Genomic DNA, 97,763 nt, shown 5'->3' on the forward strand with positions numbered 1-97,763 from the left:
CCTGCCCACTCGAGCGAGGCGCCCCACCCCCAAACGCACCATCACTGCACAGCCCACACTGAATCTCATCCGTCGGCCATATCAACCGGGAGATGACAGTCACGGCGAGAAGCGAGCGCAACCGCCACACCCGATCTCCCGATGCGCACCAGCCACTTAAGGGGACCGACCGCACTCGACTACAACAGGCGCGGCACGCGCCGAACCCGTCCAACTTCAGCCGCATCGACCAAATCGGCACCGGTCACGATGATGACCCATGCAACGGCCGCACCCTCGCAATCACCCCAGCAAGCAAACGGCCCAAGGCCATTCAAGGGGCACCCGGCCCAAATCATGGCGGTCACGCTGATTCAGAGGGGACGACGGCCGCATCCCTTGATCACCCCGATAAGCAACTCCCTGCGACCCAGCCGAAGTGCCCCGCCCCACGCGCGCCACTACCTGCGCAGCGCACGCTGAATCCCATCCACTCATCGGCGACATCGTTCGAGCAGACAACACTCACGACGATGAGGACACGCCCGATCATCCCCGGGCCGGGGGCACCCCTACCAGCGCGGCCCGCGCTGAATCTCATCCACCTTCGGTCGCACGTCCGCCAGATACACGCCGGTGGCGATGATGGAGACCAAGGCGAGCAAGCTGGTGACGCTGAGGGAGAGGAGCAGGAACAGGAGAGCTGCGCCGAGGATTGCTATCCAGATCGGTTTTGTCAGCTTGTCCACTGCTGTGAAGGCGTCGGGGCGTTGGCGGATGGCGTGGATCAGCGCGAAGATTGTCGCGCCGAGCGCCAAGAGCCGCAGCCCGTCCAAGATCCAGCTGGCCAATCCGTGCGCTGTGTCCACCAGCCCATCATAGAAGCAACGGCCCCGCACACGCCGGGTGTGCGGGGCCGTTGGGGCGGAATACGAAGGGCGTCAGGCCTTCTTGGGGGCCGCCTTCTTGGCCGGAGCCTTCTTGGCGGCGACCTTCTTGGCCGGAGCCTTCTTGGCGACACCGTCGGTGGCGGGCTCGGTCTCGGTGGTCACCTCGACGACCTCGGCCTCGACGACCGGGGCGGCCGCTTCCTCGACCTCTTCCTCGACCTCGTCCTTGGCCGGACGGCCGATCAGCTCGTTGACCTTGGCGAGCGCATCCTCGGCGCGGGTGGCCGCATCCTTGTAGAGGGTCTCGACCCGCTCGATCTGATCCTCGACCAGGTGGTTGGCGCGCAGCCGATCGACGGTCTCCTCGCCGCGCACGGCCAGGTCCGCGTACAGGTCCAGGACCTGGTTGTAGTACTTCTCGGCGAGCGCCCGCAGCTCCTCCGGGGTGAACTTCTCGCGCAGTTCGGCCAGGTCCTCCGGCAGCTCGGAGGGCAGCCCGGACAGCCGCTCGCGCAGCGACTCGAACTGGGCACGCACATCGGCGGGCACATTGGCGAAGCGCTCACGGGCCTCTTCGACCCGCCCGCTGACATCGGCGGTGGCAGCACGCTCGCGCACCTGGGTGACGGCGTCGACAAACGCGGTGTACACCGCGTCACCGGCGCCGACGGTTGCGAACAGTGGCTTGATACTCGAGTTTTCGGTCATTCTTCGTTCTCCTGGCGTGGCGGAGTAGGTGTTGTGCTCGGAACGTCGCTGTCCCATTCAGTCCCCCCTGGTTCGCTTCCTCCGTTTTCCCGGCGAAACGATTCATAGATGTCCAGCAGCACCTGCTTCTGCCGTTCGCTGATCCACGTATCGGCAAGCAGGGCATCCCGGACCGGACTGTGCGGCCGCTGCTCGAGATAGCCAGCCCGTACGTACAACACCTCCGAAGAGACCCGCAGTGCCTTGGCGATCTGCGCGAGTACTTCGGCGGACGGATTGCGCAATCCGCGCTCGATCTGGCTGAGGTATGGATTGCTCACTCCCGCCAGGGTGGCGAGCTGACGCAACGAGACTTGCGCGGCTTCTCGCTGTGCCCTGATGAAACCTCCGATGTCGTGCGCCGCATTCGCGACACGCGCCGCCTTTTCGCCGACGCCGCTGGATCTCTCCTGCGATTCGTCGGTGTACTCGGCGGAACCTTCGGGCTGGTCTGCCATCACTCACCTTCTGGCGGTTGTACGTTTCCAATTCTAAAGCAGGGTGCTAACTATTGCAAGCACCCTGTTAGCACCTTTCCAGCAAACATTCGGCGTGCTATGGTCAGCCGCCGAACAGCACCTGAGAAATCGCGTAGATCACCAGCCCCGCCAGCGATCCCACGACCGTGCCGTTGATGCGAATGAATTGCAGATCTCGCCCGACCTGCACTTCGATCTTCTTGCTCGCCTCCTCGGCATCCCACCGGGCAACAGTATCGGTCACCAGCGTGGTGATCTCCGCGGCATAGTTTTCCACCAGATACCGCGCGCCGCGGTCGATCCACCCGTCGACTTTGGCCCGCATCTCGGCGTCGTCGCGCAACCGCTCGCCGAGCTGCTGCACGTTCTCGGCCACCTTGCGCCGCAGCGTGGAGTCGGGATCATCGGCCGATTCCAGGATCAGCCGCTTGGCCGCGCGCCAGGTCGCCTCGGCCATTCCGGTGATCTCCTCGCGACCCATGATCTGTGCCTTGATCCGTTCGGCCTTTTTGATCATCGCGTCGTCGTGTTGCAGGTCGTAGGCGAATTCCTCGAGGAACCGATTCGCCGCGAGCCGGACCTCATGTTCCGGATCGGCCCGCACCTTCCAGGTGAACTCGACCAACTCCCGATAGATCTTTTCTGAAAGCAGAATGTTTACGAATTTCGGAGCCCATTGCGGCGCGTCCCGCAAAACGATCCGGTCGATCGTCTCCTGCGAGCTGAGCGCCCACTGGTGCGCGCGCTCGGCGAGCATGTCCAGCAGTGGCAGCTGCCGATTGTCGGCCAGCAGTTCGGCGAGCACCCGGCCGATCGGCGGACCCCACAGCGGTTCGGCGATCCGCTTGACGATGGTGTTGTCGATGACCTGCTCGACGTCCTCGTCCCGCAGCACCCCGACCACCGCGCGCAGGATCGTCGAACTCTCCTGGGCCACCCGACCCGCATGTCCGGGATCGGCCATCCAGCGCCCGACCCGCCAGGAGATCTGCGCCGAATTCACCTTCGCCGAAACCACGTCCGGGGCAAGGAAATTCGAGCCGACAAAGGAGCCGAGGCTGGCGCCGAGCTGATCCTTCTTCTTCTTGATGATCGCGGTGTGCGGGATCGGCAGGCCCAGCGGATGCCGGAACAGCGCGGTTACCGCGAACCAGTCGGCGAGTGCGCCGACCATGCCCGCCTCGGACGCGGCCCGCAGGTAGCCGACCCAATCGCCGCCCGACCCGCGCGATTCCAGCCACCGGCAGAACAGATAGATCGCCGTCGCGAACGCCAACAAACCGGTGGCCAGCGCCTTCATCTTGAACAGGTCGCGGCGCTTGCCCTCGTCGTCGACGAAGGCCGCGAAACTGGTCGGCCGCGCTGGCGCGTCGAGCACCGTGGTATTGGAGCCGGGCCCTTCGCCGGCCCGCCCGTCACCCACCGCTGCCCGCGACGTGCGGTCTTCGGCCGATTGCGCCGGTCCGGCCGCCACCACCTCCGCGCCCGTCGTTCGCGCTGTTGTGTTGCCGGGAGCTCTCTCCATAACACCCATTCTGCTGCGTGTCGCCGACTGACCTCCGGCCCGATCGCAGGCGACATGCAACCGACACCGAACGGTCGGATTGTGTGCAACCTGTCGCAACCACTACCCAAACGCGCATGTTGGTCGTTGCCTGGACCTAAGCTGGTGGTTCCAGGATGCCGAACAACCGAGGGAGTCACGCTGTCCACCGAAGACCTTGTCGATGTCGGCGAGCTCGCCGAACGACCGGCAGCGGTGCGCACCGGCCGGACGGACGGTCGCAAGCGCCGATGGCGACAGCACAAGATCGACCGCCGCGAAGAGCTGGTCGACGGCACCCTCGCGGCTATCCGCACGCGCGGCAGCAATGCGGGCATGGACGAGATCGCCGCGGAGATCGGCGTCTCCAAGACCGTGCTGTATCGGTACTTCTCCGATAAGAACGACCTGGTCCACGCGACCATGCAGCGATTCATCGAGACCACCCTGATGCCGCGGGTGTACGAGGCGATCAGCCTCGACGCCGACGAGTACCACCTGGTGCGTTCGGCGCTGGCCGCCTATGTGGGCACGGTCGACGAGGACCCCGAGGTCTACCGGTTCATCATGGGCAACGGCTCGACCGATCAGTCCTCACTCGCCGAATTCGAGAAGCTCTTCGCCGACGTCGTCACCACGGTCATCATCGATCGCAGCGCCGAGCACGGCTTCGCGACCGAAGGTGCGCTGCTGTGGTCGTATGTGCTGGTCGGCGGCATCCAGCTGGCTACGCACTGGTGGACAACGGATAAGGCGATGTCGCGCGAAGAGGTCATCGACTACCTGACCATGATGGCCTGGAGCGCCATCGAGGGAATGGCGCGCGCCGGTGGTTCCCGCGAGATCTTCAACGCGCAGCCGCACATCCTGCCCAAGCCGCCGCAGACCGGTGCCTGACCGCTAGCTGGCGGTCGCCGACCTGATCAATTGCCCGACTTCGAGCCGCTAACAGACCGCTAGCTGGGGCGCTAGCTGAAATGGTGACGGCGGTCTCGACATTGCCGCATCGTTGGCTACTCTGAAGCCCGAGCGGTGCATGGGTGTCCCACATCACCGCCCTCGCGTCGGCACCAATGGAGGTCCCTCGATGGCGAAGCAAGTGCCGACTTCTCGGCTTGCTCGTGGCACCAAACTGGGTGCGGTGGCAGCCAGTTCGGTCATCCGAACCCAGCGCACGCGGCTATCGATGCGGGGCAGATCGGCGGCCGTGCGCGCGAAGATGGCCGAGGAATCGATGATCCGCACTACCGAGCAGGTCGTCATGGTCCTCGGGACCATGAAGGGCGTGGCCATGAAGCTGGGCCAGATGATGTCGGTACTCGATCTCGACCTGGTGCCCGAGAGTCATCGGGAGCGCTTCCAGAAGCGACTGGCCGTGCTGCGCAATGCGGCGCCGACGGTGTCGTTCGAATCGATGCGGCAGGTGATCGAGGAGGATTTCGGCCAACCGCTGGACGCGGTCTTCGCCGAATTCGAGCCGGAGCCCATTGCCGCGGCCTCCATCGGGCAGGTGTATCTCGGGCGACTGCGCGACGGACGCCAGGTCGCGGTGAAGGTGCAGTATCCGGGCATCGACGCCGCGGTGCGCGCGGATCTGAAGAATCTGGCGATGTTCCGGCGCGTGCTGCAATCGGCGATGCCGTGGGTGACCCCCGCCGTACTCGACGAGTTGCGGCTGAATATGGAGAGCGAACTCGACTACCACGCCGAGGCCGATACCCAATCGCAGATCGCCGAGCTCTATGCCGGACATCCGTTCATCATGGTGCCGCGCTCACTGCCCGAACTCAGCACGACGCGGGTGCTGGTCAGTGAATATGTGGCGGGCAAGGGATTCGAGGAGATCCGCCAGCTGCCCGCGGCCGAGCGCAATCGGATCGGCGAGATCATCTACCGGTTCTATGTCGGTTCACTGTTCGGCTTCAATGAGTTCTGCGGCGACCCGCATCCCGGAAATGTGCTGCTGGCCGATGACGGCCGGGTCGGCTTCCTCGACTTCGGTTTGTTCAATCGGATGGATCCCGAACATGTGCGATTCGAGACGATCTGCCTGCGCGCGGCGGCCGAGGATCGCGCGGAAGACCTGCGGCAGTTGATGATCGAGCGCGGTGTGATCGACTCGCCCGAGGAGATCGGGGCCGAGGAATGCCTGGAATATGTGCTCGCGGCCTCGGAATGGTGTCTGCTCGATGAGGAGCTGACCATCACACCGGAGCTGGCCAGCGGTGCGTTTCTGCTGGCGGTGGATCCGCGGGCCAGTGAGTTCGCCGGAATGAAACAGCAGAATCTGCCGCCGGAGCACCTGTTCTCGCGCCGCGCCGACTTCCTCACCTTCGGCATGCTCGGCCAGCTCGAATGCACTGCGAACTGGCACAAGATCGCCCGCGAATGGCTCTACGACGAACCGCCGGTCACCGAATTGGGTAAGGCGCACCGCGAATGGCTGGTCGAGCATCGGCCGACGCCGACCAAAAAGCCGCGGCCGCGCGCGAAGAAGTCCACCGCGCGCGGTTCCGGCGCGCAATAAGGTCCACGACAGCAGCTATCGAACGGAAGACCATGACAGACAACCGAGAATTCGACCTAGTGCTGTTCGGCGCAACAGGTTTCGTCGGCAAGCTCACCGCACAGTATCTGCTCGGCGCGGCGCCCGCCGAGGCGCGCATCGCGCTGGCGGGGCGCTCGCTCGACAAATTGACCACCGTCCGTGATGAACTCGGCCCGGCCGCGGCGAATTGGGGTCTGGTCGTTGCGGATTCGACCGATCAGGCCGCACTCGACGCATTGGCCGCACGGACCACCGTCGTGGTGACCACCGTCGGCCCGTACCTGCGCTACGGCCTGCCGCTGGTGGCCGCATGTGCCAAGGCCGGTACCCACTACGCCGACCTCACCGGTGAGCCACTGTTCATCCGCGACGCAATCGACAAGTACCACGAGCAGGCCGTGGAAACGGGTGCGAAGATCGTGAATTCCTGTGGCTACGACTCGATTCCCTCCGATCTGAGCGTGTACCAGCTGTACCGGCGCACGGTCGCGGACAACACCGGCGAGCTCGAGGACACCACCCTGATCGCATCGCTGAAGGGCGGGGTCAGCGGCGGCACCATCGACTCGGGCCGAGCCATGATGGAGGCCATCGCCGCCGACCCGTCGAAGGGTTCGGTAATGAGCCACCCGTACTCGCTGAGTCCGGACAAGTCGATGGAACCCGATGTGGGCCGCCAGACCGATCAGGCGCTGCAGCGCGCGAGCACCATCGATCCCAGTCTGGACGGCTGGGTCGGCACCTTCGTCATGGCTGCGCACAACACCAAGATCGTGCGTCGCACCAATGGCCTGCTCGGCTGGGTCTACGGCAAGAACTTCCGCTACCGCGAGGTGATGAATGCGGGCAAGTCGGCCACCGCGCCGCTGGTGGCCGCCGGAATGGCGGGCGGCATTGTCGCGACGATGGCCGCGGGCGCGGTGCTGTCGCGAGTCGCGGTGGGGCGCAAGCTGCTCGACCGAATCGTGCCGAAGCCGGGCACCGGGCCGAGCGAGCAGGCGCGCACCAGTGGGTGGTTCACGATGAAGACCTACGCGCGTACTTCCTCGGGCGCGAAATATGTCGCCACCTTCTCCGGCACCGGCGATCCCGGATACCAGGCAACCGCGGTAATGCTCGGCCAGGCCGGACTGTGCCTGGCCTTCGATGGTGCGAAGCTGTCCGAGTTGGCTGGCATCCTCACCCCCGCTGCGGCAATGGGCGATGCGCTCACCGATCGGTTGCGGACGGCGGGGATGACCATCGAGGTCGAGCGCATGTGAGCCTGGCACACCCCACCATGAACGCCACTCGTCCGCGTAGTCGTCGCCGACTCCGTGGACGGGTGGGTGGACCACCTCGCGGCCCGTGCGGCCGATACCGTGGCGGGGCGGGGTAATTGGAGATCGTGCGCCACATCACAATGGCGCGCGGCCGGGGCCAAGCCCGGTACACCGGTCCCTACCGAGCGGTAAAGTGCCGACCGAGTGCGGTGGGTGGACCGAGCGAAGGGGGCGACCCAGATGGCGGTACCTGATACCGGGCAGCGGATGGCCAGACAGTTATACGCCGCCGCCACCGGGACCAGCGGCGGCGAACCCTTCGAATTGGCGGCCGATGTCGCCGAAAACCTCGCCGCCGCATGCGACAAACTCGTCGACGATCTGCAAAAAGCCACTGCCAACGGACATTTCGTGACCGAAGTCAACGGCTTTCCCGACCTACCGACCGGACGCGGTCTGGCAAGGGGTTTCGCCGACAAAGGCACCCAATTCCTCGACACCATTACCGCATTCCTGGAAACCGCCCTGCTGTACAAGGCCGCCTATCTGGCCGCGGGCAAGCGATTCGAGGATGCCGAGGCCGCCAATCGCGCCGCACTGCAACTGATCACCGACTACCTGGAGTCGGGCGATCAGGTCCGCGACGGAAGTCACTGAGCCATGGCAGATTCCGCAACCAAGGCCACCGCCGACGCCATCCGGGCCCGGCAGCGCGCCCTCGCCGACTCCGCCGGATCGGCAAGCGGCGGAGCCGATCCCGCCTACGCGCCCGAGCGCGAACTGTTCGGCGCCTATACCCATCAGGAGATCTGGGATCTGGTGCACGAGGTCATCGATCCCGTCGCGCTCGGCCGGATCGCCGATGCCTGGCGCGCCAATGCCACCGCGGTCGCCGAGGCGTTTCAAGCCTTTTCCGATGCGACCAACCGTGAATTCGCGCACTGGACCGGCCGTTCGGCCGACGCCGCTCTGCGCGCCACCCGCGAATTCGTCCGCGCTGGCACCGAGACCCATGACGTCTGCCGCGCGGTGCAGCGCCTGATGGAACTCAATTCCGATGCGGCACAGGCCATCCGATCGGCGATTGCGCCGCCGTCGCAGTATCGTGCACTGGAAGATCCGGCCGCCGAAGCCATTCACGGCGGACAACGCAGGATGGACCACGACATGGCCGCTGCTACGGCGCAGGCCGATGTCCAGGACACGATGACCTATGTCTACAGCCCGACCATGCCCGCCTCCGGCGATCGTGTCCCCCGGTTCACCCCACCACCAAACGGTCCACAGATCGCGCGGCCGAACCCCGGCGGTGGGGGCGGCGCACGGTGAAGTGGATATTCACCCCGGACGAGTTCACGCACGTCTGGGAAAGCGAAACGAGCCTCGACCGCCGTCCCTATCCGGTCAATCTGGCGCCCGCCGCCACGGTCCGCACCGAATCCGAGCACACCGCCCTGCGCCTGCATCAGCGCTTCGCCCGCCAGGCCGACGCGGATCTGGCCGCCGCGCTGATGCTGTGCGCGCGCACCGATGCCACCACGATCACCATCTCCGGTGAATCGGGCGGCAAGCGGATCCTGGTGTTCGCCGCGGTGGTGCACAATCACGCGGGCATCCTGATCGCCGATATCGACAAGGTGACGGTGCGCATGTGCCACGCCCGCAGCCTGGGCAAACAGCTCATCGAGATCATCGGCTCGGCCGAGCCCGGCAAGCTGGCACCGATGCGGGAACCGCAGGACGCGGTGCTGAACTCCGACGGCGACGCGGCCGCGAGCAACGGCCATCGCCGCGCCGCCCGATTCCGCCAGACCCTGCGAAAACCGGTGGACGGTCGCGGATTCATCACCGTGACCGTGGAACCCGAGAACCCGATGTCGCCGCCCACTCGCCACCGCAGCTGGCTCGACTTCACCGGCGACGGACGCTATCTGCTCACCACCTCGCACGATCTGGCCCTGGCCCCGGTCACCGACGAGGAATTCGCCGACCAATTGCTTCGCTTGGCCCAGATCCGCTGAGCGCGCCATACGATATTCGAATGGCGAAGAAATGGTCGCTGCCGCCCATCGAGGCCCTGCGAGCCGACGGTTTACGCATCGCTGATCTCGACACCTCCGGCACGCCCGGATACCAGGGCGATAAGGCACAGGGCCTGGAACTGCTGACCGAACGCACCGCCGTGCTGGGGGATCTGCAGGAAAAGCTCTACGCCAGCGGCCGTTCCGGCGATACCCGCAGTGTGCTGCTCGTATTGCAGGGCATGGATACCGCGGGCAAGGGCGGCATCGTCCGCCATGTCATCGGTTCGGTGGATCCCCAGGGCGTCGACCATGCCTCATTCGGGGTGCCGACCGAGGAAGAGAAGCGCCACCACTACCTCTGGCGCATCCGCAAGGCACTGCCGCGCGGCGGACAGCTCGGCGTCTTCGACCGCTCGCACTATGAGGACGTGCTGGTCGTACGGGTGCACAACCTGGTGCCGCCGGAGGTCTGGGAGCCGCGCTACGACGAGATCAACGCCTTCGAGCGGGAACTGCTCGACGAGGGCACCACGCTGGTCAAGGTCGCCATGTTCGTCTCCCTCGACGAGCAGAAGGAGCGGCTGCGCGAACGCCTGGAGCGACCGGACAAGTACTGGAAGTTCAACCCCGCCGATATCGATGAGCGCGGCTACTGGCCCGCCTACCAAGAGGCCTACCAGGTGATGCTGGACCGCACCTCGACCGACTACGCCCCCTGGCACGTCATCCCGGCCGACCGCAAATGGTTCTCCCGCCTCGCGGTCACCGAATTGCTCATCGATGCACTGGACCGGCTCAAGCTCGACTGGCCGCCGGCGCTATTCGATGTCCAGGAGCAGCAGCTGCGCCTCGAACAGGCCTGAGCACCCGTTCTGCCAGGGCCAAGGTTCCTCTCAGGTTGACCACGGATGATGTGGGCCGTGCCCGTCCACGCTTTGGGTGAGTTCCGGATCTACCATCGTGGCGGCAGAGAACCGGCAGGCAAGCGAAAGGCGTGGTGAACGCACGGTGAGCAATAAACCGGGTGGTAAGAAGAATCCGCTCTTGGCGGCGGAGCGCGCCGACCGCAACCGCAAGATCCTCATCCAGGTGGGTGTGGCCGTCGTGCTGATCGGGCTCATCGCCGCGATCGGCATCGGTATCGCGGTGAAGAACTCCAAGAAGAACGATTTGGGCGCCACCCCGTCCATCGCAGCCACCGCCGCCCAACTGCTCAACGGCGGCACCGCGACGATCACCGATAACGGCGCGATCCGCATCGGCAAGCCGGATGCGAAGGTCACCATCCGCGTCGTCGCCGATCTGCAGTGCCCGGCCTGCAAGGCCTTCGAGGCGGCCAATTCTCAGGTGATCAAGGACGCCGTCGACAAAGGCACCGCCGTCGTCGAGTACAACGTGATCTCCTTCCTCGACAAGGCCTCCACCACCAAGTACTCCTCGCGCGCGGCCAATGCGTCCTACTGTGTCGCCCAGACGGATCCGTCGAAGTACCTCGGCTGGCTGACCACCATGTTCGAGAAGCAGCCCGCCGAGGGCAGCACCGGTCTGACCGACGATCAGCTGATCGAGATCGCGACGGGCGCTGGCTACACCGATGCGTCGGTGGCGCAGTGCATCAAGGACAACAGCTACAACAAGTACATCGAGGCAAAGACCAACGATGTGATGAAGAGCGGAATCCAGTCGACCCCGTCGGTCTTCGTCAATGGCAAGCAGATCCAGTCCGGCCAAGAGCTGATGAACTCCGGCGGCCTCGCACCGGTGATCGCCGCCGCAGCCGGCCAGTGAACGACACCTCCGCCAGATCCGCCTGGGTACTGCTGATCGGCGGGCTGGCCGGCTGGCTCGCCTCGGTCACGCTGACCATCGAGCGGTTCAAGCTGTTCACCGATCCCGGCTACACCCCCTCGTGCAGCATCAATCCGGTCCTGTCCTGCGGGAATGTGATGACCACCGAGCAGGCCGCCCGGTTCGGATTCCCCAATCCGATCATCGGCATCGTCGGCTTCTCGGTGGTGGTCACCCTCGCGGTACTCGCCGTCTCCGGGGTGCGCTTTCCGCGCTGGATCTGGGGCGGGCTGTGGGTGGGGACCGTGCTCGGCACGATCTTCATCTGCTGGCTGATCTTCCAGAGCCTGTACCGGATCGGTGCGCTGTGCCCGTACTGCATGGTGGTGTGGGCGATCATCACCCCGCTGCTGGCGGTGGCGACCGAACAGGTGTGGGGTAGTTCACGCGGCCCGCTCCGGGTGGTTGTCGAATGGCGCTGGACTTTTGTGGCGCTGTTCTACGCGGTGGTGCTGCTGCTGGTCTTCCTCAAGTTCCAGGATTACTGGCTGTCGCTGGTCTAGGCGAGGTCAGTTCGGTGTGCCCAGCGCGAGCACCACGCTGACCGTCCGCTGCGCACCACCCACACCGGTGACGCCGAGCAACACGGTGTCATCCGGCTTGTGCACATTGATGGCGGCCCGCAACGCCTTCGCATTGGTGATGGCACGGCCGTCGATCGAGGTGATCACATCCCCGTCGATGAGTCCTGCCGCATATGCCGGTAAGCCGTACAGCGCGACATCGACCCTTGCCCCACTGGGTTTCGCATCCGAGATGAGCACGCCGAGCGTCGCCGTCGGCCCGATGTGCACCGTCTCGGTGGGCGAACCGGAACGAATCTGGGACACCACCCGCATGGCCGTATCGATCGGCACCGCATAGCCGTTCGGTGTGCGTCCGACCTCACGCGCGGTCTCCCCCGATGCGGCGGTGATGACGCCGACCACCGTGCCACCGGGATCGGCGAGTGCACCACCGGACTGTCCCGCAGTGACGGGCGCGGCGATCTCGACCATTCCGGTCAGCGACTTGCGGGTCAGATCCGAGGTGTTGAGCGCGACGATCGTGCTGCTCAGATCGGTGATATCGCCCTGAACCGAGGTCGGGGTGCCGCCGGTGCCGCCGGCATTTCCAATGGCCAGCACCTGCTCGTGTATGCGCAGCTCGGCGGAGTTGCCGACGCGCGCGATCATCAGGTCGGCCGCGCCCGACAGTTCCAGCAGCGCGATATCCGCGCTGGAGTCGTAGCCGAGCACCCTCGCGTCGTAGACGGTGCCGTTGCCGACATCGGTGACGGTCACCGTATCGGCGCCCTTCACCACGTGATGGCTGGTCAGCACCTGGCCGTCGGTGGTGAGCACGATTCCGGATCCGGCCGCACCGAGCCCGAACGGGCGCGAGGAGGTGCTGATATTCACCAGTGCCGGTTGCACGGCCTGCGCGACCGCTGTCGGATCCAGCGGTGGCAGCGGTTCGAGCAGGGCGGATGCGGAGTCGTCCGCGCCGGACGGCCAGGTCCATTCCGACAACTCACCGCGGCAGCCGAAGAAGGCCGCGACCGCGAGCACGACGGCGAACAATAGCGCGAGCGCGCGCCCGCCGCCGCCGACGCGCTGCCCCTCGGGCGCGCGGTGCCGTTCGTCGTCCATCGTCTCCCGCCTCCGGCTGGGCCGTTGACCAGTTCCATTGTGGCCAGGAGATGTCCAACAGGCGCTGCGTTTGGCAAACCTGCCATGCGACGGTAGGCATGTACGCATGAGCGTTGCTGCCGCGTATGCGATGTCCGCGCCCGAGGGGCCGTTCGAGCGGCTCGTCATCGAGCGGCGCGAGCTCGGACCGCGCGATGTGCTGATAGATGTCGCGTACGCGGGCATCTGCCACTCCGATATCCACACCGCCCGCGACGAATGGGGTAGGGCGAAGTATCCCTGTGTCCCCGGCCATGAGATCGCGGGCATTGTCGCCGCGGTCGGCTCCGAGGTGACCAAGTATCGGGTCGGCGACCGGGTCGGTGTCGGATGCATGGTCGACTCCTGCGGCGTCTGCGGTCCATGTCTGGCCAATGAAGAGCAGTACTGCGATAACGGCGCCACCATGACCTACAACACCCCGGTGGACCCGTCCGTTCAGCCCGGCGGTCACACCATGGGCGGCTACTCGACCCAGGTCGTGGTGACCGAGAACTTCGTGCTGTCCATTCCGGAGGGCATCGGACTCGATGTGGCGGCGCCGTTGCTGTGCGCGGGTATCACGGTGTTCTCCCCGCTGCGGCACTGGCACGCGGGACCGGGCAAGCAGGTCGCGATCATCGGCATGGGCGGACTCGGACACGTCGGGGTGAAGATCGCCGCGGCAATGGGCGCCGAGGTCACCGTGCTGAGCCATTCGCTGAGCAAGCAGGACGACGGCAAGCGCTTCGGCGCGCAGCACTACTACGCGACCGGTGACAAGCAGACCTTCCGCGATCTGCGCAACCGATTCGACCTCATCCTCAATACCGTCTCGGCCGACCTGCCGATCGACAACTACCTGCGGCTGCTGAGACTGGACGGCACCTTGGTGATCCTCGGCATGCCCGAAAACCCTATGAGCGTCAGACCTTTCACCATCGCCGGGTACCGTCGCGCGCTGGCGGGCTCGATGATCGGCGGCATCGCACAGACCCAGGAGATGCTGAACTTCTGCGCCGATCACGGGATCGGCGCGGAGATCGAACTGATCTCGGCCGATGAGATCGACGGCGCGTACGACCGGGTTGTCGCCAGTGATGTGCGGTACCGGTTCGTGATCGACGCGTCGACGATCTGATACCGACACTTCGGGGGCACATTTGGTGCGCGCGGCCGAGTCGAGTCGTACGGCGGACGCGCGCATGTCGTTGCGCGAATTCGTGTTCGGTTCAGTAGCTTGGCGGTGTGCCTGCGGATGAAGATCGAACGCCGCCCGCCGAAACGGCGGTGGTTACCGCCGATGTGACGGCGGGGCCGCCGCCATGGCTGTTGCGGGCCTTCCTGCTGGCCGCGGCGACGGTGGCCGGGCTCGTATTCGGCTTCTGGGTGCTGCAGAAGTTGCAGGGATTTCTGCTGGTTCTGTTGGTTTCGCTGTTCCTGGCGTTCGCCATCGAGCCCGCGGTGAATTGGCTTGCCGCGCGCGGAGTGCGGCGCGGGCTGGCGACCGGGTTGGTCTTCCTGCTGCTGACCGCGGCCACCGTCGCATTCGTGTGGACGCTCGGCGCGCTGCTCATCGATCAGGTCACCACATTGGTCAAGAACGCGCCCAATAATGCGGATCAGGCCATCGACTGGGTCAATCGCACCTTCAAAACCCATCTGTCCAGCGCCGATATGCAGAAGTATCTCGGTGAGTGGAGTTCCACCATCGACCGCTATCTGGTCGGACTGGCCGGCAATGCCTGGGGTGTCGGCACCGCTGCGATCGGTGCCATCTTCCAGGCCCTCGGCGTGCTGCTGTTCACCTACTACTTCGCCGCCGACGGACCGCGATTCCGCAACGCGGTCAGCTCACTGCTGCCGCCGAGCCGCCAGCGACATGTATTGCGCGCCTGGGATATCGCCGTCGAAAAGACCGGCGGCTACATCTATTCGCGCGCGCTGCTCGCACTGTGCTCCACGATCGCGCACTATGTCGCACTGCGCGTGCTCGATGTACCGTCCGCATTCGCGCTCGCACTGTGGGTCGGCGTTGTCTCGCAGTTCATCCCGACCGTCGGCACCTACCTCGCCGGTGCGCTGCCGGTGCTCGTCGCGCTGGTGCACAACCCATCCAGCGCGCTGTGGATTCTGGGCTTCATTGTGGTGTACCAGCAGTTCGAAAACTATGTCCTGCAGCCGAGAATCACCGCGACCACGTTGGATATGCATCCGGCCGTCGCATTCGGCGCGGTCATCGCGGGTGCCGCGATCCTCGGGCCGACCGGTGCACTGCTGGCGATTCCGGTCACCGCGACGGTGCAGGCGTTCGCTGGCGCCTATATCCGTCGCTACGAGGTCGAAGCGGATGCCGACGCCGATAAGACCGAGCGGCCGCCGAAGAAGCAACGAAAGTGGACCCGACAGTGGACCATTCGTTTCACCGGCAGCAGGCGGCCGCCGACCGGATAACACCCGACTATGCGCCGCCGATGCCCTGGAGTGCGGCGATCAGCGCCAGACCGATCTTGCCCAGCTGCGCTCGGCTGTGGTGTGCGGTGTCGTATTCGACCTGAATCGTGAGCCGTTCGCCGACCGTGAATATGGTCAGCTTGGGTGGCATACCGGGGCCCATCGCATACACATCGTCGCGAATGATCCGGATGCCATCGGGGGTCGAATGTGCGGGCAGGCGACCGATATTGGAGATGGCGAGGGTCGGTGCCGCGGACAGGATCGCGGCGGTCGGCTCGTCCGGTACGCGTTGCGCCGCGAGCAGGAAGACCGCCGCTTCGCGCCCCTGCTGGGCGGCGCGCATACCCGCCGCCACCTGGTGCGCGACCTCGATCGGGCTCGTATCGTGCGAGACCATCGCGGGGGTACCCACGCCCGAGGCGCAGTTGAGCATGGTGCTCGCGGGCAGATCCACCTCCGACCGCACATCAACGGCATGCCCGCAGAACATCGGCAGCGGTCCGGTAGATGGCTCGAGCTGCGAGCGGAATGCGATCAGGCCCGCGCCGCCGAGCAGGCTGTTGACCGAAAGGCCGTGTGCGCGAGCCGTATCGATGAGCACCCGGGTTTCCTCGGCATCCAGTTCGATGCGCTGTAACGCGAAACGACCGAGCGGATCGACACCGCTGCCGTTCTCCGGCAGCGTGCGCGGGGCAGATTCCGGCCCCATGGTCGCGGCACCGGACCGGAGCTGGTCGAGCCAATCGGCGACCTCGGTGTCCGAGATGACCTCGGCGAGTTGGTCGTCGATCGCCTCGGGCAGCCCCTGATCCGAATCCGATTGCGGCAGCTCGGTCTGTGTCGCGTGCGCGGTGTAGCGCTGCCACATCTGCTCGAGCAGTGCGAAAGCCGATCTGCCGTCAGCGATGCCGTGATGAACTACCAGGACGATCTGATCCCGATCACGGTCACGCAGTAGATGGGCGCGGAACAGGCCGTCGTGCCAATCCCGTGGCCCGTTCACCAGATTCAGATATTCGGCTTCGCCGCCATCGGCGACCTCGAGGCGCGGTCGGTATGCGTCGTCTCGAACAAAGTGCAGCACATTCTCCGCATCGGCCACCGGCCTACTGCGCAGCAGCGGATGTGCGGCCGACAGTTCATCGAGTACGCGGCGCAGGATTTCGATATCGAGCGAACCGTGCACGGTGGAGCCGATGAACAACGGCATATCGCCGGTCGGCACGCTGCCGAGCCTGCTGCCGGAGTCGAAGTAGGTCAGCTCGAAGGGGGAAATCTGTCGCTGCGTGGTCATCTCGTACCTCCTGTGTCGGAGCGGGCGGTGTCCTCAACATACAGCCGTTTCAAACGTTTGTCACAGACGAATGTGTGAAACATTCGTCACAAACAGGTGTATGCCGGACTGATAGGGTGCGGCTGTGGGAACCCGAGAAGATCTGCTCGCCGCGGCCAAGCAATGCCTGGCCGAACGCGGTTACGCGCGCACCACTGTGCGCGATATCGTGGCCGCGTCCGGCAGCAACCTGGCCGCCATCAACTACCACTTCGGCACCCGCGACAAGCTGCTCAATCAGGCGATGATGGAGTCGAGCGCGGACGCGGTGCAGCAGATACTCGAGTCACTGCCCGACCGTGCCGGCGCCGATCCGGCCGCCCGCCTGCGCGATTTTCTCCAGCGGCTGATCACTTCGTTCACCGAGAATCCCGCGGTGTGGTCGGCCAATGTGGAAAGCCTTGCCCAAGCGCTGCACTCCCCCGAACTGCGCGCCGAGATCGGCTCCGCGCAGGCCGGGGCGCGCACCGGACTCGCCGAGCTGTTCGGCCCGGCCGAGCCGGACCCTCGGATCGGCGATGTGCTGCAGACCTTGATCGGTGGCCTGCTGGTCCAACATCTGGTGGACCCCGATCACGCTCCCACCGCTGCCGATATCACCACCGGACTGCGCGCGATCGCCGCGTTTCTGCCCCCGACTCGGCCACGGCCCGCGCCGTAGCCGCAGGCGCAGGCGCAGGCGCAGGCGCAGGCGAATGCCTTACGAGCGTGAACACCCTGGCCGCCGGCGAATGACGGGCGAACGTGATGTCCTACTGCACACGCACGCTCGGCGAACGCAATACCCCAGCCGCGCGCACGCTCGGCGAACGCAATACCCCAGCCGCGCGCACGCTCGGCGAACGCAATGCCCAGACCACAGGCTCGTACCTCGCGAACACGCAGGGCGGATATCGCATTGCGCTGCGGACCGGTGGCAGATGCTGGACCGATGGCGATTCTGCTTGCGCTGGTTTCGATGTGCTCGACGCTGGTCGGCGGGCTGGTGGCGGTGCGGATCGGCGACCGCAGACATCTGGTGCTCGGGTTGGCGGCGGGCGTCATGTTGGGGGTTGTCTTCTTCGACCTGCTGCCCGAGGCATTGGCGCAGCAGGGGCACAGCGCACTCGGGGTTCCGCCGGCGCTCATCGCCACCGTCGTCGGCTTCGTGACCATCCACGTGATCGAACGCGCGGTCGCCATCCATACCGGTCACGAACGCGAATTCGGTGCGCACAAGCACGGTTTCGAATCCGTCGGACTACTCGCAGCGGCCGGGCTGATCTTCCACAGCACCCTCGACGGCCTCGGCATCGGTCTGGGCTTCCAGGCCGGGGCCACCGTCGGCGTCGCGGTCGCCATCGCCGTCATCTGTCACGACTTCGCCGACGGCTTCAACACTTTCACCATCACCACCCTCTACGGCAGCGCCCGCAAGCGCGCCATCACCCTGCTCGCCCTGGATGCGATCGCACCGGTCGTCGGCGCGGTAATCGGTACCGTCATCCGTCTTCCCGCCGAAACCGTCGGCCTCTACCTCGGCTACTTCGCCGGTTTCCTGCTCTACCTGGCCACCGCCGATATCCTCCCCGAGGCACACGCCGAACATCCCTCCCGCCTGACCCTCGCCTGCACCGTCACCGGCGCCACCTTCATGCTCGCGGTCGCCGCCCTGAGCCACTGAATACGCCACTCGGCTGGCGCTGCCGTGCACATCAGCCAGACGTAGCGGTGCGCCGATCCACACAGCACGGCTGGAGACAGTTCCGGGCTCCCACTGCCTATGGTCGGTCACGGTAAGCTGGATAACGTGCCGGAAGAAACGCCAGGTCAGCGACTTCGACTCGCCTTGGAAATGCACGAATTCGGCGTGCTCATGCAACGTGCCCGCATCCGGCGAATGCGGCCTGACGCCACTGACGCCGAGGTGGATGAGGCCGTCCAGATCTGGCTCCTCTCTAGGCCGAGCGCGCCACTGGGCGACTCAGCAGGTCGTCCTTCCCGTCGATTCGCGTGAACCGACTCGAAGCCACGCTGCGACGTGCAGCGTCCGATCTCGATCGCTATGGCTATTCCTGGGCTCTCGTAGGCGGATTCGCCGTATCTGCCCGTTCGACACCACGATTCACCCACGACATCGACGTGGCGGCGGCCGTCGCGGACGACAACGCCGCCGAGGCACTGGTTCGACGCCTTATGGGTGAGGGCTACGGGTTCCACGCGTCGGTCGAGCACGACAACGGCAGACTCGCCACCGTCCGGCTGAAAAGATCGGTCGACGGTGTCGCCATACTGGTCGACATTCTGTTTGCCAGCTCTGGGATCGAGCCGGAAATCGTGCAGGCAGCCGAAAATCTCGAAATCGTCCCGGGACTCACCCTCACCTCATCGCACTGAAGCTACTGGCTCGCGACGACACTTCTCGCCCACAGGATCTCGCAGACCTTCTGGGTCTGTTGGACGCGGCGACCCCGGAGGATCTCCAACAGGCGACGGATGCTGCTCGTTTGATCACCGCGCGCGGTTTCAACCGCGATCGCGATCTGCTCGAATCGCTCCACGAGCTGACGTCCGCTCGTGGGCAGTCGTGACCGTGGGTTCGTGCCGTATCGGCCCGCTTCCCAGGGGGGGCAGCTCAACGTGCGATTGCCCGCAATACGGCGTCGACCGATTGGTCGGCGAGGTGGTCGGTCAGCGGTAGGTGACCGAAGAGGGCCCGGTAGTAGATCGGGGCGACGAGGGCGTCCAGGACGAAATCCAGGTCGGTATTCGGATCGATCTCGCCACGGCGGATCGCTGACCGCAGTGCGATAGCGGTGGTATGTCTGCGCGGTTCGAAGACCGTGGCCAGGAAATGTGCGCGTAGGTCCGGGTCATTGGCGAGATCGGCCACCAGCGCGGGCAATACGTGACTCAGTGAGGTATCGCGCAGTGCCGCAACCAGATTCCGCACTGCGATGGTCAGGTCGGCACGCAGGTCACCGGTATCGGGCGTTGGTTGCAGTCCCAGCAGGTCGGCCACGACATCGACAACCAGGTGCCGTTTCGATGGCCAGCGGCGGTAGATCGCGGGCCGGTGCAGACCGGCCCTGGACGCTACCCTGCCGATGGACAGTTCGGCATAGCCGTTCTCGTCCAATAGCTCTCGGGCCGCCGCGAGGATCGCGATATCGATTCGGTCTTCGCGGGCGCGGCCGGGCATCAGAACACCGGACGTGGCATCAGTACAACGCGCCAACCATCCGGATCGGGGAAGGTCAAGCCGCCATTGGCGGCCCAGTACGGATTCTCGGCGGGGACGGGCTGCACCCCGAATTCGCCGAGCCGCTGTGCCACGTCGAACATCTGCGATTCGTTCGAGAAGTACAGCACCAGTAGGTTTTCCGCACTGGGCGCCGTGCCGGGACTGCCGTCCACATGCGTGGTGAACTCCAGGTGATATCCGGTGCCGGGCAGTCCGAGCATTACTCCGTCATAGCCCGCGTGGTTTTCGAATCGGTAGAGCTCGCGCAGTCCTAACCCCTCGACGTAGAACCGCACGACCTCCGCCAGCCGATCGGTGGGCCGGGCAATACGAACCTGCGCCACCGGCAACGACTCGGGCCAAGCCTGATCAGCCATACCTCAAGGATACGGTACGGACCGTACCGATTTGAATATGTCGTCGATCACGCCCAGCGAAAAGCCGCCTCCATATCGCGAGATATGAAGGCGGCCTTCTTCTTCGGTGCTACTCCGCCGCGGCCGCCCGTCGCCTGACCCGGCGCGCCGCCGCGACCATATTGCGCAGCGAGGGCTCCAGCTGCCAGTAGTGGCGGGTCTTCAAACCGCCGTCCGGATTCGCCCACAGCCGCTCCGGCGTCACGGCTGCGGCTGCGGCGGTGAGCAATTCGTCGAGCTCATCGATGTCGGGAATGCGCGCCGAACGGCTTTCGTAGACACCGGGACCGACACCGTGGCTCAGGCCGTGGCCCGAGGCCGAATCCTCCTTGAGCGCCTTCAGCACCCATTCGATCGAGCGGGTGGCCACGATCGCGGTCACATCGGCATCGAGTTCCTCGATCGCATCGACCACCTCGGTGCGCCCGGAATAGCCGATATGCGTGTGGATCTGGGTCTCCGGCCGGACTCCCGAGGTGGCCAAGCGGAATGCCGCGACCGCCCAGCGCAGGTATTCGGCGCGCCCCGCCGGGCGCATGGGTAGCAGCTCGCGAATGGCGGGCTCGTCGACCTGGATGATCGAAATGCCGGCACGTTCGAGATCGACGACCTCATCGCGAATGGCCAGCGCGACCTGGTCGGCCGTTTCGAAGAGCGGCTGGTCCTGGCGCACGAACGACCGGGCGATCATGGTGACCGGACCGGTGACCATGCCCTTGACCGGCCGATCGGTCAGCGACTGGGCGTAGCTGATCCACTCGACCGACATCGGCGCGGGCCGCGAGACATCGCCGTAGATGATCGGCGGTCGCACACAACGCGATCCGTACACCTGCACCCAGCCGAAGTGCGTAGTCGCGAAGCCGTCGAGCAGCTCGGCGAAGTACTGGATCATGTCATTGCGCTCGTGTTCGCCGTGCGCCAGCACATCGAGGCCGATGTCCTCCTGCAGGCGGATCGTGGCCTCGATTTCGGCCTCGATCTTCTTGCGGTATTCGTCGTAGGACAGTTTGCCCTCGCCGAGGTCGTAGCGGGCCTGGCGGATCCTGGCGGTCTGCGGGAACGAACCCAGTGTGGTGGCGGGCACCAGCGGCAGATTCAACTTGCGCTGCTGGGCTTCGCGACGCACCTCGTACGGTTCGCGGGTCCGCATATCGGGCGTGATCGCGTAAACCCGTTGCCGCACCGCATGTTTCTGCTTGAAGTGCACCTCGGTCGGCCGTTTGCGCCACTTGTCCGACGGTCCCTCGGTGAGCGCCTTGGCCAGCGAAACCACCTCGCCCACCTTCTGCCGCGCGAAGGCGAGGCGGTCGGCGACATGGCCCTCGATGTCGTATTCGGCGAGCACGTCATAGGGCACGTGCAGCAGCGTCGTGCCGGTGGACACCACCAGATCGGGGCACACCTCGGCCAGCTCGTTGAGGTATTCCAGCGTCACGTAGCGATCCGCACGCCAGACATTGAGGCCGCTGATCACGCCCGCGTACAGGCGCTTGCGCCGAATGCCGGGAACCGCGGCGAGCTCTTCGGGCTGGATCCGATAGCTGGCCAGATCCAGTCCGATGGCCTCGACATTGGTCTCGGCCAGAATCCGAAGCGCCTCACCGAAATCGCCGTACTGCCCGGTGACCAGCATGCGCGGACGCAGCGCCGCCGTCGAAAGCCGATGGTAGGCCCGCTCGAAAGCAGCCAGCTCGGCCGGGGTGCGCTCACTGGTGAAGCACGGCTCGTCCAACTGCACACAGGTGGACCCGCGCTTGGCGAGGATCTCGAACAGCTCCTCGTACACCGGAAGCAGCTTGTCGAGCAGGCTCAGCGTGTCGAAACCGCCTGCCTCACCGGGGATATGGCCCGCCTTGGACAGCAGCAGCAGCGACACCGGACCGACGACCACCGGGCGCAGCTCGATATCGCGAGCCTTCGCGCGGTCCCATTCGTCGAGCAAAGCCTCCGGGTGCAGCGAGAATTCGGTGTTCTCATCGAGTTCGGGCTGGCGGTAGTGGTAGTTGGTGCCGAACAACCGCACCAGCTCCAGCGGCGGCAGATCCGGGCGGCCGCGCGCCATCAGGAAGTAGAAGTCCAGCGGGTGCAATTCGTCCTGGAACGGCTTGAACCGCGCGGGCACCGCACCGAACAGCAGCGCATTGTCGAGAATGTGGTCGTAGAAGGAGAAGGTATTGCCCGGCACCTGGGTCAGACCGGTGGCGGCGAGACCGTTGTACTGCCGCTCCTGGATATCGCGCCCGACCGCGAGCAACTCGTCACGGGAGATCCCGCCGTGCCAGTAGCCCTCGAGCGCCCGCTTGAGTTCCCGATGCGGCCCGATCCTCGGGTAACCGAGAATGCTCGACCCGTAACCATCCTGAACGTTGACCATGAGCGGGGTACTCCCTTTCGATCACCTGCGCGGAGTCCTCGACCCAGACCCCGCAGCAGCGCTGCGCTCTCGGTGTTCAAAGCCGAGCCGCTGGTAACGACCCGGCACTTCTTGCAGCTTATGCCGCATATTGCCTTGGCTCCGCTGAACCAGGGAGCCGGGTGATCCTCCGCATTCGAGTACCACCATGGAGCGAGTCTTACGGGCGACATTCGCGGCCGGCCCGCTTCCGAGTACTCGAAGCGCATGCGCCGCAGGCGCGCGTCTCGAGTGCTCGGAAACGAACCTTGGGGGCCGCGAACCCGCGGCGCGGCAAATCAAACACAGCCGCGAATGCCCATCAACTCAAACCTTGTACTGGTAGAAGCCCGCGCCGGTCTTCTTGCCGAGCAGTCCGGCCTCGACCATGCGCATCAGCAGCGGCGGCGCCGAGTACAGCGGCTCCTTGAACTCCTGGTACATGGAGTCGGCAATGGACTTCACGGTGTCGAGGCCGACCAGGTCGGTCAGTGCCAGCGGCCCCATCGGGTGGGCGCAGCCGAGCACCATCGCCTTGTCGACGTCTTCCTTGGTGGCGAAGCCGGATTCGACCATCCGGATGGCCGAGAGCAGGTACGGCACCAGCAGCGCGTTCACCACGAAGCCGGAGCGGTCGGCCGAGCGCACGACCTGCTTGCCGAGCACATCGCTGGCGAAGGCCTCGGCGCGCGCGGACACCGCCTCGCTGGTCTTCAGCGTGGTGACCAGCTCGACCAGCGGCAGCACCGGCACCGGGTTGAAGAAGTGCATGCCGACCACGCGCTCCGGGTTGGCGGTGGCGACCGCGATCTTCATGATCGGGATGGAGGAGGTGTTGGAGGCCAGCACCGCGTCCGGATCGGTGACGACCTTGTCGAGTTCGGCGAAGATGGCGGTCTTCACCTTCTCGTCCTCGAGCACCGCCTCGACTACCAGCTGGCGGTCGGCGAAATCGCCGAGGTCGGAGGTGAACCGCAGCCGCCACGCGGCCTGTTCGCGTTCGCGCTCGGTGATCTTGCCGCTGCTCACGCCACGGTCCAGCGAACGCAGGATGCGAGCGCGGCCCGCCGCGGCTAGTTCCCGAGTCTGCTCGTAGACGAGCACGTCGATATGCGCCCTGGCACACACCTCCGCGATTCCCGCACCCATCTGTCCGGCACCGATGATGCCGACGCGCTGAATCTTCTCGCTGCTCACGTCCCGCTCCTGCTGTTTTTGTCTGGCTGTCGGGTGGCTGGTGGCGAAGGACGCTCCGATAAGAGCCGACCTTCGATGGTCCAAGGTATAGGGATGCCCTCCCGGCTGGGGCTGTTCAGCCGGGAGGGCGGTACACCCCTACTGGAGTAGAGGATTAGCGGTATTCACGTCGGGAACCTCATTCCCTGAAGCGAGCACCCGGTTCAAGCTCCGAAACTGCCTTAGCGACAACCACGGAGGGAGTCTTACGACCGACCGTTCGCGGCCGGCTCGCTTCCGAGTACTCGAAGCGCATGCGCCGAAGGCGCGAGTCTCGAGTGCTCGGAAGCGAGCCTTCGGGGCCGCGAACACGCCGCGCGAAGGCGCGGCTAGTGAAATTGCCCCTCTTCGGTGGAACCCTTCAGGGCCGCCGTCGAGGTGTTCGGGTCCACGGTGGTGGCGATGGTGTCGAAGTAACCGGCACCGACCTCACGCTGGTGCTTGATGGCGGTGAAGCCACGCTCGGTGGCGGCCTTGAACTCGCGCTCCTGCAGGTCGACGAAGGCGGTCATACCCTCGCGGGCGTAGCCGTAGGCCAGGTCGAACATGCCGTAGTTGAGCGAGTGGAAGCCGGCCAGGGTGATGAACTGGAACTTGAAGCCCATGGCGCCCAGCTCACGCTGGAACTTTGCGATGGTCGCGTCGTCCAGGTGCGCCTTCCAGTTGAAGGACGGCGAGCAGTTGTAGGCCAGCAGCTGGTCCGGGAACTCGCCACGGACGGCCTCGGCGAACTTGCGGGCGACCTCGAGGTCCGGCACACCGGTCTCCATCCAGATGAGGTCGGCGTAGGGGGCGTAGGCCTTGGCCCGCGCGATGCAGGGCTCGATGCCGTTCTGCACACCGAAGAAGCCCTCGGCGGTGCGGGTGCCGTCCAGGAACTCACGGTCGCGCTCGTCCACGTCCGAGGTGATCAGGGTGGCGGCCTCGGCGTCGGTGCGCGCGATGATGACCGAAGGCACGTCGGCGACGTCGGCCGCGAGGCGCGCGGAGGTCAGGGTGCGGATGTGCTGCTGGGTCGGGATCAGCACCTTGCCGCCCAGGTGGCCGCACTTCTTCTCGGAGGCCAGCTGGTCCTCCCAGTGCACACCGGCGGCACCGGCGGCGATCATGGCCTTCTGCAGTTCGTAGGCGTTCAGCGCGCCACCGAAACCGGCCTCGGCGTCGGCGACGATCGGGGCCAGCCAGTTCTGGACCGAGGTGTCGCCCTCGACCTTGGCGATCTCGTCGGCACGCAGCAGCGCGTTGTTGATGCGACGCACCACGGACGGCACCGAGTTGGCCGGGTACAGCGACTGGTCCGGGTAGGTGTGGCCGGACAGGTTCGCGTCACCGGCGACCTGCCAACCGGACAGGTAGATGGCCTTCAGACCGGCGCGGACCTGCTGGACCGCCTGGTTGCCGGTGAGGGCGCCGAGGGAGTTGATGTAGTCCTCGTTGTTGACGAGGTCCCAGAGGATCTCCGAGCCACGACGGGCGAGGGTGGCCTCTTCGACGACAGTGCCCTGCAGCTTCGACACCTGCTCGGCGGTGTAGTTGCGGGTGATGCCCTTCCAGCGCGGGTTGGTGTCCCAATCCTGCTGGATCTCGGCAGCGGTCTTCGGGGTGCCGACGTTCGACATCTCTGACTCCACTTCTTCGTTTCGGTGCCCCACGGTCGAGCATCACTCGAACTGCTGTGGCGGCAATTTGCAGGCTTGCTAGGCCCATGGGGTGTACTTCCACACGATGGCACACCAGGAAATAGCCGTCTACCTGTTGCAAGTGTGAATCCGAGCTAGGTTTCGACAGGTCTTTGCTAACTTTGCGAAATTAGCCCGCAAATTGCACGCGTGAAACCTACCCGCCGGTAGCGCTGACATGCGGTTTTAGCGTAACGCCCGTACTGTTAGCAATCGCACCGGGTACGACCATCCGACGCGCCCGGCATTCCGTGCTGTGAGGACCTTCACACGCACTCGTGTGGCCGCCGCCACCTCCCAGTGAGTGACCGAGCGCACGATCGGGCAGACTGGTGCGACATTCGAACTCTCGGGCAGGCATCCAGTTCACCGCTGGACGCTCGATAGGAGTGTTATGCGGAAACTGTGGTTCACCACGGCGATCGCCATCGCATGCGGCGCAAGCCTGCTGCGAGTGCCCGCGGCGGGCGCCGACCAGGCCGATCCCGGCGCCGTCGTATCCGTCGCACCACTTGCCGCGGTCGCCACGCTGCCCGGTTCGGTGAACTCCGGCCGCATCCTGTACTCGACCACCACCGTGGACGATGCGCCGACGGTGGCCAGCGCCGCGGTCTACTTCCCGCCCGGTGCGGCCCCCGAGGGCGGTTGGCCGGTGATCGCGTGGGCACACGGCACGGTCGGGCTCGCCGACAACTGCGCCTACAGCATTGCCGGACCCAGCGCCGTCGAACGGGACTGGGCGTATCTGGGGACCTGGCTGGCACAGGGCTACGCGATCGTGGCCGCGGACTACGCCGGACTCGGCACGCCCGGCGAACAGCCCTATCTGAACGGACGCGTGGAGGCGCACAACGTCGTCGACGCGGTCAAGGCCGCCACCGGGCAGTACCCGTCGCTGGCGAAGAAATGGGTGGTCGTCGGACAGTCACAGGGCGGCGGCGCGGCGGTGTCCACCGCGCGGTACGCGACCGAATTCGGCGGGCCGGAGCTCGACTACCGCGGCGCGGTCGGCACCGGTGTGCCCGCGTATATCGAGGATGTTCTGCAACTGCTCGGGCCGGGTGTGCCGCCGCTCGAGCTGAACCCGTTCAGCACCGCATACGTGCTCTACATCCTGAACGGATTGCGCACGACTCACCCCGAGCTGGATATCGAGTCCTTCCTGACCGACTCCGGACGCGCATGGCTCGCCCGGGCGCGCGAAGCGTGCGTCCTCCCGCTGCGCGATGAACTCGGTGCCAGCGGCGTAGTGATCGGCGATCTGTTCGCACGGCCGCTCGCACAGATTCCGAACGTGCACGGACTCCTGTACGACTACCTCGGCCTGCCCGAATCCGGTTACGACAAGCCGCTGTTCCTGGCGCAGGGGCTGCGCGATACGGATGTGATCACGCCGGAGACGCTGCGGTTCGCGGCGGTGCTCGCGGTCAATCGGCAGCCGGTCACGGCGCACATCTATCCGGAGGATCACGACGGGACGGTCAATGCGTCGCTGCGGGATTCGCTGCCATTCGTCCGCGGTCTGTTCGCCTGACGCGGCCGTGCCGAATGGCCCGAGTGCCCTGATTCCGCGGAATCCATGGGCACTCGGGGCCGAAGTCAGTTGGCGCGCATCGGTGGGTGAGTGCGGTGCCAGTGCTCGGCTATGTCTATGCGGCGGGTGATCCAGACGTCGTTGTGGGATTGGACATGATCCAAGAAGTGCTCGAGGGCGGCAGTGCGGGCCGGGCGGCCGACAATGCGGCAGTGCAGGCCGATCGAGAGCATTTTCGGGCTGCCCTCGGCACCTTCGCGGTAGAGGATGTCGAAGGCGTCGCGCAGGTGGGCGAAGAATTGGTCCCCGCTGGGGAAGCCCGCCGGTGAGGCGAAGCGCATGTCGTTGGTGTCGAGGGTGTACGGGACCACCAGGTGGTTGTGGCCGTGCACGGTCACCCAGTACGGGAGGTCGTCGGCGTAGGAGTCGGAGTCGTAGACGAAACCGCCGTGCTCGACCACCAGTTCCCTGGTGTGCGGGGAGTCGCGGCCGGTGTACCAGCCGAGCGGGGCCGCGCCGGTCAGCTCGGTGAGGATGCGCACGGCCTCGGCCATATGCGCGCGCTCGGTGTCGCGGTCGGTGAGCTGGTAGGACTGCCAGCGCAGACCGTGGCTGGCGATTTCGTGGCCGAGTTCCTGAAAAGCGGCCACCGCCTCCGGATTTCGCTGCATGGCACGGGCGACGGCGAAAATGGTCAGTGGTAGATCGCGACGTTCGAAGGCGCGCAGGACCCGCCAGAGTCCGGCCCGGGAGCCGTATTCGTAGAGCGATTCCATGCTCAGGTGGCGGTTCGGAAAGGCCTGTGCCGGAGTCATTTCCGAGAGGAAGGTCTCCGAATGCGGGTCGCCGTCGAGGACGCTGTTCTCCGCGCCCTCTTCGTAATTGAGGACGAATTGGACGGCGATCTTCGCATCGCCCGGCCATTTCGGATCCGGTGGCGTCGGTCCGTATCCGACGAAGTCGCGCTGATTCATCCCGGTGTCGCTCATCCCCCGAGCTCCCCATACAGGCGCAGCCGCGCGAGACCGCCGTCGGGATAGATATCCAGGCGGACCTCCTCCACCGAGGCCGCCACCGGCGAAATCGCGAATCGGTGCCGGGTATCGGGCAGCAGTTCGGTGCGCGGCAGCAATTCGAGTTCGGTGCCGTCATTGGTGTGTCCGGTGAGCCGGGCGGCGCCGGGGCTGTTGCCGAGGAAGTACGAGGTGTCGATTTCGGCGAGCCGGATGAGCCCGGGACCGGCGAGCCGGATGCGCACCCAGTCATTGCCGTCGTCGCGGCGGCGGGCGGTTTCCCAGCCGTCGCCCATCTTCCTGGCCAGTCCGGGGTAGAGCAGTTGGTTCGGCGAACTGTAGAAGCGATTGGAGCAGTCCAGGACCAGGGCGCCGTTCTCCAGTGCGGCCAGATCCAGTTGGCCTAGACCGAGCAGCCGCGGCTCGGGCCGGCCCTCGCCGTGCACGCGCAGCCGGGCCACGCCGCCGTCCGGGTGCATGGTGAGTTTCACATGGGTCCACCGCTTTTCGTTCTCGATGACGAAGGGATTGCGGCTGTCACCGGATACCGGAGCATGGTCGATCAGGGTCACCCAATCATTGCGGTCGGCAATGGCTTGCGCGGGCGGATAGCCTTCGATCTCGAGTGCGGCGACCGAAACCGCCGGCGGATAGTTGCCTTTGAACCAGGCGGTGTCCACCACGATGCCGCGGATCACGCCGGACACGCCGAGGCGCACGATGGCGGAGTCGTCGCCGGGGTGGCCGCGGTGCCTGCGGGTTTCCCAGCCGTCGTAGATCTGGCCCTTGTGCCCGAAGGTCGACGGCCGGTATTCCGACGGGCCCGGATTGATCAAATTCTCCTTTTCCGCGAAGAATTCATCGTTGGCCCAGATCACCGATCCGCCGAGCGGGCGGACGGCCAGATCGGGCAGTAGCGTGAAATCGTCTACGTCGACCGGGTCGCGCATCGCACCTCCTGTTTCGCGAGGGAATCCCGCATCCGATTCGTGCCGCGCGCGACGTAACACCGACTGCCGCGCATCAGGTACCGATTACCGCGGGCCGCTGAATATTCAGTGCCACGCGAGGTCACCGTGCGGCCCACCAACAGCCGATCGTCGTATGGCCGCATTTCACACCGGTTCCTGCGGAATCGGCGCACGCGCGACCAGTGCGCGCAATACCTGCGGGGTCAATGCCGGTGCGAGCGAACGCAATTCGTCGGCAGTACGAGCACCGCAGTGCACGCCGCGCAATACCGTGGCGGCCAGGGCCTCCGCGGTGGCGGGCTCGTCCAGCACGCCGCCGGAACGCCGATCGAGATAGGCCACCAGCCGCGGAACCGCGACATCGATGGCCTGCCGGAAGAACTCGTAGGTGGCCAGCCAGCGGGTGACCAGATGGCCGGGGTGCATATCCCAGCCCTGGTAGTAACCGAGGCGTAGGGCCCGGCCGACCAGCCGATGGTGGTTGCGCAGTGCGGCTTCCGGTTCGCCGTCCGGCACTATCTGGGTGGAGCCGTCACAGACCCACACCCCCGTTTGGGCCGCGGCGACCTGCATGACCGACTTCGCGTAGTCCGCGGCCGGATGGTCGAGCGCCTGATCGGGTGCGGCGATCCCGCATGCCGCGGTGTAGTCGTAGGTGCCGAAATGCAGTGCGCTGCAGCGCCCCTCGGACAGACCTAGCATCTTGGCGATCGGCGCGCTGCCATCGGCGGCGATGATCGCCTGCGGGCTCTCGATCTGCAGTTCGAAACGCAGCGTGCCCGCATCGAGTCCGAAACCGCGCTCGAATCCCTCGCACAGTGCCACCAGTGCCGAAGCCTGTTCCGCCGCCCGGATCTTCGGCACGGTGAAGACGAAACCCGCTGGTACGCCGCCCGCCGCAGCCAATACCAGCTCGAGGGTGCGCAGCGCGCGGTCGCGTTCGGAGCCCGCCAGACCCTTCATCCGGATGCCCACACTCGTCGGCCCACCGGGCAGCTTCGCCCACTCCGCGAGCATCGTGCCGGCATTGGTCGCGGCCTTGTCCTCCTCGGTGTCGGCCCGGAATCCGTAGCCGTCCTCGAAGTCGATGCGCAGATCCTGGATCGGGTGCCGCTCGAGTTGTGCGCGCACGGTGGGCAATGCGTCGGTGTGGTCGAGTTCGGCGAGCAGATCGTAGTGGCGATCGAGGAGTTCGGTCGCCACCGCACCCCATTCGGCGGGGGTGTCGGCCGTAGCGCGGTCGGCGGGCACATAGGCGGTGTGAATCGGCTGGACCCGGCCGTCGGGGCCCGGATACCGGGTGCGCAGATCGGCGTCGACCGCGTCGAGCATCGCGTCGATCTCGGCGCGGACACTCTCGGGTAGGTGTGTTGGATTTGCGCCGCTCCCGGCCCCTCCGTGGTTACCCACGCTGCCTCCTCCGGACCTGACGCTCACATCGCGGGGAACTCACCCGTGATCTCCTTCCTGCAGGGCTCGCCAGACCCGGTCGGCCGTCATCGGCAAACGGGTCTGTCGTACCCCGACAGCATCGCGGATGGCATTCGCCAGCGCGGGGGCGACCGGGTTGTACGGCGATTCACTCATCGACTTGGCACCGAGAGGGCCCAGGTCATCGGCGGTTTCGGCGAAATAGACCGCGGTGCGCGGCAGGTCTGCGAACTGCGGGATGTGGTAGTGCCGCAGCGTCTGCGTGGTTACCACCCCCTGATCGGAGCGCATGTCCTCGTAGAGCGCGGAGCCGATGGCCTGTGCGACCCCGCCCTCCACCTGGCCGCGGCACTGCACCGGATTGAGCACTGTGCCCGCATCGGCGGCCTGGACCGAATGCAGGATGCGCACCTCGCCGGTCTCCGGCCGCACGGCGACCCGGAATGCCTGCACATTGAAGCTGACCGAACGCGGGCTGCCCGCATGTTCGCCGTGTCCGGACAACTCGCCGTCGGCCAGCAGTTCGGCGACACCGATCAGCCGGTCGCCACAGCGCACGCCCGTCGACTCCAGGGTGCATTCCGCCTCGGGGCGATCGGTCAGTTTTGCCGCCCGGACCAGGATCTGCTCGCGCAAGGCCACCGCCGCGGCGTAGCAGGCCTTGCCAGCGACCGTAATGCCGGTCGAGCCGAAGGCTCCGGTGTCGTGGCCGACGACATCGGTATCCGCCTGGCGAATCACGATGCGGCGCACATCGGTATGCAATGCCGTTGCCGCGAGCTGGGCGTGCACCGTTGTCGTTCCGCTGCCGAATTCCACTGTGCCGACACGGATCTCGTAGCGTCCGTCGGGTAGCAGTGTGGCGGTCGCCTCGGCGCGGTGGCCACGCGGCGGGATGGTGGCGATCATGGCCAGTGCCATGCCGGTGCCGACCCGCCAGTCCGGGCCCGGTGCGGGAACTCCATTGCCGCGCAGTATGGCCCGCTCTGCCAGGTCGAGGCATTGATCGAGACCGTAGCTGCCGAATGCCAGATCGCCCCGGTCGACTTCGGCGCCGACGAACTCATCGCCGGGTACCACCACATTGCGCCGGCGGAATTCGAACGGGTCGATGCCGAGTGCGCGGGCCAGGTCGTCCATGGCCGATTCGACACCGAAGATGATCTGTCCGAGGCCGTAGCCACGGAAGGCGCCGGAGGGAACATTGTTGGTATAGACCGCTTTTGCCTGAACGCGCTTATTGGCGCAACGGTAGACCTCGACGGATTCGCCGACGCCGTGGAACATGACGCCCGCACTGTGATTGCCGTACGCACCGGCATCGGCGAGCACGTCGATCGAGAGCGCGGTCAGCACGCCGTCGGCATCCGCGCCCGCGGTGACCGCGACCCGCATCGGATGACGGCAGGTGGCGCTGGTGAATTCGTCGGACCGGGTGAATTCGTACTGGACGGGTCGTCCGGTGCGCAGCACCGCCAGCGCGATCAGATCCTCGGCCAGCATCTCCTGTTTGGCCCCGAACCCGCCGCCGACCCGCTTGGCGAAGACCCGCACGCGATCCCGCGGCAGCCCGAACAGATGACACAGCTCGTCGCGAACCAGGAACGGCACCTGGGTGCTGCATCGGATGACCAGCCTGCCGTCCGCATCCAACCAGCCGATGCCGCCGTGGGTTTCCAGATGTACGTGCTGGCCGCGCGGCGAATGCCAGACACCACTGACCACCTGCGCCGCCGCGGCCAGACCCGCTGCCACATCACCGACCTCGCCGTCCACCTCGGCGATCAGATTCCGCTCGGTATCGGCGATGCGAGCCGAATCCGGCTTTCCACCATGCAGTTTCGGCGCTTCGGGAAACAGTGCCCCGGCCGGATCGAATACCGCGGGCAGGATTTCGTACTCGACCGCCAGTGCACGGCAGCCCGCCCGGGCGATATCCATGCTCTCCGCCACCACGGCGGCAACTCGCTGGCCGACGAATCGCATCGTGCGATCGAGCACGTAGGTGTCGTCGGGATCGTCGGCGCGAAGTTCATGGCGCCCGGTCGAAAACGCGATATCCGGCGCATCGGCGTAGGTGAGCACCGCGTGCACGCCGGGCAGTTCCTCGGCCGCGGCGGTGTTGATGGAGACGATCCGCGCGTGCGGATGTGGGCTGGGTAGGACCGCGATATGCAGGGGGGCAACCGGCGGCGCATCCGTGGTGGTCGGTGCGTCCTGTGGCGAGACGTCGAAGGTGAACGGTTCAGTGCCCGTGACGATCCGAGGTCCAGCGGGTGCGCCGACGCCGGTGCCTGCTCGTCCAGACGCAGTGTGCTCCGCTGAAGTGGTGTCACCCGCCGAGGCCCGGCCGGCCGCCGCGCCGGTGCCCGCTGTCATACCGACGACGGTCGTATCGGCCTCGCTCCATGGCTCGGCCGCACTGCCGCGAATTCGCCCACCCGCCGAAAACGCATCCTGATCAAGGCCGACTGTGTCGACATCGCCGAGTGCATCGACATCCGAGCCGAGGCCGGTCGCGATATCGGCCGCGATCTGTGGTGTGGGGCCATTCGCTCCGGTGCGGATTCGGCCGCACGCCGAGGCCGTTTCCCCGCCGAGACTCGAGGCTGCCTCCTCGCCGTCTGCCGGGGCAGCGCCCGACTCGAGGCCCAACATCGGACCGCCGCCTGCCGATTGGTCATCGACCACGGCCTCGGGAATCGTGCCGGTCAGCGCATCGGCGATCGGGCGATAGCCGGTGCAGCGGCACAGGTTGCCCTTCATGAGCTCGGGCAGCGCTCCCGCATCCGGGTGCGCCGGTCCGCCGCAACCGAGGCCAGCGGCGGTGACCACCATGCCTGCGGTGCAGAAGCCGCATTGGAAGGCGGCCGAATCCACGAATCGCTGTTGGATCGGATGCGGCTGCTCGGCGGTGCCCAGGCCGGAGGCGGTGGTGATAGTGCGATCGGCGGCGCGGTAGGCGGGAAGGATGCAGGAGTGCACCGGCACACCGTCGAGCTGCACGGTACAGGCGCCGCAGTCCCCCGCATCGCAGCCCTTCTTCACCGCGAAGACGCCCTGCTCGCGCAGCAGCGTGCGCAGGCATTGGCCCGGTCGCGGATCGGCCTGCACAATTCTGCCGTCTACCTCGAATTTCATTGCGAATCACCGGCTTCGCCGCGTAGCTCGGCGGCCACCTCCCGCGCCAGAACACCGCTGACGTGACGGCGCCAGTCCGGCGCGCCGTGCGGATCGTCGAACCACAGCGTCGGATCGATGGCCTCGATCGCGGCCGATACTTCGTGATCACCGGGTGTCGCAGCGAAATCCAACACAACAGGTCGGCTGGTGGCTGCGGTGATGGTGATCGCACACCGGCCGTACAGCTCACGAAGCCCCATCACGACCGCCCCCGAACGACCGAGCGGAGCCAGCGCGATCTTCCGGAAGGCGGTGTGCGCGTGCAGGGTTCGAATCGGAACGGTGATCGATCGCAATACCGCACCGGAGGTGAGCACATTGCGTCCCGGCCCGAGCGTGAACTCCCGCAGCGGAATCCGCCGATCGCGGCCGTCCGGCGACCACACCAGCGCGATGCCGTCCAACGCCACCAGCGCACCCAGCACCGCACCCGCGGGCAAGGACAAACACACATTCCCGCCAACCGTCGCGGTTCGCCAAACCTTGTGCGATGCGAGCAACGCCCGGCACGCCTGGGCGAACAGCGCCGTCCCCGGCCAGTCCGCCCGCAACACCTCCACCCCCAGTTCCCGCCCCGGCATCGCCCCAGCGAACTCCGCCAACGTGCAGGTAGCCGCGATCTCCAACCCCGCGCCCGTCTCAAACAGCGCGGGCCACCCGAACCCCGTGATATCGACCAGCCGATCCAACCCCTCCTGCGGCTCGGAGAACAAAAACGTCCCCCCGGCGAGCACCCCACATGCCTCACCAACAAAAGCCAGGTCAGCCCGCTCCCGAGCCACCACCACATCCCGAATCGTGTCCAGATCCACGCCACACCTCGCTCCACCGTTCCCTGCCGCCAACCCTAGGAGCCGAGCGTTGCGTAGACATTGACCCAGATTGCGCGACAGTAACCACGCTCGGTTCACGTCCATCCTGACGCAGGCCACTATGCGCAGGTAGACCCTTGTGCGATTGTCGGAAGGTCCCGGCCATTGACATCACGTTTCCGATCCGCGATGTGACCGCGTGCGCACGCACAGTCGCCGCCCTGGCCAGCCTGCGGTGCGCTTGGCCTCGATCCGCTCAGCCGTTCATGCCCGCACGGGCGTCATGCGATCAGCACTACCCCGGGCAGCTGCTCGGACACGGCTTGGACCTGCGTATAGCCATCTCCTCGCGAATCCGCACCCCCTGAACGACGGTCATCGTCGCACCGCCCCACGGGGCTGCGAACAGTTCGTCGAACGCGCCCAATATCGCGTCACGCCTGGGCACCGGCAGCGGCCTGACCCAGCCGCCAGGTCGCAGCGCCTCCAGCACCCGGCCGGCCCCCGGTATGGGCACATGGCGTGGCAGAAACGCCTGGGGCAACCCGGCAGGGAATTCCTCGACCAGACTGTCGGCTCGCGGTTGATTCGAGGCGTCCGATTTCGATGACGCGTATAGGGTTCGTTGCTCCGTTCGGTCGATGCCGATCACAGAACGGTGAACCTACCCAGCGACAGCCGATCTCGACGTCGGAAATTGCGCCCACTGCCGCCGACCATCGCTTCTCGTACTCATGCGTTGCGGGAGAAGCGATTTCGACGCGGCGAGTACGACCCGACGATCGCCCACGCTCCACGTGCGCCGCTTCCCATTTGCGACTTGCGCAGCGCATCCGGCGTCCACATCTGTGCGGAATCGATACCGCCGCGCTGCTTATTGCCCGCCCGGTCCACGATCACGAACGCGACGGTCACGCAGACGGCTACGTACATCGCCGCGGTCAGCGTGATTGCGACCGGGCCGAAGAGTGCTGCCCACACGCCTTCTCCGCGCACCCAGTAGCCGATATCGTTCAAGATGTATACGACCGGCAGCGCGATCGCACAAAGCACCCCCAGCGCGCGCACGTTGTCGGGGTACGTTTCCGGGCCGATGAGCATGGCAGCCCGATCCACATACAGCGTCGCCCGACGCGCGGGATCGCCCAGATCGGCGAGCGTCGCGTATTCGGCCTGGTCCGGGAGCTCACCGAGTTCGACACGAGCTTCGATGTAAGCAGCGATCGTCGCGCGTAACTTCTGCTCGACGGCACGACGATGCTTATCGGATACCCGCCGCACGACGACGGCAACGTAGCGGTCGGTCAAGGTCGTGGTCACAATTCTCGTCCCTCCGAGTCGGCGCCCAGCACCGCAACGGCATTCGATCGAGTCGGTGTGCCGTCGCGGCATGGTTCCGACTGTGTCCAATGTTCATGTGACGCAGGCGGTTTCGGTTCCGCTCAGCTGACCTGGGTCCCACCGAAGCCGAACGCGAAGCTGTGGCCCTTGGACCGGCAGCTGAGTTCGGCACGGGCGCCGGAGCCGACACAGGTGGCTCCGCCGTAGCTGATGGTGGCGTTGCCGGGATACGGGTTGGTGGAGGTCGACGGATCGAGAGCCAAACCCGGGCTGCCCGCCATACCGTGCTGACCGAATGTCGGATGCGCAGGCAAAAACGGCAGATCGATGGCCAAATCGGTAACCGGCAGAATGCCGAACCATCGCGCCGTGCCGGGCTGGATGTCGCAGCCGACATCGCCATTCGGGTGCATCGCACAGCTCGCCATATTTCCGTAGCTGAAATAGACCGTGTCACCGACCAGATACGGCGCGGGGTCGAGATCGGCGGCCGAGGCGACACCACCGCTCGCCAGTGAAACCGTCGCAACGGCGACCGCGGCCCCGACAAAGTTACGCGCCTTCATTCTTCCTCCGCACAGGTATCGACTTCAGTGACATCAGAAACACTCGAAATTGCCAATTGCACAAGCACTCTCGACGCAGCACGGATCAAGGCACCGCACTCGCTATCGGACACACCAGCTCAGACCTTCAGTCCTTTCTTGGTGACATAGACGGTGTGGAAGGTCCACAGCCCGGCGAGGACTGCCAGCCATTGCAGGCTGCTCACCAGCGGCACCGAATCGATGGGCAGCGTGTAGGCGAGCGCGACACGCAGCAGCGCGTCCCCGGTGAAGGTCGCGCCCCAGACCGCGGTCAGCACCCGCAGCTGGCTGCGGAATTCGGAGTCGTTGTGCCAGCGGGCATCCCACTGTCGGTAACCTTCCTCGCCGATCTTCACGGTGACGATCGCGCGGGAAGTCGTGCGGATGAAGGGCTGCTGGGTGAACAGAGTGGCCAAGATCCACAGGCCGAGTACGCCGAAGATCCAGCTGTCACGCACCATCAGCGTCCGAGGGTCGCCGGTCACCAGTGACATCACCGCACCCACCACGATCATGGTGAGCGTGAACAGCGCCACCGTGTCGACGCGGCGCTGCCGAATCGCCTGGTAGGCGAGGAACGGCACGGTGAGCACGGCGGGCGCGATCAGCGCCAGCCACGGATTCACCCCGGCCGCGCGCAACCCGTAGTAGCCGCCGATCGGCAGCACCAGTTCCACGATCAGCTGCCGCGCGATCAGGCGGCGCACAGCGGCGTTCTGCTGCCGCGACGTGCGATCCACCGCAGTCGACTGCGGCTGGTTCCGCTCAGCTCCGGTCGTGATCACGATTGCCTCCGTGTGGCGTAATCGAATAGGTCGGCGAGTTCGCGTGCGCAGGCCGCGGTATCGAAGTCGGGGTCGACACCGGCTCGGGTGATCGCCGCCTCCCGCGCGCCCCGGATGGCCAGCACCATGAAGGTGGGATCGAAGTCGCGAAATGCCCCGGCCCGCTGGGCTTCTCGCATCCACCCCTCCTCGGCGCGGGTGATCTCGGCGAGATGGTCGACCAGGCCGAACTTTTGCGGGTCGTCGGGACGGATGTTGGCGACGATGCTTGCCAGCGCCCGTTGATGTCGGGGGTGCTCGCCGAGCAGTGCCAGGTTGGCCACGAACCAGGCGCGCAGCTGAGCGGTATACCCGGTCTCGGCGTCGAGCTTGGCGACGACGAATTCCGTATTCACGCGGACGATCTCGGTGGCCACCGCGCGGATCAGATCATCCTTGCCCTCGAAGTGGTAGGAGATCATGCCGGTGCTGCTCAGCCCCGCCTGCTTGGCGATCTTCGCAAACGACGCATTCGGATAGCCGACCTCGGCGATCACCTCGATCGCGGCCTCCACGATCTGCGCGCGGCGCGCGGTCTCGGTGAAGGTCCGCTCTCTGTGCTTACCCGAGCTATCCATTGCTTGCACAAGCAAAACGATAGTGCCTCTTGCTCAGGTGAGCAAGAGTTGATGTAGATGAGCAATGGACGTTGACGGGGTTCCGGGTTGTAATCGCCGAAAGACAACGGATATGGCGTAGCCGCAGATCGAGGTGGCGAGGCTATGGGATCGCCTTGTGCCACAGACGATTACAGGTCGCCACGATGGCTATAGTTCGGTCGTGTCGATGATCATGCATACGGTTCCTGTAGACCTGGAGTGGGTACGCGCGATGGTCCGCCTCGCCAGCTGCTGGGACGAACAGGAGAGGTTCGAAAATGCCTTGGTCGAGAACGGCTGGGCACACCGCTGGAGCAGCGGTGACCTGAATTTCGAATGGGGTGGAGTCGACAAACCGCACTGGTTTATCCCTAACTCGCCCAAGTTGTACCACGACCCTCCGGTGTGGCGGCTCGACCTCGCCTATCCCCCGCAGCCCGGCGAGGAGTCGTACGTACAACTACTGTGTGCCCTGAAATCGCCTTCGTACGGAAGGAATCCGGAACCCGACGACGAGGACGAGGACGTCTACTTCGACGATCCCTGGACCACTCATCTGGACGTGACCAACGCCGATTGGGATGGCGAGTTCGACCGGCTCGGCGGCCTCGTCCGCGGAGAACTCGGCGATCCGGTCCGCATAGTTCCCGCGGACGAATCCGGATCTCGACTCGAGGCATGGAATGTGGGCAACATGGCGGTTGTCCTTGCGTCCGGAGTCGACGTCGGCGATGCGGACCTCTATCACGACGGCATCTTCCTGCGAATCTGTCCGGCCACATCGAATATGGCTCAAAAGTGTTGGCCTGACTGACTACCGGATATGAGTGACGGCGGCTTGATGATCGATGAACGCGACCGCCCGGGATGGCGCTATCCGGCCTTCGCGACCAGCGCCGCCTGGGCGCGAGCGACCTCGCCGCCGACCTTCTCCTCGTCGACGGTGCGCACCTCGCCATCGCGAACGACCGTGCGCCCGTTGACGATCAATGCGGCCAGCGGCGGTGCGGAGCCGAGGATCAATGCGGTCACCGGATCGTCGATGCCCGCGTGCGCGGGCGTATCGAGCCGCCACAGCGCGAGATCGGCGAGCTTGCCCGGTTCGATCGAACCGATCTCGGCCGCGCGCCCGAGCAGCCGTGCACCGCCAATGGTAGCCAGTTCCAAAGCCTTTCGTGTACTGATCGCCCGCGGTCCGCCCTTGGCGCGGGCATAAAGCAGCGCGCTGCGCGGCTCCTCGATCATCGAACCGGATTCATTGCTCGCCGAACCGTCCACCCCGAGTCCGACCGGCACTCCGGCCGCGACCAGATCTGCGGTGCGCGCGATACCGGCACCGATCCGGGCATTCGACGTGGGGCAATGTGCCACTCCGGTACCCGTTTTCGCCAGGGTGCCGATGGCTTCGTCATCGAGGTGGATGCCGTGCGCGTACCAGACATCCGTACCGAGCCAGCCCAGCTGCTCCAGGTACTGCGCCGGTGTGCAGCCGAATTTCTCCGCGCAGAACTCCTGCTCATCGATCGTCTCGGCCAGATGGGTGTGCAGGCGTACCCCGAGATCGCGTGCCAGCGAGGCCGATTCACGCAATAGCTCCGTCGTCACCGAGAACGGCGAACAGGGGGCGAGCGCGATCCGCAGCATCGAGTCGTACGACGTATCGTGCCAGCGCGCAACGGCATCCGCGCTCGCGGCCAGAATCGCATCGAGGGTTTCCACCACTTGGTCGGGCGGCAGCCCACCCGAGCTCTGCCCGAGATCCATCGAGCCGCGGCACGGCTGGAACCGCAATCCGACCGCGGCGGCCGCGGCGATCTCCGCGCCGAGCAGGTCGCCGCCCGCGCGCGGGAAAACGTAGTGGTGGTCGGTGGTCGTGGTACATCCGGTGCGCGCCAGCGTCGCGAGGGCACCGGTCGCGGCGACGCGAACCGCGTCTTCATCGATGCCGGCCCAGATCGGGTAGAGCGTGGTGAGCCATTCGAACAGGGTGTTGTCCGGCGCCAGACCACGGGTGATCCACTGGTAGAGATGGTGGTGGGTATTCACCAGACCCGGTGTGAGCAGGCAGCCACGGCCATCGATCCGGTGCACATCGGCGCCGAGATCGGGCGCGTCGCCCGCGCCGACCGCCGTGATCCGATTGTCGACCACCGTGACGTGGCCGCGGCGGTATTCGGTGCCGTTCGGATCGACGGTAGCCACGGCGCACCCGTCGATGACCGTCGTTGTCGTCATGCGCCTACGGTATCCATGCCGGTCCGGCTTCCGGGGCATCTTCGCGTCGCACGGTGGCGTGGATGAGTCCGTAGGGACGATCGTCGGCGTGGTAGACCTCGCCGTGGTTCTCGATACCGAATCGGCCCAGATCGTAGTCGAAGTGATGCTTATTGGGCGCGGCCAGCCGGATCTCGGCCAACACCGGATAGGCGGCCAGCGCGGCCTTGCCCATCTCGAACAGCGTCTGCTGCAAGGCTTTGGAATGCAGCGTCGCGAAGACCTCGACCATCCGCTGCCGAACACCCGCGTACACCGCGTCCCAGTCCACCCCGGTGGTGCTGGCGAAGCGCCACTGCGCGATGAGAGAGGTCGCGAGCATCCGGTCACGGGTCGGCGCGAGCACGGTGAATTCGTCGGTGAGGAAGTCGGCGAACTCCGAACCGGTCGACTTGAGGATCACCAGATCCTTGACCCCGCCGATGACCCAGGCCCGCTGCTGGTCGCCCTTACCGGCCACGGTGACCGCCGCGGTCCGCACCTCTGGGCCTTGCCGCACCCAGGTGTGGTCGTGCTCGCTGCCGTCGACGGTGACCCGCTGCCAGGCATATTCATCGACCTCGATGCGCGCACTGCGTACCGGATCGATCTCATCGACGAAATGCGCGGCCAGCGCCAGCGCGTAGTCCTCGATCGGTTGCAGCCCAGGCTTTTTCGCGTACGCATATGCGGTCTGCTTCTGGGTATCGGTCGGCAGCACCTTCGACTGGTCGCCGGCGATATAGGCGTCGGCGAAATCGCCACGCAGCACGGTGGATACGTTCACATCGCGGATCTCGTGGCGCGCATCGTCCCGGTAGATCCGGACGATTCGGTTCTCCGCCTTGCCGTATCGATTGTCCGACAGCACGATCGGCCCGGTCAGCTCCATGGCTCAGCTCCCTCGATAGGTGGAAAAGGCGAAGGGCGACAACAACAACGGGACGTGGTAGTGCCGCTCCTCGATGACGACGAAGGTGACGCAGACCTCCGGATAGAACGATTCGATCCGGCGCGCGGCGAAGTAGGCGCCGGTATCGAACACCAGCCGATAGGTGCCGGGCGGCAAACCCGCGCCGAGCGTGGCGATGCGGCCATCGCCATCGGTGGTTCCCGAACCGAGTACCTCGGCGTCGCGATGGAGCACCACCGCGATACCGGCCGCGGGCGCACCCGCGACGGCATCGAGCACATGCGTGCTCAGCGTGCTCATGGCTGCACCCCACCGGCGTTCGGTCCCGCCTCGACGGTGCTCGTGGCTGTGCCCATGGTTCGCGCACTGCGCTCGCTCACGCCGGATCACCCAGCAACCGGCCCAGCCGAATCCGATTGATCTTCGCCAATTCCGTTCGCATAATCCGCCTTTCGGTCTCCGGATCATTGCCGAGCCGGGCGGTGAGCAATTCGAGCAGCTCCGCACCGGACTTACCGGTCGCGCATACCAGGTAGATGTGGCCGAACTTCTCCGCATAGTCCAGATTGCCCTCGGCGAGCCCGGCCCGCACCGCATCCTCGGCCCCGATCACTCCGGCCTGCTCGCGCGCCGACGCCGCGGTATCGGGCCGGGCGCCGATGCGCGGATGTCCGTCGAGCGCGCGATCGATCTCGTCCTCGGACAATTCTGCGAGCACCGCATCGGCCGCGGCGCAGACCGCGTCGATATCGGCATATGGCCGTCCGGCGACCAGCGACCGGGCCCAGACCGGCGACGAGCAACAGTCGAGCACGATCGCGACGGCCGCCGACTCCGGCAGCCCATTGAACTCCGCGAGGCCGATTCGGTCGTCTGTCATCGGACCAGCATCGAATACCACCACCCCAGTCGCCAGTCGAACGAGATAGATCACTTCCGGCGTGTCGTTTACCCGCGATCGTCGATGTCACACCACCTTTCTGTAACCCATCGGCTACACGGCCGGACTACCGTCTCGATCATGGTGGTATCCGACGGCGCCGCGCCCGATCCGGTCTGCGCCGGCATCGTCCTGGCGGCGGGCGCCGGAACCCGGTACGGGATGCCAAAGGCGCTGGCCGAGGGCGGAGCCTGGCTGCGGTCGGCGGTGGCGGCGCTGCGCGATGGCGGCTGCGATCCGGTGATCGTGGTGCTCGGCGCGACCGGACCGGCGCCGACGGCCGTCGACCTTCCCGATGGCACCGATTACGTCTGGGCGGCGGACTGGGCGACCGGGCTCGGCGCCTCGCTGCGGGCGGGCCTGCGGGCCGCGGCGCGCACGCCCGCCGACTACGTCGCGATCATGCCGGTGGATACCCCCGATGTCGGCGCGGATGTCGTCGCCCGGGTCACCGCCGCCGCCTTCGCCGCGCCGACCGGCTTGGCCCGCGCTGTGTTCCACGCCACACCCGGACATCCCGTTGCCATCTCCAACAAGCACTGGACCTCGATTTATCAAGCAGCCGTAAGAGATTCCGGCGCGCGGACCTATTTGGCCGGTAATAACGATATGGTGTGCGTCACGTGCGACGATTTGGCGACAGGCGACGATCGTGACTTCCCGGCCACGCCGCACGCGTGAGCGGAGCTGAGCAGATGCGCGACATTGTCGACGACCTATTGCGGGTTTGGCATTCCGGCCGGACCGGCGGACTCGCCACCATCGTGCGCACTGTAGGTTCCGGACCGTTACCGGTGGGCACATCGATCCTGGTGGATGCCAATGGCGCGGTCTACGGCTCGGTCTTGGGCGGCACCGTCGAGGCGACCGTGATCAATGCGGCCACCGATGCCGCGCGCACCGGTAGACGTGGATTGCAGCGCTTCGGGGTGCCGCCGGGCGAGCCCGGGCTGGACTCCGGCGGCATGGTCGATGTTTTCGTGGAACCGTTCTCCCGCCGCGACTTTCCGGAATTCCCCACCGTCGCTGCGGAAATCGCCGCGCACCGCCGGGTCACGGTATTCACCGTGGTGTGGAATCCGGACCCGGATCTGATCGGGCAGCACCTGGTCACCCCGAAACGGCATGCGACCGAACTCGTCGCACTACCGGAATCCGATGTATTCGTCGCCTCGTTCCCGCCGCCGCCGCGAATGATCATCTTCGGTGCCAATGCCTTTGCCGCGGCACTCACCGTGCAGGCCAAATTGCTCGGCTACCGCGTCACCATTTGCGACTCCCGCGACACCTTCGCAACCCCCGATACCTTTCCCGGCGCCGAGGTGGTCGTCGACTGGCCGCACCGGTATCTGAATACGCTCGCGGCGGCTGGCGAGATCGATAACAGCACCGCGATCGTCGTACTCGGGCACGATCCGAAATTCGAGATCCCACTGCTCACCGTGGCGCTGCGACTACCCGAGCTGGGCTATCTGGCCGCAAATGGATCGTGGTCGGCACACATCCGGCGTATCGAAGACCTGCAGGCAGGCGGCTTCGACGACGCGACACTCGCCCGCCTGCACTCCCCCGCCGGTCTCGATATCGGGGCGCGCACCGCCGCCGAGGTAGCCGTGTCCATCACCGCCGAACTGCTTGCTGCCCGGTCTTATGAGACCGGGCAGCAGGCCACCGAAAAGGCCGATGCCATACCGGAATTCGGCGCATATCCGGCCAATGCCTCGATAGCGCTCTAACCGCGGGGCACTACTTCAGACCGGGATTCTCCGCGTACACCTCGCGCAGCACCGACAGGTCGAACAGTTGGTCGGCCTTGATATCGATCTTGGCGGTGCGCAGCGCGGCGATATTCTGCTCGATCAGCTGATCGGTCATGGTCAGCAGACCGTTGGCGGTCGAATCCGCCGATACCACCAGGCCGTTCTGCGCGGTCGCCTCCTTGGTCTGCTCGGATAGATCGAGCTTCTGATCCTTGCCGTACACCTCGACCGCGAGCCGGGCGGATTCGGCCGGATTCGCGACCGCGTCCTTCCAGCCCTTGATCTCGGCGATCAGGAAGGCCTTCAGCTTGTCGCGCTCCTTATCGATGGTGGACTGCTTGACCGTCAGGGTCTCGGCGACCAGCGGCAGGTTGTAGTCGGCGAAGAGGAAGTTCGTATTCTCGAATCCCTTGGCGGTCAAGGTGATCGGCTCATTGGTCACATAGCTGACCCAGCCGTCGACTTCGCCGTTGGCCAGTGGTGTCGGATCGTATTGCGCGGGCACGATGGTGACATCGCCCGGCTTCATACCGTTGGCGCTCAGCAGGGCATTGAAGATCAGCTGGTTGGTGTCCTGCACACCGATCTTGCGGCCCTTCATATCCTGCGGGGTCTTGATCGGCTTGGCGGCGGAGCTGACGATGCAGAAGGGGTTCTTCTGATACGTGGTCGCGACGATCTTGGCGGGCAGGCCCTCCAGGATGGCGGGTGCGGTGGTCTGTGGCGCCGAGGTGCCGAGCCAGACCTTGCCGGTGTCCAGGCCCGCCTCGACCGAGGTGCTCGCGGCGCCACCGGCGACCAGATTCACCGAGCCGAAGCCGGCCTCCTTGTAGTAGCCCTTGGAATCGGCGAAGTACTCGCCCGCGAATTCGATGTTCTTCAGCCAGGACAGCTGGATCGCGACGGAACCGTATTTGGATCCGTCCGCCACCGACCCGCCGGAGGAGTCTTTCGAATCATCGCCACATGCGGCCAATAGGCTCGCACCGCCTAATGCGGCGCCAGCCAGCGCGGAGTAACGAAACAGGGATCGCCGGTTCAGGTTCGGCCCGAACGAAGAGCGTTGCACGGGTGTCATGGGCCGAATCTAAGGGGATTCCGTTTCAATTTCTTTACTTTGACGTTCCGAGCGCTGATTTGCGAAAAACTAACCGGTCAGCGGCGGCCCGTCTCGGGGCCGAAGCGGGCGAGCACCAGATTCTCGACGACGCCGACGATCGCGTACAACAGCACCGAGACGATGGTCACGATCACGATCGAGGCCCACAGTTTGTTGTACTGGAATGTCGGGATGGCGCGGATCAGGCTGGCCCCCAGCCCGGTTCCGCTGCCCAGCCACTCCCCGAGCAGCGCGCCGATCAGCGCGCCCGGCACCGAGATCCGCGCCGCCGCGAAGACCGACGGCAATGCGGCGGGGACGGCGACCATGCGCAGCCCGGTCCAGCGGGACCCGCCGTAGGCGGCCACCAGATCCATGGCCTGACGCGGTGCGTTGCGCAGTCCGGCCATGATCATCACCAGCGCCGGAAAGAACACCACGATCGCCGCGAGCACCGTCACACCGGCCAGCCCGCGCCCGAATACCAGCACAATGATCGGCGTCAGCGCCACCAGCGGCACCGAACGCAACAGCATGGCGACCGGCATGAACGTCTGCTCGACTACCGAGAACGAGACGAACAGCGCGGCGACCACGAGCGCCGCCAGCATGCCGACGCCGAATCCGATGGCCGCATCGCGCAGGGTGATCTGCAGATCGTCGAATATCGCCTGTCGCGCGGTATGTGCGCCCGCGGAGTCGAACAGGTACTTCCAGACATCGGTCGGCGTCTTGCCGACCCGTGGCCCGACCTGCGGAAATGCCTTCAGGAAGACGTACCAGATCACCAGCATGAGCAGTAGCGCGGTGGCCAGGGGGAACAGGAAGCGGCCGAGGCGGATCAGCACATCGAACGTCCCGGCGGCGGCACTGCGTTGGGGCCGCGTGCTCTGCGCAACGGCCGTGGTCACTTTGTCCATCGGCGCAAGTTCGTCAGCCATGGCACTCCTCCGAACTGGCCCCGCAGCGGAGCGGGGTCTCGCACTCTTCTGCCCACCGGGCACCCCCTGGCCCGACGCGCGCCAACTCACCGCCCGGATTCATCGGGCGACTGCGCGCGCGGGGCGCCAATTGTGCGCGGCTCATCTCGCCTCCTGCGCGGTCCACGGGGTGACCAATCGGGCGACCAGCGCGACGATCGCGTAGCCGAGCCCCGCGAGTGCGGCGGCGGCCAGTGCCATACCCCAGGTGCGTGGCACGTTATATGCGGTTTGCGCGGCGGTCAGTGCGACGCCGATGCCGCTGTCCACGCCGCCGAGGTACTCACCGATGATCGCGCCCAGCACGGCCGAGGGCGCGGCAATCTTCAACGCCGCGAACATATTCGGCAGCGCCGCGATCGCCTGCACCCGGTAGAGCTGTTGCCAGCGACCGCCGCCGTACGCCCGCACCAGATCGAGGCTGGCGACATCGGCCGAGCGCAGTCCGGTGACGGTGCCGACCATGGTGGTGAAGAAGCAGTACATCGCCGCGAGGAAGACCGTCGGGGTGCGTCCGCCGAAGACCACCAGGATGATCGGACCGAGCGCGAGCAACGGGATGCAGTAACTGAGGATGGCCAACTGGGTCGCCAGCGGTTCGATCCACGGGACCAACACGATGAGGAACGCGAGCCCGATGGCCAGCGCATTGCCCCACACGAATCCCTTGAACGCGCCCAGCGCGGTGATCCGGAAGTTGGGACCGTAGAGATCCCAGCCGTCGGTGTACATGGTGTGTAGGACGGTCCACGGACTGGGGATCGTGCCGCCGGCGACCTCCATCGCGGCCAGCAGCCACCACACCGCGACCAGGCCGAGGACGCCGATCAGCCCACCGATCCTTTTCATGACGCGCCCCCTTGTCGGCGGGGGCACACCACCGCGCGTGGCGGCTGAGGTCGACCGACCCGCTGCCACCCTGGGCGTGCGTGGGCCAGGCATCTGGTCAGGTCATGCGATCGCGGTTCTCGGTTGTCATTCATGCCCGCACCTCACGGACCGTTCCGGGCGGGCGCTATGCGATTTGCTCATGCGACACCGCCCTTGCCGGACTTCCCGAACAGCAATTCCGATAGGTAGTCGTGCAACTTGTGGAATTCCGGGGTGCGCATCATCTCGGGCGTGCGCGGGCGCGGCAGATCGATCTTCACCAACTCCAGCACCCGGCCCGGCCGCGGGCTCATCACCGCGACGACATCGGAGAGGAATACCGCCTCCGCGATGCCGTGCGTGACCATCAGTGTGGTCGCGGGTTTCTCGGTCCAGATCCGCAGCAGTTCCAGATTGAGCCGCTGCCTGGTCATATCGTCGAGTGCACCGAAGGGCTCGTCGAGCAACAGCACCGTCGGCTTCACGACCAGGGCGCGCGCAATCGAAACACGTTGGCGCATACCGCCGGACAGCTGCGCCGGTTTGGCCTTCTCGAACCCCTCCAGCCCGACCAGCTCGATCAGATCCGCGATCAGCCCCGGATCCGGGGAGATGCCCGCGACCTGCAATGGCAGCTTGATATTGGATTCGACCGACCGCCACGGCAGCAGCGCCGAATCCTGGAAGGCGATGCCGAGTTCATGGCGGCTGCGCAGCTGGGCGGGGGTCTCACCGTCGATGAGTGCCTTGCCCGCGGTGGGGGTCTCCAGTCCGGCCAGGATGCGCAGCACCGTCGATTTACCGCAGCCCGACGGGCCCAGCAAGGACAGGAACGCACCCTGTTCGGTATGCAGATCCACCGTGTCCAGCGCCTGCACTGTCTTCCTGCCGACCCGGAATGTCTTCGTCAAACCACTGATGTGGATGCCCGTCCCCCCGGTGGGCTCCTCGGTACCGCTCGCCATCATGACCAAAACACTAGGAGCAGGTCGTTGCACGGATATTGCAAATCGCCACCCCAGATTGCGCAATCGTTACGTGGACCGCCGCCGCAGCCAGGAACGCCCCGCTCGTGTGGCGAGTTGAGCCCGACCCGACCTGGCGAATCTGGCGTGATCGCTCGCGACCGAGCATTGCCGGATCGAGACGGATCAGACGGCAAAGAATCGTTCCATCATCGGCACATCGGCCATCACTGGCGGGTGCTGCGGGAGGGTGGAATTGTGCGGCAGCGCCGGGAAGGCCACTACCTATTGGTGTCGCTTCGTCGCGAGGACCTCGAAGCACGCTTCCCCGGCCTGCTGGATGTCATTGTCGAATCGGAACACTCTATGAACCGAGACTGAGACCGACACCGTCGTCCTGCAGACTCTCTTCGATCCGGTTGACACCTTCGCCCGGTACCCCCACCGCTGGGTCCGAGATCTCAGCACCCAACAGTCCGATCACGCCGCAGTTCTGGACTCGCCACATCTATTGAGATTCCACGGAATCTGGCGTCTCGATTGATCTGGCGAACCCCAGGTCATCGAATCAGGCATTCGCCACTTCAATTGCGGCAGGGCAGCAGGCGCCGGGTGATGTGCGGGCACTGGTAGGCATTTCGATCCGGGTGCGTCGAATTCGCGGGTTGGGATGAGAAGTCGACCGACTCGGGTTACAGCGGGGGTGAACGCATTCGCTGCGCTGCTGGACGCCAAGCTGGATATCGCGGGCTCGGAGATTCTTTGGCGGGAGGTTATCGGCAATGGGTTCGGGCTGGCGGCGGCTGTTGGCGGGATGCGGCGGCGGGTGTGGGCGTGGCCGATCGGGGTCGCGGGCAATGCGCTGCTGTTCACTGTTTTCGTCGGTGGAGTCTTCAATACTCCACAGCACCTGAATATGGCGGGGCAGGCCGGGCGGCAGTTGATGTTCATCGCGGTCAGCGCGTACGGGTGGTGGAGTTGGTATCGGCACGCGCGCGCCGAAACCGGACTCGAACACCGTGGTGTCGTGCCGCGTTGGGCCAGCGGGCGCGAACGCCTGCTGCTGGTGGCCGCGATGCTGCTCGGCACGGCCGCGTTCGCCCAGCTGTTCGCGCTGATCGGTTCCTATGGGCCATGGGCGGAGGCCTGGATCTTCACCGGATCGGTCCTGGCGACCTACGGCATGGCACGCGGACTCGCCGAATTCTGGCTCATCTGGATCGCCGTCGATCTCGTCGGCGTGCCGCTGCTGCTGAAGGCGGGCTACTACCCGTCCGCGACCCTCTACCTGGTCTACGCGGGCTTCGTCGCCTGGGGCTTCGTGGTCTGGGTGCGGACCATGCGCACAACGGCGGCACCCGTGGCCACCGAACTCGCTCCGGCCCGAAATTAGTTTCGCAACCTCCGATGAATCGGCGCCGCGGCGCCGGTATGTATCCGCACAACCCATCGGAGGAGTGCATTCACGATGAAAATGACTGTTGGGCAGCGCTGGGTACTGGCGCTGACATCACTGGCGGCACTGATGATCACGCTCGACGCACTGGTCGTCACCACCGCATTGCCTGCGATACAACGCGAACTGCATGCATCGATCGCGCAGTTGGAATGGACCATCAATGCCTATGCCCTGAGTTTCGCGGTGTTGCTGATGGCGGGCGCCGCGCTCGGTGAACGGTACGGCCGCCGACGCGTGCTGATGGTCGGGCTGGTGCTATTCGGCGCGGCATCCGTCGGGTGCGCACTGGCGCCTAGCCTGGGCTGGTTGATCGCGGCGCGTGCCGCACAGGGCATCGGCGCGGCGGCGGTGATGCCGGTGGCGATGTCACTGCTCTCGGCGGCATTCGGGCCCGAACAGCGGACGCGGGCGCTCGGATTGTTCTCCGCCGTAAACGGTTTGGCCACGCTCGGCGGGCCGCTCGTCGGCGGCGCGGTGGTGCAGGGGCTGGCCTGGCAGTGGATCTTCTGGCTGAACGTTCCGATCGGCGCGGTGTTGGTGCCGCTGATCGCCACCCGACTGAGCGAAAGTTCCGGTGCGGCACGCACATTGGATTATCGGGGTATCGCGTTGGTGAGCGTCGCGGCGTTCGGACTGGTCTGGGGTCTGGTCCGGGGCAATGAATCCGGTTGGGCCAGTGGCGAAGTCATCGGCGCGTTCGTGGCGAGTGCGGTGGCGCTGGCCGGGTTCGTGCGATGGGAGCTGCGTTCTCCCGCGCCGCTGATTCCGATGCGTTTCTTCGGATCTCGTGCATTCTCGGCGGGCAATACGGTGGGATTCCTGCTGTTCACCTCGATCTTCGGCGGCGCGTTCTTCTTCGCCCAGTTCCTCCAGTTGGTCCAGCACAATGGGCCACTGGGTGCGGGTCTGCGGTTGGCGCCATGGACCGTGACGCTATTCCTGGTCGCACCGATCGCGGGTAGGCAGGTCAACAGATTCGGCGAGCGACCGCTCGTTGTCACTGGATTGCTTATGCAGGCCATCGGCTACGGCTGGATCGCCCTCACCGCCTCCCCCGAACTGCCGTATCCCGATCTGATTGCGCCGTTCGTGATCTCCGGTATCGGAGTATCGATGGCCATCCCGGCGGCCCAGAGTGCCGTGCTCCGCGCCGTCCCGCTGCCCGCCATCGGTGCCGCCTCCGGCACCTTCAATACCCTGCGCCAACTCGGCGGAGCCTTCGGCATTGCCGTGCCCGCAGCGGTTTTCGCGACCATCGGCGGGCTGGATTCGGAGCAGGCGTTCAGTGATGGTTTCGTCGGCGCGATCGGCACCGCCACCGCACTCGCCCTGGCCGGGGCCGCGATCGGCCTACTGATTCCCAGCGGCGCGCCGACCCCGCAGGACATCCCCGCCGACCGAATCGGAGCAGCCTCATGACCAGCACCGATCACCGCATATCCGCGGTAAGTTATGCCCCCATGACGGTCGGTGCGGATTTCGCAACGCGCACAGCGTCATTGCGGCCCGAGCTGCTGGCGCACTGCTATCGGATGCTCGGCTCGATCCACGACGCCGAGGATCTGGTGCAGGAGACAATGCTGCGGGCCTGGCGCTCGGCCGATCGCTACGACGAAGAGCGGGCCTCGCTGCGCACCTGGCTGTACCGGATCGCCACCAATGCCTGCCTGACCGCGCTCGAACAGCGCGGCAGGCGGGCATTGCCCACCGGGCTGGTCGGTCCGAGCGACACCCTGGTCATGCGTCCGCGCAAGCATCCCGAACTCCCTTGGGTGGAGCCGATTCCCGACGCCCTATTGGGAACTTCGGCCGACGATCCGGCGACCGTGGTCGCCGCCCGCAGCGGCATCCGGCTGGCGTTCATCGCGGCGCTGCAATATCTGCCTGCCCGCCAGCGCGCGGTGTTGATCCTGCGTGATGTGCTCGCCTGGTCCGCGGCCGAAGTCGCCGACCTGCTCGAAACCTCCGCCGCCGCCGTCAATAGCGCATTGCAGCGCGCCCGCGCCCAATTGGAGAAGGACGCCCCGATGATCGACCTGATGTCGGAATCCCTGAGCCCGGACGAACGCGCCATGATCGATCGGTACATGGCCACCTTCGGCAATGCCGAAATGGCCGAATTCGCCGAACTTTTGCGCGATGACGTGGTGCTCGAAATGCCGCCCGCCCTGCTCTGGTTCACCGGACGCGCGGACGTGGTTGCATTCATCGCCGATAAATGCGGTTCGGCACCGGACCGCTGGCGCGCCATACCGACCTCGGCCAATACCCAGCCCGCCGTGGCCTACTACGAACGCGACGACAATGGCATCTACCGGGCACACTCCATCCACCTGCTCACCCTGCGCGAGGCGGCCATCGACCGGATCACCGTCTTCGTCGACGCCACCCTCTTCCCGAGCTTCGGACTACCCGCAGTCCTGTGAATCAGCACTTATCGGTGTTTCAGGGCTTCGGCGTGCCCGCCACCTCGGCGAACAGCTCGATGCTCGGGACGTCTTACTGAGCGCGCATGGTGCCTACCCCTCGCCACCAATGGGCACGTCCGGATCGGCTATGCCCGCGCGTCCACCGCCCGCCAGTCTCTGGACACCCCACTCGACTCCCTGCGGGCCGCCGGCATCGGCCGGGTCTTCGCCGAAAAGGTCTCCACCCGCGCCAGCGTCCGTCCCGAACTGGACAACGCCGGCACCCTGGCCCGAGACTGCGCACCTCCGGCGTCGCGGTCACCTGAATACATCCGCGACCGCACCCTGGAAGGCGACGAATCCGCCCGCAAACGCGGCACAACCATCGGCGGCGCCACCGTCGCCGATGACGCCATGCTGTCCATGGCCCTGCACCTGCGCGAACACAACCACAGCCGGCGCGACATCGCCGCCCGCCTCGTCATCGCCAAGGGCAAGAAGAAGGGCCGGCACCTCTCCCCGGCCACCGTTCTGCGGCTGCTCCGCGACCACGACCAGGCCGCAACACCGACCAACTGAGCCGCATCACCGATCGAGCGTGCACATCACTCCGGAAATCCGTGCACACGGCTTCGAACATCGACAGGAACTCCGGAAGTGCCTGGACTATCTGCGGCCCGGTGACACCCTGGTCGTGCCTCGGCGCGATCGAGGTCGACATCGACGCCGAACTCGCCCAGCTCGGGCCGACCGGGTACCGGCCGCTCAGCGTCCGTGACTCCCCGTTCTGACGGGGAGCCGTGAGAAGTGCTGTCGCCGAGGGTTACCCGGTGGTGGCTGCTGCGCCGGCAATGACCACCGCGAGGCATTCGTGGAACAGGTCGTCGACTGTGCGGCCGGGCCGGAAGTATTCGGTGATGCCGGCTATCACGGTCGGGTGCCGGTCGGTGAATGCCGCCATGTCGAAGTCGTCGAGCGCGTCGGGGTCCGGGCGCGGGGCCTGCTCTTCGAGGACGTGACCGACGGTGAAACGCTCCACCGTCAGCACGATCACCCGAGCCCGGTGCAGCGCAATACCGTGCGCCACCAGCGTGCTCATCGCCAGCTCGGAGATATCTGCCATCTTCAGCGAGAGCTGGGAAGCCGACAGCACCCGCGCGCCGTCGGGGTGGGCCAGCAGCGCGCGGCGCAGCCGCTCGGCCAGCTCTCCGAGCCAGTCCTGCCAGCGCTCCTGTGGCGCCGGCGGTAACAGCTCGCCGAACTCCTGATCGAGGATCGCTTCGGCGAGCGCGGTGACCAGAGCGGCCTTGTTGGGCAGATGCCAGTACAGGGTCGGTTGCCGCACACCCAGCCGTGCGGCCAGCTTGCGCAGGGTCACACCGTCGAGACCCTCGGCGTCCAGCAAAGCGACCGCCTCGGTGACGATGCGCTGTCGGTCCAATGTCAATGCACACCTCCCGCCGCAACTCTATCACTGATAGAGTTGTCTCTATCGGCGATAGAGACGGGCATGAGTCCTCGCTGATACCGCAGACACAGGAGGACGAAAATGACACACCGGCATTCGATGCGGGATTTGCTGCACTCGGCGACCCACCGCGTTCCCGGGGTTCCCGCTCACGCCGAGCGGGCGCCCGGCCACCAGGGCGCCACGCGCCACGGTCGGGCGCGGCAGAACCCCGCTGACGGCCACCGGTCGCTCAACCACCGGTGGAATCACTCACCCGCCCGCCCACCGCGGGTCCTGGTGGGCTTGCAGACCCGAATCGCGGCGTTCTTCGGTCAGGAGCTGCGATGAAGGCCGCGGTATTGCACGAGATCGGGAGCGTTCCCCGATACGAGGACTTCCCGGATCCGGTGGCCGGTGAGGGGGAAGTGATCATCGATGTGAAGGCCGTCGCGGTCGAGAACGTCGACAAGGCGATCGCAGCAGGAACGCATTACGCCAGTGGGCAATTCCTCACCGAACTCCCGGTGATCCCCGCCTTCGACGGCGTCGGCACACTGCCCGACGGCACCCTCGTCGGCTTCGGCAACCCCCGACGGCCTTACGGCGCGCTCGCCGAGAAGACCGTAGTGGCCGCCGCCGCGTACGCCCCGATCCCCGAGGGCATCGATCCGGCCGTCGCCGTCATGCTGGCCACGGCCGTCACCGGAATGTCCATCACGACGGCCGCCGGTTTCGTTCCCGGCGAGACGGTACTGATCCAAGGGGCTACCGGAGTCGCCGGGCGGCTCGCGGTCCAGGTGGCCCGGCTGCTCGAAGCGGGACGGATCATCGCGACCGGCCGTGACGACGATCAACTCCGCGACGTGCGGGCACTCGGCGCCGACACCGTCATCAACACCGCCGTCAGCGACGACGCCCTGGCGCAGGCGTTCACCGAAGTCAAGGGTGACGGCTACGACGTGGTCCTGGACTACCTGTGGGGACGGCCGACCGAGATCTTGTTGCGCACCCTGGTTCCGGAGTCGTTCGCATTCGGAAAACCGACACGCTTGATCCAGGTCGGTGAGGCCGCCGGACGCGGGCTCACCCTCACCGCCGAGAGCCTGCGCACCTCCGGAGTCGAGATCTACGGTGCGGCCAAGGGGCTCGACGCGCAGACCATGGGCACGGTGTACGGGCAGATCGTGGAATGGACACGGTCCGGCGAGCTCACCTTCGACCTGGCGGCGATTCCGCTGAGCGACATCGAAACCGCGTGGCAGCGAACCGATCTGCGCGGGAAACGACTCGTCGTACTGCCATAGCCCGGCGAGGTCGACTCCGCAACACTCGGCGCAGGTCGTGTTACCCCGGATAATGGGCTGTTATCCGGGGTAGCGTCGGAGACGGCCTGCGGCGATCCCGCGGCGGCACAGCGCGACCCGGCCCTGTTATCGGGGACAAGGTGGACTACGTGTTGTGTGTACTCACGCGGGCACCACGCCGACCCGATGAGCTAGCCGGCTGAGGTCGCCGGTAGTCAGGTCCCGCCGCGCCGAGCGCATCATGTGCCCGACGAGTTCGCGGTCGCGGGCCCGGGGTCGATGCGGCAGGAGCTATCTGGACGCGGCAATAGGTAGTCATGCCGCCGAATGTGTTGTGTGTATTTACGCGGGCACCACGCCGACCCGCTGCGCCAATCGGCCGAGGTCGCCGGTAGTGAGGTCGCGCCGGGCCGAGCGCATCATGTGCCCGACCAGTTCGCGGACGTGAGTCATGCTCCGGACGTGTTGCGGCCCAACGTGTTCGGCCCGCAACAGCGCATACAGCGACTCCCGATAGTTGCGCTGTAGCGCGTACGCACGGCCGATCTCGACGAAGTACTGAGCGCGGCGGCTCGGTGCCTCGATTGCGTCCGGTGCGATCAGTGGGGCGAGCTCGAGCACGCGGCCTGCCTCGCGCTTCTCCATTGCCGCCGACATCCGCCACAGCACCACGTTCTCCGGTCCGAATGTCGGATTGCGCATCATCGACGGTCCCGGTTCGGCCTCGGTGAGGCGGTCTGCGATCTCTGCGGCCTCGGCAAAATGGCCGTCTGCCTCCTTGCCGAGCGCGGCCCCGGTCAATGCGCTCTGTAGGTGGAGCATCCCGTACGTCTCCAGCTCACCACGCGACGCGACCGACGATTGCAACTTGTCCGCCGACGATTCGGCACAACCGAGCGCCGCTGACATCGACCCCGGACGCGACAGCAACACCTGACTACGCGCGAACGCGGCCGCCGCGTGCCCTGCGGTGTCGTCGGTGTGCTGGGCAGCCTGCTCGATCGCTTGGGCCGCTGTCCAGGCCAGCGCGCCATACCCGCGCACCCGTAGCGCGATGGCGGTATCGAACGCGACGGACGCGAGTATGTTCCACGCAGCCACCCGGTCGGCCTCCGACACAGCGTAGGTGTGCTTGTAGCTCTCGATAATCAGCGGGGCCAGCATCAGACCTAGCGTCACGAAGTCGCATGCGAGGCGAGTCCGGCAGACTTGCCGCGCCGCTTCGGCCAACTCACCGAGCGGGCGCGGCTCGCTGTCGTGGCTAGCATGTCCCCCCATCCACAACGCTGCCTCGATATCGCCGATGCAGGCGTGGAACATTGCGGCCGATGGGTCGACCTGTTCGAGCGGATGCCCGGTCAGGTCCGTGATCCGCACGCCGAGCGCCACCGCGAGCGCGTAGAGCGTCCGGCGTGAGTCGATCGGCCGTTCGCCGTTCTCGTACTTGGCAATAGCGCCGCGAGACAACCCGGCCCGGTCGGCGAGTACCTGTTGCGACATCCCGTGCCGGGCGCCCCGAATCGTCACCACCGCATCCGGATTCGCGTCCGTATCGGTCACGACGGCAATCGCGCTAGTCGCCACGGTGTCGACTCTCTCGTTCACGTTCGCCCCGTTCGCGTTCGCGCTGCTGGTGTATCGACCGTTCCCGCTCAGGTTCGACACTCGCGCAGGTCGGACGCCACCGCGATAGCCCGCGTGCGACTGTTGACATGGGCCATGCTCGGCGCGATCACCGCCGCCGCTCCTTCCCGGCCAGGATGGAGTTCCAGGTGCCCACGGGAGCTGGTCCACCTGGCCGGGGCGGAGGTGTTCCCTGCGCACTCCGGGCGCCGGGCTGCTGCCCGCCGGTCAGGGCTGGATGTTCTCCAAGTCTTCGAGGAGGCTCGGGTGTTCGGGCCGCCAGCCGAGTGTCTGTCGGGTGTGGGAACTCGACGAGGGTTGATCGGTGGCGAAGATCGGGCCGAGAGGGCCGAACGTCTCTTGCGGTATGGATTCCACCGCAAGCCCGAGCCTGCGACCGATGACCGCCGCGATGTCACGTACGGTGTCGCCCTCGTCGGCCACGGCGTGCCAGGCGGTTCCGGCCGGTGCCTGCTCCAAAGCCAGCCGGAAGAGGACGGCCGCGTCGAGCGCATGCACGGCGGGCCAGCGCTGGGTGCCGTCGCCCGGGTAGCCGGACACCCCAGTGCGGCGCGCGGTCTCGGTCAGCAGGCCGGCGAATCCGCCCTTGCCCTCGTTGTGCACCGTGCGCGGCAGGCGGATGGCCGCACTCCGCACCCCCCGCGAGGCCAGCTCCAGTACCGAGGTGACCGAGCGGCCGCGTCCGCCGACAAGTCCGTCGGTCGGTAGCGGATCGGTCTCGGTGGAGGCGCGGCCCGGTATGGGCGGAGTGCCCGAGACCGTGATGAACGGACGTTCGCTGTCGACGAGTTCCTCGCCCAGGGCCGCCAGGGCGGCGCTCTCCTCGGCGACCGCCTCCGCGACCGCGGCGGGCGTGCTGAAGTTATTGGCGAAGGCCAGGTGGATCACGCCGTCGGACCGGGCGGCAGCGGCGCGGAGCGTGGGCAGATCGGCGAGGTTGCCGCGAATCGGCTCAGCGCCGGCGGTCTCGAGAGCTTTCGCGGACGAGTCGGAGCGGGCGAGCGCGAGGACGGTGTGGCCATTGCCGCGCAGCTCGGCAATGACAGCCGAGCCGATCAGACCGGCGCCGCCGGTGATGAAGACGTGCATGTCTCTCTCCATGGACAGTGATGGGACTGTTGTCTCATCACTATAGCAGTGCGATGAGACAACAGTCCCATCACCTATGATGGCCGCATGGCGCGATGGGAACCTGGTGCACGCGAACGGTTAGTGCTGGCTGCCGTGGACCTGTTCACCGAGCAGGGATACGACGCCACGACGGTGGCGCAGATCGCCGAACGCGCCGGAGTCACCAAGAGCACCTTCTTTCGATACTTCCCCGATAAGCGCGAACTCCTGGCTGCTGGCCAGCAGACGCTGAGCCGACTGCTGGCCGAGGGGATCACGGAAGCGCCCGAGCGCGCTACTCCGCTCGAAGCGGTCGCGGCCGGCCTCGAGCGCGCCTCGAACACAATGGGGTCGATGAACCGCGAACTCGGGCCGCGCCTGAAGGCCGCGATCGACGCCAATACCGAACTCCAAGAGCGCGATGCGCTCAAGAGCGTGGGCATGGCGGCAGCAATGACCGAGGCTCTGCGCGCCCGCGGCGTACCGGACCCGACCGCGCACCTCGCGGCCGAACTGGGCGTCCTCGCATTCAAACAGGGCTACGCCCAGTGGCTGCAAGCCCAGCACGACGCCGCACTGGCGCCGTACACGCTGGCAGCCCTCGACGACCTACGGACCGCGACCCAGTCCCTCACCTGAGCAGATTCTCCGACATTCAGCCGTCGCACCATGGTCGGCCCGCGGAACTGATCCGAAACATGTTCTCTCAGTAGCTCACCTGTTGTCGATGGTCCCACGACTGGCAACGTGGTCGTCCCACAACGGTCGCGGGTGAGATGCGCGAGACGCTGAACGCGTACACACACGCGGCTTAGTCGCGGTTGATGCGGCGGCCGTCGAATTCGCGTGGTCGCACTGCGTCTGACGGCAGCTTTGGTCATATCCGGCGATCAATAGCGGTCGTCGGGTGGCGGCGGATCATTGGCCGGAGCGGGGTCCGCTAGATACTCCAGCTCCTTCAGTCCGAGGATGATCAACCAGCCGACGTCGCCGGGCTGGTACCGGGGTCCCGGCGTCTGACAACTCGAGCACCTGGTCGAGCGAGGGCGGCGATGTCGCCCCGGCGCAGACGGCTCGGTGGACGTCAGGGGCGACGACATCGCTGCCGGGGTCGATCGCACCGACAACCTTTGCCCGAGCCGGAGGACGTCGCCCACGGGCCAGCACACTCACACGATGTCGACCCGAACCCCCGCCGCCCGAATCAGTGCCACCGCATCCGGATTCGCGTCGGTATCGGTAACCAGCACATCGACCTGATCGATGCCGCAGATGCGGGCCAGTGCCGAACGTTCGAGCTTGTCGGCGGTCGCGACGACCATTACCTGCCCCGAGCGCCGCACCATCTCGGTCGTTACCCCGGCTTCGTCGATATGGCGGCACTGCGCACCGCCCTCCGCGGATATCGCGTTCACCCCGAGGATCAGTGTGTCCAAACGCAATTCGGCCAATGCGCGTTCGGCCAGCGGGCCGTGCAGCTCATAGGATTCGCGCCGGGCCACACCGCCGAGCACGATGGTGCGCATATGCGGACGCAGGACCATTTCCCCGGCGATATTGAGTGCGTTGGTGACGATGGTCAGCTGATCTCCGCTGGCATTCGCCAGATCGGTCCGTCCGGCCAGTGCGCGCGCCACTGCCGTGGTCGTGGTGCCGCCGTTCATTCCGACCACCGCGCTCGGTTCGATAAGTCCCGCAGCGTGTTCGGCGATCCGCTGCTTGGCTTCACCGCCGCCCTGCCGGTAGCGGGCGGGCAGTTCGTAGGCGATCGACGTCGCGACGACGCCGCCGTGGGTTCTGGTCGCCAACTGCTGTTCGGCGAGCGCGGTGAAATCGCGGCGCACCGTCGCCGGTGATACGCCGAGGCGCTCGGCGGCCTCCTCTACCGAGAGCCGCCCGGAATCGGCGAGCAGTTCCAGCAGCCGGTTCCACCGCTGCGGCCGATCCGTCGGTCCGGTCATCTCACACCTTCCCGGCCACGCGGGCGACCTGCCGTTTTTCCATGCACGCAAATAATCTGACCACAGGCACGCGCCGACCGTAGAGATTCCGACGCCGTATTGCCAAGCCGGACACCCGCATCACCGGGCCCGCAATCCGTCGAGCACGATCTCGACGACCCGATGCACGGCCGCCGCATACGATTCCCCCGCTCGGGTATAGATCTGCAGGGTCATCAGCGCCGCGATCTCGCCCGGCTCGATATCGGCGCGCATCACGCCGTCCGCCTGCGCCTGCCTGGTCATCTGCGAAATCAGCTCGACAATCCGCCCCCGCACCTCGTGCAATCGCGGATCCGCCTGAATCTCGGCATGCAAATTGGGTTCTATCGCCGAGGCCAGCCCCCCGACCCGCCGCTGCGCACAGTCGTGCAGAAACCGGGAAAGCGCGGGCCATGCCGCACTCTCCTCGGCCAACGCGGTGGCCGCCGACTGCGCCAGATCCGCGAGGTAGGACTGCGCGGTCTCGGCGATCAGCGCATCCCGGTCGGGAAAGTGCCGGTACAGCGTGCCGACACCGACACCGGCCCGGTCGGCGATCTCCTTCATGGACACATCGACGCCCTGTTCTCGGAACGTCACCAGCGTCGCGGCGATGATCTGGTCCCGATTGTTCCTGGCATCGGCCCTCTTCAGCGCGGCCGTGGCCCTCACCTCCCAACTAAGTGGACGAAATTCTTCCGCTTACTGTACGCTCCTCATTAACCGGACGAAATTCGTCCACTTAACCGAAAGGTGATGTCATGAACAAGACGGTGCTGATCTCCGGCGCGGGTATCGGCGGATCGACGCTGGCGTACTGGCTGGCCGCGCGCGGCTTCCAGGTGACCGTGGTCGAGCGGGCCACGGGCCAGCGCTCGAGCGGGAATCCGGTCGATGTGAAGGGGCCCGCCATCGATGTGGTCGAGCGGATGGGCATCATGGCACGCCTGCGGGCCGCGAGTTCGGCTGTGTCCCAGATGAATTTCGTCAATGCCAGCGGCCGTCGGGTCGCGCGCGTCGATCTGAAGGCATTCCAAGGATCGGCGGGCGACCGCGAAGTCGAGGTCCCCCGGGCCGATCTCGCCGCGATCCTGCTCGACGCCAGCAGCGACAATGCCGAATTCCTGTGGGGCGACACGATCACCGGACTGAGCCAGCACGCCGACGGCGTTGATGTCACCTTCGAACACGCCCGACCCCGCCGCTTCGACTTCGTCATCGGCGCGGACGGTCTGCATTCCACGGTGCGGCGCCTGACCTTCGGCGACGAGTCCGAATTCGTGAGGCATATGGGCATATACATCGCGACGGTGCGGATCGATGAGCCATTCGGCAGTGACCGAGAGGTGCTCATCTACAACACACCGGGACGGGCATTGTCGGTGCATCCGACGAACGGGCAGGCGATGGCGGCATTCATGTTCCGGCACAAGGGCGTATCGGGATTCGACCACCGCGATAGCGAACTGCACAAGCGGCTCGTCATCGAGGCATTCACCGATCAGGGCTGGCGCGTCCCCGAATTGCTCGACCGGGTGCGCGATACCGATGACCTCTTCTTCGACTCCGTCAGCAAGGGCGAGCTGTCGCGGTGGTCGGATGGACGCGTTGCACTGCTCGGGGATGCCGCGTCCTGCGTATCCCTGTTCGGCGACGGCTCCACCCTCGCGATCGCCGGTGCGTACACCTTGGCCGAGGAACTGGGGGCCACACCAGGGGAGCACGAGTCCGCGTTCCGGCGCTACGAGACCCGGCACCGGGTGTTGGTCGATCCCAAACTCAACGGTGTCACCACCGCGGCATCGATGCTCATTCCGGCGACGAAAGCCGGTATCGCACTGCGCAATACCGCGACTCGGGTCATCCCGGCCGTCACGGCGATTCGCAATAGGATGCGACAGATCGCGTGAACGGACCCGGCGCCGATGAATTGCGCGAGCATGAGGAATTGCAGATGGTGCCACCGTTGACCGGCGTGCCGTCGATCCGGTCCGACACGACAGGCAATGGGAATCGGAACGACCGGGCGCCGAATCAGGTCAGGCCGAGACCGGAATTCACGAAATGCGCAATCTCCTCGCATATTTCATCCAGCGATACCTCGGCATCGGGCAGGGTGGTCCGCGCCGACTCCTGGGCCAGCGAATTCACCGCCCCGATCACCGCGAGTGCGAACAGATCGAAGCGCCGGGACTTGATCTCGCCCCGCTCGACAGCGCGTTCTGCCTCGCTGATCAGCAATGATGACAGCAGACGGCGCTGCTGTCCGCGCCAGTCCTCAACCGCCGGACTGACACCGACAACCTCGACATAACACACTCGCGCCGACCGTCGATCCGCACAGGTCACCTCGAGATAGGTACGGAAACTATCGCCGATCCGGGCGGAAAGCGGTTGTCCCGCCGTCCGCGCCATACTTTCCAGCGACCGTTCGACCGCATGCGAGGTAATGCGATTGACCAGTGCGATCAATAGCGCCTCGCGACTGCCCATATCTTCGTAGAAACTGCGCGTCGAGACATTCGCGACGGTACACAACCGCTCGATCGAGGTGGCCGCATATCCTTGGGTACCGAACAATTCCAGCGCGGCATCGATAAGTCGCGCCTGCCGCTGGGCCACCCGTTGCTCCTTGGATAGCCCGCCGTAGCTGCGGCCCTCCCTTGGTTCGTTATCCTGCCGTGCCACGGATTCGATGCTACCGGGCGGAAGCGCCTACTCCGGGCCGCGGACATCCGGATGAACGCTACGTCCGCGTCCCGATGGCCTGCCCGACCAGGGTCTGTGCCATGGGCGGCAACAGGCAGAGCAGTTGCCACGCATCGACATTCAGCTGCACCAGCCCTACCCCGACTCGGACAGCTGGCTCGCAACACGAAAAGGCGGGTGGCACACGGCCACCCGCCGTTTCCGGGCGACTACTTGACGCTGCCCGCGGTCAGCCCCGCGACCAGGCGCTTCTCGATGAATGCGAACAGGATGACCACCGGAACGATGCCCACGGTCGAGATGGAGAAGACGTACTGCCAGGCCGTGTCGTACTGCCCGACGAATTTGGTCAGCGCCACCGACAGCGGCTGATTCTCCGGCGTGGTCAGCACCACCAGGCTCGCCGCGAACTCGTTCCAGCAGGCCACCACGACGAAGATCGTCGCGGTGACAATGCCCGGCCACACCAGCGGCAGGCTCACCCGGACCAGGATCTGCCAGCGACTCAGCCCGTCGAGCTGGGCGGCCTCCTCGATCTCCACCGGTACGGCGGCGAAGAAGCTGTGCAGGATCCACACCGCGAACGAGAGGTTGAATGCCGCGTTCACCAGGATCATCGCCAGCCAGGTGTCATTGATGCCGAGGGTGAAGAACTCCCGGATCAGGCCGGTTACCAGCACCGTCGGCTGCAACATCTGGGTCACCAGCACCAGCGCGAGGAATACCGCCCGGCCCGGAAACTTGTGCCGCGCCGTGTAATACGCGGCCGGAATCGCGACGACCAGCACCAGCGCGGTGGCACATACCGAGATGATGATGGTGCTCGCCAGATTGAACGGCAGCGGCGTCTCCGGGGTGTTCCACATGGTGGCGTAGTTGTCCGGATGCCATGTCTCGGGCAGATAGGTCGGTGGGATGCGCAGGATTTCCGCGCGGCTCTTGAGCGAGCCGAGCACCATCACCACGAACGGGGTCAGGAAGATGACGGCCAGCACCACCCCGACCGCGGTGAGTTCCCAGCGCCGCCGCCGCGTCCGCCCGCTCGGCGCCTCGACAGCCGTGGTGTCCGGCGGGATTTCCACACCGTCGATGTGTATATCCGCCTGCGTGGTCATCGGCTCACCTCGCCTCGGTAGGTACACGTCAAGCCTGGGTAGGCGTACATCGACCGGGGAAGCGGAGCGCCCCCGGTCGAATTCCAGCGTCGGATGCTCATCAATCCACCTGCTGCGTCGGCTTGATGATCTTCACGTAGATCGCGATGATGACCACGATCAGCCCGAAGTTGAGCACGCTCATGGCGGCGGCGGTATCGAGCTGTTGATTCTGCCGAATCAGCTTGAAGGTCAACGTCGTTGTCGTATCCGCACCGAAGCCCGCGATGCTGCCGGTGATCACCTGGAGAATGGGCAGCGAGTTGAACACATTGATGATGTTGATAATGGTCGCCACCGCGATCGCCGGACGCAGCTGCGGCAGGGTGAGATACCGGTAGCGCTGCCAGGCGCTGGCGCCGTCGACCCGGCCCGCCTCATCGATTTCGGCCGGGATCGATTGCAGCCCAGCCAGAATCGTGTAGGTAGTGAACGGAATCGAGACGAAGACCGCGACACCGATCGCCACCAGGAATGCGGGCGTCGGCTGTTTGGTGAAGCCGTAGCCGCGATCCAGCAGCCCGATATCGACCAGGAACCGGTTGGCGATGCCGACATCCGGATCGAGCATGTAATAGAAGATGGTCGTGGTCATGACCACCGAGGCCGCCCACGGCACCAGGATCGCCATGCGCACCGCGGTGCGTCCCGGGAAATCCTTGTTCAAGAACTGCGCGAGGCCGGCCGAGAGCACCAGGGTGATCAGCACCACGCTGACCACCCATACCACGGTGTGCGCCAGCACCGATCCCAATTCGCTGATATCGAACAGGTTTCGGTAATTGGCCAGCCCGGCCGGACCGCGGTCCTGCCCGTAGGCGCTCAGGTCCCGGGTGCTGGTCCAGACCATATAGCCGACCGGGAACGCGACAATGGCCGCGATCAGCACCAGGGCGGGCCCGATCCACGGGGCCGCCCGCAGCGTCGAATTCTTCGCTATTCGCACCCGAACCGCTCCACTCGATTCGCGGCCCACCCGGGCCCCTGCGTGGTCAAGCGCCCCACGCTACTTCGTTGCTTCCTGAATACGCTGCAACACCTGGCTCGGGTCCACACCCTGGGCGATGGTGCCCATCTGCTGATGCATGGCGCCCTGCGCTGCGGCCCACTTCGGGTTGTTGCTCGGATAGAACTTGGCCACCGGCAGGGTCGCCGCGAAGGCCTTGGTCACCGGGTCGTCGGCGAGCACCGTGGTGGCACTGGTGGTAATCGGGATGAAGTGCTCGTTCTTGACGAAGTTTGAGTACACGTTCGCGGAGTAGAAGAAGTCGAGGAACTTCTTGATCGTCTCGGCCTTCTTGCCGTCCTTCTTGAAGGCCATCAGGTGATCGGCCACACCCAGGGTGACGGGTGTGCCGTCCTTGGTCGGTGACGGCGCGGTGGCGTACTTCAGATCCGGATTCTTGTCGGCGATCTGGGCGATGGTCGGCGGCAGACCCTCGATCATGCCGATCTTGCCCTGGATGAAGGAATTGATGACGTCCTTGCGGTTGGTCGCACCCGGGTTCGGCTGGGTGACCCCGGCATCGATGATCGCGCGCATGGCTTTGACACCCTCGAGGTTCTGCGGGGTGTCCACGGTGATCTTGTCGCCCTCGGACCAGTTGCCGCCCGCCCCGAAGGTCCACAGCGAGGTCTCGGCCTGCGATTCCTCACTGCCCAGCGGCAGGCCGTAGCCGGAGATGTCACCGCCGAGCGCCTGGATCTTCTTGGCGGCATCGGTCAGTTCGGCCCAGGTCTTGGGTGGCGTGGTCACCCCGGCCTTGGCGAAGAGGGCGGTGTTGTAGAACAGGGTGCGGGTCGAGGCGAACAGCGGCATGGCGTACTGCGTGCCGTTCAGCGAGGCGTTCTTGGCGAAGCCGGGCTGCACGTCCGCGAGCACGTTCGGCGAGACCACCTCGGACGCGGGGTAGAGCATGCCATCACCGGCGAAGCTGGCATACGCGTCGATATTCAGCAGGTCCGGAGTGGTGGAGGTGGACTGCAGCTTGGTCTTGACCACCTCGTTGATCGAATCCCACGACTCCAACTGCAGGTTCACCTTGTAGTCGGGGTTCTGCTGCTGGAAGTCGCTGATAATGCGGTCCCAGAGCGCCCTGGTGCCGTTGGCGCCGTCGCTGTAGCTGGGGGCGAGGAAGTTGATCGTCTTCTCCGAGTCGGCCGAGTCTTTGGAGCCGAAGCCGCAGGAGGAGACGGCGAGCGCGAGGCCGGTAACCATCGCGATCCCCGCGAGTACGCCGTGGAGGGATCTTTTCACGAGCAGAACCTTTCAAATTTTCACTCCGGGCGTGACTGAACCGCCGATGATGGAGCGAACGAATCGACTGACCAACAATCTAGACCCCATAGTGATCACATGTGACTGATTCGCTCGTAAATTTGACATGAACGATCACATGGGGTGATTCTGTTGTCGTGCCGATCTCCGCTCACCCCACCCCCGTGACTCATCTGGCCGCCGAAGTCGCCACCCAGCCCGACGACTGGGTCCGCGCCGAGACCATTGCCGCCGAAAACCGCGCCGTACTGCCCCAACCGGGCGAGCGCGTCGCCGTCATCGGTTGCGGCACTTCGCTGTTCATGTCCCGCGCCATCGCGTCACTGCGCGAGGCCGCGGGCCAGGGCCTGACCGACGCCTGGCCCGCCAGCGAGGTCCGCGGCGGTCGCGATTACGACCGCTACCTCGTCATCTGCCGCTCCGGCACCACCACCGAGGTGGTCGATGCCATGCGGGCGATCCCGGACGACATTCCGCGCACCGTCATCTGCAGCAGTCCGGGCACCCCGGTGCTCGACCTCGGCGATGCGATCCTGATCGACGAGGTCGACGAACAGTCGGTGGTGCAGACCCGCTTCGCCACCACCACACTGGCCATCCTGCGCTGGCATCTGGGCGAGGACCTGCGTCCGGCCATCGAGCAGGCGCGGGCCGTACTGGCCGAAGACCCCGCGCAGGCCTTGGCCGCGGTGCGCCGGGCCGAGCAGATCAGCTTCGTCGGGATGGGCTTTGCGGCCGCGATCGCGGAGGAGGCGGGGCTCAAACTGCGCGAGTCCTGCCAGTCCTGGACCGAGTCCTACCTGCAGACCGAATACCGGCACGGACCGATCAGCATCTCCGCGCCGGGCCGGGCCGTCTGGGCCTTCGGGCCGCTGGTCCCGAATTTCGCGGCCGATGTGGCGGTCACCGGGGCCACCTTCGAACACCGCGATATCGACCCGATGGCCGATCTGGTCCGCGTCCATCAGCTCTGCGTGCTGCGCGCCGCCGACCAGGGACTGGATCCGGACCATCCGCGCAACCTCAACCGTTCCGTCGTACTGGATCAGTGATCGGCCGGTAAACAGGAACTACTGTGCCGAAGATGGGAACCGAACAGCCCCCGACCACCGTGCACCGCGACGATCTCGCGGACCGCACGGACGCGGTGCGCTCGGCGGTGCCGGACGCCGCAGCGGCACCGGGACCGGTTGCGGTACCGCCGCAACCGGTCCCGGTGTTGGGCGAGGATCTGCTGGTGCTCGGACTCGATGTCGGCGGCACCACCATGAAGGGCGAGATCACCGACGCCTCCGGTACGGCGCTGGCCGCCGGCGTCGTGGCCACACCGCAGGGTGCGGCCGCCTTCGAAACCATGGGCGCCCTCGGCGATCGGTTGCTGGCCGAGTTGACCGATGACCAGCGAGATCGCGTCGCGCGCGCGGCCGTACTACTGCCCGGCATCGTCGACCCGGTCCGCTCGATCGCGGTATTCAGCAGCAATGTCGGCTGGCGCGATGTGCACATCGGCGATCGGTTCACCCGCCGCTGGGGCATGCCGGTGCTGATCGAACACGATGTCGCGGCGGCCGGATGGGCCGAATGGCGCTATGGCGCCGGACGCGGGCACGACGATGTCTGCGTGGTCATTCTCGGCACCGGCATCAGCGGCACCCTGTCCATCGGCGGCCGTCTGGTGCGCAGCGGCTACGGGCAGACCGGCGAATACGGCCATATCCCGGTTCGGCATGCGGACGGGTTGCGCTGTCCCTGCGGCAATATCGGCTGCGTGGAAACCGTCGCGTCGGGCGCAGCCATCGCCCGCGCCTACGCGCAGCGCACCGGACATGAAACGGCGAGCGCGGCCGATGTTTTCGCACTGCTCGATACCGATTCCGATGCCAAAGCCGTAGTCGGCGAGGCGATCAGCGCGCTGGCCGATGGACTGCTCGGCCTCATCCACGCGGCCTGTCCGGAGTTGATCATCCTCGGCGGCGGACTGGCCGGAGCCGGAGCCGCCCTCACCGAACCACTGCAGCACACCATTGCCGAGCGCCTGCGCGTCGTACCGGCACCGCGGGTGGTGCTCGGCGAGTTCGGCGCTCGCGCGGGACTCATGGGTGCGGCCCTGTTCGCCAGGCAGGGAGCTCTCAGATGACCGGCGTCGATGCGAGCGCGGGTCGAGCGGAAGCATCCCCGCTCGAGATCCGCGGACGGATCGTATCGGCGACGTCGGAATTCGACGACGGCGTGGTGTCGGTGCGAGCCGGGCGGATCGATCGGGTGTCCGCGCTCGCGGACTGGATTGCCGCGCATCCGGATTCGAGCGTGCCGCCATTTTCGGGCACCGTACTGCCCGGACTTGTCGACATACACAACCACGGCGGATTCGGGCACCGGTTCGATACCGTCGACGCCGATGAGGCGCGCGCGGCCGCCGAATTCCATCACACGCACGGATCGACCACGGTGCTGGCCAGCGTGGTCACCGGCGCGGCGGCGGATATGGTCGCGCAGGTCGCGACGCTGCGCGAACTGGCCGTCGACGGCACCATCGCCGGAATCCATGCCGAGGGACCGTTTCTGGCGGCGGCACGGTGTGGCGCGCAGGATCCCCGATATCTGCGCGATCCCGATCTCGAGCTGACCGATCGACTCCTCGCAGCCGCCGACGGTGCGCTGCGGATGATGACGCTCGCCCCGGAGCTGCCCGGATTCGACAAGGTGGCCCAACGTCTTTCCGATAGCGGCGTGGTGGTGTCACTGGGCCACAGTGATACCGACTTCACCCGCTTCCAGCAGGCCATGCGCCCCAACGGCTTCGGCACTCTGGTCACTCACCTGGCCAACGGGATGCCGCCGCTGCACCACCGAGACCCCGGTCCGGTGGCCGCGGCGCTGGTTGCCGCGGCACGGCGGCAGACCGTCGTCGAATTGATCGGCGACGGTGTACATATCGACCCCGGTTTCGGCGCATTGGTTTTCGCGACCGCACCCGGACAGGTCGCACTGATCACCGACGCGATGCAGGCCGCGGGTATGCCCGATGGCGAATATCGGCTCGGCCCGCAGGTTGTCCGGGTCACCGATGGCGTGGCCAGGGTGGCCACCGGATCCATCGCGGGCGGCACCGCGCACCTCCTGAAATGCCTCATCTGGGCGGTCGACGCCTGCGGTGTCCCGCTGCGCGACGCTGTGCTCGCCGCCACATCGGTACCGGCCGCCGCGGCGGGATCGACCGATGTGGGCGACCTCCGTGCCGACCTGTTCGCCGACTTGGTGATAGTCGATGACAATCTCCAGTTGCGCCGGGTGCTCAGACGTGGACAGTGGTTGACGTGATCCTCACCGTGACAATGAATCCCGCCTATGACATGACCTACCGCGTGGAGCATTTCGAGCGCGGCCAGGCGCACCGGGTCCGCTCGGTCGAACAGCGCCTCGGCGGGAAGGGCATCAATGTGACGCGGGTGCTCAATCAGCTAGGAAAGTACGCTCGGGCAACGGGTTTCTCCGACCATGCCTTCGCGGCCGCCGCCGAACTGGAGATGCCGGTCGATTTCGTGCACGCACTGCCCTGGGTCCGGCGCACGGTGGTGATCAGCGAATCCGGCGACGGCACCGCGACCGCATTATGGGAGCCGGGCGCGCGGGTCTCGAATCCGCATGCCGCCGAACAGCTCTCGGTGCGAGTGGCCGGAATGCTGCCCGATATCAATGGCCTGGTCATCTCCGGATCACTGCCGGGCGGCATCGCGCCCGGCCTGCCCGCGGAAATCGCGCGCACCGCCATTTCCGCGGGCGTACCGACCATCTGTGATGTCGACGGCGAGGCACTGCGCCTGGCCACCCAGGTCCCCGGCATCATCCTGATGCCGAATACCGAAGAGCTGGAACGTCTCACCGGACGCGTCCCGGTGACCCCGGATGAGGTCGCCACGGCCGCACGGCCGCTCATCGAACGCGGCGTGCGCGCCATTATCGCCACCCGCGGCGCGGAGGGCATGGTGGTGGTCACCGCCGAGGGCGCGTGGTCGGCCGTACTACCCGAACCGCTCGCCGGAAATCCCACCGGTGCGGGCGATGCCGCGACCGCCGCGGTCATCGCGGCCCTCTCCGATGCGGATGGCCTGCCGGACTGGTCGGCCATCCTCGTCGATGCCGTGGCCACCTCCGCGGCCGCGGTCGTCATTCCAGTCGCCGGTGAGATCGACCGCTGCCTGCGCACCCGCATCGCACCCACGGTGGTCGTCGAACGACTAACCACCCCGCAGGAGAAAACCGCATGACAGCCAGACCCGTCCCGGACCTGATCACCGCCGCCCGCCCCGGCGGCCTCGGCGCCTTCAATGTGATCACGCTCGAGCACGCCGAGGCCATCGCGGCTGCCGCCGAAGCGGCGAAACGGCCGGTGCTGCTCCAACTTTCGGAAAATACCGTGCACTACCACGGCGCCCTGGCCCCGATCGCACTCGCGTGCCTGCGCATCGCCGCCGACAGCACCGCGGATATCGCCGTACATCTGGACCACGCCACCTCGTTCGAACTCATCCGCGCAGCTGTCGAACTCGGCATCCGCTCGGTCATGTACGACGGCTCCACCCTCGACTACGCCGAAAATGTCTCCGCCACAGCGGATATCACCCGCTGGTGCCATGACCGCGAGGTCTTCGTCGAGGCCGAACTCGGCGAGGTGGGCGGCAAGGACGGCGCACATGCCCCAGGGGTGCGCACCGATCCGGACGAGGCGGTCGAATTCGTCGCGACCACCGGCGTGGACGCCCTGGCCGTCGCGGTCGGCTCCTCGCACGCCATGCATACCCGCACCGCCGAATTGGATAATGACCTGATCGCCCGGCTGGCCGCGAAGGTGCCGGTCCCGCTGGTACTGCACGGCTCCTCCGGTGTCCCCGACGCGGGACTGCGCACCGCCGTCGAGCACGGCATGACCAAAATCAATATCGCCACCCGGCTGAATGTCCTTGCCACCGAGGCGATTCGGACCACCTTCGCCGACGGCCCCACGATCGTCGATCCCCGCAAGTACCTGAAACCGGCACGCGCAGCGATCCGGTCAGAGGTCGAGCATCTGCTGCACGTGCTCGCCGGATAGACCTCACCACTCGGGGGGAAGTACGGGCAGCCATCGGCGGTCAGTAATGATAGGCTGAATTGCTCTTAGTTTAGCTAAAGGTTTGCTGTCCGTTCGAGCTGTATCACCTGATGAAGGAATAACAACTCCATGGCTGTCATCCTGCAATCAGGAGAACAGCGCGCTGTTGGTGTGGGGACGCAGCAGAAGGCCCCGCACAAGTTATCGCTCAGTGCCGCAATCGTATTCGCATCCCTGTCCATCGGCGCCTGGCTGGTGTTTCTACGGCCGAACTGGCAGATGTACTGGCACCAAATAGATCTACAGGTCTATATGTGGGGCGGTACCGTCGCGGCGACGCATCCGACGTTGCTGTACGACGGCCGCGGCCCACTCGGCCTGCCCTTCCTCTACCCCGTATTCGCCGCGTGGATCTGTGCCGAACTCTCCCGCTTCCCGATCAACTACATCGGCACCGGCGTCACGATTCTGACGATGACGTCGCTGTTCGTGAGCGTGTGGAGCGCCGGGCGGCTGCAGCAGCTTCGGCGCGGACCAGGTTTGCTCGCGATAAGCATCGCGGGCACCGGGGCCGCGATCTGGTTGGAGCCGGTCCAGCAGACCCTTCGATTCGGCCAGCTCAGCGCGATCCTCATGGCATTGGTGCTGGCGGATCTGGCCCTCCCCAAGGAAAGCCGGTATCGGGGCATCCTTATCGGCATCGCGACGGGGTTGAAGCTGACACCCGCGGTCTTCATCGTCTACCTGTTCATCACCCGCCAGTACCGCGCCGCCGCAACGGCCGCCGCGACCTTCGCCACGACGGTCGCGATCGGCTTCTGGTACCGGCCGACCCAGGCGCTGCAGTTCTGGACGACGACTACGACCTCGCAGAACCGAATCGGCTTCGCCTACGTGCAGAATCAGTCGATCAATGGCATGTTCGGCCGTCTGGAATGGTCGACCTGGGACGACACCACATCCTCGTTCGTCTGCGCCGGTCTGCTCGCGCTCGCCGGAATCGCGGCGGCGCGCATTGCCCACCTGCGCGGTGACGAATTGCTCGGCGCACTGCTCGCGGCCACGGTAATGCTGCTGGTCTCGCCGATTTCCTGGACCCACTACTGGGTGTGGATCGTGCCCGCGCTGCTGTGGGTGATCCACGCGCTGCGCCATCGCTCGCTCGCCATCCGGATCGGCATTCCCGCGGTCATTTATCTGTTCGTCTTCGCGTGGCCGCTACAGGTCGATCGGGTCGGATCATGGGATCCGGAGCTGCCACTGCTGCCCCAGGGGCTGATCTGGCTGGTACCGCAGACCGAAGGCCGGGAATTCCGTTGGACGCCATGGCAATTCCTGCTCGGCGATTCCTACACCCTGCTCGCCACCATCGCGCTCGTCGCCGCGATCGTCTGGCTGCTCCCGCTGAAGCCGCGGTCACCGCAAGCCTCCGACGAGGTTATTGCGGACCGGCGGCGCGAGCGAGGGATCGACGCCGCCGGTCAGCGGAAAGACGGTCCGAGCAGTGAACCGCCGGGGTCGAACGAATTGGAAGCCGTGGGGTAAGGCTCTGTCCGCGGAGCCCGCTTCCGTTCGCCGACATAGTCATACTGCTCGGACAACCTCGAGATAATTGACGTTCCAGCTGTGAATCGCCTGGGAAATGGTCAGTTGGCGCTGCCGGTGGACGGACGGGCCTGACGCTGCTGCTCGCATTTCTCGTGGTCGGCATCGGGGCGGTCCGGTCCCCGCACGCTGCAACCCAGTCGGTCGTATCCCGCCGCGTCACGGCCCCAGCGGTCGTAACCCGACAGGTCGTAGCCGAAGCGGTCGTAGCCGAAGCGATCACGGCCCGCACGGTCGTAACCCCATTCGTCATAGCCGCTGCTGTCGTAGCCGAAACGGTCATAGCCCGAGCGGTCATAGCCCGAGTGGTCGAAACCGGAGCGGTCGAAGCCCGAGTGGTCGAAACCGAAGCGGTCGAAACCGAAGCGGTCGTAGCCATCGGGACCGTAGCCGTCCGGACCGTAGCCGTCGGACGGCGGGGTCGGCAGCGGAGCCGGGCTCGGCGTGGTGGGCTGCGTCGGTGCGGGTTGGGTCGGCGCCGGAGCCTGGGTGGGAATCGGAGCCTGAGTCGGAATCGGAGCCTGAGTCGGCGCCGCTGTCGGGGCGCCGCTGTCGGGGGTTGCGAACGCGGGCGCGATTGCCGCCGCGGGGGCGATTGCCAATGTCCCGGCGACAACGGTCTGCATCAACAGCCGCTGTACCGTGCGTGAACTCCTCGTCCACCGCACCATGATCGACCTCCTTCTCGAATCGGAGCGCGGCGTCGCGCTCCGATCGGACTATCGGTCGATCGTCCGGAATTGCTACCTGTCATGAGACCAATGCCACAGCGAATGTCGTTCCACCCGAATAAAACTCGACAATGACGGCCGCTCACGCCACGCTATTACGTTGCCGAACAAGTGGATTCGTGATCCGACCAGGCGTGGGCCGAGCACACCGCGACGGCTCTCATCCGCGATCTTGGTGATCATCTCCCGGCAGTGGCGTCGCCAGCGGCCAGCCGCCTGCCGCCAGATGTGAAGCGACCCTGGCGATATCGTGCGCGTCCGGCTGTTCCATCGCCATCCGTGCGATCGCCGCTTCGATATCGGCGTGGCTGATCTCGCTGTCCGGATTGGAGTCCACCAACTCCTCGGCGATCGCGACCACCTCGTAATCGGTCAGATGCCGGTGCAGCACCGCGAACAGGGCGACATAGTCCGACCGCGGAATCCCCTGCGGATATCCGGCCCGCAGCCAGCCGATGACCCGGCCGAGCAGATTCGGCCGAACCTGAGCGGATTTCGCTGGATCGGTCACCGCCACACCTCGCTGCACTCGGTCACAATGCACCCTTCCTACTGTCCGAACAGATGAATACCGAATTTAGCGGCCAGGAACGCCTTCGCGGTGTAAAGAATTCCGGTGACAATAGCGGCGATGATCAGCGTGAAGCAGGCGTAGGCACCGGCGAGCGCGGGGTAGTTGCGCTGCGCGGCACGGCCGTCCGCATCGGCGACCGACCAGAGCCGCACCCCGACGGCGAAGACGAGCGGCAGCCCCGCGCCGAGCAGCAGACCCGCGAGAGTCACCTTCCATAGCGCGTTCAAATTCGTGACGAGTGTGTGCACGGTGCGCCTCCTCAGACCTGAGCCGAACGGCTATCGGATGTGTTGGACTCCGTCGGGAACGCCCCGGCGGGCGGCGCCGATCCATCGGCGGTCACCTCGTGTCGTCCATCCCCAGCGACCGACGCGGCTGCGGCGGTGTCCTTCGCAAGCTCGGCAGCGGCGTCGGGCGTGTCGGCCCCGGCCGCACCGCCGGGCCACTCGTTGACATTGCCGGTATGCACCGGATCGCGCCGCGACCGCAGATACATCAGCACCGACAGCACGATCAGCAGTGCGAACACCACCAGCACCCCGGGCAGCCCGCCGATAGTATGCGCGATGGCCCAGCACACCGCACCGACGACGCCGGCGAGCGGCAGCGTCAGCAACCAGGCAACGGCCATCCGGCCCATCACACTCCAGCGCACCTCCGCACCCTTGCCCAGTCCGGTACCGAGGATCGATCCGGTGGCGGTCTGCGTGGTCGACAGCGGCAGCCCGAAGTGCGCAGAGGTGAGGATGATGGCGGCGGAGGAGGATTCGGCGGCCAGCCCCTGCGGCGAATCGATCTCGACCAGACCCTTGCCGAGGGTGCGGATGATCCGCCAGCCACCGAGGTAGGTGCCCGCCGCTATGGCGACGGCGCAGGCCGCCATCACCCATAGCGGCATCTCGTCGTTCTTGTTCAGCGTGCCGTGCGCGACCAGGGCGAGGAAGATGACGCCCATCGTCTTCTGCGCGTCATTGGTGCCGTGTGCCAGCGAGACCAGCGAGGCCGAACCGATCTGCCCCCAGCGGAAACCCTCGTTGACTTTATCGGGATCCGAACTCCTTGTGATCCGGTAGACGCCCCAGGTGCCGATCGCGGAGACCAGCGCGGCCACGATCGGTGCCAGCAGGGCGGGCAGCACGATCTTGGTCAGTACACCGTCCGCACCGTGCGCCCAGATCACCCCGCCCCAGCCGAGTGCGGCGATGGTGGCACCGATGAGGCCGCCGAACAGCGCGTGCGAGGAACTCGACGGCAGGCCGAACAGCCAGGTCAGCAGATTCCACAGAATGCCGCCGACCAGACCGGCGAACACGATGGTCAGCAGCGCCTCCCCCTGGACCGCGTCGAGCCGGACAATGCCCTTGGCCACCGTCGCGGCGACCGCCACGGATAGGAAAGCACCGATCAGATTGAGAACCGCGGACACGGCGACCGCGACTCGTGGTCGCAGTGCGCCGGTGGCGATGGAGGTAGCCATCGCATTGGCGGTGTCGTGGAAGCCGTTGGTGAAATCGAATGCGAGTGCCGTGACAATGACGATCAGGAGTACCAGGAGGTCCGCGGTCACCCCTCCAGTGTGCGGCACTCGCGATCAGGATTGCCACGCGGTAGCCGCCTATCGGGACCGATTCCGGGTCCGTTACCGTGCAGCCGGCCGCTACCCGCCGCAGTCCGAACAGCCGACCGGTGTCGGCGTACCAGCATGCACCTGGAACCGAACGCCATAACGCATTACGGCAGTAGAGCGCGAACCGTTTCGATGGTGTCGACATCGGCCGCGGTCTTATCCGGGCGATACCGAACAACGCGGGCGAAGCGCAGGGCTACGCCGCCCGGATAACGGGGGCTCACCTGGACGCCGTCGAGGGCGATCTCTACGACGAGTTCGGGCCAGAGGTAGACGGTGTATTCATCGCGGGCGCGCTCGTGGCGCGGGAATTCGGCGGTCTGCCATTGCAGGAGTGCATCGGTGAGGCCCTTGAAGGTCTTGCCGACCATCACCGGGTCACCGGTTTCCGGATCGCGCGCGCCGAGATGCAGATTCGACAGATATCCGGTGCGCCGTCCATAACCCCATTCGGCGCCGAGTACCAGCAGGTCGAGGGTGTGCGTCGGCTTGATCTTCTGCCAGGCCCGGCCGCGGCGGCCCGCGGCATAGGGCGCGGTCAGTGACTTGATCATCACACCCTCGTGCCCGGCGGCCAGCGCGCCGTCGAAGTATTCGGCGGCGGCCTCCGCATCGGGGCGGATCAGCGCCGGGATGCTGTGCGCGGCCGCCACCTTGGTCAGTGCCGTGCGGCGCTTGAACAGCGGGACATCGAGCAGATCCTCGCCGTCCAGATGCAGGCAGTCGAAGAAGTATGGGTGCAGCAGCAGTTCCCTGGTCGAGCTGACCTCGGCGAAGCGGCTCATCGTCTCCTGGAACGGACGCGGCCGCCCGGAGTCGGTGAGCGCCAACGTTTCTCCGTCCAGCACCACGCTCGTGCAATCGAGCTGGGCGACCAGATCGACCAGTTCCGGCACGCTCGCGGTGATATCGCGAAGCGTCCTGGTAAACACCCAGACCCGCGCATTCTGGCGATGAACCTGGATGCGCGCGCCGTCGAGTTTGTGCTCGACGCTCACCTCATCGCCGAATTCGGCCATCACTTCGTCCAGCGACGCACCGGGTGCGGCGAGCATCGGCTGGATCGGGCGGCCGACCTCGAGCCGGAACTCGCTCAGCGCGTCGACCCCACCGGTCAGCGCGGCGACGGCCGTGACGGGTAGCTGTCCGGAGAGCATGTACGCCCGCCGGACCAGCTCGATCGGCACCGCCGCGGCCACGGCGACCGCCTCGGCGACGATTGCGGTGAGCGCACCCTGGCGCAACTCACCGCCGAGCAGGCGCATCAGGAAGGCCTGCTGCTCGGCGGTGGCGGCGCTCCACAATGCCGTGAGCAGGTCCCTGCGCCGGTTCGCCGAGCCGGGACCGGATGTGGTGGCCAACTCGCTCAACATGCCGTCCACCGACGAAACCGTCAGCGTCGCAAGATCACTCGGCTCGCAGTTGAGGTTCGTGAGCGTGCGCCAACCGGTGCCGATGCGCCCCTGCCGCAATTCACCGGACACCCAGGAGACCACCGGCGCGAGCTCATCCGGGGCAGCCTCGGTCAGTAGCGCGGCCAAGGTGGCGATCTTCGTCTTACGGGACCGGGTCGCACGGACGGTCTCCGAGGCCTGCACGACATCCGAGAACAGCACCAGTCGACGGTAACCCGGCGGTGTGACATATCGCTCAGCACTGCTGCTAATTGCCCATTGGCATGGTTGCGAATGGCCTCATAAACTGAACGGGTGGCCAAGACTTACGTCGGGGCGCGGCTTCGCCAGCTGCGGACCGAACGAGGGCTGAGCCAGGTCTCACTCGCCCAGAAGCTGGAGATCTCGGCGAGCTACCTCAATCAGATCGAACACGATGTGCGCCCGCTCACCGTGCCGGTGCTGCTGCGGATCAGCGAAGTGTTCGGCGTCGACGCGACCTTCTTCTCCTCCCAGGACGACACCCGGCTCATCGCCGAACTCCAAGAGGTCGTCATGGACCAGGAGCTCGGCATCGAGGCCGATACCCAGGAGATCGCGGATATGGTCTCCGCGCATCCGAGCATGGCGCGGGCACTGGTCAATATGCACAACCGGTACCGCAATACCTCCGCACAGCTGGCCGCCGCCACCGAGGACCGTTTCGCCGACGGCTCCGGCAGCGCGACGATCAGCAAACCGCATGAGGAGGTGCGCGACTTCTTCTACCAGCGGCAGAACTACATCCACGAATTGGATGCCGCCGCAGAGGAACTCACCGCCCGCATCCGCTTCCACGGCGGCGATGTGAACAGCGAGATCGCGCGCCGGTTGCGTGCACACGATGTGAGCATTGTCGAGCGGATCGATCTCGGTGAGGGCGTTTTGCACCGCTACGACCCGCAGACCCAGCGACTCGAGATCGCGCCGCATCTGTCCGGCGGCCAGCGCACCTTCAAACTCGCCGCCGAACTCGCCTATTTCGAATGCGGGGACCTGCTCGAAAAGCTCGTGGAGGAGGGCAATTTCACCTCCGAGGACGCCCGCAAGCTGGCCATGCTCGGCCTCGCCAATTACTTCGCGGCGGCAACGGTCCTGCCCTACACGCACTTTCACGAGGTCGCCGAGGATTTCCGATACGATATCGAGCGACTCTCGGCCTTCTTCACCCAGAGCTACGAGACGATCTGCCATCGCCTCTCCACCCTGCAGCGCCCCAAGCTGCGCGGGGTCCCGTTCTCATTCGTGCGGGTGGATCGGGCGGGCAATATGTCGAAACGCCAGTCCGCCACGGGTTTTCACTTCTCCGCCAGCGGCGGCACCTGCCCGCTGTGGAATGTCTACGAGACCTTCGCCTATCCGGGCAAGATCATGACCCAGATCGCCCAGATGCCCGACGGGCGCAAATACCTATGGGTCGCCCGTACCGTCGAGCGCCGCGCGACCCGATATGGCCAGGCCAGCAAGACCTTCGCGATCGGCCTGGGTTGCGAACTGCGGCACGCGGGTCGGGTCGTCTACGCCGATGGCATCGATCTGGACGAGGCCAAGGCCACCCCGATCGGTGCGGGCTGCCGCGTCTGCGAACGCGCCAACTGCCCGCAGCGCGCCTTCCCACCACTCGGCAAGGTCCTCGACATCAGCGAACACCGCAGCTCGGTCTCCCCCTACGTCCTCAAGTGAGTCCGTTGCGCGCCGCACGGGGACACCGCTGACCGCGCCGCACACCCATGGGAATCGCGCAGAACTCACGCACTATGCGCCACCGGCACGAGCAATGCGACACCCGCAACGGACACCGGGAGCGGCACGGGCAATGCGACACCGGCCACTCAGGCGGAAGGTGGGGGTCCGCAATGCACCAGGCCGACATCGGCGGATTCCGATGTCGGCCTTGGTGGTTCGCTGGGTGGCTATGCGGGTAATGCCGACTGCTGGATTCGCACCCCGAACAGGGTCAGGCCCAGTGCCGCGACCAGGAGTATGGCCAGTGTCCATGCCAGGACCGAAAAGCCGTGTGGCGCCGCGGCAGCGGCGACCAGCGGTCCGGCGGTCGCGCCGACGTAGAAGCTGAACATGGCGACCGAGGAGGCGGCGGCGCGCGCTTGGCCACCCAACTCCCCTGCGGTCTGCAGGACCGCCGGTGCGATGACGCCGAGGCCGCCGACCAGCACCGCGAGCAGGATGGTCAGCACCGCGAGGTGGGTGCCCTCGAAGGTGGCGATCACCATGGCGGTCGCGGCGACCAGCACACCGAGCACCATTTGGCCCGGCTTGGTCAGGCGCGCGAGCGGGATGGCCAGCAGCGGCAGTGCGAACATCACCGGCAGCGCACCGGCCCGCAGCGCGAGCAGTTCGCCGGAACCCTTGACCAGACCGGTGATTTCGATGCCGGTGTATACCCCGACCATTACCGCCATGCTCAGCGCGCCAGCGGCCAGCATCGGCAGCAGCGCCTTGATGCGCAGCACCGCGGGGATCGCCGCATAGCTGTGCACCAGCGGCTTGTCCCGGCCGGTCGGCGCATCGTCGAGCATGACCGCGCGCAGGACGAAGGCGAGCGCCACGAAGACGACGGCCGAACCGATGAACATGGTGCGCCAGGGGAATGCGGCGACAACGGCCTGCGAGGCGATCTGCGCCAAGACCGTCGCGGCGAGGAAGGATGTGGCCACCGACATGGTGACCACCGCGCGATGCGCCGCAGCGATGCGGGTGGCGATATAGGCCATGATCGCCGGTGGAATCGAACCGACGACGAGGCCCTGGGCAACCCGCAGACCGACCGCGATCGGTGCGCTGAGCGATAGACCGGTCAACAGTGTGACCACCGCTGCGACGATCATGCCGGTGACCAGCACACGGCGGTGGCCGTAGCGGTCCGACAGCGGGCCGAACAGCACGAAGCCACCGGCATAGCCGAAGGCGAAGGCACTGATGATCCAGGTCATGACCCCAGCGCCCACGTTCCAGTCCGCTTTCATGGCCGCGAAAAGGGGAATCGGGATGTACATCTGGCCGGTGGCCAGCAGGGCGGACAGGACGAAGAAGGGAAGGGTACGCCCGGTGTGCGCACGCGGTGACGCGCTGCGAGTGCGTGCCTTGGCCGGGATACCGGCCGGAAGCTGAAGAGTCGGCGTTGCCATAGCGATGAAGGTAGGCCCGCGCCGAGCCCGTTGTCAACCAAATAGTTGGTTTGACGAGATGGTAAAATCATGGCCATGACAGTCACGATGAAACGGAGCGATGCGACCAAGCAGGCTCTATTGCGCGCCGCGCGTGACGAATTCGCCGAATACGGCCTGGCTGGCGCGCGGGTGGACCGGATCGCAGAGGCGGCCGGGGTGAACAAGGAGCGCATCTACGGCCTGTTCGGCAGCAAGGACAAGCTCTTCGACGTCATCCTGATCGACACCATGCGCGAATTCATGGACGTGGTCCAGCCGCTGGCCAGTACCGAACCCGGCGAGTACGTGGGCAAGCTGTTCGACTACCACCGCGAAAATCCTCAACTGCTACGGCTTTTGCTCTGGGAGGGCCTGCACCGCGGCACCGACGCGCACGATATCGATGGCTGGCGCGCCCAGCACTACCTGCGGAAATTCGACCGCGCCAAGGAGCAGTTCGACGTCGACGAGAGCCACGCGGGCCGGCTCCTGCTCGCCCTGTGCGGCCTGTCCAATTGGAGTCTCGCGGTCCCCCAGACCACCCGCCTACTGCTCGGCGCCGATGCCGAAAACCGCGACGCGACCCGCGAATTCATGATGGAGTTCGCCCGAGCGGCCATGCAGCGCGACAAATCGGTGCCCCACCGCGAACCGGTCAACGAGTTGACCACCGAATCGGCCACCCCGGTTGACGAATCCAACTCGATCAACAAACCGACCCCGGCAGCCGACACCGAAGCGACCAACCCGGTCGACCGCGCCGCCCAACGCCTACGCGAGGCCCAAGCCACCGCCGACGCGGCCCGCGACGAACTCGCCGCCGCCCTGCGCGCCGCACATACCGAGGGCACCAGCGCCAACCAACTCGCAAGGCAGGTCTCGGGCACCCTCTCCCGCCCCGTCGTACTCAAACTCCTCGCCCCCTAACACAACCCCCGCCGTACCCACCCCTGGGCCCAGGTCTGTCGAACGTAGTCGAAGGATGGCCGCGCAGGCCGTATCGACCGCCGTATGACGGCGCTCGGCGAGCAGTCGGAGTGGGTAGGGCAGCAATGGCGATAGATGTAACGCGTGTCGCTGATGCTGGGCGAATTCCGAGGCGAAAAGGACTAGGGGGTTGGCGAATTCGGCGGCGCCCATTGGCCGGTCGGGCGGGAGGGTGGGCGAGTTCAAATCTCCTGTCTGCCATCGAGATAGCAGGGCAGGGGGACGGTGTTCGTCGCCCTGACCTGCTGATCATCGTTGCGCTGATGTGACTTCAGCCGAAGAACTTCCGCAACGTCGGGACCAGTGCCTCTGGCCTTGCCAGTACGCCATGGTCCTCGCCCTCGAGAACGCGGGTCTCGACGACGCCGACAGCCGTGCCGACAGCCTGTGTTCCGGCTGCCAGCCAAGGCCAGGTCTGATCGCCGTAGATGGTGAGGGTCGGAATGGTCACGGCTGCAAGTCGATCGGTCGGCAGGGCGAGGTCGTCGCCGGTGACAAGCGCATCGTAGGGCAGGCTGGCGGCATTGCCGACCAGGAAGGCCCACTCATCGCCGGTCCGCATCGATGCGACCATCTCGGCCGGTACACCGACGTTCTCCTGGAGAAACAGCGCCACGGCTGCCTCCAGATCGCCCGAACGCACCAGACCTGTCAACCGGTCTCGGGCGCCTGCCGAGGGGGCGGGGCGCGTGTCGTCGACGAGGTAGGGCGTCTCATAGACCGCGACCCGGTCGATCGCAAGCCCGTGCATGACAGCTTCGAGCGCAAGGATGCCGCCCGATGAATGACCGAACACGCAGGCCCTCCCACCGACGTGCGCGATCACCGCCGCGAGGTCCTCGAGCTCGCTCTGCAGTGCGTACTCCGTGCTCCGATCGTCGCTGCCGCCGCGTGCGCGCCGGTCGTAGGTCACCGCGGTGAATTCGGGAGCGAGAGCCGCGGCCAGCGCCGTGACGGTGGACCGGTCGTTGAACGCGCCGCCGATGAGTATCACGGGGGCGCCCGCACCGATGGTCTCGATGGCGAGGGTGGTGCCGTCTCGGGAGATGACGGTGGACGGCATCGAGGCGGCGGTCATGGTGGTGTTCTCCTCGGTACTGCGGGGGATGCGGAAGCTGAGATGGGTGGCGTCGGCGGAGTCGACGACGCGGTAGCGCTCGAGTTCGACGATCCCGTCGGGCAGGTTGTCGAAGAGTCGAGTGCCCTGGCCGAGCAGGACCGGCGCGATGTGAATGTGCAGCTCGTCGACCAGACCGGCCGAGATCGCCTGCTGCACAAGGGATGCACCACCGGAAACATGGACGTTCTTGCCTTCGCCCGCCTCGCGGCAGACCTCCTTTGCGCGGGCGATCGCCGCTGCTGGCCCGCCCGTCTCGAAGTGGAAGACGGTGCCATCGGCGAGCGCTCGGGATTCCTGTCGCCGATGGGTGACGACGAATGTCGGCACGTGGTACGGGGCCTGCTCATCCCAAGTACCGCCCGCCGAGTCGTACATGCGACGGCCGAGGACATAGGCCCCGGTCTGCTCGATCCGCTCGGTGACCAGCTCGGCTTCGGGATCGGTTGCGGCAGTGGCGGTGGTGCTGCCGGACAATCCGTGCTGCTGCTGCCAAGCGAAGTGCTTGACGATCCAGTCGGTCACGCGGAAGAACCCGTCGTCGAGGAACGGCGGTTTGCGGGCTTCCATGCCGCAGATGAATCCGTCCAGTGAGATGGTCATATCGCAGCGGACGATGGGCTCGATGAATGTGGTCACGTCGGTCTCTCCTCGGTTGGCTGTGGATGCCTTACGCGACGTGGTCGGAGACGATGCCGACTTCTCTACATCGCGAGCCGAGAAATCCTTCTCCACAGATATCGCTGCTCAGCGGCACTGTCGGTGCGCTCGGCCGCAGCACGATAGTCCGCGGCAGCCCCCGCTGGGTCCCCACTGAGCTCGCGCAGGTGTGCGCGGGTGGCGAGCAACCGGTGATGCCGGGCAATCCTCTTGTTCGACTCCAGGCTCGCGAGGACCGCCAACCCGGCGGCCGGGCCGCGAACCATGGCAACGGCGACCGCGCTATTGAGGGTCGTCATCGGATTCGGCGCGACCTGCTCCAACAGGTCGTACAGCGCGAGGACCTGCGGCCAATCCGTTGCCTCGACGGCAGGGGCCTCGTCGTGGACTGCGGCGATCGCAGCCTGTAGTTGGTACGGACCGACATCGCCACGGGTGAGGGTCGCGGTGATCAGCTCGACGCCCTCGGCGATGCGGTCCCGGTCCCACAGCGCGCGGTCCTGTTCGTCGAGCGGGACCAGGTCGCCGTCGGCGTCGATCCGGGCGGGCCGGCGTGCGTCGGTCAGCAGCATCAAGGCCAGCAGGCCGGAAACCTCGGTGTCGTCGGGCCGCAGCGCGCGGAGCATGCGGGTGAGCCGGATCGCCTCGTCACTGAGATCCGGCACGGTCAGATCGGTTCCGGTGGAGGCGGTGTAGCCCTCGTTGAATATCAGGTACAGCACATGCAGCACGGCCGCTACCCGGGCGGGCAGCTCGGTGGGCTCCGGCATCGCGAAGACTCGTCCCGTGGTGTCGACGGACTGTTTGGCCCGGGTGATCCGTTGCGCCATTGTCGCTTCGGGGACGAGGAAGGCGGCCGCTATCTGCGCGGTGCCGAGTCCGCCGACGGCGCGCAGGGTGAGTGCGATCTGGCTCGGTGGGGTCAGTGCGGGATGACAGCACAGGAACAGCAGCGCCAGCGAATCGTCGCCGGCCGGCTCATCGTCGTGCTGGCCGAGGTCCCTGGTGGCCGCCATGTCCTGTTCTTCGCGGCGGCGCCGGGCGGTCTCGCTGCGGATCTCATCGACGAGGCGGCGCTGCGCGACGGTAACGAGCCAACCGCGCGGATTGTCCGGCAGACCTTCGACCGGCCATTGCACCGACGCGGCCAGCAGTGCCTCCTGGGTGGCGTCCTCGCACGCGACGAAATCGCCGTGGCGGCGAATGAGGGTGGTGAGGACCTGCGGCGCCAGCTCACGCAGAACGGATTCGACCGTGCGACCGCTCAATTCCCCGGGGACTCGTGCAGTATCGGCCACAGCTCCACCGGCGACTCGTCAGCCCACGGCATGTCCGCAGCAATCTCGCGGGCGCGTTCCGCGCTGGCGACCTCCAGCAGGTACAGGCTGGCGAGGTACTCCTTGGTCTCCAGGTACGGACCGTCGGTGACGACGGGGGCGCCGTCGCGGCGCAGCACCAGCTTCGCCGTATCCGCGTCGCCCAGACCGTACGCACCCAGCAGTTCACCGGTTGCCCGGTAACGCGCGTTCCACGCCTCCTGCTCGGCAACCGCCTCCGGCCACACCTCGGGCGGGATCGCGTTCCATTTCTCCTGATTGCCGTAGATGAGCAGCAAATACTTCATAGTGCTTCGAACCTCATTTCACAGCCATCCTGCCATGGCCTTCCGGTCCGGCACCGGATGTGCGGCCGTCGACAGCTGGCTGCCGCGCAGCCCGAGGAGACCGGCACTCACCGAACTGTCATGTCGCGCACAGTCGATGCAGGCTCCTCGGCGGCATTCGGACGGCCGATCGCTCGCGTCGCTCGTGACATCGCCTGTCGTGCAGCCGGATCGACGAGAACAACGCGAGCGATCCGCGTCCAGGTTGGCGTGTGTCGCCTCCGCGCCGAGCGAGGCTCGAGCGGCACCACGGTCGGCTGGTCGACCGGCGCCCCCGGAGTTCTTCGCCACCAACCGAATGCGGGAAAGAAATCAGCACGGATGGCAGTCCGGGAGCGGTCGGCTCGGCAGACCGGTCAGAACGACGCTTCGTCCAGCTCCATGATGTCGTTGTCGATCGCGGCGATGATGTTCTTCACCGCGGTCAGCTCCGGCAGTGCGTTCTTCGCGAAGAAGGTTGCGACAGCGACCTTTCCGGCGTAGAAGGGGCCGTCCTTCTCCGGCGCGTCGCCGGCCAGGGCGGCGGCCGCGACTTCGGCCTGCACCAGCAGGCGCCAGCCGATGAGCAGATCGCCGACCGCGAGCAGGAAGCGCACCGAGCCGAGGCCGACCTTGTACAGCTCCTTCGGATCCTGCTGGGACGCCATCAGATATCCGGTGAGCGTGGCCGCCATCGCCTGCACATCGGCGACCGCGGTGCCCAGCAGCGCCCGCTCGGCCTCGAAGTGACCGGTCTTCGCCTCCAGGAATGCGGCGATCTGCCCGTTGACGTGGGCGAGCGCCACCCCCTTATCCCGAATGATCTTGCGGAAGAAGAAGTCCTGCGCCTGGATGGCGGTGGTGCCCTCGTACAGCGAGTCGATCTTCGCGTCGCGGATGTACTGCTCGATCGGATAGTCCTGCAGATAGCCCGAACCACCCAGCGTCTGCAGCGATTCGGTGAGGTACTGGTAGGCCCGCTCGGAACCGACACCCTTGACGATCGGCAGCAGCAGATCGTCCACCTGGTGCGCCAATTCGGCATCCGCACCCGAAACCAGCTCTGCCACATCGGCGTTCTGGTGGGCGGCGGTGTACAGGTACACCGCGCGCAGACCTTCGGCGTAGGCCTTCTGCATGGCCAGCGAACGCCGCACATCGGGATGCTGGGCAATGGTGACGCGCGGGGCCGCCTTATCCGCCATCTGCGTCAGATCCGCGCCCTGTACCCGCTGCTTGGCGTAGTCGAGGGCGTTGAGATAACCGGTGGACAGCGTGCCGGTGGACTTGATGCCGACCACCATGCGCGCGTTCTCGATCACCTGGAACATCTGCGCGATGCCGTTGTGCACCTCGCCGACCAGCCAGCCCTTGGCGGGCACAGCGGTTGCGCCGAAGGTCAGCTCACAGGTGGGCGAGGACTTCAACCCCATCTTGTGTTCGACACCGGTCACGTAGACGCCATTGCGGTCGCCCAGCTCGAGCGTCTCGTGATCGAAGAGGTATTTCGGTACGTAGAACAGCGAAAGCCCCTTGGTGCCCGGACCGGCGCCCTCCGGGCGGGCCAGCACCAGGTGGAAGACGTTCTCGGCAGTCTCGCCGACATCACCACCGGAGATGAAGCGCTTGACGCCCTCGATATGCCAGGAGCCGTCCTCCTGCTGGATCGCCCTGGTGCGCCCGGCACCGACATCGGAACCGGCATCGGGCTCGGTCAGCACCATGGTGCCCGCCCAGCCGCGGTCGTACCCCTTTGTCGCCCACTGCTTCTGCTGCTCGGTGCCCACATTGAACAGCACCGAGGACATCACCGGACCCATATTGAAGAAGCTCGCCGCCGGGTTGGCGCAGGTGAGCATCTCATTGACCGACCAGACCACGGCCGCGGGTGCGCGCGTGCCGCCCATCCCCTCCGGCATACCGAGCCGACTCCAGTCGGCCTCGTTCACCGCAGCGACGGTCTTACGCAGCGCCTCGGGCACCGAAATCGAATAGGTGGTCGGATCGTAGACCACCGGATCCCGGTCGGCCGCGCTGAAGGATTCCGCCACCGGCCCCTCGGCCAGCCGCTTCACCTCGGCGAGGATCTCCCGCACAGTATCCGAATCAAGATCGCCATAGGCACCCGTATCCAGGAGCTTGTCCAGTCCGAACACCTCGAACAGGTTGAACTCGATATCCCGAACGTTCGCCTTGTAGTGACCCACCGGTCCTCCTCGACTCACGCGTCCCCCAGCCTCGGCAGCACGGGGCTCGACGTTTTGACGTTGTACAAAACGAGACTGCCGTACCGCTGTCTTGCTACGCAACCGTAGCCAGAGTGGCCCCTCACACGTGCGGACCGAGCGGTCGGCGCAAAGGTTCACACCACGGAAACACGCGCAATCGACTCGTCACCGAGAGATATTCCGGCGCAACAACTTCTGTCTAACGTTCGCACCACGAATACAGCCGTTGTATACAACCCGGTCTACAGCCTCTTCCAGCGACTTACCAACCGCCGGAAGCGGCCGTGACCGGTGCAAAGGCGGGCGTATTCGGCGCGGCGCACGCAGTGCCGCCGAACACCTGATGAGGAGAGAAGGGTCCGCCCCCATGCCAGAATCCCGTGACATCCATCGATCGCGTCCCCGTCGCGTCACCAGGGCGTTGGTCGCGCCGACGGCCGTCGCACTGGCCGGTCTATTGCTGACCGGCTGTGGCGCCAAGGATGACGCCTCGACCAGCGGCTCCAACGCCGCGTCGTGCGTGGACACATCGAAGGACTCGATCAAGATCGGTTCACTGCACTCGCTGTCCGGCACCATGGCGATCTCCGAGGTCACCGTCGCCAACTCGACGAAGCTGGCCGTCGACCAGATCAACGCCGCGGGCGGGGTCATGGGCAAGAAGCTCGACCTGGTGCTCGAAGACGGCGCGTCGGACCCGAAGACCTTCGCGGAGAAGGCCGAAAAGCTGATCAGCTCCGACTGTGTCGCAGCGGTATTCGGCGGCTGGACCTCATCGAGCCGCAAGGCCATGAAGCCGAAGTTCGAGAGCCTGAACTCGCTGCTCTACTACCCGGTCCAGTACGAGGGCCTGGAGGACAGCAAGAACATCTTCTACACCGGCGCGACCACCAACCAGCAGATCCTGCCCGCGCTGGACTATCTGAAGCAGAAGGGCATCAAATCCCTCTACCTGGTCGGCTCCGACTACGTCTTCCCGCAGACCGCCAACCGCGAGATCAAGGCCTACGCCGCGGCGAACGGCATCGAGATCAAGGGTGAGGACTACACCCCGCTCGGCTCCACCGACTTCTCCACCATTGTGAACAAGGTCCGCAATGCCAAGGCGGGAGCGGTATTCAACACCCTCAATGGCGACTCGAATGTGGCCTTCTTCCGCGAGTACACCAATGCGGGCCTGAAAGCCGCCGATATGCCGGTGGTCTCGGTGTCCATCGCCGAGGAAGAGGTCGCGGGCATCGGCGCGCAGAACATCGCGGGCCAGCTCACCGCGTGGAACTACTACCAGACCGTGGACACCCCGGTGAACAAGAAGTTCGTCGCGGACTACAAGGCCGCGTTCGGCGCCGACAAGCCGACCTCGGATCCGATGGAGGCCGCCTACGCCTCGGTCTTCCTGTGGAAGAACACCGTCGAGAAGGCAAAGTCGTTCAAGGTGGCCGATATTCAGGCCGCGGCCGACGGCGTGACCTTCGAGGCTCCCGAAGGGCTGGTCACCGTCGACGGCAGCAACCACCACATCACCAAGACCGCCCGCATCGGCGAGATCCGGCCGGACGGACTGATCTACACGGTGTGGGATTCGGGCAAAGCGGTCACGCCGGACCCGTACCTGAAGTCCTACGAGTGGGCCAAGGGCCTCAAGTAGTGCCAGCGCCGGGTGCGGGCTTTGTGAGAGGGAGCCCGCACCCGGCCGACCCCGTTAGGAATCCAATATGGACGTGTTGATCGGCCAGCTCTTCACCGGGCTGAGTCTGGGATCGATTCTGCTGCTCGCGGCGCTCGGCCTTTCGCTGACCTTCGGTCAGATGGGCGTGATCAATATGGCGCATGGTGAATTCATCATGGCCGGGTGTTACACGACTTATGTTGTGCAGAAGGTCATCTCATCGACCGGAGTATCGCTGGTGGTTTCGCTGCTGGTCGGCTTCCTGGTCGGCGGACTACTCGGCGCGGCCCTGGAAATGGGCCTGATCCGCTGGATGTACGACCGGCCGCTGGACACCCTGCTGGTCACCTTCGGCGTGGGACTGGTGCTGCAACAGGCGGCCCGTGACATCTTCGGCGCACCCGCCAAGAATGTGCTCGCCCCCGAATGGCTCAGTGGCGGTGTCACCATCCTCGGCGCGGTGGTGCCCAAGACCCGCATCTTCATTCTGGTACTCGCACTCGTCGCGGTGACCACGCTCGCCACCGTGCTCAAGACGACCCCGCTGGGTCGGCGCATCCGCGCGGTCGTGCAGAACCGCGGGCTGGCCGAGACCAGCGGCGTTTCCAGCCGCATCACCGATATCAGCACATTCTTCATCGGCTCCGGGCTGGCCGGGGTCGCTGGCGTCGCGCTCACCCTGATCGGTTCGACCAGCCCCACCATCGGGCAGAGCTATCTGATCGATGCCTTCCTGGTGGTCGTGATCGGCGGACTCGGCCAGATCAGGGGCACGGTGATCGCGGCCTTCGCACTCGGGCTGCTGAATTCCTATATCGAGTATTCGACGACGGCCTCGATCGCGAAGGTGATCGTCTTCGTCATCATCGTCATCTTCCTGCAGGTCCGTCCGCAGGGGCTGTTCACCGTTCGAACGAGGAGTTTGGCATGACCACACTCGGACAGCGTTGGCGCGCATATCCTTCGGTGACCGCATGGGGCGGCTTCATCCTCGCCGCGATCCTGCTGTTCGCGGTCGCACCCGCCGTGCTCAGCGATTTCCGGCTCAACCTGCTCGCCAAATTCCTGTGCTTCGCGATCGTGGCCGCTGGCATCGGATTGGCCTGGGGCCGTGGCGGCATGCTCACCCTCGGACAGGGCGTGTTCTTCGGCATCGGCGCCTACATCATGGCCATGCATATGCAGATGGCCGATGCGGCCCGGCTGCACAATGACGTGCCGGAGTTCATGGAGATCGCCGGTATCCGCGAATTGCCCTCGTTCTGGCGGCCTTTCGCCTCTGCGCCGGTCGCCCTGATCGGCATTCTGGTGCTGCCGGCGCTGGTGGCCGCGGCACTCGGCTACGGCGTCTTCAAACGCCGGGTCAAGGGCACGTATTTCGCGATTCTGAGCCAGGCGCTGGCCGCGGCGCTGGCGATTCTGCTGACCGGTCAGCAGAAGATCGGCGGATTCACCGGACTGTCGGACTTCCGCGCCTTCTTCGGCTTCAAACTCTCGGATCCGGCGAACCGGCAGATGCTGTTCTTCATCGCGGCGGGCACCCTACTGCTGGTGGTCGCGGCGGTGCGCCAACTCATGCGCAGCCGGTACGGCGAATTGCTCGTGGCCGTACGTGATCAGGAGGAGCGGGTGCGCTTCCTGGGCTACGATCCGGCCAATATCAAGATCGTGGCCTATGTCGTCGCAGCCTTCTTCGCTGGCATCGCCGGTGCGCTTTTCACACCGATCGTCGGCATTATTTCCCCTGCCGATATCGGTGTGGTGCCGTCCATCGCATTCATTATCGGTGTCGCGATCGGCGGACGAACCACCCTGCTCGGGCCGGTACTCGGCGCGATCGGCGTCGCCTGGGCGCAGACCGCGCTATCGGAGGAGTTCCCGTCCAGCTGGACCTATCTGCAGGGTGTGCTGTTCATTGTGGTGGTCGGGTTCATTCCGGCGGGTCTGGCCGGGGTGTGGCCGATGCTGAAGGGGTTGCTGGACAGCAGGTTCGGCAAGACGGTCGAGCCGGTGCCGGGCGTCGTCGCCGAACCGCTGCCCGAGGTCGTACCGGTTGCCGAGGATAAGGTGGAATCCCTATGAATACGGTTGCGCCAGCACATGATCCGAAAGCCGGTGGCAATGCGGGCATGTCGAGTGAGTACCTCGAAATCCGCGGCCTTTCGGTGAGTTTCGATGGCTTCAAGGCCGTCTCGGATGTGGATCTCACCGTGCTGCAAGGCGATCTGCGCTTCCTCATCGGCCCCAATGGCGCGGGGAAGACCACGCTCATCGATGCGATCACCGGTCTGGTGCCCGCCAGCGGATCGGCGCAGAAGTCCGGCGTGGAATTCCTCGGTAAGAAGGTGCATCAGATCGCCCGGCTCGGTATCGGCCGAACCTTCCAGACGGCAAGTGTTTTCGAGCAGTTGAGCGTCCTGCAGAACCTAGATATCGCGGCCGGGGCGGGTCGATCGGCATGGACACTGCTGCGCCGCCGCAAGTCGATATTGCCGAGTATCGAAGAGGCACTGGAGATCACCGGCCTCGGCGAACTGCGCGATAAGCCCGCGGGCGTATTGGCGCACGGGCAGAAGCAATGGCTGGAGATCGGCATGCTGCTGGTGCAGAACGCCTCGGTGCTCCTGCTCGACGAACCGGTGGCGGGCATGAGTGCCGAAGAGCGCGAGGAGACCGGAAAGCTATTGCGCCGCATCGGCGGTGAACGCATTGTCGTGGTGGTCGAGCACGATATGGACTTCATGCGATCGTTCGCGACCTCGGTCACCGTGCTGGCCGCGGGCAAGGTGCTCAGCGAGGGCACCGTCGAACAGGTACAGGCCGATCCCAAGGTGCAGGAGGTCTACCTCGGCACCGCCGCGGCCATCGGCACCGAACTCGAAGACGCGCAGACCGCGCAGGAGCTGACCGCGAAGGAGTCCGCCGATGCTTGAGCTCATCGACATTCATTCCGGTTACGGCCGGACCGAGGTGATCCACGGCGTCTCGATCACCGTTCCGGACGACAGCGTGGTGGCGATCATGGGACACAATGGCGCGGGCAAGACCACCCTGCTGCGCACCGCGGTCGGTCTGATCGGTACGAAATCCGGCCGGATCACCTTCAATGGTGAATCGATCACGAAGCTGTCGCCGTCGCGCCGGGTCAAGCGCGGGATCGCCTATGTGCCACAGGGACAGCAGAGTTTTCCGCAGCTGACCACCGCCGAGAATCTGCAAGTGGTGGCCGATGGCCGCAAGCGCGGCAAGGCGCTGATCGATGAATCGCTCGATCTGTTTCCGGCGCTGCGGGAACTGCTGACGCGCAAGGCGGGCTTGCTCTCCGGCGGTCAGCGCCAGCAGCTGGCGATCGCGCGGGCGCTGATCACCGAGCCGAAGCTGCTCATTCTCGACGAACCCACCGAGGGCATTCAGCCCTCCGTTGTCGCCGAAATCGAGCGCACCATCATCGATTTGACCGGTCGCGGCGGACTCAGTGTGCTGCTGGTGGAACAGCACATCGGCTTCGCTCTACAAGCGGCACAACGCTATTACATCCTGCAGTCCGGACGGGTGACGTCCACGGGCGAGGGCGGTGCGGGCGCGGAGACCTCGGTCCGCTCGGCCATGGCGATCTGAGCTGGCCGCCATGACGCGCAGGGGGCGGGTTCCGCTCAGCGAGCGGGTATACGAATCGCTGCGGCGGGACTTGGCCACCGGAGCGATCGTGCCCACCGAACGGCTCGGCGAGGAACGCCTGGCCGAGATATACGGGGTCTCACGCACCCCCGTGCGGGAGGCGCTGGCCCGGCTGCGGGCCGACGGGTTGGTGGAGCGCCACGCCGATGGGCTGTATCCGTTCCGGCCGCGATTGGCGGAGCTGGACAATCTGTACGAGTTGCGGATTGTGCTGGAGGCCAGGGGATTTCAGCGGGTGATCGGTATCGTGGGCGAGCCAGCGCCCGCACACGATCTGGCGCTGGTGCGCGCGGAACTCGACACCTGGCGCGGCTTTCGCGACGACCCACCCGAACCCGGCCCCGCGCTGGTCGCCGCGGATGAGCAGTTCCATACGACGCTGCTCGCCGCGGCGGGCAATGCGGCGCTGGCGGATGCGCTCACCGGCGTGTACGTCCGGGTGCGCCCGGTCCGCACCCTCGACCTGCCGACGCCCGAGCGGATCGCCACCATGACCGCCGAGCACATCGCGATCGCCGAACAACTGCTCGACGGTGATCCCGATGCGGCACTGCGCACCCTCACCACACATATCGGCCGCTCCCGCACGCACGTGCTGGCTCGCGCGCAGCAGGCCATCGAATTCACGAAACTCTCACGTGCAGTGCGCGATTGACGGATGACCCGTTTCGACCGAACCGTGATCAGTCGGCCATCCATCGACCGTCCTCGAGGATGCCTCGATAAACCGACGGACACCGGGATTCCGTGGCCCACCCAGCGCGACCTTCGACCCACCATGTGGGCGAACAAGACGGCACAGACCTTCGGAATCAGCACTTGGTCTGGAACGGCCAGCATTCGATCGGACGGTACGGCGGCGGCGACGGCGTCACGCTTGTTGTCGTCGTATCCGACTCGCGGGCCGGTTGAGCCGAATCATGTGCGAGCGAATTCGCGATCACGATCAGCACGACCACCATGCCGAGCAGCGCAACGGCGAAGATCGCCCACCCCGTGGTCGTCTGCCGCCTACTCGGCGGCAGCGGTGCGGGGATGACGTGCTGTCGGAGGTCCCGCGCCGACGGCGTCGGCGCCTCGGGCTGCACCGCGTCGAAGCCATCGGCGAGCAGTTCGGCGCGCGACGGCTTTTCGGCGCCGAGCGCAGCGCAGGCGGCGGCGACCCGATCGGCGGTCCAGCTGCGCGGTCCGGCGGAGAAGCCGTCGAGGTAGATGCGCAATTCGGCCGCGTCGCGGGCATTCGCGACGAGCACATCCATGCCGGGGCGCAGGTTGGTGCGCGCGGGCCGCACCGCGACCCCGCGGAACGGCACCAGCACGACGACGCCGCAAATATGACCCGGATCGATCAGCGCCCGCTCGAGGGTGGTCTTCACGGCGTGCACGCTGTGTTCCAAGTGGTCGACGGGGTCGCCCGCGATCTCCTCATCGAATTCGGCGGGCTCCGCGCTGATCGTCCACGGACCGTCGCCCGGAATGCTCAGTATCCCGTTCTGGCGGCGCCGGAAGCCCTTGACATCGGCCGTCGTAATGCCGCGCGGGGTCAGGATGACCGCGTCGACCCGCCGGGACCCGTGGTCACCGACCGTCAGGTCGAGCAATGCGACACCGGTCGTCGGATACGACCGCAGGCATTCCACGAACTCCTGCTCCGCCCCGGACAGATTCGCTCCGGTCTTGATCTTCACCAGCATCGCGTTTTCCCTGCCTCATCCGGTTCGCCCCGGCGTCCCGCATCCACCGCGCCGGTACTGATGATGACCCGCGGTCGCCGCGAAGACCACCGGAAAGCCAAGAAGGCCAGCACAATTGAGCCATAGAAAACCGGCCAGTCGGATTTAATCGGACCGATAAGCCGGCACGGAGTCCCCCAGCAACACCCCCATTGATGAGGTCACGAATTGCGCCCAACCGGGATACCGCGAGGTCCAGGAACCGCGCGCCGCGCACTAGAGTGCCGCCGACCCACCGATTACCGACCTACCCGCTAGTACGCTCGAATTCGGTCCGGCACCACGGACCCCGCGACGAGACTCCTCCGGTGCACACCGGAGAGCAGGAGGAAAAGGCATGGTTTCGGCGTTGCAACCACGCATTTCACCCGGACGGCTCCGCGAGCTCGGTCCGATCAACTGGGTTGTCTGGCAAATGCTTTCGCGCGCGGCGGGAACAGATGACGCACATCTGTTCAGCACACTCGGCCGGACAAAGGGTCTGTTCCGCGGCTGGCTGCACTTCTCGGGACGATTGATGCCGGGCGGCCGGCTGCCACGGCACGAATCCGAACTGGTCATCCTGCGCGTCGCCCGCCTGCGCGACTGCGCCTATGAAATGGACCATCACATCCGCCTCGGCAGGCGTGCCGGTGTCACGCCGGAAATCCTGGAGCGCTTGCGGACCGGCCCCTCCGCCGACGGGTGGTCGGATAAACACCGCGCCCTGCTCGCCGCCGTCGACGAATTGGTCGAAACCCGCGATATCGGCAATGCCACCTGGGCCGCCCTTACCGAGCACTACGACGAGCGCAGCCTGATCGAAATCGTCCTGCTCATCAATCAATACGAGGGGTTGGCCGCAACGATTACCGCGTTGCGGATCCAGCGCGACGGGCTCTGACGCTCGGGGCATTATCCAGGCGGCGCGCGGACGATTCAATGGCCTGCGCGCCGCTTTTTCTATTTTGTAGCAACTCCAGGGCGATCATCGCCGAAGGCCGTCCAACTGGATAACAACTGCGGCGGGTCACTCACAGAATGATCACTTCCCGCCCACCAAATCCGCGCAAGCACCTATTCTGAAGCGCATAGCCGCACTGTGTCACACGCCATAGTGTGACGACGCGACCATGGGAAACCCCTCCATCAAGCTTGCCGACAATTAGCTGTCAGCTCGACAGGAGAAAGGGGGCGTCATGACCGTCAGCCTCGTGTTGATCGTGGCGGGATTCATCCTTCTGGCAATCGTGATCACAAGTTTCATGCTGCCCGCCAATGCGGACTCCGCGCAGCATCAGGACCCACCCAACGAAATCGGCCCCGGCGATCAGTAGCCGATACCGCATGCGACTCAACGGTTTTCGATGAGCCCCGCCAGGCCGTCGAGGACTCGCGCCAGGCCGAATTCATAGGCATGGTCGGCGCTATACGCGGAGTCGTGAGCCTGGCCGGCGGCCGCCCCGACGCGGGCGGCCAGCGGATAGCGCTCGGCGTCGAAAACCTGGGCCAGCAGCGGAGCGGCGCGCTCCCACCACTGATGGTCGGACATCGCGCTGTCGGCGGCGGCGCGCTCGGTATCGATGGCAATGCGGGCGACCGAGGTGACGAAGCCGAGGACGAAGGTGAGGGCCGCGTCCATATCGATATCGTCGAGGCCGAGGCCGTCGAAGGCGCGCAATTCGTGTTCATATTTGGCCGCGACGCCGGGGCCGAGTGGCGGACGCGTGGTCGGCAGATAGGCGACCCACGGATGGCGGATCAGCATGGCGCGGTTCTCGGCGGCGATTGTCGCGACCCGATCGCGCCAGGGCAACTCGCTCAGATCGGAGCGTGACATCTCCTGGTAGACCGCATCCAGCATGAGGTCTACCAGTTCGGCCTTGCCCGGCACATAGGTGTAGGTGGCCATGGGGGTCAAGCCGAGTTCGGTGGCTACGGCGCGCATAGTGAGCGCGCCGATCCCCTGCACGTCCGCGATCTCGATTGCCGCCGCGACCACGGCATCCACACTGCTGCGCTGTTTCGGTCCGCGCTGTCGCTCGGATGCGCCGGGCACGCGCCACAGCAATTCCAAGGTGCGCACGGGATCACCCGCACTACTGCGATCCCGCGACTGCTCGGCCACGCCACCTCCTCATCTTGCGGGCCATCCCCGCTCGAACCATCCTCGAGCCGATCGTATCGGGGTGATTCACGTCACAGTGCAGCCGATCGGAAATTTCTGTACAAAGTACAGCGTACTTAGTACAGAGTTTATGGCCGGCTCCAGAGGAGGACCCTTTGAACATCACCGCTTCCGCAATCTCCCTCAATGTCGCCGATCCGCAGGCCTCGGCCGAATTCGCCATCGATCATCTCGGCTTCACCGAGCAGAACTCGGCCGACGGCTTCGTCGCCATCGCCCGCCCCGACGCCAGTTTCAGCATCTGCTACCTGCGCACCGGCCTGGACAGCTTCAAACCGAAGAACAAAGCGGGCAGCGCGGGCGAGGGTCTACTGGTCGCCTTCGTCGTAGACGACATCGATGCCGAATACGACCGCCTCCAGCACGCAGGCGTCCCAATCGTCACCCCGATCGAAACCGAGCCCTGGGGCGAACGCTACTTCCAGATCACCGACCCGAACGGCATCATCCTGCAACTGGTGCAATGGGTTTAGCCGCCGGGCCGGTTCCGAGGTCGCAGACCGGCGCATAGCTAACGGCGTGCAGGCCCTTGTGCCGACAACCAATCCCGAAGACCCGCACCGGGCCTGCACACCACAACCACGAACACGTCCGTGCGGACAACTCATTCCGTTGACGCACAACGGGCTTGCACGCCGTATGGGCGGCGCGGATAGCGCGACCGCGAAATACGGTGTGCAAGCCCGTGGCTCGGCTCGGATGACGGGGATGCGGTCAGGCGAGGGCGGCGCGGAAGATTTCGATGGCGGGCGTGGAGGGGCGGCCGATCAGTTTCTGGAGGTCGCCCGAGTCGACATCGAGGATGCCGTTGCCGATTCCGGCATCCGCGTCGGCGAGTGCCGCGGCGTAGGGGGCGGGGAGTCCGGCCTGTTCGAGCGCGGCGTTGTAGTCCTCCGTGGACAGGTTCTCGTAGCGCACCGGCTTACCCGATGCCTGCGAAATCACCTCGGCGAGTTCGGCATAGGTGAGGCTTTCGTTGCCGCCGAGCTCGTAGACGCGGCCCTCGTGGCCATCGGTGGTCAGCACCTTGGCGGCCGCCTCGGCATAGTCGGCGCGCGCCGCGCCAGCGACACGGCCATCGCTCGCGGCCCCGTGCAGCACCCCGGTCTCGACGGCGTGGCCGAGTCCGCCCAAGTAGTTCTCCCAGTACCAGCCATTGCGCAGGATCGTGTACGGGACAGCGGATTCCGTGAGCACCGCCTCGGTGCCGATATGTTCCTGCGCCAAAATCAGCGGGTTCTCGGTGGCGCGCGGAATGCTGGTGTAGGCCAGCAGTTTCACACCCGCCCGCTCCGCGGCGCGAATCACATTGGTGTGCTGCGCGACTCGCGCACCGAACTCATTGCCGGAGACGAGCAGCACCCGGTCGACGCCAGCGAGCGCGCGGTCGAGCGCGTCCGGGTCATCGTAGGCGGCCTGGCGAACCTCGACTCCCCGCTCGGCCAGATCGGCGACCTTCTGCGGATCACGCACGATCGCGACCACTGGCGTGGTGCCCTCGCGCAAAAGCGCCTCCACAACGAGACGACCCAACTGCCCACCGGCTGCGGTTACGGCGACGGTCATGACTACCTCCCAAAGGTATGTACGGTCCATCAAGTACTAACTAATAGTTAGCACTATGCATTCCGTAGACACTTTGGTCAAGTTAGGTACCATCGACTGCATGACCATTCAGCGCCCGCCGTCGGCGAGCACCGACGATCCGACGCTGGAAGCCGACGTATTCGCCCGAAACTGCACGTCACGACCGGTGCTGCAAAACGTGGCCAGCCGCTGGGGCACCCTGGCCCTGGTGGCGCTGCGCGAGGGCCCGTACCGATTCAGCGCCCTGCGCCGCCGCGTCGACGGCGTCAGCGAGCGCATGCTCTCCCAGACCCTGCAGGCCCTCGAACGCGACGGCATGGTGCACCGCGAAGTGCACGAAACCATCCCACCCCGAGTGGAATACACCCTGACCGACCTCGGCGCCGAGGTCGCCGAGCGCCTGGAAAGCCTCATCGTGGTCCTGGAAACGAATATGCCCCGAGTCCACGCAGCACAAGCCGCGTACCACCGCGACTAACGGCCCCGCCCCGTATCTCCCACCCACGCCTGCACAACACCGCAACCAACGGCTCACGCTGGATCCTCAGCCCACGCCCGCACAACACCGCAACTCGCAGCTCGCGCCCGCACAACACCGCAACTCGCAGCTCGCGCCCGCACAACACCGCAACTCGCAGCTCGCGCCCGCATACCACCACAACCGAGGCCCGCGCCCGCACAACACCACAACCGAGGCCCGCGCCCGCACAACACCACAACCGAGGCCCGCGCCCGCACAACACCACAACCGAGGCCCGCGCCCGCACAACACCACAACCGAGGCC

At 66.0% G+C, this 97,763-nt stretch carries 93 protein-coding genes and 1 pseudogene; 44 read left to right on the plus strand and 50 right to left on the minus strand.

What is annotated here, in order from left to right; genetic code table 11:
- Positions 1-551 precede the first annotated feature (551 nt).
- From ACWEO2_RS07755 to ACWEO2_RS07770, 4 genes are all read right to left on the minus strand, one after another.
- Positions 552-848: a DUF2516 family protein gene (locus tag ACWEO2_RS07755; RefSeq protein WP_354956879.1), complete on the minus strand. Its 297-nt coding sequence runs from the start codon at positions 846-848 to the stop codon at positions 552-554.
- A gap of 72 nt (positions 849-920) precedes the next feature.
- Entirely contained in the window at positions 921-1,577 is a 657-nt protein-coding gene (locus tag ACWEO2_RS07760) for a heparin-binding hemagglutinin (RefSeq protein WP_452404608.1), read from the minus strand.
- Entirely contained in the window at positions 1,574-2,074 is a 501-nt protein-coding gene (locus tag ACWEO2_RS07765) for a helix-turn-helix domain-containing protein (RefSeq protein WP_452404609.1), read from the minus strand. The genes ACWEO2_RS07760 and ACWEO2_RS07765 overlap by 4 nt, the downstream gene beginning before the upstream one ends.
- A 103-nt stretch (positions 2,075-2,177) precedes the next feature.
- Positions 2,178-3,620, minus strand: coding sequence for a DUF445 domain-containing protein (locus ACWEO2_RS07770; protein ID WP_452404610.1), 1,443 nt, complete (start codon positions 3,618-3,620; stop codon positions 2,178-2,180).
- A gap of 234 nt (positions 3,621-3,854) precedes the next feature.
- Here ACWEO2_RS07770 and ACWEO2_RS07775 point away from each other — a divergent pair, with 234 nt between their 5' ends.
- The 9 genes from ACWEO2_RS07775 to ACWEO2_RS07815 all read left to right on the plus strand — a co-directional run bounded on the left by ACWEO2_RS07775 (position 3,855) and on the right by ACWEO2_RS07815 (position 11,823).
- Positions 3,855-4,535 carry a TetR/AcrR family transcriptional regulator gene (locus ACWEO2_RS07775; protein WP_354956918.1) on the plus strand — a complete coding sequence of 227 codons (681 nt, stop codon included), beginning with the start codon at positions 3,855-3,857 and terminating at the stop codon, positions 4,533-4,535.
- 190 nt (positions 4,536-4,725) lie between these two features.
- Positions 4,726-6,165, plus strand: coding sequence for an AarF/UbiB family protein (locus ACWEO2_RS07780; protein ID WP_452404611.1), 1,440 nt, complete (start codon positions 4,726-4,728; stop codon positions 6,163-6,165).
- Positions 6,166-6,197: 32 nt separating this feature from the next.
- The gene (locus ACWEO2_RS07785) at positions 6,198-7,448 is read left to right on the plus strand and encodes a saccharopine dehydrogenase family protein (RefSeq protein ID WP_452404612.1); all 1,251 of its coding nucleotides are present in this window, start codon (positions 6,198-6,200) and stop codon (positions 7,446-7,448) included.
- A 267-nt stretch (positions 7,449-7,715) separates the two neighbouring features.
- The gene (locus ACWEO2_RS07790) at positions 7,716-8,105 is read left to right on the plus strand and encodes a hypothetical protein (protein WP_452404613.1); all 390 of its coding nucleotides are present in this window, start codon (positions 7,716-7,718) and stop codon (positions 8,103-8,105) included.
- Between the two features lie 3 nt (positions 8,106-8,108).
- Entirely contained in the window at positions 8,109-8,777 is a 669-nt protein-coding gene (locus ACWEO2_RS07795) for a hypothetical protein (protein WP_452404614.1), read from the plus strand.
- Positions 8,774-9,469 (plus strand): ESX secretion-associated protein EspG, encoded by a 696-nt coding sequence (locus ACWEO2_RS07800; protein WP_452404615.1) that lies wholly within the window; start codon positions 8,774-8,776, stop codon positions 9,467-9,469. The genes ACWEO2_RS07795 and ACWEO2_RS07800 overlap by 4 nt, the downstream gene beginning before the upstream one ends.
- Positions 9,470-9,489: 20 nt before the next feature.
- Positions 9,490-10,335, plus strand: coding sequence for a polyphosphate kinase 2 family protein (locus ACWEO2_RS07805; protein ID WP_452404616.1), 846 nt, complete (start codon positions 9,490-9,492; stop codon positions 10,333-10,335).
- Positions 10,336-10,480: 145 nt separating this feature from the next.
- Entirely contained in the window at positions 10,481-11,260 is a 780-nt protein-coding gene (locus ACWEO2_RS07810; protein ID WP_452404617.1) for a DsbA family protein, read from the plus strand.
- Positions 11,257-11,823: a vitamin K epoxide reductase family protein gene (locus tag ACWEO2_RS07815; protein ID WP_452404618.1), complete on the plus strand. Its 567-nt coding sequence runs from the start codon at positions 11,257-11,259 to the stop codon at positions 11,821-11,823. The genes ACWEO2_RS07810 and ACWEO2_RS07815 overlap by 4 nt, the downstream gene beginning before the upstream one ends.
- Before the next feature lie 6 nt (positions 11,824-11,829).
- Here ACWEO2_RS07815 and ACWEO2_RS07820 read toward each other — a convergent pair whose 3' ends face one another.
- Positions 11,830-12,951 (minus strand): S1C family serine protease, encoded by a 1,122-nt coding sequence (locus tag ACWEO2_RS07820; RefSeq protein WP_452404619.1) that lies wholly within the window; start codon positions 12,949-12,951, stop codon positions 11,830-11,832.
- A 106-nt stretch (positions 12,952-13,057) separates the two neighbouring features.
- Here ACWEO2_RS07820 and ACWEO2_RS07825 point away from each other — a divergent pair, with 106 nt between their 5' ends.
- Complete coding sequence (locus tag ACWEO2_RS07825) at positions 13,058-14,110, plus strand: NAD(P)-dependent alcohol dehydrogenase (protein ID WP_452404620.1); 1,053 nt, start codon at positions 13,058-13,060, stop codon at positions 14,108-14,110.
- A 107-nt stretch (positions 14,111-14,217) separates the two neighbouring features.
- A complete protein-coding gene (locus tag ACWEO2_RS07830) occupies positions 14,218-15,423 on the plus strand; it encodes an AI-2E family transporter (protein ID WP_452404621.1) in 1,206 nt (401 codons plus the stop codon).
- Positions 15,424-15,430: 7 nt separating this feature from the next.
- On the opposite strand, the gene ACWEO2_RS07835 is transcribed toward ACWEO2_RS07830, so the two are convergent.
- Complete coding sequence (locus ACWEO2_RS07835; protein ID WP_452404622.1) at positions 15,431-16,720, minus strand: phthiocerol/phthiodiolone dimycocerosyl transferase family protein; 1,290 nt, start codon at positions 16,718-16,720, stop codon at positions 15,431-15,433.
- Between the two features lie 124 nt (positions 16,721-16,844).
- On the opposite strand from ACWEO2_RS07835, the gene ACWEO2_RS07840 reads away from it, so the two are divergent.
- The 4 genes and pseudogenes from ACWEO2_RS07840 to ACWEO2_RS07855 all read left to right on the plus strand — a co-directional run bounded on the left by ACWEO2_RS07840 (position 16,845) and on the right by ACWEO2_RS07855 (position 19,329).
- Complete coding sequence (locus tag ACWEO2_RS07840; protein WP_452404623.1) at positions 16,845-17,420, plus strand: TetR/AcrR family transcriptional regulator; 576 nt, start codon at positions 16,845-16,847, stop codon at positions 17,418-17,420.
- Between the two features lie 270 nt (positions 17,421-17,690).
- The gene (locus ACWEO2_RS07845; RefSeq protein WP_354956845.1) at positions 17,691-18,422 is read left to right on the plus strand and encodes a ZIP family metal transporter; all 732 of its coding nucleotides are present in this window, start codon (positions 17,691-17,693) and stop codon (positions 18,420-18,422) included.
- Positions 18,423-18,521: 99 nt separating this feature from the next.
- Complete coding sequence (locus ACWEO2_RS07850) at positions 18,522-18,755, plus strand: hypothetical protein (RefSeq protein ID WP_452404624.1); 234 nt, start codon at positions 18,522-18,524, stop codon at positions 18,753-18,755.
- Positions 18,752-19,329, plus strand: a pseudogene (locus ACWEO2_RS07855) (nucleotidyl transferase AbiEii/AbiGii toxin family protein). Before ACWEO2_RS07850 ends, ACWEO2_RS07855 begins: the two are co-directional and overlap by 4 nt.
- A 44-nt stretch (positions 19,330-19,373) precedes the next feature.
- Here ACWEO2_RS07855 and ACWEO2_RS07860 read toward each other — a convergent pair.
- From ACWEO2_RS07860 to aceA, 5 genes are all read right to left on the minus strand, one after another.
- Positions 19,374-19,940 (minus strand): TetR/AcrR family transcriptional regulator, encoded by a 567-nt coding sequence (locus ACWEO2_RS07860; protein WP_452404625.1) that lies wholly within the window; start codon positions 19,938-19,940, stop codon positions 19,374-19,376.
- Complete coding sequence (locus ACWEO2_RS07865) at positions 19,940-20,359, minus strand: VOC family protein (protein WP_354956839.1); 420 nt, start codon at positions 20,357-20,359, stop codon at positions 19,940-19,942. The genes ACWEO2_RS07860 and ACWEO2_RS07865 overlap by 1 nt, the downstream gene beginning before the upstream one ends.
- Before the next feature lie 109 nt (positions 20,360-20,468).
- Positions 20,469-22,775, minus strand: a complete 2,307-nt coding sequence (metE, locus tag ACWEO2_RS07870) for a 5-methyltetrahydropteroyltriglutamate--homocysteine S-methyltransferase (RefSeq protein ID WP_452404626.1) — start codon at positions 22,773-22,775, stop codon at positions 20,469-20,471.
- A gap of 345 nt (positions 22,776-23,120) precedes the next feature.
- Complete coding sequence (locus ACWEO2_RS07875; protein WP_364389444.1) at positions 23,121-23,990, minus strand: 3-hydroxybutyryl-CoA dehydrogenase; 870 nt, start codon at positions 23,988-23,990, stop codon at positions 23,121-23,123.
- A 368-nt stretch (positions 23,991-24,358) separates the two neighbouring features.
- Positions 24,359-25,648: an isocitrate lyase gene (aceA, locus tag ACWEO2_RS07880; RefSeq protein ID WP_452404627.1), complete on the minus strand. Its 1,290-nt coding sequence runs from the start codon at positions 25,646-25,648 to the stop codon at positions 24,359-24,361.
- 454 nt (positions 25,649-26,102) lie between these two features.
- Here aceA and ACWEO2_RS07885 point away from each other — a divergent pair, with 454 nt between their 5' ends.
- Positions 26,103-27,242, plus strand: coding sequence for a lipase family protein (locus ACWEO2_RS07885; protein WP_452404628.1), 1,140 nt, complete (start codon positions 26,103-26,105; stop codon positions 27,240-27,242).
- A gap of 65 nt (positions 27,243-27,307) precedes the next feature.
- Here ACWEO2_RS07885 and puuE read toward each other — a convergent pair whose 3' ends face one another.
- The 9 genes from puuE to ACWEO2_RS07930 form a co-directional block, all read right to left on the minus strand.
- Positions 27,308-28,231 (minus strand): allantoinase PuuE, encoded by a 924-nt coding sequence (gene puuE, locus ACWEO2_RS07890; protein ID WP_452404629.1) that lies wholly within the window; start codon positions 28,229-28,231, stop codon positions 27,308-27,310.
- Positions 28,228-29,205, minus strand: coding sequence for an allantoicase (gene alc / locus ACWEO2_RS07895; RefSeq protein WP_452404630.1), 978 nt, complete (start codon positions 29,203-29,205; stop codon positions 28,228-28,230). The genes puuE and alc overlap by 4 nt, the downstream gene beginning before the upstream one ends.
- 165 nt (positions 29,206-29,370) lie before the next feature.
- The gene (locus ACWEO2_RS07900; protein WP_452404840.1) at positions 29,371-30,558 is read right to left on the minus strand and encodes a DUF6986 family protein; all 1,188 of its coding nucleotides are present in this window, start codon (positions 30,556-30,558) and stop codon (positions 29,371-29,373) included.
- Positions 30,559-30,675: 117 nt separating this feature from the next.
- Complete coding sequence (locus tag ACWEO2_RS07905) at positions 30,676-33,798, minus strand: molybdopterin-dependent oxidoreductase (RefSeq protein ID WP_452404631.1); 3,123 nt, start codon at positions 33,796-33,798, stop codon at positions 30,676-30,678.
- Positions 33,795-34,652 carry an FAD binding domain-containing protein gene (locus ACWEO2_RS07910; RefSeq protein ID WP_452404632.1) on the minus strand — a complete coding sequence of 286 codons (858 nt, stop codon included), beginning with the start codon at positions 34,650-34,652 and terminating at the stop codon, positions 33,795-33,797. The genes ACWEO2_RS07905 and ACWEO2_RS07910 overlap by 4 nt, the downstream gene beginning before the upstream one ends.
- A gap of 732 nt (positions 34,653-35,384) precedes the next feature.
- Complete coding sequence (locus ACWEO2_RS07915; RefSeq protein ID WP_452404633.1) at positions 35,385-35,972, minus strand: hypothetical protein; 588 nt, start codon at positions 35,970-35,972, stop codon at positions 35,385-35,387.
- Between the two features lie 122 nt (positions 35,973-36,094).
- On the minus strand, positions 36,095-36,559 hold the full coding sequence (locus tag ACWEO2_RS07920) for a hypothetical protein (protein ID WP_452404634.1): 465 nt from the start codon (positions 36,557-36,559) through the stop codon (positions 36,095-36,097).
- Between the two features lie 119 nt (positions 36,560-36,678).
- Complete coding sequence (locus ACWEO2_RS07925) at positions 36,679-37,365, minus strand: VC0807 family protein (protein ID WP_452404635.1); 687 nt, start codon at positions 37,363-37,365, stop codon at positions 36,679-36,681.
- Positions 37,362-37,982 carry a TetR family transcriptional regulator gene (locus ACWEO2_RS07930; protein WP_452404841.1) on the minus strand — a complete coding sequence of 207 codons (621 nt, stop codon included), beginning with the start codon at positions 37,980-37,982 and terminating at the stop codon, positions 37,362-37,364. Before ACWEO2_RS07930 ends, ACWEO2_RS07925 begins: the two co-directional genes overlap by 4 nt.
- 202 nt (positions 37,983-38,184) lie before the next feature.
- Between ACWEO2_RS07930 and ACWEO2_RS07935 the strand changes: the two genes are divergently transcribed.
- Positions 38,185-38,817, plus strand: coding sequence for a hypothetical protein (locus tag ACWEO2_RS07935; protein ID WP_452404636.1), 633 nt, complete (start codon positions 38,185-38,187; stop codon positions 38,815-38,817).
- Between the two features lie 59 nt (positions 38,818-38,876).
- On the opposite strand, the gene ACWEO2_RS07940 is transcribed toward ACWEO2_RS07935, so the two are convergent.
- From ACWEO2_RS07940 to uraD, 4 genes are all read right to left on the minus strand, one after another.
- The gene (locus tag ACWEO2_RS07940; protein WP_452404637.1) at positions 38,877-40,238 is read right to left on the minus strand and encodes an 8-oxoguanine deaminase; all 1,362 of its coding nucleotides are present in this window, start codon (positions 40,236-40,238) and stop codon (positions 38,877-38,879) included.
- 4 nt (positions 40,239-40,242) lie between these two features.
- Positions 40,243-41,148, minus strand: a complete 906-nt coding sequence (pucL, locus tag ACWEO2_RS07945; RefSeq protein ID WP_452404638.1) for a factor-independent urate hydroxylase — start codon at positions 41,146-41,148, stop codon at positions 40,243-40,245.
- A gap of 3 nt (positions 41,149-41,151) precedes the next feature.
- On the minus strand, positions 41,152-41,469 hold the full coding sequence (gene uraH / locus ACWEO2_RS07950) for a hydroxyisourate hydrolase (protein WP_354957761.1): 318 nt from the start codon (positions 41,467-41,469) through the stop codon (positions 41,152-41,154).
- Between the two features lie 76 nt (positions 41,470-41,545).
- Positions 41,546-42,049: a 2-oxo-4-hydroxy-4-carboxy-5-ureidoimidazoline decarboxylase gene (gene uraD / locus ACWEO2_RS07955; protein WP_452404639.1), complete on the minus strand. Its 504-nt coding sequence runs from the start codon at positions 42,047-42,049 to the stop codon at positions 41,546-41,548.
- A 141-nt stretch (positions 42,050-42,190) separates the two neighbouring features.
- On the opposite strand from uraD, the gene ACWEO2_RS07960 reads away from it, so the two are divergent.
- On the plus strand, positions 42,191-42,790 hold the full coding sequence (locus ACWEO2_RS07960) for a nucleotidyltransferase family protein (RefSeq protein WP_452404640.1): 600 nt from the start codon (positions 42,191-42,193) through the stop codon (positions 42,788-42,790).
- Positions 42,791-42,804: 14 nt separating this feature from the next.
- A complete protein-coding gene (locus ACWEO2_RS07965) occupies positions 42,805-43,845 on the plus strand; it encodes an XdhC family protein (RefSeq protein ID WP_452404641.1) in 1,041 nt (346 codons plus the stop codon).
- A 10-nt stretch (positions 43,846-43,855) separates the two neighbouring features.
- On the opposite strand, the gene ACWEO2_RS07970 is transcribed toward ACWEO2_RS07965, so the two are convergent.
- The 4 genes from ACWEO2_RS07970 to ACWEO2_RS07985 all read right to left on the minus strand — a co-directional run bounded on the left by ACWEO2_RS07970 (position 43,856) and on the right by ACWEO2_RS07985 (position 47,786).
- Positions 43,856-44,947, minus strand: a complete 1,092-nt coding sequence (locus ACWEO2_RS07970; protein WP_452404642.1) for an ABC transporter substrate-binding protein — start codon at positions 44,945-44,947, stop codon at positions 43,856-43,858.
- 77 nt (positions 44,948-45,024) lie between these two features.
- Complete coding sequence (locus ACWEO2_RS07975) at positions 45,025-45,762, minus strand: ABC transporter permease (RefSeq protein ID WP_452404842.1); 738 nt, start codon at positions 45,760-45,762, stop codon at positions 45,025-45,027.
- Positions 45,763-46,050: 288 nt separating this feature from the next.
- Complete coding sequence (locus ACWEO2_RS07980) at positions 46,051-46,797, minus strand: ABC transporter permease (RefSeq protein WP_452404643.1); 747 nt, start codon at positions 46,795-46,797, stop codon at positions 46,051-46,053.
- A gap of 179 nt (positions 46,798-46,976) precedes the next feature.
- Complete coding sequence (locus ACWEO2_RS07985; RefSeq protein ID WP_452404644.1) at positions 46,977-47,786, minus strand: ABC transporter ATP-binding protein; 810 nt, start codon at positions 47,784-47,786, stop codon at positions 46,977-46,979.
- Between the two features lie 700 nt (positions 47,787-48,486).
- On the opposite strand from ACWEO2_RS07985, the gene pnuC reads away from it, so the two are divergent.
- The 4 genes from pnuC to ACWEO2_RS08005 all read left to right on the plus strand — a co-directional run bounded on the left by pnuC (position 48,487) and on the right by ACWEO2_RS08005 (position 52,229).
- A complete protein-coding gene (gene pnuC / locus ACWEO2_RS07990) occupies positions 48,487-49,176 on the plus strand; it encodes a nicotinamide riboside transporter PnuC (RefSeq protein ID WP_452404645.1) in 690 nt (229 codons plus the stop codon).
- A 75-nt stretch (positions 49,177-49,251) separates the two neighbouring features.
- Positions 49,252-50,661: a DHA2 family efflux MFS transporter permease subunit gene (locus ACWEO2_RS07995; protein ID WP_452404646.1), complete on the plus strand. Its 1,410-nt coding sequence runs from the start codon at positions 49,252-49,254 to the stop codon at positions 50,659-50,661.
- Positions 50,658-51,668, plus strand: a complete 1,011-nt coding sequence (locus ACWEO2_RS08000) for a sigma-70 family RNA polymerase sigma factor (protein ID WP_452404647.1) — start codon at positions 50,658-50,660, stop codon at positions 51,666-51,668. The genes ACWEO2_RS07995 and ACWEO2_RS08000 overlap by 4 nt, the downstream gene beginning before the upstream one ends.
- Before the next feature lie 396 nt (positions 51,669-52,064).
- Positions 52,065-52,229 (plus strand): hypothetical protein, encoded by a 165-nt coding sequence (locus tag ACWEO2_RS08005; protein WP_452404648.1) that lies wholly within the window; start codon positions 52,065-52,067, stop codon positions 52,227-52,229.
- Between the two features lie 244 nt (positions 52,230-52,473).
- On the opposite strand, the gene ACWEO2_RS08010 is transcribed toward ACWEO2_RS08005, so the two are convergent.
- Entirely contained in the window at positions 52,474-53,097 is a 624-nt protein-coding gene (locus ACWEO2_RS08010; protein ID WP_452404649.1) for a TetR/AcrR family transcriptional regulator C-terminal domain-containing protein, read from the minus strand.
- Positions 53,098-53,444: 347 nt separating this feature from the next.
- Between ACWEO2_RS08010 and ACWEO2_RS08015 the strand changes: the two genes are divergently transcribed.
- Positions 53,445-54,404 (plus strand): quinone oxidoreductase family protein, encoded by a 960-nt coding sequence (locus ACWEO2_RS08015; RefSeq protein ID WP_452404650.1) that lies wholly within the window; start codon positions 53,445-53,447, stop codon positions 54,402-54,404.
- A 342-nt stretch (positions 54,405-54,746) separates the two neighbouring features.
- Here ACWEO2_RS08015 and ACWEO2_RS08020 read toward each other — a convergent pair whose 3' ends face one another.
- Positions 54,747-55,988 carry a helix-turn-helix domain-containing protein gene (locus ACWEO2_RS08020; RefSeq protein WP_452404651.1) on the minus strand — a complete coding sequence of 414 codons (1,242 nt, stop codon included), beginning with the start codon at positions 55,986-55,988 and terminating at the stop codon, positions 54,747-54,749.
- A 267-nt stretch (positions 55,989-56,255) separates the two neighbouring features.
- Positions 56,256-57,137 carry an SDR family oxidoreductase gene (locus ACWEO2_RS08025; RefSeq protein ID WP_452404652.1) on the minus strand — a complete coding sequence of 294 codons (882 nt, stop codon included), beginning with the start codon at positions 57,135-57,137 and terminating at the stop codon, positions 56,256-56,258.
- 87 nt (positions 57,138-57,224) lie between these two features.
- On the opposite strand from ACWEO2_RS08025, the gene ACWEO2_RS08030 reads away from it, so the two are divergent.
- Complete coding sequence (locus tag ACWEO2_RS08030) at positions 57,225-57,797, plus strand: TetR/AcrR family transcriptional regulator (protein ID WP_452404653.1); 573 nt, start codon at positions 57,225-57,227, stop codon at positions 57,795-57,797.
- Positions 57,798-58,327: 530 nt separating this feature from the next.
- Here ACWEO2_RS08030 and ACWEO2_RS08035 read toward each other — a convergent pair.
- The gene (locus tag ACWEO2_RS08035) at positions 58,328-59,119 is read right to left on the minus strand and encodes a DeoR/GlpR family DNA-binding transcription regulator (RefSeq protein ID WP_452404654.1); all 792 of its coding nucleotides are present in this window, start codon (positions 59,117-59,119) and stop codon (positions 58,328-58,330) included.
- A gap of 120 nt (positions 59,120-59,239) precedes the next feature.
- Positions 59,240-59,812, minus strand: a complete 573-nt coding sequence (locus ACWEO2_RS08040; RefSeq protein WP_452404655.1) for a TetR/AcrR family transcriptional regulator — start codon at positions 59,810-59,812, stop codon at positions 59,240-59,242.
- Between the two features lie 89 nt (positions 59,813-59,901).
- Here ACWEO2_RS08040 and ACWEO2_RS08045 point away from each other — a divergent pair, with 89 nt between their 5' ends.
- Positions 59,902-61,050, plus strand: coding sequence for an FAD-dependent monooxygenase (locus ACWEO2_RS08045; protein ID WP_452404656.1), 1,149 nt, complete (start codon positions 59,902-59,904; stop codon positions 61,048-61,050).
- Between the two features lie 124 nt (positions 61,051-61,174).
- Here ACWEO2_RS08045 and ACWEO2_RS08050 read toward each other — a convergent pair whose 3' ends face one another.
- From ACWEO2_RS08050 to ACWEO2_RS08065, 4 genes are all read right to left on the minus strand, one after another.
- Positions 61,175-61,828 (minus strand): TetR/AcrR family transcriptional regulator, encoded by a 654-nt coding sequence (locus ACWEO2_RS08050; RefSeq protein ID WP_452404657.1) that lies wholly within the window; start codon positions 61,826-61,828, stop codon positions 61,175-61,177.
- A gap of 230 nt (positions 61,829-62,058) precedes the next feature.
- A complete protein-coding gene (locus tag ACWEO2_RS08055) occupies positions 62,059-62,964 on the minus strand; it encodes a carbohydrate ABC transporter permease (RefSeq protein ID WP_452404658.1) in 906 nt (301 codons plus the stop codon).
- Between the two features lie 100 nt (positions 62,965-63,064).
- Positions 63,065-63,949 (minus strand): carbohydrate ABC transporter permease, encoded by an 885-nt coding sequence (locus ACWEO2_RS08060; protein WP_354957780.1) that lies wholly within the window; start codon positions 63,947-63,949, stop codon positions 63,065-63,067.
- A gap of 60 nt (positions 63,950-64,009) precedes the next feature.
- Complete coding sequence (locus tag ACWEO2_RS08065; RefSeq protein ID WP_452404659.1) at positions 64,010-65,260, minus strand: extracellular solute-binding protein; 1,251 nt, start codon at positions 65,258-65,260, stop codon at positions 64,010-64,012.
- Between the two features lie 158 nt (positions 65,261-65,418).
- Between ACWEO2_RS08065 and ACWEO2_RS08070 the strand changes: the two genes are divergently transcribed.
- From ACWEO2_RS08070 to ACWEO2_RS08095, 6 genes are all read left to right on the plus strand, one after another.
- On the plus strand, positions 65,419-66,333 hold the full coding sequence (locus ACWEO2_RS08070) for an SIS domain-containing protein (protein ID WP_452404660.1): 915 nt from the start codon (positions 65,419-65,421) through the stop codon (positions 66,331-66,333).
- A 32-nt stretch (positions 66,334-66,365) separates the two neighbouring features.
- Positions 66,366-67,418: an ROK family protein gene (locus ACWEO2_RS08075; protein ID WP_452404661.1), complete on the plus strand. Its 1,053-nt coding sequence runs from the start codon at positions 66,366-66,368 to the stop codon at positions 67,416-67,418.
- The gene (locus ACWEO2_RS08080) at positions 67,415-68,602 is read left to right on the plus strand and encodes an N-acetylglucosamine-6-phosphate deacetylase (RefSeq protein WP_452404662.1); all 1,188 of its coding nucleotides are present in this window, start codon (positions 67,415-67,417) and stop codon (positions 68,600-68,602) included. The genes ACWEO2_RS08075 and ACWEO2_RS08080 overlap by 4 nt, the downstream gene beginning before the upstream one ends.
- Positions 68,599-69,549 (plus strand): hexose kinase, encoded by a 951-nt coding sequence (locus ACWEO2_RS08085; RefSeq protein WP_452404663.1) that lies wholly within the window; start codon positions 68,599-68,601, stop codon positions 69,547-69,549. The genes ACWEO2_RS08080 and ACWEO2_RS08085 overlap by 4 nt, the downstream gene beginning before the upstream one ends.
- Positions 69,546-70,373: a class II fructose-bisphosphate aldolase gene (locus ACWEO2_RS08090; RefSeq protein WP_452404664.1), complete on the plus strand. Its 828-nt coding sequence runs from the start codon at positions 69,546-69,548 to the stop codon at positions 70,371-70,373. The genes ACWEO2_RS08085 and ACWEO2_RS08090 overlap by 4 nt, the downstream gene beginning before the upstream one ends.
- A 129-nt stretch (positions 70,374-70,502) precedes the next feature.
- Positions 70,503-71,918 carry a glycosyltransferase 87 family protein gene (locus ACWEO2_RS08095; RefSeq protein WP_452404665.1) on the plus strand — a complete coding sequence of 472 codons (1,416 nt, stop codon included), beginning with the start codon at positions 70,503-70,505 and terminating at the stop codon, positions 71,916-71,918.
- A 101-nt stretch (positions 71,919-72,019) separates the two neighbouring features.
- Here the strand turns inward: ACWEO2_RS08095 and ACWEO2_RS08100 are convergent, their stop codons facing one another.
- The 5 genes from ACWEO2_RS08100 to ACWEO2_RS08120 all read right to left on the minus strand — a co-directional run bounded on the left by ACWEO2_RS08100 (position 72,020) and on the right by ACWEO2_RS08120 (position 76,526).
- Positions 72,020-72,649, minus strand: coding sequence for a hypothetical protein (locus ACWEO2_RS08100; RefSeq protein WP_452404666.1), 630 nt, complete (start codon positions 72,647-72,649; stop codon positions 72,020-72,022).
- A gap of 220 nt (positions 72,650-72,869) precedes the next feature.
- On the minus strand, positions 72,870-73,220 hold the full coding sequence (locus ACWEO2_RS08105) for a DUF3349 domain-containing protein (RefSeq protein ID WP_452404667.1): 351 nt from the start codon (positions 73,218-73,220) through the stop codon (positions 72,870-72,872).
- Between the two features lie 38 nt (positions 73,221-73,258).
- The gene (locus ACWEO2_RS08110) at positions 73,259-73,531 is read right to left on the minus strand and encodes a hypothetical protein (RefSeq protein ID WP_452404668.1); all 273 of its coding nucleotides are present in this window, start codon (positions 73,529-73,531) and stop codon (positions 73,259-73,261) included.
- Between the two features lie 11 nt (positions 73,532-73,542).
- Entirely contained in the window at positions 73,543-74,850 is a 1,308-nt protein-coding gene (locus ACWEO2_RS08115) for an anion permease (RefSeq protein ID WP_452404669.1), read from the minus strand.
- Positions 74,851-75,014: 164 nt separating this feature from the next.
- A complete protein-coding gene (locus ACWEO2_RS08120; RefSeq protein WP_452404670.1) occupies positions 75,015-76,526 on the minus strand; it encodes an ATP-dependent DNA ligase in 1,512 nt (503 codons plus the stop codon).
- 93 nt (positions 76,527-76,619) lie between these two features.
- Between ACWEO2_RS08120 and ramB the strand changes: the two genes are divergently transcribed.
- On the plus strand, positions 76,620-78,026 hold the full coding sequence (gene ramB, locus ACWEO2_RS08125; RefSeq protein WP_355179333.1) for an acetate metabolism transcriptional regulator RamB: 1,407 nt from the start codon (positions 76,620-76,622) through the stop codon (positions 78,024-78,026).
- A 230-nt stretch (positions 78,027-78,256) separates the two neighbouring features.
- Here the strand turns inward: ramB and ACWEO2_RS08130 are convergent, their stop codons facing one another.
- Positions 78,257-79,489, minus strand: coding sequence for an MFS transporter (locus tag ACWEO2_RS08130; RefSeq protein WP_452404671.1), 1,233 nt, complete (start codon positions 79,487-79,489; stop codon positions 78,257-78,259).
- Positions 79,490-79,564: 75 nt separating this feature from the next.
- Between ACWEO2_RS08130 and ACWEO2_RS08135 the strand changes: the two genes are divergently transcribed.
- A complete protein-coding gene (locus ACWEO2_RS08135; RefSeq protein WP_452404672.1) occupies positions 79,565-80,437 on the plus strand; it encodes a TetR/AcrR family transcriptional regulator in 873 nt (290 codons plus the stop codon).
- A 331-nt stretch (positions 80,438-80,768) separates the two neighbouring features.
- On the opposite strand, the gene ACWEO2_RS08140 is transcribed toward ACWEO2_RS08135, so the two are convergent.
- From ACWEO2_RS08140 to ACWEO2_RS08155, 4 genes are all read right to left on the minus strand, one after another.
- Entirely contained in the window at positions 80,769-82,253 is a 1,485-nt protein-coding gene (locus ACWEO2_RS08140) for an alpha/beta fold hydrolase (protein WP_452404673.1), read from the minus strand.
- Positions 82,254-82,318: 65 nt separating this feature from the next.
- Positions 82,319-83,572, minus strand: a complete 1,254-nt coding sequence (locus ACWEO2_RS08145; protein WP_452404674.1) for an RNA polymerase sigma factor — start codon at positions 83,570-83,572, stop codon at positions 82,319-82,321.
- Complete coding sequence (locus tag ACWEO2_RS08150) at positions 83,539-83,898, minus strand: YciI family protein (protein WP_452404675.1); 360 nt, start codon at positions 83,896-83,898, stop codon at positions 83,539-83,541. The genes ACWEO2_RS08145 and ACWEO2_RS08150 overlap by 34 nt, the downstream gene beginning before the upstream one ends.
- A 395-nt stretch (positions 83,899-84,293) precedes the next feature.
- Positions 84,294-86,123, minus strand: coding sequence for an acyl-CoA dehydrogenase (locus ACWEO2_RS08155; protein WP_452404676.1), 1,830 nt, complete (start codon positions 86,121-86,123; stop codon positions 84,294-84,296).
- A 388-nt stretch (positions 86,124-86,511) separates the two neighbouring features.
- Here ACWEO2_RS08155 and urtA point away from each other — a divergent pair, with 388 nt between their 5' ends.
- The 6 genes from urtA (at position 86,512) to ACWEO2_RS08185 (ending at position 92,146) form a co-directional block, all read left to right on the plus strand.
- The gene (gene urtA / locus ACWEO2_RS08160) at positions 86,512-87,792 is read left to right on the plus strand and encodes an urea ABC transporter substrate-binding protein (RefSeq protein ID WP_354958811.1); all 1,281 of its coding nucleotides are present in this window, start codon (positions 86,512-86,514) and stop codon (positions 87,790-87,792) included.
- A gap of 67 nt (positions 87,793-87,859) precedes the next feature.
- Complete coding sequence (urtB, locus tag ACWEO2_RS08165; protein ID WP_354958810.1) at positions 87,860-88,744, plus strand: urea ABC transporter permease subunit UrtB; 885 nt, start codon at positions 87,860-87,862, stop codon at positions 88,742-88,744.
- Positions 88,741-89,895, plus strand: a complete 1,155-nt coding sequence (urtC, locus tag ACWEO2_RS08170; protein WP_452404677.1) for an urea ABC transporter permease subunit UrtC — start codon at positions 88,741-88,743, stop codon at positions 89,893-89,895. The genes urtB and urtC overlap by 4 nt, the downstream gene beginning before the upstream one ends.
- Positions 89,892-90,746, plus strand: a complete 855-nt coding sequence (urtD, locus tag ACWEO2_RS08175; protein ID WP_452404678.1) for an urea ABC transporter ATP-binding protein UrtD — start codon at positions 89,892-89,894, stop codon at positions 90,744-90,746. The genes urtC and urtD overlap by 4 nt, the downstream gene beginning before the upstream one ends.
- Positions 90,739-91,431, plus strand: coding sequence for an urea ABC transporter ATP-binding subunit UrtE (gene urtE / locus ACWEO2_RS08180; RefSeq protein ID WP_452404679.1), 693 nt, complete (start codon positions 90,739-90,741; stop codon positions 91,429-91,431). The genes urtD and urtE overlap by 8 nt, the downstream gene beginning before the upstream one ends.
- Before the next feature lie 10 nt (positions 91,432-91,441).
- Entirely contained in the window at positions 91,442-92,146 is a 705-nt protein-coding gene (locus ACWEO2_RS08185) for a GntR family transcriptional regulator (protein ID WP_355179313.1), read from the plus strand.
- Positions 92,147-92,303: 157 nt separating this feature from the next.
- On the opposite strand, the gene ACWEO2_RS08190 is transcribed toward ACWEO2_RS08185, so the two are convergent.
- Positions 92,304-93,185 carry a nuclease-related domain-containing protein gene (locus ACWEO2_RS08190; RefSeq protein WP_452404680.1) on the minus strand — a complete coding sequence of 294 codons (882 nt, stop codon included), beginning with the start codon at positions 93,183-93,185 and terminating at the stop codon, positions 92,304-92,306.
- A gap of 388 nt (positions 93,186-93,573) precedes the next feature.
- Between ACWEO2_RS08190 and ACWEO2_RS08195 the strand changes: the two genes are divergently transcribed.
- Complete coding sequence (locus ACWEO2_RS08195) at positions 93,574-94,107, plus strand: carboxymuconolactone decarboxylase family protein (protein WP_452404843.1); 534 nt, start codon at positions 93,574-93,576, stop codon at positions 94,105-94,107.
- A gap of 295 nt (positions 94,108-94,402) precedes the next feature.
- A complete protein-coding gene (locus ACWEO2_RS08200; protein ID WP_452404681.1) occupies positions 94,403-94,540 on the plus strand; it encodes a hypothetical protein in 138 nt (45 codons plus the stop codon).
- 17 nt (positions 94,541-94,557) lie between these two features.
- Here ACWEO2_RS08200 and ACWEO2_RS08205 read toward each other — a convergent pair whose 3' ends face one another.
- Positions 94,558-95,331 (minus strand): TetR/AcrR family transcriptional regulator C-terminal domain-containing protein, encoded by a 774-nt coding sequence (locus ACWEO2_RS08205; protein ID WP_452404682.1) that lies wholly within the window; start codon positions 95,329-95,331, stop codon positions 94,558-94,560.
- 155 nt (positions 95,332-95,486) lie between these two features.
- On the opposite strand from ACWEO2_RS08205, the gene ACWEO2_RS08210 reads away from it, so the two are divergent.
- On the plus strand, positions 95,487-95,864 hold the full coding sequence (locus ACWEO2_RS08210; protein ID WP_452404683.1) for a VOC family protein: 378 nt from the start codon (positions 95,487-95,489) through the stop codon (positions 95,862-95,864).
- Between the two features lie 241 nt (positions 95,865-96,105).
- Here ACWEO2_RS08210 and ACWEO2_RS08215 read toward each other — a convergent pair whose 3' ends face one another.
- A complete protein-coding gene (locus ACWEO2_RS08215; protein ID WP_452404684.1) occupies positions 96,106-96,957 on the minus strand; it encodes an SDR family oxidoreductase in 852 nt (283 codons plus the stop codon).
- Between the two features lie 100 nt (positions 96,958-97,057).
- Here ACWEO2_RS08215 and ACWEO2_RS08220 point away from each other — a divergent pair, with 100 nt between their 5' ends.
- On the plus strand, positions 97,058-97,456 hold the full coding sequence (locus tag ACWEO2_RS08220) for a winged helix-turn-helix transcriptional regulator (RefSeq protein WP_354958801.1): 399 nt from the start codon (positions 97,058-97,060) through the stop codon (positions 97,454-97,456).
- Positions 97,457-97,763 lie beyond the last annotated feature (307 nt).

Source organism: Nocardia sp. NPDC004278, from assembly GCF_053602975.1.

What these genes read in the sequence shown, in the direction of transcription:
- ACWEO2_RS08185 (WP_355179313.1), top strand. Translation starts at nt 91,442, where the DNA reads ATGACGCGCAGGGGGCGGGTTCCGCTCAGCGAGCGGGTATACGAATCG.
- pucL (WP_452404638.1), bottom strand. Translation starts at nt 41,148, where the DNA reads ATGGAGCTGACCGGGCCGATCGTGCTGTCGGACAATCGATACGGCAAG.
- ACWEO2_RS07965 (WP_452404641.1), top strand. Translation starts at nt 42,805, where the DNA reads ATGCGCGACATTGTCGACGACCTATTGCGGGTTTGGCATTCCGGCCGG.
- metE (WP_452404626.1), bottom strand. Translation starts at nt 22,775, where the DNA reads ATGGTCAACGTTCAGGATGGTTACGGGTCGAGCATTCTCGGTTACCCG.
- ACWEO2_RS07790 (WP_452404613.1), top strand. Translation starts at nt 7,716, where the DNA reads ATGGCCAGACAGTTATACGCCGCCGCCACCGGGACCAGCGGCGGCGAA.
- ACWEO2_RS08015 (WP_452404650.1), top strand. Translation starts at nt 53,445, where the DNA reads ATGAAGGCCGCGGTATTGCACGAGATCGGGAGCGTTCCCCGATACGAG.
- aceA (WP_452404627.1), bottom strand. Translation starts at nt 25,648, where the DNA reads ATGTCGAACGTCGGCACCCCGAAGACCGCTGCCGAGATCCAGCAGGAT.
- ACWEO2_RS08200 (WP_452404681.1), top strand. Translation starts at nt 94,403, where the DNA reads ATGACCGTCAGCCTCGTGTTGATCGTGGCGGGATTCATCCTTCTGGCA.
- ACWEO2_RS08215 (WP_452404684.1), bottom strand. Translation starts at nt 96,957, where the DNA reads ATGACCGTCGCCGTAACCGCAGCCGGTGGGCAGTTGGGTCGTCTCGTT.
- ACWEO2_RS08025 (WP_452404652.1), bottom strand. Translation starts at nt 57,137, where the DNA reads ATGCACGTCTTCATCACCGGCGGCGCCGGTCTGATCGGCTCGGCTGTC.
- ACWEO2_RS08005 (WP_452404648.1), top strand. Translation starts at nt 52,065, where the DNA reads ATGCTGTCCATGGCCCTGCACCTGCGCGAACACAACCACAGCCGGCGC.
- ACWEO2_RS08100 (WP_452404666.1), bottom strand. Translation starts at nt 72,649, where the DNA reads ATGGTGCGGTGGACGAGGAGTTCACGCACGGTACAGCGGCTGTTGATG.
- ACWEO2_RS07940 (WP_452404637.1), bottom strand. Translation starts at nt 40,238, where the DNA reads ATGACGACAACGACGGTCATCGACGGGTGCGCCGTGGCTACCGTCGAT.
- alc (WP_452404630.1), bottom strand. Translation starts at nt 29,205, where the DNA reads ATGCGCGACCCGGTCGACGTAGACGATTTCACGCTACTGCCCGATCTG.
- ACWEO2_RS07805 (WP_452404616.1), top strand. Translation starts at nt 9,490, where the DNA reads ATGGCGAAGAAATGGTCGCTGCCGCCCATCGAGGCCCTGCGAGCCGAC.
- ACWEO2_RS07770 (WP_452404610.1), bottom strand. Translation starts at nt 3,620, where the DNA reads ATGGAGAGAGCTCCCGGCAACACAACAGCGCGAACGACGGGCGCGGAG.
- ACWEO2_RS08045 (WP_452404656.1), top strand. Translation starts at nt 59,902, where the DNA reads ATGAACAAGACGGTGCTGATCTCCGGCGCGGGTATCGGCGGATCGACG.
- ACWEO2_RS07780 (WP_452404611.1), top strand. Translation starts at nt 4,726, where the DNA reads ATGGCGAAGCAAGTGCCGACTTCTCGGCTTGCTCGTGGCACCAAACTG.
- urtA (WP_354958811.1), top strand. Translation starts at nt 86,512, where the DNA reads ATGCCAGAATCCCGTGACATCCATCGATCGCGTCCCCGTCGCGTCACC.
- ACWEO2_RS07860 (WP_452404625.1), bottom strand. Translation starts at nt 19,940, where the DNA reads ATGCCCGGCCGCGCCCGCGAAGACCGAATCGATATCGCGATCCTCGCG.
- ACWEO2_RS07765 (WP_452404609.1), bottom strand. Translation starts at nt 2,074, where the DNA reads ATGGCAGACCAGCCCGAAGGTTCCGCCGAGTACACCGACGAATCGCAG.
- ACWEO2_RS08030 (WP_452404653.1), top strand. Translation starts at nt 57,225, where the DNA reads ATGGCGCGATGGGAACCTGGTGCACGCGAACGGTTAGTGCTGGCTGCC.
- ACWEO2_RS07885 (WP_452404628.1), top strand. Translation starts at nt 26,103, where the DNA reads ATGCGGAAACTGTGGTTCACCACGGCGATCGCCATCGCATGCGGCGCA.
- ACWEO2_RS08090 (WP_452404664.1), top strand. Translation starts at nt 69,546, where the DNA reads ATGACAGCCAGACCCGTCCCGGACCTGATCACCGCCGCCCGCCCCGGC.
- ACWEO2_RS07985 (WP_452404644.1), bottom strand. Translation starts at nt 47,786, where the DNA reads ATGATGGCGAGCGGTACCGAGGAGCCCACCGGGGGGACGGGCATCCAC.
- urtE (WP_452404679.1), top strand. Translation starts at nt 90,739, where the DNA reads ATGCTTGAGCTCATCGACATTCATTCCGGTTACGGCCGGACCGAGGTG.
- ACWEO2_RS08095 (WP_452404665.1), top strand. Translation starts at nt 70,503, where the DNA reads ATGGCTGTCATCCTGCAATCAGGAGAACAGCGCGCTGTTGGTGTGGGG.
- ACWEO2_RS07960 (WP_452404640.1), top strand. Translation starts at nt 42,191, where the DNA reads ATGGTGGTATCCGACGGCGCCGCGCCCGATCCGGTCTGCGCCGGCATC.
- ACWEO2_RS08130 (WP_452404671.1), bottom strand. Translation starts at nt 79,489, where the DNA reads ATGGCAACGCCGACTCTTCAGCTTCCGGCCGGTATCCCGGCCAAGGCA.
- ACWEO2_RS07820 (WP_452404619.1), bottom strand. Translation starts at nt 12,951, where the DNA reads ATGGACGACGAACGGCACCGCGCGCCCGAGGGGCAGCGCGTCGGCGGC.
- ACWEO2_RS07845 (WP_354956845.1), top strand. Translation starts at nt 17,691, where the DNA reads ATGGCGATTCTGCTTGCGCTGGTTTCGATGTGCTCGACGCTGGTCGGC.
- ACWEO2_RS07995 (WP_452404646.1), top strand. Translation starts at nt 49,252, where the DNA reads ATGAAAATGACTGTTGGGCAGCGCTGGGTACTGGCGCTGACATCACTG.
- ACWEO2_RS07975 (WP_452404842.1), bottom strand. Translation starts at nt 45,762, where the DNA reads ATGCTGGTGATCTGGTACGTCTTCCTGAAGGCATTTCCGCAGGTCGGG.
- ACWEO2_RS07785 (WP_452404612.1), top strand. Translation starts at nt 6,198, where the DNA reads ATGACAGACAACCGAGAATTCGACCTAGTGCTGTTCGGCGCAACAGGT.
- ACWEO2_RS07980 (WP_452404643.1), bottom strand. Translation starts at nt 46,797, where the DNA reads ATGAAAAGGATCGGTGGGCTGATCGGCGTCCTCGGCCTGGTCGCGGTG.
- puuE (WP_452404629.1), bottom strand. Translation starts at nt 28,231, where the DNA reads ATGAGCGACACCGGGATGAATCAGCGCGACTTCGTCGGATACGGACCG.
- ACWEO2_RS07865 (WP_354956839.1), bottom strand. Translation starts at nt 20,359, where the DNA reads ATGGCTGATCAGGCTTGGCCCGAGTCGTTGCCGGTGGCGCAGGTTCGT.
- urtC (WP_452404677.1), top strand. Translation starts at nt 88,741, where the DNA reads ATGACCACACTCGGACAGCGTTGGCGCGCATATCCTTCGGTGACCGCA.
- urtB (WP_354958810.1), top strand. Translation starts at nt 87,860, where the DNA reads ATGGACGTGTTGATCGGCCAGCTCTTCACCGGGCTGAGTCTGGGATCG.
- ACWEO2_RS08150 (WP_452404675.1), bottom strand. Translation starts at nt 83,898, where the DNA reads ATGAAGTATTTGCTGCTCATCTACGGCAATCAGGAGAAATGGAACGCG.
- ACWEO2_RS08135 (WP_452404672.1), top strand. Translation starts at nt 79,565, where the DNA reads ATGACAGTCACGATGAAACGGAGCGATGCGACCAAGCAGGCTCTATTG.
- ACWEO2_RS08055 (WP_452404658.1), bottom strand. Translation starts at nt 62,964, where the DNA reads ATGACCACGCAGGCGGATATACACATCGACGGTGTGGAAATCCCGCCG.
- ACWEO2_RS07795 (WP_452404614.1), top strand. Translation starts at nt 8,109, where the DNA reads ATGGCAGATTCCGCAACCAAGGCCACCGCCGACGCCATCCGGGCCCGG.
- ACWEO2_RS07835 (WP_452404622.1), bottom strand. Translation starts at nt 16,720, where the DNA reads ATGACCACGCAGCGACAGATTTCCCCCTTCGAGCTGACCTACTTCGAC.
- ACWEO2_RS08000 (WP_452404647.1), top strand. Translation starts at nt 50,658, where the DNA reads ATGACCAGCACCGATCACCGCATATCCGCGGTAAGTTATGCCCCCATG.
- urtD (WP_452404678.1), top strand. Translation starts at nt 89,892, where the DNA reads ATGAATACGGTTGCGCCAGCACATGATCCGAAAGCCGGTGGCAATGCG.
- ACWEO2_RS07900 (WP_452404840.1), bottom strand. Translation starts at nt 30,558, where the DNA reads ATGCTCGACGCGGTCGACGCCGATCTGCGCACCCGGTATCCGGGCCCC.
- ACWEO2_RS08190 (WP_452404680.1), bottom strand. Translation starts at nt 93,185, where the DNA reads ATGCTGGTGAAGATCAAGACCGGAGCGAATCTGTCCGGGGCGGAGCAG.
- ACWEO2_RS08220 (WP_354958801.1), top strand. Translation starts at nt 97,058, where the DNA reads ATGACCATTCAGCGCCCGCCGTCGGCGAGCACCGACGATCCGACGCTG.
- ACWEO2_RS07905 (WP_452404631.1), bottom strand. Translation starts at nt 33,798, where the DNA reads ATGAAATTCGAGGTAGACGGCAGAATTGTGCAGGCCGATCCGCGACCG.
- ACWEO2_RS07920 (WP_452404634.1), bottom strand. Translation starts at nt 36,559, where the DNA reads ATGAAGGCGCGTAACTTTGTCGGGGCCGCGGTCGCCGTTGCGACGGTT.
- ACWEO2_RS07970 (WP_452404642.1), bottom strand. Translation starts at nt 44,947, where the DNA reads ATGACACCCGTGCAACGCTCTTCGTTCGGGCCGAACCTGAACCGGCGA.
- uraD (WP_452404639.1), bottom strand. Translation starts at nt 42,049, where the DNA reads ATGACAGACGACCGAATCGGCCTCGCGGAGTTCAATGGGCTGCCGGAG.
- ACWEO2_RS07930 (WP_452404841.1), bottom strand. Translation starts at nt 37,982, where the DNA reads ATGGATAGCTCGGGTAAGCACAGAGAGCGGACCTTCACCGAGACCGCG.
- ACWEO2_RS08075 (WP_452404661.1), top strand. Translation starts at nt 66,366, where the DNA reads ATGGGAACCGAACAGCCCCCGACCACCGTGCACCGCGACGATCTCGCG.
- ACWEO2_RS08080 (WP_452404662.1), top strand. Translation starts at nt 67,415, where the DNA reads ATGACCGGCGTCGATGCGAGCGCGGGTCGAGCGGAAGCATCCCCGCTC.
- uraH (WP_354957761.1), bottom strand. Translation starts at nt 41,469, where the DNA reads ATGAGCACGCTGAGCACGCATGTGCTCGATGCCGTCGCGGGTGCGCCC.
- ACWEO2_RS07760 (WP_452404608.1), bottom strand. Translation starts at nt 1,577, where the DNA reads ATGACCGAAAACTCGAGTATCAAGCCACTGTTCGCAACCGTCGGCGCC.
- ACWEO2_RS07825 (WP_452404620.1), top strand. Translation starts at nt 13,058, where the DNA reads ATGAGCGTTGCTGCCGCGTATGCGATGTCCGCGCCCGAGGGGCCGTTC.
- ACWEO2_RS08035 (WP_452404654.1), bottom strand. Translation starts at nt 59,119, where the DNA reads ATGACCGGACCGACGGATCGGCCGCAGCGGTGGAACCGGCTGCTGGAA.
- ACWEO2_RS07850 (WP_452404624.1), top strand. Translation starts at nt 18,522, where the DNA reads ATGGTCGGTCACGGTAAGCTGGATAACGTGCCGGAAGAAACGCCAGGT.